The sequence below is a fragment of the Thermogemmata fonticola genome, assembly GCF_013694095.1.
In the GTDB taxonomy this organism is placed as follows: Bacteria; Planctomycetota; Planctomycetia; order Gemmatales; family Gemmataceae; genus Thermogemmata; species Thermogemmata fonticola.
Map to the genome: position 1 here is coordinate 288,358 of NZ_JACEFB010000002.1, position 115,343 is coordinate 403,700.

The following is a 115,343-nucleotide window of genomic DNA, read 5'->3' on the forward strand; positions in this document are numbered from 1 at the left end:
TCCCCTCATCTCCACTAAAAGTTGTGATACGCATATCTTAGGACAGTAACACGACGCATAATGTCAACATTCCCGAACACTTGCGGCTGAATTTCCCACATTCCGATCTCGTTCTGGCGATCGGATCATCTCGGATGCGTTATCATCCCTACGCCGCTTTCTGCAACATCTGATTGCGACATGGATACAAGACGCTGATCTTGCTGCTCCACGCCCAGTCCTCCGACCCCCAAGTCACTTTCTTGGGAAGCTTCGGTTTGGTAGAAGCGATGTTCGTTAGCCACGTCCACCGTAGCCCTCACTCGCGGACGACGCGGGCCGGTCTTCTTATCCATCGAGGGTGCCCCTGTGGATTTTTGGCAGCGTACTTGTTAGCGCGTCGTGAGTTGTCCCGTTGAAAGTTTGTTAGTGTACCCTATGCGGGTGCAACCAAATTCTCTGGGGGTTCCCTGCCGGGCAGCTCCGCTAGTCTGGGGAAACACCTCGCAGGTTCAGCCCCCACCCCCAGAAAATCTGGTTACACCCCCCCTATGCTATCACTAGACCAATTATTGACAGAACTGCTGCGGCCCGGTTAGGCGAACTACATGATGGGGTCGCCCTGAGCAGACCACGGATTCAGCATACTGGTATTTATTGCCAAGTGGCCTCCTAGAGCTGGAGTACCCCCGGCAGGACTCGAACCTGCGACCGGCGGTTTAGAAAACCGCTGCTCTATCCGGCTGAGCTACGGGGGCTAGGACATCACTTGAACTGCATCTCCCATTCTAGCGAGAGAAGATGGCGTCGTCCGACGGAGAGGGATAGCAGCCGAGCGCCGTAAATTAGGAAACGGGCAGAATGGACGCTTCGAGTTTTTTTGCTGCAGGAAGAATTTGGGAAGTTGTAGCATGGAGATTGTCCGACTTCATCAGCTAGGAATAGCGAGCAGCATCTCTCCTGTGAAAACACCACTATCCTGACTTTATCGTCATGACGTCCCGCGGTGATCGGGAGTTGGCTGGCATTAGGATCGTTTCAATCTGTCTCCTGGTGAGACTGGTCAGGGTTGGTAATACCCAGGGGTTTGGGCGTGATCAGCGGGGAAACGGCATCGGAAGTTGGCTTTGCACCCAAGGGGCAACGAAACAGGGGAGTGTGAATCGGTCCGTGACGTTCCAATGTGCTGGCGAATACGATCACCTGATCGACCCAGGTTTGACCGGCTTCCCAATCCGTGCGTTTGTCGAGAGCCCGCCGCAAGGACAGGTGAGTAGCATGGGATGGGATACGTCCCAAGGTCAGGTGGGGGGTAAAAGGTCGGCCTTCCGGTCGATATAGACCGGCGGGGATCAAGCGCTGGGCAATGCCTTCATGCAAGGTGCGGAGTTGCTCACTACCCTGGCGGACGCCGGCCCAGAGAATCTTCGGGTGATGCCAATCGGGGAAGGCTCCCAGTCCTGCAACGTGGAGAGAGAAGGGAGCAAAGGTATGCGTTACAGCTTGGACGTGTTCACACACCTCTGGCAAGTTGCGATCCTCGACATCGCCAAGGAACAGCAGGGTTAGATGGAGAGTATCCGGATGGGTCCATTTGATGGTAGGGGTGACCTGGGCTAAAGTTTGTTGGAGTACCTGGGCATTGTGACGGACACCGGCACTCACTTCGACGGCGATAAAGGTGCGAGTTCGGGCCATAGGACACCTGAGATTCGCAGAGAATCAGCATGGGCAGAAGTTACCACTTCTCCCGGCACAACGATTTGATCCGTGATATTATTCGACAGAAAACGGAAAGGAGAAAGACGGTTCGGAACAAAGCAGGAGTTTTTTTCGACCCGTTGGGGCGTGGCATTTGATCTGGAGCAGCCGGCGGCAGGGTGAATTATCATCTAGAATAGAGCATCTCAGGAAATTGAGAGAAGCTAAGAAAAGAGGGCAGGCCTGGCCGCCGATAGGTCGGGGTAATGTTGTGATCTCGACATTTGAGGAGTGGTTGGCAGCGTTGCAGAATAGTGGGCTGCTCACTGCAGCTCAGGTGGAGGAAGTGGCCCGTTTAGGCCGTTCGCGGCGCTGGCAGGAGTGGGATGAATTGTTCGAGATCCTGGCACGACGAAGGCTGGTCAGCATTTACGCAGGGCGAAAGATTCTTCAGGGAAAAGGGGGGGATTTGTCCTTTGGTCCCTTCGTACTGCTGGACAAGCTTGGCGAAGGCGGTATGGGCAAAGTGTATCGAGCACGCCGCCAAATGGATGGCACGGTCGTGGCTCTGAAGATCGTACGTCCCCATTTGCTGAATCATCCCTTGATCCGCCGACGCTATGAGCGGGAAGTAGCGGCAGCGTTGAGTCTGAACCATCCGAACATTGTACGGGTGTATGAGGCGGGGGAGCATGAAGGCCGGCATTATTTGGCCATGGAATTCATTGACGGAATCGATTTATCCCGCTTAGGGAAGGAATATCGACCGCTCGCCATACCAGAAGCCTGCGAGTATATCCGTCAGGCCGCTTTGGGACTGCACCATGCCCATGAGCGAGGGTTTGTGCATCGAGATATTAAACCCTCAAACATTATCGTGGCTGGAGAACGGCATTTGCCTCAAGCGGTGGAGCCGGCGATGGCCAAGATTCTGGACATGGGTTTGGTTCGGGCCATCGGGGCGGCGGAAGAGGGCATCGCACCTTTAGAGCTGACCCGGGAAGGCGTCGTTGTAGGAACCCCGGATTACATGGCACCGGAGCAGGCCAAGAACTCCCGACAGGTGGATATTCGTGCCGATCTATACAGTTTGGGTTGCACGTTGTATTTTCTGCTGGCAGGCCGTCCCCCCTTCGCTGAAGGAACGGCCATTGAGAAGATTCTCAAGCATCAGTTGGATCCGGTTCCACCCCTGCGGGAATGTCGCCCTGATGTGCCGCCGGAGGTGGAAAAACTGGTGGTGCGGATGCTGGCGAAACGGCCAGAAGAACGTCCGTCCTCAGCCCTGGAAGTGGCTCAGGAATTAGAACGCTGGTGCCGCTATCCGTTCATGCTCCATCCCACACCGATGGTTGTCCGGCAGCAAGGCCACTCTAGTTTATCCCTAGGTGCTGCTACCCCTCCGGCAACCACGCCTCCAGAGACGGAATCGGCCTTGCGCGGCCCCACCGATCCGCAGGTGACCCCGCCGGGACCGGCCACCTGTCCTGTGCCAATGACACCTATGGTAGTGCCTGATAAAGTAAAATCCCGGCCAACTTCCGCCTCCGCCGCCTCGGAGCGACAGGAACGTACTCCGGTGTCACCACGGAAACCAGAGCGTGTGGTGCCTCCTGTTCGGATCGGGACCAGTCGGCATCTGCCATCGGGGGGGCATGCATCAAGACGGCAAAAACTAAGGAAACGAAAGTGGTTGGGTATCGATCAACTTCTAGTCGTGGTCGTGATCGTCTGTCTATTTCTGGCCCTGATGCTGGCAGCGGCGGTGACCTTCCTCCTGCAGTGAAGCGTGCCAAGCGGTTGGAGGGTGGATTCTAAGGGTTAGCGTACTGCGCTTCCAAAGGCTCAAAGAGTCGGACCAATCGACCAAGGGGCAAATTCCTCTTCACCGACTCCTTGTTTTTCGCTTTTGGTTTTTTCTCCGCTAGCGACGGCGAGGATTTTCTCAAAGATTTCCTGGCCCACTTCTTCGACTGGCACGCCATCGAGAATCCGGCCGGCGTTGATGTCCATGTCGTCGATCATGTGTTCGTAAAGTGGAGTATTGGTAGCGACCTTGATACAAGGAGCCGGCTGGCATCCAAAGACGCTGCCCCGACCCGTGGTGAAGACACACACATTGGCACCGCCGGCGACAATTCCCGTCATGCTGACGGGATCGTAACCTGGTGTGTCCATAACGACGAATCCCTTGGCCGTCACAGGTTCCGCATAGCGGTATACTTCCACCAGAGCGGTGCTGCCGGCTTTAGCAATGGCACCGAGGGATTTTTCATAAATAGTGGTGAGGCCGCCTTCCTTGTTTCCGGGACTGGGGTTGTTGTTGATTTCCGCTCCGAAGAGGGACGTGTACCATTCCCACCAGCGAATGCGTTCCACGAGTTTTTCCCCGACTTCCCGACTGATGGCCCGGCGGGTAAGGATATGCTCGGCCCCGTAGATTTCGGGAGTTTCCCCCAGGATGGTGGTGCCGCCTTGTTGGACGATTAAGTCCGAGGCCACACCCAGTGCGGGATTGGCGGTGATGCCACTATTGCCATCGGAACCGCCGCAGTTTGTGCCCAAGATCAGATGTTTGGCGGGCAATGGGATTCGGCGGACATCGTTGACGCGGGGCAGCAGCTCCATAACAGCCCTCACGCCGGCGGACACCGTCTTGGCAATCCCTCCACATTCCTGAATGGTGAGAGTCAACGGCTTAGCCGGAGCGTTGCCATTGAGACTGAGCAAGTGCTCCCGTTCGATCAGATGGGTGGCCTGGGCAATTTCGCAACCTAGACCGACGAGAATGTAGGCGGCGACATTCGGATGGCGTGCAAAGCCTGCTAGTGTGCGTTCCAATTGCTGATGGTCCGGCCCCTCGTATTGCATGCCGCAGCCGAGGCGGTGAACAATCGCCATGACACCATCCACATTAGGATATTTCTGCAAGATACCACTGGCCCGCACGCGCTCCACGATGTACCGGCTGGTACTGGCGGAACAGTTGACAGTGCTGATCACGGCAATGTAGTTCCGGGTGCCGTAGCGCTGGTATTCCGGCCGATTTGGCCCACGATCGTATCCCAGGAAGGTGCGCCATTGAGCAGGGGGAGGCAACGGCGGTGGGGTCTGACTAGCAAAGGCGTAGTCCCGCTCAAAGACACCGACCTTGACGTTATGCACGTGAACATGTTCGCCGGGTGCAATCGGCCGGGACGCAAAGCCGATGATCTGCCCATACTTGCGAATAGCCGCCCCCTCCGGGATCGCCTGCAAAGCGACCTTGTGACCAGGACGAATCGCTGTTGCGGTAGAAAGCACAGTCTGATCCCAGAGTAACTCCGTTCCCGCAGGTATCAAACGGCGGCATACAGCCACATTGTCTTCTGGGCGTAACTGGATGGCATAGTCCCGTAAAGACCCCCTCATGATCCACTGTCCCTCGGTGTTTGAGCACCAAGATGGCGCTGCTTGACCTGTCGCAATCCCGTGGTTCCTCTTCTATCACCATAGCAAACCCCTACGAATTTGTCTGAGAATGGGCGATTGGCGTTGACGCTGATCCACCGTTGCTGTATCAGGATGGCCTGCTGGCTTGCAAAAATCCGACCGGAATGTGAGCAGGACGAAATTTGCTAAGGAGCAAAAGGGGGAGGCGCCTGCTCCTGACAGTGTACCCCACAGACCAGTGAAGGAGTCGCTGATGGACATCCGCAGCAAACGGATCGTGGTGACGGGAGGTGCAGGGTTTTTGGGTCGGCACGTGGTGGCCCGACTGCGGCGGATCGGTTGCGAGCAGATAGCGATCCCTCGATCCCATGAGTACGACTTGACGCGTGAGGCCGATATCTATCGCTTGTTGCACAAGGAGCGGCCCCATCTGATTCTGCACCTGGCGGCTAAAGTCGGCGGCATCGGTGCTAATCGCAAATATCCCGGTACGTTCCTCTATCAGAACCTGATCATGGGTGCGCAACTGATCGAAGCGTCCCGCCGATTGGGTGTGGAAAAGTTCGTCATGGTCGGCACGATTTGTTCTTATCCCAAATACACTCCCGTCCCATTCCAGGAAAGCGAGTTGTGGAATGGCTATCCTGAGGAGACCAACGCACCGTATGGCCTGGCTAAGAAAATGCTCTTGGCCCAGTTGCAAGCGTACAAACAAGAGTTCGGCTTCAACGGGGTGAATGTGCTGCTGGTGAATCTGTACGGTCCCGGAGATAATTTCGATCTGGAAAGTTCGCATGTGATCCCTGCTTTGATTCGCAAATGTATCGAAGCCCAAGAGCGTGGTGAGAAGGTCTTGCCCGTCTGGGGGACTGGCCGACCGACGCGGGAGTTTCTCTATGTCGAGGATGCAGCGGAGGCATTGGTACGGGCTGCAGAGGTGCTCGATACTCCGGAGCCGGTCAACATCGGTTCGGGACAGGAAATCTCGATTGCCGAGTTGGCTCGCCTTATTGCCCGGAAGACTGGTTTTACAGGGGAAATTCGTTTTGATCCCTCGATGCCCGATGGTCAACCGCGGCGCTGTTTGGACGTAACCCGTGCCCGGCAGTGGCTAGGTTTCACGGCTCGAACGAGTTTGGAGGAAGGGTTGGAGAAAACGATTGCTTGGTACCGGGCGGCACGCCAAGCGGCTAAAGCAGCCTGAATGCTTCCGGAGTTGTCCCAAACTCGGCATAATCTCAGAACTCACAACGGGGTGTCCCGATGGTTGAGGACAAATCGATTTCGGGATCGTCAGGTCTGCCTGCCATCGAAGGGTTGCAACGGGAGATTCGCGCCCTGCGGCTACAACTGGCGGAGTTGGAGAAATTCGTTCACAGCCTGACGTGGCGGGGACGCCTGCGCCGCTGGTTGGCCTTGTTGGTTGGTGCTCGTTTGAACCGCCTCGTTCACTACGCACCGCGCCCTTTGCGCTTGCCCCGGCGATATTATCAGCCGCTTCCGTTACCGGAGACGCCCCCGACAATTTCCCTCGTGACCCCTTCCTTCAATCAGGGACGATTTCTGGAAGCGACGCTCAGGAGTGTACTGGATCAGAAGTATCCCTGCCTGGAATACGTTGTACAAGACGGCGGTTCGACGGATGAGACTGTGCAGATTCTCGAACGCTATCGGTCCCAACTGTACCATGTAGAGTCTCGCAAGGATAACGGCCAGGCCCATGCCATCAATCTTGGCTTTCAGAAGGCGACCCGCGGCGAAATCATGGCTTGGCTCAACTCGGACGATCTGCTGCTGCCGGGGACGTTGCACTACGTTGCTGCCTATTTCGCCCGGCATCCCGAGGTCGATGTGGTATATGGCCACCGGATCATCATCGACACACAAGGGCAGGAGGTTGGGCGGTGGGTTTTACCGCCGCACGATGATACCATGCTGCAATGGGCGGACTACGTGCCCCAAGAGACACTCTTCTGGCGGCGTCACCTGTGGGAACGTGTCGGTGGCATCGATGAGTCCTTCCACTTCGCTATGGATTGGGACCTGCTGCTGCGCTTTCGGGAAGCGGGGGCACGGTTTGTACGCTTGCCTCGCTTTCTCGGCGCCTTCCGCGTTCATGCCGATCAGAAAACCACGGCGGAACTCGTCGATAAAGGCACACCCGAAATGCAGCGCTTGCGGCGGCGAATTCACGGGCGGGAGGTAACTTTGGAGGACATTCGCCGCCACATGCGGCGCTACATGATCGCTCACGTTTTGTACAATCGACTCTATCAGGTCGGTCTGTATCGCATTTGAACTGTTAGCTTCCACCTTATTTCAACTAGCTTGGAAGGGTGGCGAATTCTCACCCAATTGATGACTTATCGCATCACCCTGTTCCACACGTTTTGTTCCAAGTATCCCGTCTTCTTCTGCCGGGTCGAAACCTGCCAGCAACATTGATCCTTCGGATTGGGGTATGCGCAGTCAGTAAAGCGGGAGGCATCATTCCATCCCGGAGCATTTACAAAATTTACAATAGAAGGGGAGGAACTGGGAAAAAGATAGAATACGTCGCTAGAGAGAAGAGTGTGTGAACAATGGACAACGATAGGTCCGGGAAAGTACGTTTGCGGCGATGGACCCAGGGCGGGGTGCTTGCGGTCTTCTTTTTCCTTTTGGGCTGGCCTGTCTGGACGTACGTGCATGCAGTGCATCAGTGGAGGAGCGCCCAGCAGGCCGCTGAGGTTGAAAATTGGCCGCGCGTCCGGGAACATCTCGAAGCCTGCCGCTCGATGTGGCAGTACAACTCCTCGTGGCATTTGGCGTATGGCCGTGCCCTGCGACACCTGGGCGAATGGACATTGGCCCGTCAGCATATCATCCACGCGGAACGATTGGGACACGATCCGAGCGATGTTGCTTTAGAGAAAGCCTTGTTGCGGTATCTGGAAGGCGGCCCAACTGCCGAGAGGGAGCTGTGGGAACGTTTTAGCCGGGGAGAAGCGGCGGATGCCGTACAGATTGTGCCAGTCCTTGTACCGCGGCTCCTAGCCCAATTTCGCTTACCGGAAGCTGGGCCGCTCTCCGCCCGATGGGTTCAATTGCAGCCGCAATCCGTCACCGCCTGGAAGTACCGAGCGCAAATCCTCGAACGGCTCCACCCCAATAGTGACGAAACCGTGGCAGCATGGCGGCAATGGTGGCGTCTAGCCCCGCAGGATCGAACAGCCCGCTTCGGCTTGGTCCGGCTTCTGTTGCAGCGCCGGGAGCGCATCGAGGAAGCAGCGGCCCTTCTCGAAGAGCACTCGCAGCAATTCCCCGAGGATGAGGAAGGCCGGCTCCTTCTCGCCGAGTGCCGCTTTCTCCAGGGGAGCAGCGAAGCGGCCCTAGAATTGCTCCACGCCGTGATTGCAGCGGGAACGCAGGAATCGCGTGCCTATTGGCTTCGGGGACGATGGTACCTCCAAGTCGGAGATTGGTCACGGGCTATAAGCGATTTGCGTCGGGCAGTGGAGTTGGACCCTTCTTTCCCTGACGCCTGGTATAACCTGTTCCAGGCTTTGCAACAGGCCGGTGCACCGGCAGAAGAGGTCCAGCAGGTAGAGGAACGCTGGCGGCGCTGCGATCAAGACCTGCGACAAGCCGGGCTACTGGCCCGCCGCATCGGGGAGCAGCCGTGGGACCCCGATCTACGCCAGCAATTGGGTGAATTGTTCCTCCGCAATGGCAGAAACACCGAAGGTCTGCGCTGGCTGCATTCTGCCTTGGAGATTCGACCCGATCACTTGGCCAGCCATCGAACTCTGGCGGAGTACCACGAGCGGCACGGCCGCCCGGACCTGGCAGCACCTCACCGCCAATTCCTGTCGGCAGCTCGCCCCTCACAAAATCCCTCCGGCCAAACCCCGCGTTGAAGGCATGCTCTTCCACTAACCTGTAGCGATCTCTCCTGTTGCACGGGGAGATTATTCCCCGCAGTTTCCTCAAGGAAACCTAAGCAAGGACCATCGCGGCGTTCAGGTCAGGTTCCAACGGAACTGTGTTACCAAGGGAGTTGTTTGCTCTTGCATCCGCGGAGATGAAGCAGTATCAACTCGCCCTGCGTATTCCAGGATTTCGCAGTTTGCTATGAAAAACCAATCCCATGCGATGTGGATTATGGGCGTAGCGGTGTTCGGATGCTGCTGCGGTTGCGGAACCACACGCATGACCGACACGCCGCGTACGGCCACGGAAATGCTCTTGCTATCCCACGCGGTAGATTCCGCTGTCAGCCAAATTGATTTTTCCCCTCTGGCGGGACGTTATGTGTATATCGATGCTACAGGACTGGATAAGGATGTCGTCGATCGCGCCTATCTGATCAGCCTGGTGCGGCAGCAGGCGGCAGCAGCCGGTGCCATTCTCCAGGATGAACGGCACAAAGCGGATTATATCTTGGAAATCCGCAGCGGAGGCATTGGCACCGATCGCCACAGTGTGCTGGTGGGAACTCCGGCTTTGCAGTTGCCCAGTGTTGTACCGGGAATGCCGACGAACATTCCGGAGATCGCGCTGGTCAAGAAGAATGATCAGCGGGGTGTCGCGAAAATTGCCGTGTTTGCATACAACCGGCACACAGGCCGGGCGGTGTGGCAATCCGGGAATGTCGAGTCTGTCAGCCGTTTGAAAGATCTCTGGGTGCTCGGCGCGGGGCCTTTCAGTCAAGGAAGTATTCGCAAGCGTCCGGAGTTGGCGGGAGAACCTCTGCCGACCATCTCGGACCTGCTCCACATGCAGCCCTCACCCCAGGATAGGGCCCTAATGCTAGGACCGCGCTACTTCCCTGACCATGACCAGCCAGTGCTATCCCCCTACATGGGCTTTTTCCAGCGACTCGGTTATCACCTGTGGACCCGAGGACCTGCAAGCACACTTGCCGCTCCCGCAACTGTAAGCTCCCCCGGTCCTGCTCCCGCTAATAAGCAACCCTTAGCGCCTGGAATAGCTCCACAGGCAACTGGGTCCCCCGTGCCAGCCTCAACTTCCACACAAACGGAGAGCGCGCCCCGTTGAAACTGCTTGGCTGGCTCCGTTTCGTGCAATTCCGGACCGGATCGAGTCGATGATTTGCATAAGGAGAATGAAGCGTCCGATGGATTCGGTGACCCGATAGCTAGCCTCCGCGAGGATCAGCCATGACCGCAGCAGCCGTTTCTGCTCCTGAAGAGAGGACATCCCAGCAGGAACCGAATTTTGAACTGCTGCGCAGTCGGGGATGGGTGATCGGCATGTCCTACGGCTGTTATTGTGTGGCCTGGCGGGATCGGGATGAAGTCGTCTTTGAATGGCGCGATAATGACTGGCATCGGGTCACAGGTCGGGCCAATCCTGTGGCATAGGTGGTAGTCTGGGTGTGAGGGGAGAAAAACGAGGGACTCGGAGCACTAGGAAGATGCCACCGGCGCCAGTCGTAATGTTCCCGTTCCGAAAAGTCGGGCCAAATGGTCGGGGGTGAGCAATTCTTGCGGCGGTCCCTGAGCGATGATCTTTCCCTGGTGCAGGCATAAGACGCGATCGGCAAAGCTGCGGATCATGTTGAGATCGTGGGAAACAAGGACAACGGTAATGCCGGTTTCCTGATTGAAGTGAGCGATCAATTCGTAGAACTTTTGTTGATCCTTGAAGTCAATCCCGCCGGCGGGTTCATCCAGCAGAAGTAGCTCTGGAGAAGGTTCCAACGCCAGAGCGAGCAGCACGCGCTGTAACTGCCCGCCGGAGAGGCCATCTACAGGCCGATCCAGAATCTCCCGAAGGCCGACCCTCTGAAGAAGCTCCTCGGCGCGCTGAACCACCCGACGGGAAACTCCCAAGAACAAGGGGCGGGAACTGAGAGCTAGTGCAAATAGATCACGGACGGTTAGAGGCATGCGGGCATCGACGATCAGGCGCTGCGGGACATACCCAACGTGCTCCGGATTGGGCCGGGAATGGTCGTGGCCGCAGCGGAAGACGATCCGCCCCCGATAGGGATACTCCCCCACGAGGGTGCGGAGCAGCGTCGTTTTACCGGACCCATTCAGTCCAATGACGGCGGTAATACGTCCCCGTGCGATTTCCGCTGTGACACCACAGAGGATGGGCCGACCTCCCAACTCGACCCACAAGTCCTGCATGGCCACCAGGGGGGGAGATATCACGGACAGAGGAATACTCGCGGGAGGAACAGCAGTATTCATCGCAGGGCCTTGGCTAAAGCCTCCAAATTGGCACGCATCCGCCGCTCGTACCAGTCCGGTGTTAGGTCATGGAGGGGTGCGGTTTCCAGCGTGTCGATTTCCACGAGAACCGGCTCAGGAACGCCGCGGCGTTGCAGCTCCTTGACCAGTTCATGCCCGGAGTGGGAATTGCTGTACTGCGGCTCGACGCTGATCACCCGCACTGGCCGTTTCTCATCGGCGCATAAGGCAATTAGTTTCTTCAACTGCTTGTCGCTAGGTTCCACACCTGGATTTTTCTGAACCACGCCGACGACATTCAGTTGAAACGTCTTCGCAAAGTAGGCCAAGGATTCGTGGAAAGTGACCAATTGGCGATCCTTTTTGTCTTGCAACAAAGTGCGGCCATAGTCTGTGAGTTGGCGCAGGCGGGTGATATATTCCTGGGCCCGGCGGCGGTAGGCTTCCGCATGAGCAGGGTCTCTCTCGATGAGGGCATCGCGAATCACTTCCACTTGCCAAATGGCATACTCTGGACTTAGCCACACGTGCGGATCGTGGCCATGCTCATGGCTGTGCTCTTCCTCCTCAGCCCCTTCCTCGTGATGGCAGCAACTGCCTTCGCAGAGCATCGCCGGTGGAATGCGGTTGCTCACGTCCACGACTTGAAGGCGAGAGTTGTTGCTGGCCTGGCGCAGCTTTTCGGGCCTGTCGCCTTCCAGCCCCAGCCCGTTGATCAAAAACAGATCAGCTTGGCGGAGCAAGCGGGCATCCTTGTCCGTTGGATTGAAGTGATGGGGACCGGAGGTGGTCATTAGCGGCCGCACGACAGCATCTTCACCAGCCACGTTCAGGGCAAAGCAGTACAACGGGGCAAACGAAGCGACGACCTTGGGACCGGGATGATCCGCTGGCCAGACTTCGCTTCCCCCGCTACAGCCTCCGGCAGTGGCCATCATAGCTACAACACCCAGCAGTCGGGCCAAGCGATTCCAGAGCCAGGTCCAGGATCGCATAGCAGGGGGAAACATCGGCGAACTCCTGGGGGATGGAATTACTTTGTATTACCATTTATATTCTACTGCGACCTTTCTGCGCATTCAAGAGACACCGATGTTTTTCGAGAATCCTCTTCAGACGGGATCGCATACGATTGATACACTGTCAGCTATGTACTGCGAAAGTCACCTGGGATTTTGTTGCCGCGGTGCTCTGACGGAACGGGCAAAATCACGGGGCAGGATATATGGCGGGCGATGAGAGAGTAGGCCAAGGGGTCACTTTTTCTTAGGCAGTCGAATGGGGAATTCCTTGGAGTCAGTCCGTGCCGTTTTGAGGTAGGTTTCGATCCGCATAATGATATCTGGATGCTGCGCGGCGATATTACGGGTTTCACTAGGGTCGGCTTGCAAGTCGTATAGCTCCAAGGGGAGGTTAGGGGCGTGCCGCACGGCTTTCCAACTTCCGTGGCGAACAGCTTGGCGGAAGCCGCCTTCGTGAAACTCCCAGTAGAGGAACTCATGGGTGCGCTGTTGCCCCTGACCTGTCAAGAGCGGGGCAAGAGAGATACCGTCGAGCTGAGAGGGGACGGGCACGCCAGCGAGATCGCAAGCGGTGGGGAGAAAATCCCAGAAGGCGGTCACATGATCGGTCACCGTTCCGGGCTTGATGCGCTCAGGCCAGCGGATGATGAAAGGGACGCGGATGCCCCCCTCGTAAAGGTCTCGTTTGATACCTCGGAATGGTCCGGAGCTGCGGAAGAACTCCGGTTTATTGCCGCCTTCCCGGTGCGGACCGTTATCGCTGGTGAAGATGACGAGGGTATTCCTCTCCAGCTTCAGTTTCCGCAAGTGGGTGAGGATGGTTCCAATATCCGCATCCAAGCGAGTGATCATGGCTGCCTTGTTCTTTTCCGCCTGAGGCCAGTCCTCGTGGGTGTAAGGGGCGTCGTCCGGGACCTCGTTACCTTCGCCCGTGGCACGGGTCCGTTCATTGTTCGCGTGGGGTACCGTGGTGGCGAAATAGAGGAAAAAGGGCCGATCTCGATGAGCTGTCAGGAACCGTAGGGCTTCCTCTCGAAATAGGTCCGGGGCGTAAACCCGCCGTTGGGCGGCTACGTTTTCCACAGTGGACTGGGGATTGTCAATGCGGACCTTCTCCTCGTTCCGCCATAGAAAATCTGGATAGTAATTGTGGGCATGATGCTGATTGAGATAGCCGAAGAAATAGTCGAACCCCTTCCGGGTGGGGAGGCCTGTGCTCCCCGCTTCGCCAAGTCCCCATTTGCCGATGAGAGCGGTGGCGTAACCGGCCTTTTTGAGCAGCTCTGCTATGCAGATGTCATTCGGTGCTAAGGGCACATTCGAGCGGGGGCTGCCGCCTCCTCCATTGCCTCGAACCCGGCAGTGGCCGGTATGTAAGCCGGTCATGAGAGCACAACGAGACGGCGCGCACACCGTGCTGCCAGCATAGGCGTTCGTGAAACGGATTCCCTCTTCAGCTAGTTGATCCAGATGCGGTGTGCGGATCTTCTGCTGGCCGTAGCAACCCAAATCACCGTAACCCAAATCGTCGGCGACAATTAGCAGAATGTTCGGTGGACGGCCTCCGGGAATGGCTGGCTCTGAGGGTTCTGCCGCTGGAGTGTCTGTCACCCCGGCCCCACCTGCACCTAGGCCAAAGGCGATTCCAGTCACCAGTATCGCTCGCAGCATGCGTTTGCTCCACGGCTCAATGCCAGGCTTATAACCTGGGGGCTGTGATCCGTCCGTTTCTAAACTTATGCCCTCAACGATGAGAGTAAACACTGCGACGTCCTGGACAAGTTGAAATCCGGTGATGCTTGAGAGAAAGCAACAGTCAAGGCTCAATCCAGCGTAATCACCCTTCTGAGGGAACGAAGAGATGAGAACGCTCGTGCGTGATGATGCTTACGGCGAGTTTTTTCCAGTTCCTCCGTCACTAATGAGGGGCGAAGAGGATGGCAGCGGCTGCCAAAGTCGGGTGAGGTTATAGTTTGTCCCTAGGAAGTGCATTGGGTCCGCCCGGAAGATAAAACTGGCGGAAAAAATAGCTGCCGGACCTACGAAGGGGTACACCAGACGAGGGGGAGGGACTACGAATCGTCATGCCACGCGTTCTCATTGCCGACAAGTTGGAAGGGGCGGGGATTGATTGGTTGCGGCAGGCGGGATTGGAAGTTGATGTCCGCTTGGGCCTGAAAGGCGAAGAGTTGGCTGCTACCTTGCGGGAATATGATGCCTGCATTGTGCGCTCGCAACCCCGGATCACAGCGGCCTGCTTGGAACAACCTGGACGGTTACGGGCGATCGCTCGGGCGGGCGTGGGGGTGGACAACATCGATGTCGCAGCGGCGACCCGCAAGGGAATCGTGGTGATGAACACTCCCGGCGGCAACACGATTGCGGCCGCCGAGCATACCCTGGCGCTGCTGCTGGCCTTGGCTCGCCGGATCACCGAAGCCGATGCTCGACTCAAGAGCGGCGGGTGGGATCGCAATGCCTTCGTCGGAACGCAATTGGCAGGCAAGACCCTGGGAATCATCGGCTTGGGCCGGATTGGCCGGGAAGTCGCCCGCCGCGCCAAGGCGCTGGAGATGCGTGTCGTGGTCTTGGACCCGTTTGTCACCGCTGCCAAAGCGGCGGAACTCGGTTACGAAATGGCCCGCAGTCTCGATGAGCTTCTCCCTCAGGTCGATTTCTTAACTCTCCACGTGCCGCTGTCGGACGAAACCCGCGGGATGATCGGTGCTCCTGAACTCGCCCGGATGAAACGAACCGCTCGGATCATCAATGTGGCACGCGGCGGCGTCATCGATGAGGCTGCTCTGGCAGAGGCACTGCACACGGGACAGATCGCTGGAGCGGGTATCGATGTTTTTTCCGTGGAACCCCTGCAACCGGATAATCCGTTACTGCGCGCTCCCAATGTCGTGTTGACACCTCACTTGGGCGCATCGACCGTCGAAGCCCAGGAAACGGTGGCTCTGGAAGCGGCCCAGTTGATCGCCGACTTTTTGTTGCGCGGGCGAGTGGCCAATGCCGTCAACATGCCGGCGGTGGATCCGCAGGAGTTGGCGGAAGTCCGACCCTTTGTCGACTTAGCGCGGCGCTTGGGGCTGCTCCAAGCCCAATTAGCCCAAGGGGCAATCCGACGGGCGACTGTGGTGTACAAAGGCGATCTCGCCGGCAAAAAGAATCGGTTATTGACCGCGGCCTTCACTGCCGGTCTGCTGGAATACCGCCTGAGCGAAGGGGTGAACCTCGTCAATGCCGAAATATTGGCCAGTGAGCGGGGCATCGAAATCAGCGAATCGTCTCATCCCAAGCGCGGGGATTTTGCCGCCATGATTCAAAGCGAAGTGGAAACTGAACAAGGAACTACGATCGCGGCAGGTACTCTCTTCGGAGATCAGTATCCGCGATTAGTTCAGCTTGGCCCTTTCCGCATGGAGGGTTACCTGGATGGTGTCATGATGTTTTTCAACCATCGCGATGTGCCCGGATTGATCGGTTACGTGGGAACCATCTTCGGGAACCATCGCGTCAACATCGCCCAAATGACGGTGGGGCGTCAAGCTCCTGGCGGAGACGCCATCGGGATTCTGAATTTGGATAGCCCGCCGCCGGAGGAGGCGGTGGCAGCCGTGCAAGCACACCCCCAGATTCGTAACGTGCGGGTGGTCAAATTGCCGCCGCCCGGAGAAACGCCGCCGTGGCTTGGAGGAGGATGACAACGTCTCTTCCCCGGAGCGGCTCCGATGGACGGCGCGTATGGGTTTGTTAGTTATGTCATACCCTTACTCAAAGCATGGGGTTCATGGTCCAAAGTCGTCCGTGATAATTTAGGTGAGGTGACAATGGCTCAGCTTCCCAGATTCGAGAAGAATTGGTACCAACTCAGGTCGCTCAAAAGCATTTTACCGCCAGCAATTACGAGAACGACTCCCAAGAGTTTGCGGAGGCTGGCTGTGTTCAATCTCCGCACTCCCAAGGAGGAACCAATCCATCCGCCGGCCAATACAGCGACTAGCCAAATGCTAACCGCTGGCGGTATCGTTTGTCCTTGAGTCAGCAGCCCACCCAAACCGGCGAGCGAATTGGCGAGAATGAAAGCGGCGGAGATACCGGAGGTCTGCCGAGTGGTGGCCCAACGCATCATCAAGATCAAGGGAGAAAGAAAAATCCCCCCTCCAGTACCAGTCAAACCCGATAGCAGACCAATGCTTGCACCCCAGAAAGCTGCAATGGGCCAGCGGAGAGGTCGCAGGGGTTCCTGCGCTGATCCGAAAGAACCGTCGTCGGTGGAGATAGCCCGGATCGGCTCTTTCAGGAAGCGGCCCGCGGCGAAGAGAAGAACCAATCCGACGATTGGTTTGTAAAGCGTCGTGGGCAAGGTCCAGTATCCCCCCAGGGCCGCGCAGGGAATCGAAGCTGAGGTGAACAAAAACCAGATGCGTGGTTGGAAGCAACCGGCACGAATGTAGCGCACTGTGGCCAAGATGGCTACCGCCACATTCAGGATCAAAGCCGCCGGTTTCATCCGATCGGGAGCTAAGCCGAATAGGCTCATCGCGGCCAGATAAGCGGAAGCCCCGGCATGCCCCACTGAGGAGTACAGGACGGCCGCTGCAAAAATCAGCAGCGTCAGAATGCCGGCTTCCCCCCAACTTAGCGCGTCCATGGTTGGTGAATGGGTATCAACAGCGCCGTCGTATCTGACGGCTTATATTACGTTGTAGGTAAGAATCGAAGGGCTGCGTGTCCAATGTGTGCCTCGCCAGCATACACTGTTCAGGGACAAGCTCCAGACCAGCCAAAGTGTCGACCGACTCGATTTGGGAATCCCAACTATGAGCCAAAGCATACAGCAGCCGCCCCGCGGAATTATCCCGCCCTTAGTGACTCCATTTCGTGATGACGAAGATTTGGACCTTCCCCGCTTGCGGTGGTTGATTGATTGGCAGATCAGCAGTGGTGTGGACGCCATCTTCATCTTAGGCACCACGGGCGAGTTCTATGCCTTGGACGAGGCGGAAAAGCAAGCGGTGACAGTCACGGCCGTTGCTCATTGCCGCGGGAGGGTTCCTGTTTGGGTGGGCGTCAGTGCAGAATCGACACGAGAAGTCCTACGCTTGACTCAGATGGCGCAACGCGAGGGTGCCGACGGAGTTTCTGTTTTGACCCCCTACTTCATTAAGCCCAACCAACAGGAATTGTACGATCACTTTCGCCGGGTAGCAGAAAACACCTCCCTGCCGGTGGTGTTGTATAACAATCCGGCAACCTGCGGCGGCCTGAACATCGAAGCCCCTACCGTTGCTCGCCTTGTGGAGCATCACCGCAACATCGTCGGAATCAAGGACAGTTCCGGTGATTTGCAAAACACAATCGAGCTGATTCGGTTAACACCGGCGGAGCGGTTTAGCGTCCTCAACGGTCGAGACACGTTGATCTTCGCAGCCCTGCAAGCTGGCGCCCAAGGAGCGATTCCCGCGACCGCCAACATCGCACCGGAACTATGCGTCGGGATTTACCAGAGCTTTCGCCGCGGAGATTGGGAGCAAGCCCGGCAGTGTCAGGCTCGGCTTCACCCGATCCGCATGGCCATGTCCTTGAGTACAGGCAACGGAATGATCAAGGAAGCTATGGCTTTGCTTGGCCGTTCCTGCGGTCCTAACCGCCGCCCGATTGCACCGCTGAGCGAAGACAAAAGGCAACTGCTCCGCAAAATCCTAGAGCAAGCCGGGTTGAACCCTCTCGCTTCTGCGTTACCCGCAGGATAGCACTACTTACCTTCCCATAGCCCCAATACAGCCCTCATTGTAGGGCAGATAGGGGGCATTGTCATTCTTTAGGGGGCCAAAGCGATGTAGGCCGGGGCCAGTGGAAAGCGGATCGCTGGTTTCACCGAACTGAGGGAATCAGCGTCCTGGTCCGCTGCCCGGTGCTCCTCCATCGGGAGAGCCAGGGCCGCTGCCGGGGGGTAAACCAGGATATCCCGGAGGAAAGCCTGGATATCCTGGAGTTGTGCTTTCGCCTGAAGTGGGCGGTTTAGGTTCGACCAATGCCACGTCGATGTACACGGGGGGTAGGGTGCGTATGAATTCCAGCCAGCGTTCCGCGAAACGTGCATCGGCCTCTGGGCTGCCATCGAGACGGAATGTACGGCGGAAAACAGCGGCGACGGTTTCTCCTTCCAGCGGCAGATCCCGTGGTAATTGGGAAAGGGCGGTCAAGAACTGGCGGAACTCTTCGGGGTATGCCACGCTGAGATAGTAGTAGAGTGCCCACGCTGTCGTCTGAGCTTTGATGTTGAGTCGCTCTCGCTTCTTGCGCAGGATAGCTTGGGGGTCCTCCGCCGCAGGACGTGTTCCCATCCCCGGCATCCCTGGATAGGGCATACCTGGTTCTCCGGGAGCACCGCCAGGAGGCGGACCGAGGCTACCTCCTGGAGGTAGAGCGGGCGGTCCCAAAGCACTTCCCCCTGCAAATCCACCCGGGCCTGGCGGACCGAGGCCTGGCGGCGTCAATCCTCCGCCTGGCGTCCCCAAACCTGGAGGGCCATAACCGGGCGGGGTCAATCCGCCACCCGGCGGTATCAATCCGCCTCCGAGAGGTGGTGTAAGTGGCCCACTGCCGCTACCGCTCTTGAGAGCCACGGAAGTTTCCTTCTTTTCCGGGTCAGGATCATCTGCTTTGGTCGGATCGCGTAGACCCCGGAAGTAGGCATCGCTAAGCACGTTGCGGAGCAACTGGCCCGGATCGGGATGCAGTTCCTTCTTCTCTTGCAGGTCCCGGAAGTGGCGTTGCCAGAACGAGTTGGGGCCGCCCCAACCGTCGGCCAGTGAGACAGAGATGTAATGTTTCTCGTCCTTCCCGTCTTTTTTGCTGATCAAAGCGGGGTCGCGCGGTTGCATCCAGGTGTTGGCTGAGCCGTGGAAGAGCCATTCAGGAAGGTCCACATATCGGGGAAGTTGGCCGGTCGCATAGAGCAATTGCCGGTTGCCCTCGCGTGTGATAGCTGCCATCATGGCGCGGTCTTCGATCAGCCGCTCCACCAAAGCCAGTGTTTGCATGCGGGCGACCTCTTCGGGGCGCTTCCCTTTTTTACCCTCCTTGTCCAAGGGCGGCCCGCTGCCGCTCAGGAGGGCGTCGCGCTTGACACCTGTCTGATAGATCGCCTGCATCTGCCGGGCAAATGTTTGCCCCAGCTCATCCAAACGCCCAGGTGACAGGACCAAAACGTCATAGTCAGGGACGTAGAAACCGTCGGTTTGCAGACGCAGGGGGATGTCGAACACTCGGCTGAGCTGGAAGAATTCGCGGGGCGAGGGCGGAAGGATGACGGTCAGTGGTGCTTCAGGCAAAGGCAGGTCCACCCCGCGCCAAGCGTGTACGAGGTAAAAGGCCCGGAAATTCTGCTCCAGCAGCCGATTCCAGCGTTGCACTTCCTCGGGGGAAGCATCCCACGTGACCAACGCATAGTGGGGAAGAGTATGCACCTGCCGGGCGTTGAGATTGAACCGCCACTGCTCTGCCGCGGAAGGCTTGAGCAGAGCACCCTTGAGCATCGGCTGATAGCGGCTATAGACACGGGCGAAAGCTGCAACTTCCGGAGCGACTTCCCCTTTGCTCTTACGGACTGACTCCAATAACTCATCACTCAGTTCCAAGGCTCTGTCAACAAAGCCCGCTTCCAGCAACTCACGAATCAAAAGATGCAAAGGCTTAAGGTCCTGGGCGGACCGCCGTTTCCACTCGATATATTTCGCTTCCAACTCATGGGCGCGCGTCGTTGCCGCGCCGGGTGTGAGCAAGAGTTCTTCATACCATTGGATAGTGGTCCCGTCGGCGAAAAGGTTGGCGGTCAGTTTCTGACCGTGATAGTCGAAGCTGATCTTAGGCCGCCAAGCCGGGTTGGTATTCGGGTCGTAAGGGGCCTTGTAGAAGGGCTGGGCCTGGCGGAAGTCGGACGTGACGGGAACCAGAACGACTAAAGCCCGTGAGGGATCGTGTTTGATAGTGCCCCCTGTGTGAGGAGTACCCGGTACTCCGGGAATGCCGGGGAGAGAAGGGCTGCCGCCGCCGCCGGGGATCAAGCCGGGAGGCGGACCGAATCCTGAGCCATATTTCGGACCTTTACCATAAACCGGTGGTGGTGAACCGGTGCCTTCCAAACCGGTCGGTGGCTGGCCGCCGTTGGCCCCATATTGGCCGCCTTCCAGAATGACGCGGATAATGAGATAACCCGCCTCAGCACGGGTCGCCACCAATGCCATCAGAGCTGCGAGCAACACCGCAGGAACAATGCGCTTCATATTCTTGTTCTCCCGGTTCGGGTTGCTATTATTGTCCCTCTCGCCTCCCGGCTGTGCAACAGCAAAACTCCACAGTTGCCAAGAAAGTCCCGGCTATCAGTTTCTTGGGATGACTGGCAGGGCTGTTTCAGGGTTGTTCGTAAACAGCAGGGGATTCCGTTTGGGATTCGCCCGCAATTGGCGAAGATATTCCCGGAGGGTGTCAAGCTGTACTCGCCCGGCTAAAGGATCAGGTTTGCCGTCGGGGCCGACTCGGTCGAGTGGGTCGAGAATTGCCGTTCGGGCACGCTGGATGAGATCATCTACGATACGGGGGACAGTAGCTTTGTTGTATTGTCGGGGGCGGGTCGGGTCGTAAAGATTGTCGAAAAGCGGCGGCCAATTATTCATCGCTTCGGCAATTCGCAGGCCGTAAACTCGCCAATGCAACGAAGTGTCGGTCGGATCGCCACGAGGCTCAGCAAAGGTGATCAGTCCCGCCACGATGGCCTCGACGGCGGCATCCACGTTGTATTCCTTGACATGCTTTCCATCTTCCAGCACCGGGGACATGTTACACAGGCCGATGACCGCTTCCGCGCAGTCGGCGGGTGTGGATGGCAGGATCAGCCTGGGGTCCGAGAGGCAGACCCGTGCCAAAGTGTAAGCAGGGTAAAGGCGGCCTTTACCGTCTGGCCCCGCGCCAGAGATCGTCACAAACCGGACTTGGGCCAGAGCACGGATGGCTTGACGGCGCACAAAACGAGCGACTTCTACTTGGTCGGGCTGCAAGATCGCCGGTTTGTTTGTATCTCCATTCCACAACCCCGGAACGAGGGTGTTCGGATCGGTGATACATTTTTCGATGGCTCCGACCAAGGCAGCGAGTTCTATGTCAGCAGAGCCGGGCTTCTCGTTATTACGCCAGGCGTTACTATGTCGCCGACTCTTGGAATCAAGCACGTCATAGGCGGAGAGCAAATTGGCCGCTGCTTGAAGTGCATAGTTCTTGATTTCCGTGGGGACGTTCGGACTGGAAATCAGTTCTGTCAGAGTGGCGTAGTGCGCCGTTGCTCCCATCTTGCAGACCACCGCCAGCATCCGCGTGGCATTGATCCGCACGATTCGTTCGGGATGGCTGGTAATCAGAGGTCGCAAAGCTGCATCTAAAGCGGTGCCCAACTCCCGGATGTAGTCGGCTTGCTCCGTGGTCACCCGGTTGCCGGGAGCCGGATAAACCAGGAATCGCTCGAGGTCCCGGAAAATCATATCCAGTGTCGGAATCTGCCGCCCCGACGCGTCGGTTCGGTTGAGCGGGTCCCGCATGAGCCGGTAAACCAAAGGATGGGAGATCAATTGGGCTTGGTAGGCCGCGAATTCCCGGAATGTGTTCTGGACTTCCCCCAAACGCTCGGGGGGAATCCCTCGCGCTCCCTTCATTTCCAATATGAATGTGGTCTTGCGAAAATCGGGAAGGCGGGTAGGGTCCGTTGGCTGAGCGGCAGAACGGCTCGGATTCCCCACCATAATGATGCAACCTAATACCATGGTCAACGCGATAGATAGGCGGATTCTGGACATGTCTCCCCCAAAAAGTCGAGTTGTAGTGCTCACACAGCCGTGTCTGAGGCTCCAGTTGAATTCAGGAGAAGCAGACCTATCCTCCCCCTGTCCGTACAAAAACTCTGCATTCTTTGTCTACCGGTTCAACGCACGGGGCAACATCTCTGTTGGCGGAAAGGGAACGGCTAGCACTCGGTTGCTGGGTTCGCCCCCTACGAGGCAGAAGCGGCCAAGTGAGACAATTCTGGCGGTGTTCACGCCCAGCTATCGCCGCCTCTCAGCCATTTCACCTGTTACCCGCTGCGCAGTTGAGGCTAATGATCCGGTTCGATGGATGCAAGGGTTCTCCCTTGATTCCTTCCCAAACTTTATGGACCGAAACAACGGTTGCACCCATTGTATCATCCTTGACTGTCCACAGAGTATGTCTGATCCAGCGAGGCCGCTTCGGCGAACAGCCTCCCCAATATTTTGTCGAACGGGATGGAGTCATCCGAAACTCATCCTCACAGGTCCGGCCCTCTCATTTTCTGCAAGTGTCCAAAAGACCTGAGGAAGAGGTATCGAAATCGCTTGGATTAAACGGCATTGCCGATTGGGGCGTTTTCGGTTACAAAGCGATTATCGAAGGATGAAGGCGGATATAATGACTGAGGAGTTACCACCCCCGTTGGGCTTGGCGGTATCAAGCCTTGTAAACAAAAACTGAGGGGTCAGCAAGGAAAGCGGAAGTGACGCTGGATTTTCCAGCAGGGTAAAGCAGACTGAGGCTAATCTAAGGAACATCGGGCCGTAGCGCAGCTTGGCTAGCGCGCTTGCTTGGGGTGCAAGAGGTCGTGGGTTCAAATCCCGCCGGCCCGATTTGGCCTCGGTGAGGGAAACACTCTCACCGAGGCCATTGTGTTGATGGGCCGAATCACATCCAAACCATCTGGGGAATGGCGAAATCTTTAGCACATGGAGGGATGGAAAAGCTTGTTGGACTCGGTCCACATCCCGCAGGGATAGTACTCCTTCGGTGCATCCCAGATTCCTGTGATTCCTGGGGATGTAGAGGTCGGATTCGTTTCGTGGTTTTTCCATGATTCGGTGGCGAATGATAGTCAAGACGGGTTCGTGCACGGGGCATACAATGGGGGAAAATAGGCGGGGGGCGCGGGCGAGGTCATGGAGGTGGCCCTGCCGCTGGAGCTGGGATGAATGTGTATTCAACCAGCGAGCCTGGCGGCGTTGAGCCGATCACAGGCCGGGTGGGGAGTAGTCCTGTGTCTGGGGCCGATCGCTTCACAGAATATCTGAACCAATTCGCAGCGGACCGGCAGGCGATGATGGAGCAATTGCGTCGCGTCATCGTCGGCCAGACTGAAGTCATTGAACAGGTCCTGGCGGCGATTTTCACGCGCGGCCACTGCCTGCTGGTCGGCGTCCCGGGTTTGGCCAAGACGCTACTGGTTAGTTCGATAGCTCAAATCCTCAATGTGACCTTCAAGCGGATCCAATTCACCCCCGATTTGATGCCCTCGGACATTACTGGGACAATGGTGCTGGAAGAAACTCCCGAAGGAAAGCGGGAATTCCGCTTTGTCCGGGGGCCGATCTTCGCCAACATCGTCCTGGCGGATGAGATCAATCGGACGCCCCCCAAGACACAAGCGGCCCTTCTAGAGGCAATGCAGGAACGGCAGGTCACCGCCGGTTCGGAAACTATGAAGCTGCCGGACCCCTTTTTCGTCATCGCTACCCAGAATCCAATCGAACAAGAGGGGACCTATCCGCTTCCAGAGGCACAATTGGACCGGTTCATGTTCAATGTCAAGGTCGAATATCCCTCGCTAGAGGAGGAACGGTTGATCGTATCACTGAGCACGCGCGGGGATAAGCCGGAGTTGGTTAAAGTGCTGAGTGCCGAGCGGATCATCGCCTGGCAGAAGCTGGTCAAGCGCATCGAGGTGCCGCAGTTTGTGGTGGACTACATTGTGCGTCTGGTGCGAGCGACCCGCCCGAAAGACCCGTCTGCCCCGGAGATGATCCGCCGGTTGGTGGACTGGGGTGCGGGACCGCGTGCTGGCCTGTTTCTGGCCCAAGCCGGCCAGGCCTTCGCTGCTATGGACGGCCGTCCGAGCGTGGCTATCGACGATATTCGCAAAGCGGCCATTCCTGTGTTGCGACACCGCGTCAGTGCCAACTTCCAGGCCCAAGCCGAAGGCAAAAGCAGCGATGATATCATCGCGGAATTGCTCAAGCTGATCAGCGAACCGGAGCCTAAGAAGTACGTGGACAAAACGCGGCGATAAAAGTACGCGGCAAGAAGAGAGCCTTCGGAGTTGGAGGCGGAATTGGGTGGGGCGTAGCTGGATTGTCTCAGTTCGGGCCGAATAAGCGGAGGTGGAGAGGCGTCCAGAGCGACGCCACTTCGTACATCCTCGCGATCGGGGCGTGGAGTAAGAGGGCCGAGGAACAACGCCAGGGAATAGAGCGGGCAGGAGCGGCGCATTGTGGCAGATACTGCATTCGAGAACCTTTCGTTCCCTGCGGCACCGGAATTACCGTCGCTACTTTGCTGGACAGATCATATCCTTTGCTGGTTCTTGGATGCAATCGGCGGCCCTGATGTGGTTCCTTTTCGACCGCACGGGTGATCCCCGCTGGCCGTCGTGGATTCTGGTAGCACAAGTCGGTCCCACAGTCCTGTTGGGTGCCTGGGGAGGAAGCCTGGCGGATCGCTATCCCCGCCGGCGAGTTGTTTTCTGGACACAGAGCGCCTTTTTGTGCCACGCCCTTCTACTGGCTGCTCTCACAGCCTGTCACTGGACCTGGCCGGCGCTAATCCTGCTGCTCATGCTCCTCAGTGGTGTGATTCAAGCGGTGGACCTGCCCGCTCGCCTGGCATTCGTGCCGGAATTAGTGCCACGGGAAGACCTGATCAATGCTGTGGGCCTGAACGCTCTCCTTTTCAACAGCGCGCGGGCCATAGGTCCGGCACTGGCGGCGTTGATCTTTCTGGCGGCCGAGCAATGGGTGGCTCGGATCGGCTCCTGGGGTTGGGATGCGGTGCAAACGGCGGCTGTCGTTTGTTTCACCCTCAATGCGGTCAGTTTCGTCGCTGTGCTTGTGGCATTGCAGGGTATCGTGATTGATGGGGAACAGCAACGCCGTCCAGAAGCGAAGCAGAGCCAGGATTTGTGGCAAGGAATGCGGTATTTGCAGCACCATCCTCGTTTGGGCCTGCTGGTGTTTCTGACCCTCTTGCTGTGCATTTTTGGTTGGCCGCTCCTGACCCTGCTCCCGGCATATACCCGCTACCATTTGGGTCGAGGAGAGCAGACCTACAGCGGACTGCTCGCGCTACTGGGAACAGGGGCATTGAGCGGAGCGCTCACCACAGCCACTTTCGGCACGGCCGCTCGCCGGAGGTTCTTTCTCCGTGGCGGTGCCTTGGCAACAACCCTGGGCCTAGCGCTCTTGACGCAAATCTCTTCCTTTCCTGGCGCGGTTCTCGCCTGTGCAGCCGTGGGGTTTGGGCTAATTCTTTATCTGTCTACCGGTCAGGCGACGCTGCAACTGGCAGCCCCCTCCGAGTTCCGTGGCCGCTTGATGGCTCTGTGGGCCATGACTCTTAGTGCCAGTGCGCCTCTAGGACATCTTTTGGCCGGTCAGGCAGCGGCGATTTGGGGTGTTACAACCGTCCTCTCTGGATTGAGCTGCGGTTGTGCTCTGGTGACAATTGTCTTGTGGTTGCTCCCCCCGATAGGGGTCCGGGAGGATGGAGAGCTGGATCGGAAAGCGTAGATCTGCGATTGTTCAGCGACGATGTTATCTCCGCCTTCTCCTCGCAGAATCAGTCGGAGGCAACCTATCTCTGGCGAGTCCACTTGTGCGGTGGCCCGGAGATGGCGGGAGAAAGTAGTGTCCTCGAAAGGTGAAATGTTTTCATTCTGGCAACGGACCAGGGACTAACGGTGGAGGCGGCAGCAGAGGACTTCCGTTTGAGGTAGAAGGTGCAACAGCCGGAGAGTTGGCCGGTCTTGCCGGTTCAAGTCCTGGAGGCATCGATGGAGGCGGTTCTGGGGCTGAGCTGGAGGGTGCGGTTCCCAGTGGAGTTCCCGGTACGGAGGCAGGTGATGTTGCTGGAGGCGAAGTTGCTGGAGAAGGTGTAGGATTGCCCGCTGGCGTCGAGCGAGCGGGTGGGGTAATCTCCAGCACGCGCCAACGCGAGGGCGCAGAGCGAGAAACCGGTGAGTGATTTGCGTTAGTCGGTGGTGCTGTGGATTCTCCCCCGAAGCGAAAGACCCCCATTCCCGGCCCTGTCGGGGATTGCGGTCGGGGTTGATAGGGGCCAGCAGCGGCAACATCCGAGATGCTTCCACTCGCCGCCCCAAGGATCAGGCGTGTTTCCGGGGCATAAATCGGAAAGCCTCCCCCCTCCGGTTCGTAACGCACTCGCAGGCGGATATGGGTCACATCCGGACGATACGTCGGCCAAGGGAGGAAGATCACGTAGCATTCTCCGAAGCGTTCATCGAGGGTTCGGAGGTTTTTCAGTACATCCTTTTTGAACTCCCATCGTTCCGGCGTCAGAGGAGGGACTCCAGGAGGCCGTGGAGTTTCGTCGATCAAGTCCACGATAAGGTTCCCGTTGGCAACCGCCGGTTTCGCCTCGGCGGTGTAAAGGAACACTTGGCCGGCGAGACCGGGTTGCATAGCACCACCGGCCGCGGGATTTGGCAGATACTCGATCTTATTCCGCCAAGCGGTAGCCACCTCTGCCACCGGCTGGGCTTTTTCTCGGCCCAAGAGTTTACTCACGCCAGACCAGGGTTTGCTGCTCCTGTGGACAGGAGTGGTAGGGACTGTGGGGTCTAAGGCGCTGCCCGCGCTTTGGCTTGTCGAGAAATTGCCGGCGGGTTGAATGGGAGCCGATGGTGGCGTTGGAGCCGCTATCGGGGGCACCCGGTGGTCGTTGGTCTTCCAGCTCTCTAAGGTGGTACAACCTGTGGCTAACCCAACCCACGCAGGAAGAACACACCACCGGATCAGTGGCCGAACGGATTCCATAGGCGACCCTCCTTGGTCCCGAAGAGGCGGCGTCGTGCTGGTTCTGCCGCAGATACAGTTGGCGGTGCAGCCCCAGCGGCGGCTCCTGGGGCTGGCTCCACCGCCGGAGGCAGCACCAATTGATACGGTTTTCCGGGCACCGGCATAACTCTGGACTGTGGGGGTGCTGCTACTTCTCCATTGCTATTTGCGGGATAACTCGGAGTGGCAGGGATTGCAGTGGGGGCAGAGGCATTCGTTGGGGGGGCGTTCCCAAGGGGCATACCCGTGGTGATCGTGGGCACAGTGACAGGCACTGCGAGAGTCGGCCCCGGCAGTTGGGGAACGGCAGGGAGGGGCGTCGGCGGCGGCAACAGAGCCTCTGGCTGAATCGTTGGTGTGGCGGGCTTAGTGGGCGTCGTTGAAGTGGAAGGTGAGGGAGCCGGAGAGGGAACCGGTGTCGGGGAAGGCAGAGGTTGAGTTCCTGGGGCGGGGTTTGCAGGGCTGGGATTTTCTGGCGCTGTCGGCACCACCCGTGCCCCCTGCATAGCGGGACCGATAATGTCCGTGCCATGTCCATGTATGCGCTCAATATCTTGAACGCACCAGTTCATGCGTGCCGCTTCCTCCGCCAGCAGGCGGGCCTGGTCGGCTTCGTTGCGGACGATGTGGGGCGTCATGATGATGAGCACTTCGCGCCGCTGAACCTGATGTTGCCGGTAGCGGAACAAAGCCCCCACATAGGGGATGTCCTTGAGGAAGGGTAAACCATTTTCGATGCGGCTGTCCTGCTTGGTGATCAGCCCGCCGAGCACAATCGTTTCGCCATCGGCAGCCACGACTGTCGTTTGGACCGTCTGAATGTTGAAGGCTGGAGCCTGCAAGCCGCCGCCGAGACTGATCAGGTTCGGGCTGACACTGGAGACCTGCGGCTCGATCCGCATGATAATTTTGCCGTCCGGCGAAATGCGCGGGGTCACGCGCATGACCACGCCCACTTGGCGATAGGTGATGCCTTGCTGAGTCGTCAGGCCGGTGACGTTGACGTTGGTGGGCACCGGAAAATCCTGGCCCACCTGGATGAAGCCGACCTGGTTGTCCATGACTTGCACTTGGGGCCGGCTCAAGATTTCCACCCGGCCCTGGGCTTGCAAGGCTCGCAACACCACGTTTAGCGACTGGTTGGAGGCCGTGAAGATGAAGCCGCCGAACGACTGGGACCCAATCCGGCCAACACCCAAATTCGACAGTCCCTGGAAACCCACGATGCCCGGTCCAGCAATGCCAGTTCCGAGGGGAGCAGTGGTGTTGAAGTTGAAGCCCGGCGTGCTCGGACCGCGCTGGAAGAGCACGGGGCTTTGCAAACCGGCTTCGATTCCAAATTCCATTGCGTTGTTCAGTTGCACATCCGCGATCATGACTTGGATCATGACCTGGGGCGGCTGGGCATCCAAGCGTTCGATGATCCGCTTGATATCCTTGAACAGCCGCGGCGTGGCGCTGACCAGCAGCGTGTTGGAGACAGGTTCAGCGACGAGAACCACGTCGCGTTGCAGGCGTTGGTAGGCGTCCAGGAAACTGCCGCCGCTGGTGGGCGTGGTGGCCGTCAGAACGTTGAGCGAGTCCACGATGAACTGATTGACCGCATTTTGCACGTCGGCAGCAGCGGTGTTCTTGAGCTTGTAAACCTCGTAGTAGCGCTCCTCAGTCTCAGTGTCTTCGAGCCGAGCGATGAGAGCTTCGATGAGGTCCATGTCGGTGCGCGAGCCGGCCACGATCAGCGAATTGGTGCGGTCATCGACGGTGAGGCGCAGGTCCACGAGCAAGGCGCCTTCCGCCACTTCTCCAGTGGGTGTGAGCAAGGGGCGGGGTTGGCCCGCTTGGAGCGCTCCTGCCGCACCGATGCCGCCCAAGCCGCCTAGCCCTCCAACGCCCACTTGCTGCTGCCCCGTGAACAACTGCCGGATCAGGTTAGCCATCAGCGAGGCTTGGGCCTTCTTCAACTGAAATACCTTGACGATCGATCGGGCCGCCGAGACCGTATCCAGCTCTTCGATCAACTTTTCGATCAAAGTCATCGTCTTGGCTGGAGCCGTAACGATGATGGCGTTGATTCGTGTGGAGGGAATAAGATGCACATCGCTGAGCAGGCCGCTTTCAGCGACCAGCTTGCCATCCACGCTGGAGTACAAGCGCAGAGTGTGGCTTTTAGTCACCAGCCCGCCGCCGATCGCCGTGCCCACGGTGGGGACAAAGGTTTGCACCAAAGCTCCTTCCTGCTGGAGAGCGGCACCGCCGGGCTGCAGTGCAGCGAGTCCCGCACCGGGTTGCTGGGCTCCCAGGCCGCCCAGGCCGCCCAGGCCGCCCAGTCCGGCGGCTCCGCCGACTCCTCCGACCCCCAGCCCGCCTGCGGCACCACCCAAGCCTCCTAACGCCCCCAAACCTCCGAGGGCGCCAAGCCCCCCGACTCCCCCAATACCTGTCGTCAAACCTGCTGTGCCCCCAGCAGCGGGTGCGACCGGCTGTTGGAACTGCGCTTGTACCAGCGGGTTGACCACATTGACGTTCAGCGCGTTACTGAGAACTTGGGCAATTTCCGAAGCGATACCGTTGCGGATGCGAATGACCCGCACTTCCTGAATCGCCTGGGACTCGGAGGTGTCCAGGTCTTGAATGAGGCGTTCGATATCCTCCAAGTCCGCCCGCGGACCTTGCACATATACGGTATTAGTGGGAATGTCGAAGGTGACACGGAACTGGTTTTGTGTGATGGGGTCGCCGGGAAAGCGGGCGTTCCAGAACTGTTGCAATTGCAGAGCCACAATCTGAGCGGAAGCCTTCTTGAGACGGAAAGCGCGAGGGAAGACGGTGTCAGCATTCGGTCGGTCGATCCGGCGGATCTCCCGCAGAATGTCATTGAAGCGGGCCTGCGGAGCAGCCACCAGGATCGAGTTGAATCGGGGCAAGGCTAGGAAATAGATGCCGCGGTTCTGTTGCGGTTGCAAACCGGCTAGGCCCGGCAATCCTGCTACTCCACCGACTCCTGCGGCAGGTTGTTGGGCCAAATAAGTACCACCGGGACCAGCGACCAACACACGGGAGAATAGCGTGGTCAGCCAGTTGGCCACCGCATTGCAGTCCTGATACTCCAACGGCACGACTTCCAACCGCGGTTGAGCGTCGCGGGAAATTTCCCGCAAGGTTTCAATCAAGTCCAGGACCAATTGCAGATCGGTGGCGTTGGTCGCCCGCAGGATGATGGCATTAAGTTCCGGCAGCGGAACAACAGTCACAGGGCCGCGGGGTGCCAGCTCTCCAGGAAGAGGCGCGGGTGGTACGGGCTGGCCGGGAGGGGATGGAGGTTGCATCGGTGGAGGTTGCATTCCTCCGGCGGCGAGGATCCCGCTAGGCCCCTGCACGCCTTGGGGTGCGGAGGCTGGTTCCGTTGCAACGGCGTGGTGAAGGGCTGAGGCAGGCCGCTCTTGTAACGTACCGCGTTGCCGGGTCTTGGGGGGGCCGTCGAGGAGGGGATCGTAAACTGGAAAGCCGGAGGCAGTGGACGCATGGCTCGCGGCTGATGAGGGTTGAGCGTTAGAGTCTGGCGAAGTGGTGCGGGATGGTTGATCGTGGGTGTTGGTGTTGAGGGCCGACGGGGCCTCCATGCCCCAGGAGTCAAAATTTCGGGGTCCCTCCTGCGGATCGGCGAGAGCCTGGCGCCCGCCACGTCCGCCTCCGCCTCGTCCTCCCCCTCCTCCGAAGCCTCCGCCGCCGAGTCCGCCTCGTCCTCCGCCGAAGCCGCCGCCCATCGCTGGAGCACCGAAGCCTCCGCCGAAGCCGCCGCCGAGGCCAGGTCCCCGTCCTCCTCCGAAGCCTCCGCCAAAGGGGGTACCGCCGAAGCCTCCGCCGAAGGGAGTACCGCCGAAGCCGCCACCGGCAAAGGGACTGCCGCCAAAACTACCGCCGGCAAACCCTCCTGGACCCCGTCCGCCGCCGAAGCCTCCCATGCCCCCGAAACCAGGCCGGCTTTGCTGGGGATTGATCCCTTGGATGGCGAGCACAGCCGCTTGGACTACATTGGGATCCAAATTCCCAAGCCGGACAAGTCGGGCTACGTCCGTGGTGCTCGTGGAAGCTCGATCGAGTTGCTCGACCAACGCCTTGATGTCCTTGAAGAGCGGCTCGGAACAATTCAGGATGAGGCTGTTGGTGCGGTCATCGACACTGACCGTCAGGGCAGGGGGCCGTTGGTTTTGCTGATTCCCTTGCGGCAGAGGAGCGAAGGGGAAGATCACGGGAGCTGTGGGTTGCCCGCCTCCCGAACTCATCGCTGAGCGGTAAACATCTCGGATGATTGTAGCCATTTCGGCGGCGTCGGCGTTTTTCACGGGAAGTATCCAGGTTTTCAAAGCCAGAGCGTCATCATCCGCTCCCCGGTCGATGTAGTTGGCTAGAAGACTTTCAATGGCCAACAGGTCCGCCGGGCTGGCTTTGACGACCACCAAGGCGTTGGAACTTTTGATGGCTACAACGCGAATGCGATTTGGGTTGGTGCCCGCGGGGGTGGAGTCACCGCCTCCGCCGCCGAAGAGGCCGCCGAGTAGGCCCAGAGGACCGCCTCCGCCGCCTAACAGGCCGCCTAATCCGCCTCGCCCTCCACCAGGACCTCCCTGTTGCCGCCGCTGCGGGCCGTTGAAGATTTCCGTGATCTCTGCGGCAGCCTCCTCCGCCGATACATTCTTGAGCTTGATCACCTTGAACAAATTCTCCGTGGGCGGAGTTCCCACCGTGTAAGTTCGCATCAAGCCCGTTAGGATGTCCAAGGCCTCGGTGTCCTCGCTTTGGATGATGATGCGATTGCCGACCACCTGAATGATGACCGGTTTCCCACTCGTTCCTTTGGGCGGTGGAGTCTCGCCCTTTTTCGGCTCCACTTGGGTGTGGACATAGCGGTAATCACCGGCGGAAGTGTTGGAAGCGGCTTCGCGTTGGGGTGCTGCTTTTGTGGAGAACCCCGGTACTCCCTGGAGGGGGTTGATCCCTCCGCCGTCATTGCCGCTCTGCCGTTGACCTGGATAGGGATTACCGCCCGGACTGGGCACGGGCGCAGGGCTGGGGTTCCTCGGCGGATTGGGAGCGTTGGGATCGACCACGATAGCCGGTTTACCCAACTGCTGGAGCGTCTTCGCTAGATGTTCCGCCAAGATCGAAGCGCTGCCGTCCGGCAGGGTGAAAGAGCGGATGCGCGGATCGAGTTGTCCGCCCGGCCGTTCGCCAAGGTCCGCCAAGATTTTCTTGACATCGTTGATTTGCGCTGGAGTTCCCTTGACGAGCAGCCCCGGAGCGACTCCGGTGGTATGGGCCTCGACCGTTGGTCCCCCCGCGGTACCGGTGCTGGGATACAACTTGGCGACAGTCGCCGCCGTCGTCGTGGGGTCCAAGATGGTCAGAGGGATAAATTCCGTCGTCACCGTGGTTTCACCACCCTGAACTAGGCTCCGCATCTTCTCCATGATGATCAGATGTTCTTCAGGTGTGGCGGAGACGATCACTTCATTCGTTTGAGCCAAGGGGTAGATGCGGAGGGTGGGATGATCCGCTTGGAGGGTCTGCGCGATCGCCTGAGCAGTACCCGGAGGTACAGGATACTTCCGCAATTCCGGATCCCGAATGACCAATGGGGGTTGGAAGGGATCGCGTGGTTTGTCGAAGTCCTCGATGATCTTCTTCGCCAATTGAATCTTTTCGGGCGGAGCGGTGATGGTCACCGAATTGGCCTTGGTGTCCACAGCGATCTGCACGGTTTTGACACGCCCAGCAGCCGGGGCGAAGGAGGAGCGGTCCGGTCCACCTCGGCGATCCCCACGTGGATCGAAGCCGCCGCCGAAGCGGGGATCGAATCCCCCCCAGCCGCCGCCGAAGCGCGGATCGAAACCCCCACTCCCGTAGCGCGGATCGTAGTAGGGGGGAGTCGTCGGAGTAGTTCCCGCGACGGTAACCTGAGCGTTATCGGACAGCAAGGTCTTCAGATGCTCGGCGACTTCCTGGGCCCGCTTGTACTTGCAGACGTGAGTGAGGATGTCTCCTTGGGACAGCTCTGTTTCCACTTTCTGTAGGGTTTCCAGGATGCGCTTGATATTCCCCGCTGTGTCTAATACCACCAGGGCGTTGAGCTTAGATAGGCTCGAAACCATGCCGAAAGGAGAAAGCAGGCGCTGAACTTCGGGAGCGGTTTCCTCCACGGACAGAGTCTTGAGGGGGATGATCACTTGGACCAGTTCCGTCCGTCCACGGGTGTGCAATTCATTCAATTCGATCCGAGGGACCCAAGAAGCATCGATCTTCTCATCCGAGGGATGGATATAGAAGCTGATTTGGCGGCGGATGAGGATAAAGCGCTGCTGGATCAGGGCTTCATTGATCAAGTCCACCACTTCGCCAATGGTGAACTTGCGATCCTTGGGAGGTTGTAAGGTGACGCTTCCCGTGGGGCGCACGGTCAGAATCGGGGTCAAACCGCTTTCTTTGGCGAACCATTCCAGCACATCGTCCCAATGAGCATTCTTGAAGTTGACCGTAATGGTACGCTCGCTGCCTGAGAAAGAGGGTTTATCGGCGGGTTTGTCTTTGTCAGCCGGCTTATCAGGGGTCTTATCTGAGGGTGAACTGGTTCCCCCATTGGCAGCCTTGCTTCCCACTTCACCCGGTTTTCCCGGTGGAGTCATCGGCTTACCGACGGGAGGCGAAGTTTGGGCTGCAAGATTGGCCGCGAACATCAGGCTGCCAATCGCCAACATCCACCCGCTCAGAAAGTGGCTGATGCCAAGGAACGGAGCACGCCCATGATACGCTCCTGTAACGCTCAGGCGTGACGGCATGGTTTCTTCCCCCCAAGATCGCTGGACTGCTGGAACGGGTCAGCGCAACCCCGGCGCGAAGTTGCACGAGATCTTTGTCACTATCCCGAAGTCTCAGTTCCCCCGTTGCACGACCACTGCCTTATTCCAGGCAGCCCGTGGCGGAGGGATAACGTCTGCTTGGGATGCAGGCAACGGCATTTTGCCGCTGCCCGGCAATTTTTAATCCCCCTCGTTTTCTGATCCTCCGTGTTATTTCTTCCCTCGGATTCGCTTGACGTTACAGCGGTGCTGAGGGTTGGCTGCCTGCCGCTGGGCGGTTGACTCTATCTTACACGGTCTTCCTATCTGACTGTGTCTTGTGCAGCTTTTGGGCTTGCCGGCCTTTGGATAGACATCCCCCTAGTCTGCATTGTACTGCCTCCCCTAGGGGTCATGGTGAGAAGCTGATGAGAAAACAGGGAGATGGGTGATTTTCCTACTGCTGATCCTCCCGCAGGCGATGGAGGACTACGGTACCGGAAGCTGCAATACGGCGGAGGATGTGATCGATTTCTTCGGCTTTCAGTCGGCCTTTGTCCAGGGCCTCTTGCAGGGACTTGCCGTGCTCCCAGCGGTAGTAGGCCGGACGAGGAATCAGGGTGGCGGGGTTGCCGGTGAGGGCAGCCAGAGGGTCCGCAGGTCCTTGGCGTGCGCCCGCACGTCCGCCGCCGAAACCGGGCCGGCCACCCCATGCGCCTCCGTTGCGCTCGTTGCCAACCTTCGCCGGGGGGTTCGGCTCGCAGAGAATGATCCCGTTTTCGTCGATGGCAATGACCCGGAATGTCCGTTGAGTAGCAGATGTCCCCTCATCCGAGATGACGAGGTAGCCCGGCGGATGGGTCCGCCGATAGTTGGCGTCCTCCTTCATTGATTTGGCAGTCCAAGGAATCTCCTTACGCACCGTGATGGTGGTATTTGTAGCGCTGATCAGATAGCGGAAGTTATTAAAGTGATCCTTAATGATGGCCTGGGCGGTACCATCTGAAGCAGTGGAAACAATCGGCAGCGTGATAAGCCAGGCAATCTCCGGCTTCGGAGGTGGAGGCGGAGTAACCGGGGCTTCCACGCTCACGCGGAAAGATTTCTTGACCTCGACCCCTTCGGAAGAGACGGCGGTGACGGTGACTGTGGAAGTTGCAGAGTCCGGTGTGTCTTCCCCCACAGGGGGCAACGTAATGGTCCAGTTCTCGGCATCCACTTGGAGAGCATCTTCTGGAATGAGCGAGCCGGTGACGCTGACGGAAATCTCCGCCTCTTCGGACCCATCCCCACTCAACCGGATTCGGACCACGTAGGGCTTGCCATCCCGCCGCATGGTGACGTCTGGTAACGGTCCGATGGCGAAAGGCACCGGTTTTCGCGGTACATAAGGCGGCAAGATGCCATAGAAGATGTCCCGCTGCACAATATAGGTGTAATTCCTCGGCGGGGAGGCGAGGACGGGTTCGGCACGGATCCACTGTAGCAAGCGGGTTTGTTCCGGGTTCTTTTGGAGTAGTTGCGGGCCGAGATTGCTAGCTACCGCAGCGACCACATTCGTCACAGGGAAAAGTGATGTCCGTGCCTTGACACCATCTACGGCGATGGCATCACTGGTCAGAGTCACCTTCAAGCCATTGCGGCTGGGGTCTCGCTCATTCCTTTCGATCTTGAGAGTGCTGATCTGGTGCAACAGATCAAGCTGGTAGTACGCGTAGAGGAAATCCACCAATTGCCAAATGTTGATGTTTTCCATGCTGATGACGAACCGGTGCTGTTTATAGGCGGGGCGTTTGGGAGCGATATCGGGGATGATGGGGGGGCGCGCCTGGACGATGCCGACGGATGAGAATTTGAAATCGCGAATGCCCGACTGCAAGAGGAGGCGTTCCAGCAATTGGGAATACTGGGCTTGGGCAATGGTATCGTCAGGGGGCAGACTTTGCCGTTGGATCAGTGCGACGGCGGGCCGGTCTTTGATCATTTGCATCAGTTGCAATTCGAGATCGTCGATGTCTTTTTCGAGCATGCGGCGCATTTGAGCCGTGTTCTGCAACGGCGTATAGATGAAAAAGTAGCCACCGACGCCGGCAATCGCGGCGCTGATCAGTCCTATCAGAGCCAAAGCGGAACGGAATTCACGGGGAGTCATGGAAGCATCGCCTGTGGGTCGTAGGGAGGTAAATCCTCGGTTTCTGTGTTACTCCCTGCAGAGAGGGATCCAGAGGACGGCCATCGGGGGTGTCTTCATCCCGATTTGCTGGAACTCCATCGCTGCTGGGGGGATTGTGTGTCTGTTCTCCATGTTTGGCGAATTACGGCATTGTGGTCAATTCGCGGTTTGTTCCTCAGTCCAACATTGAGTTAGGATCGCCTAGCGGTTTTTCCCCTTACCTTCTTTCCCGTCCTTGGTGGAAGGGGAGGGGGGATAGCCCCGGCGATCAGGGGGTGTAAACTTTTCGGGGGCGCGGGTGTACTCCTGTGGGGGCCGGGCATTGACGTTAGCCGAAATCGCGTAGTCGGAGTTGGGGGCTATCGTCGTCTGGCGGACACCGGCATAGTATTTGGCTTCACCGTAATGCAACTCGCTGTAGAGGTGAGTGGCGGCCTGGTTGTCCGGGGCCTTGAATTTCAATTCCACTTTGGCCTGGTGCGGTTGTTTTCCCGTTTTGCTATCTGGGGGAATGGCGCTGGCTAGGAATTGGGTGGCATGAACTCCTTTACCGTGGGGGAAGCGATCGCTCCAGTCGTAAAGCTCGTCGAGCCAGTTCACGCCGCGGGCCTGCCATTTTCGGACGGCGTCCAGGCGCTTGGCATCCGGTTCCAACAGTTTGACTTCGTTTTCCAGGTCCTGTTTACGACGTTGAAGCTGGACGATTTCTCGCTCGGCATCGTGGACCTTCCAGTAACCGAAGACACCACCGAGGAAGAGGAGCAGAGCAGCGAGGCTGGCCACAGCAACGAGGCGGACTTTGTAGGGATCGCGGCTTGATTGCGGTTGGCGCGGCTGGACGAAATTGATGGCGAGGGAACGGGAAGCCTGGGCCACGAGTAAGCCGACCAAGGCGGCGCAGCGGCCCCGCAGACTTTGATGCAATTCGAGCACGAATCCCTGTAGGGGATCATGGGCATGCACGGGTAGAGGCAGGGCGGCGCGCAGGCGAGGAGCGTATCGGCCATCCGCTTCGTAGACATGCAAGGCACCTAGGGGATATTGAGAGCCTACGCTAGTGTAGAGGGTCAGATTTCGACGAACTTCTGCAAGCAAAGTGCTTTCGGAGGCGAAGACGGGGGCGGGTAGGTCCCGGGTGAACTGGACTTCCCCATTGCGGACTACTGTAAACTCCCCCCCGACGGGGCTGAGGAGCAAGGTCGCAACGGCAGCGCCTGGAGTTTCCGGCTGAGGAGCCAAGCCGTTGGCCTGGGCACGTCCCAATTCTGCCGCTACGGCATAAGGCCGTGGCGTGACGGCAAGCAGTTTTAGACCCGCTGCCGAACACATCTTCTGAATGGCGCTGAGCAGGTCCTTACGAAGGATCACTGCCATGCTTCGCCGTTCACCTTCGGGGACGCCATTGGACAGCGGCGTGTAGTCGATTACCACATCGTCGGGAGATTCCGACAGCTCGCGGATGGCTTGATATTTGACCACGTTGGGTTCGTCAGTGGGCGGGACGGCGGGATAGCGCAGCTCTTTGAGGATGACCCGTCCCCGGCCGACTGCCACCAATACAGGAGCGGGAGCGATCCCCGCGTCCTTGAGCCTTTGACGGAGTTGCTCTCCAAGGGCCGTAGCGGTGTCAAGTGTCAAGGGGGGAGGGGGAGTACCCTCCGCTTCGGTCCACGTGAGCACTTGATCAACGCGGACTTGCCCAAGTCGGCTAACGCTTCCCGCTGCCAACAGAATCCCATCTGGCGTCAAATCGAGTGCAAGATAACGAGCCACGGTCAAGGTCTCTCGCAAAAGGGTGATTGGTGTCAATCCATTATTTACACGTCAGGCGTTCCTGTTATAGGTTCGGGGGCTGGTTTCCATGTTGTGGGATCGTTCACAAGTTTTGTCACCTTCCCTTTCGCACGTATGTAAGCTCCAACGGTCGGATTCCAGACTCCCCTTTGCACGCCGGCGAGGCACGACTCCAGCCCTTAGGGTGATTCTTACCCGTGGCACAATAGGGCGGGAGATGCCCTGAGCATGTTTTTTCTTCGCCCAAGATGTTTGGAGGAAACAAAGATGCCAGGGAACACAACTATAGCGATTGTGTGTAAGGGATAGACTGTGTCCAGAGGACAGCATTCGCTGACGCGGCAGTGCAGGGGGGGAATGGACCGGGTAATGGGTCAGGGTCATGATCGCATTCATATCGACAGGTACCATCACTAAGGATTAATGCTCCGCTGGGGGGAATAAGCGCGGGGTTGGTCCAAATCGCCCAAGTCGCGGAAGTAGAGAATCCGGGGGGCGCCGAGATTGCTGTCAATGACGGCTTCCACCCGTGCGGTGGGACCGCCCTCGGCGAAGTAGCCAACGACCTCGACCCTGTACACCATACTGGTGCCGGTAATGAGTCGTTCCAGATTCCGGAATTTGCTCACCGACAAGCCGGCTTCGGTCAGGAGCCAAGCCCCCGTCATCGCTTCCAAAGAAAAAGGCACGATGTTGTCGCGCACGGCCAAGATGTTATCCACGTCGGTTTCCGTCAGGCCGGGTAATCCTAGTAGGGCTTCCCGTGAAGCAGTGTTGACATTGAGACGTGGGATCATCTCCACCGCTTCGCGCGTTGAAATCTTGTCGAGAAGAACGGGGAGTAACTCAGCCCGGCGGGCCGGATCGTTCAGGGGCGAGAAATAGACGAGGGATTGAGGAGGATTCGAGCGGCTGTTGCGCTGCAAGACGATACCCGTATTGATCAAGTCCAGGACCGAATTGATCGCCCGCCCACTGGTGGCAATTGTGGCCAAACGGGCTTCGACCGCAGAGATCAAGTCCTCAGCGCCGACCGGTACGTACACTTCCTGTTGTTGTTTACCCATTCCCATTCCCCTGCCCATCCCTTTGTTTTGGGACTGAATTTGGCCGTCGTCTGTGACGCGGAGCAGGTTATTCGATCCGAAGATTTTGACAGCGACAATGTAGGCGGCCATGTCTGCGTCGAGGCCGGAATTGAGCAGGGCTTGATAGATGCCGACGATGTCGTCCCCGTTAATCCAAATGCGGAGAATCCCGGAGGAATCGACATTGACTTCGCGGCCATAGACAGTCAGGTAGTCGCTCCAGCCCCGATCCACCCACCCGGCATTTTCGTCATCGATACCGTTGCGGTTGCGGTCGGTGCCGTAGAGCAATTGGGGTGTGACACCTTTGACCAGAAGCAGTTCATCGAGAGTATTGAGGGGGCCGTTTTTGGCCGAGTAAGGCTGGGCCAGGCCGCGGTAGTAAGCACTCTCGGCACCATTGGGGCGGGTGTCTTCGTTGCTGTCCACCCAGTCTACGATGGCGTCCGCAATCTCTGGCGTCATGTTGGGCAGCTTGAGCAACGCGTTGTAGAGCGTCTCACCGGTGGGATCGAGCGCAATTAGAGCATTGATGTTGATTTTACCTCCTTCATCTGCCAGTCCGAAGCGCTGTTGATACCCCCCTCCCGTTAGCGGAGCCACATGGATGATGGAAAAGTAAGCTTGTTTACCGCTAGGGTTGGTGGGATCGAGCGGGACGGGAATATCCTGGAAGTAGGCGGGATTGTCATAGGGGTTGCCTACATCGAGAGCCAGCAACTCGGGGTCGGCCAATAACGCTGCTGCGTAGTGAACGCCAGAGGCGGCAGCGGCACGTACTTGAGCATAATCCGCACTGCGCACCCCGGCTCGCAATTCGGACACCATCGCATCGCTGAAGCGGTAGGCGACGAGAGATAACACCAGGATCACTATGAGCACCGCGATCAGAACGTATCCCGGTCGCGGATCGCGGCCGATCCCGCGCAGCCGACCTTGGTTTCCTAAGGGATGAGGTGTCATCGTCCACCTCCGCCGAAGCCGCCGCGTCCGCCGCTGATTCCACCTCCTGAACCCCCGCCCATCCCGCCTGCTCCCCCTCCTCCAATGCCCCCTCCGCCGCCTCCGATGCTCCCTCTTCCTCCCGCTCCTCCGCCGCTTCCACCGCCGGAGCCACCGACGCCGCCTTTCCCTCCACCTATGCCGCTTCGTCCTCCGCCGCTTCCACCGCCAGAGCCGCCGACACCGCCTTTCCCTCCGCCGATATTGCTGCCTCCGCTTTTGCCAGTACCTCCAGTACCGCCAGTGCCACCGCTGGTTTCTGTTCCTGTGGTATCGCCACCGCTGCCATCATCCGGTTTTGACTCGACTCCTGAAGGTACGACAGGATCGATCAATGACACAGTGGCGTGGCCAGGGGCTGTCCGGATCGGAATGATTTGGCTGACAGTGCGGTAGATTGGCTCCTGGGGACGCTGGGGGTCCGTCAATTCAAAGGTCAGGGTGACTCGTACCGCCCGTGGTGGACCAGCGATGCCGCTTCCCGTGGCGCTCATGCCGGAACCATCCCACGTGGTGCTCCAGGCGGTGCCGTCGTAGTATTCGAACTGAACGTCCACGATATGGTCGGCCACAAGAGCGGCCTCTTCGTTTTCCCGGTTCGGGTAGGTCGAATTCCCGATCTGATCTGCGGTGACCCACGGCCGCTCCTCCCGACACAATCCTCCCGTGGCGCTGCGCCAGTACACGATGCGCCGTAGATCGGAGGATTGCTGACTTTCCGCCACGGCGGTGCCAAGAAGCACGCCCGGTGTGCTCAGCGATGGGGGAACTTGGCTGGCAAAAATCACGAGGCGGGGGGGATCATCATCGTAACCGTAGATGCCGGCGTGGAACGGCAGGGTCGGCGCAGGCGCGGAAGACGTGGTCGTACCCGTCATGGTGGGGTCCACCATCCCGGTGTTCGAGTCCCCGCCGCCTGTATCGGTGCTGCCGCTGGTATCTCCGGTGGTGCCGCTGCCGTCGGTTGTCCCGCTGGTTCCGCCACTACTGAGGCTAGTTCCGCTGGCGCTACTGAGAGCTTTGGGCGGCAAGGGTCCAAGCGTCTGCGCCAAATCCAAGGCAATGCGGTTGAACACCCCGCGTGCCAGGTCTTCCGTCTGAGCCATTTCCCGGCTGATCTGGGTTTGAGCCAGCGTCATGTGGAAAGCCAAGTACAAGCCGCCGAGAAGGAACGAGCCGATAAGAGTCGCTACGAGCAATTCCAGCAAGGTGTAAGCACACCGTTGCTTCCTGGGGACGGGAACCGCGCCAATTCTCCGAGCGAGCAAACGCCAGTTTTCGCCTGAGAAGGGGAGGGGCACAAGCGGGTAAGAATGGGCCGGCACGATGGCAAACTGTCTCATGAACCACCTCCCATCGAGGAACCGCTGGCGGGATCGGGTCGCGTGGCTTCACCCGCCGTTCCCCACACGCTGGGGTCCAGCATCAATTGACTCAGGGTGATCGTGACGGTTTGTCCCTTGACCTCTCGGCTGACACTCACACTGACCAGATACAGATTCGGGATGTCATAGTTCTGGACGGTTAGGGTCCAGCTCCAGTTGGCATCGTCTCCGTCAAAGGTGCCGCTGCTGCTTTCCAGGGGGATCGCTCCGCATTCGACTTCGGCCAGTTTGGCCTGGGCTAATCGTGTTCCGCGGCTCTGGTGGCGTGCTTCCAGCTCCAGATCGGCTCCCATGTCCACCAAGCGGGCGATCGCCACTAGGGCGGTGAGGAAGATGGCCAGGGCCAGAAGCACTTCAATCAAGGACAGGCCAGCTCGTTTCCTCCCCCTGAGACGAGGTTGCAAGATTTCACAGGTTCTCGTGGCTGCGGACTTCATGGCCGCCCCCCGCCAGCAGCAGCACCCGGCGGAGTCCGCACCACCGCTGCTGTGCCGGTAATCCCGCGTATCCGTACATAAATGGGGGACTGATTCCCTTCACGTACCTCAACGAGCACCTGATCTTCCTTGCAGGTGCCGTCCGGCTTGAGCGTGGCGATGGTGATCCAATCTCCCTCCTGCACGACTTCGGAGTCCCCGTCCGTTAGGACATGGACGGTGGCTTTGTCCAGTCGGTCCTCGGTGACGCTGGCGTTGAAGGCGGGGGGATCATCTGCTGGCAAAGCGGCAAACTCCGTCCCGTCCGGCGCGACACGTAGACGGCTGCCGTCACTGGAAACAGCCACACGATACCACTGCCCCCGTTCCATGGCCTTGGCACGTGCATCCGCAATGCGTGCTCGAACCAAATCGGCGGCTGCCTTCTGACGGGTGTTGGCGTAATTCCCCTCCAGCGTCAGTGTAACTGCCATTCCCAGGATGAGAATGACAGCCAGTACGACCAGCAACTCCAGGAGAGTGTAACCCTTGCGAGGGATTACCATAGTTTTTCTTCCGGCACGAGCAGATACGGTCAGGCGAAGGAACCGCGCAGCCTTGGCTGGCACATTTTCCGAGGTCGTTTTCCCGGACGTTTTCCCTCGGTGTGAATAACACTCGTTTTAGCGCAGCGGCCATTGGAGCGGCGGTTTGTTTATGTTGTGCTGGGGACAGAAGACCACGGGCCGCTCCTTGTAATTCCCCTCCACTTCATCTGTCGTTCGAACCAGTTGCCAGTAATACCGTGTGCCCCAAGGGGAAATCAGGCCTTGCGTTCCCTGTTCCAGATAGGGGGCGATGAGGGCAAGTCCCTGCTCCCCTTCCGGCGGCCACTCGCCATGCTTGAGATAGTACGTCTTGAGCGCTTGTTCGATCGCCCGCATGTCGTTTTGAGCACGCCCCTCTTTCGCCTCCTCAAGATAGCGGAAGAGGGCAATGCTGGCGGCCGAGGCCAGAATCACCAGAATGGCCACCACGATAAGTACTTCCAAAAGTGTGAAAGCTCCGCGAAGGTGGTGTCTTCGATTCGTGATGTCTCGCGTCACCGTGCGTAGCACCATGATTGGGGTCTCCTGTCAGACGGAACGTTGCCAATTCCGTGGTACCACCGCTTGGAAGCGGAAGTAGACCACAGCCGGCTTGAACCTCATCCTTACATACCCGTTATAGCGGTCAGGGGTTTAATCAATTATGAGAATTGCAGGCGAAGGGAGCGAACAGCGGTCTTGGATTCCGGCCAACCCAAGTGTCTGGTCAGCTTGGTAAGGGGAGGGAGCCGACGATAGTTCCCTACTGCGATTTTTCAGCCCACCGTGCTGCCCATCTTGAAGACCGGCAGAAGCAGACCCATGACGATGAGCAACGTTACCCCGGCCATGACCAAGAGCATGATTGGTTCAAGCAATTTGACCATCAATTCCAGATTGCGGCTGGTGCGCTTTTCCAAACCATCGGCAATATCCACGAGCACCGTTTCTAGGCTGTTGGATTCCTCAGCGATGGTAATCATTTCGACGACATCGGGGGGAAAATAACCGCAGCGCCGCAGAGGATCGGCTAGTTTTTGGCCTGCAGTGACGTTTTCCGCGCTTTTTTCGATCGCTTGAGCCAACACGCGGTTGCCCGTCGAGTCCTTAGCAATGTTCAAGGCTTTGAGAATCGGAATACCGTTGTGCAGCAGCGTTCCCAGAATCCGGCAGAAGCGGGACAGCGCGAGAGAAAGAAAGATCGGTCCGAAAAGTGGCAGGCGGACTTTGAGACGGTCCACGATCAGGCGCCCATTTTCTGTCTTGGCCCAACGGCGGAATAGCACTAAAGCGGTCAGCGCCACGCCGAGCACGAGCCACCAGTAATTTTGCAGGAAATGACTGAAGGCCATCAAATACACCGTCAAAGTGGGGAGTTCCCCTTTTTCTTCGAGCTTTTCAAAAATTTTCGCGAACTTGGGAACGAAGAAGATGACCAGGATGTTGAGGACAGCAAAGCCGGCGACCGCCAGGAACACCGGATAGGCCAGCGCGCCGACGACTTTGGCTTTGAGATCCTCCTGATGTTCCACGAAATTGGCGATGCGCTTGAGGACGTCCTCTAGGAAACCACCCTCTTGGCCAGCCCGGACCATACCCACGACCAACTCGCTGAAGACACGGGGGTGAAAGGCCATAGCTTGCGCCAGTCCTGTGCCATCGGCTACCCGGCTGCGCACATCCCGGATCACAGCCTGGAGCGTGGGATTGGTGCTCTGCTTTTCCAATAGCTCTAGGGAGCGGAGCAGCGGCACGCCGGAACGGAGGAGGTCCGCCATTTGAGAATAGAAGGCCGCCAGTTGCCGCCCTTTGACCCGCCGTGCCCAAAGCCCGCCCGTACTCCCCGGACCAGTCGCTTGAGTTTTGGCCAGAGCGATGCGCAGGGGAAATAGACCCCGGCTATCCAGAATTGCAGCCACTTCCCGCTCGCTGTTGGCTGTCACAATTCCTGTAGCCTTACTGCCGGTCCGGGCTAATGCTTCATAAGTGAAATCAGGCATGGCAGTCTTCGCGGAATCGGTTCATCAATGCACTAGACGGGCGGAAGCGCTAGATACCTCCACCAGGGGTTCCTAGCTTATCGGCTCAGCTCAGGATATATCTCCTGCGGTGGTTCGGGCTACCTCATCGATGGTAGTCAAACCTTTGAGCACTTTCCGCCAGCCATCCTGGCGCAGAGTGATCATACCGGCTTTGAGGGCTTCCAACCGGATGACGCCGGCGTTGACCCGCTGCGTGATCAAGTCGCGGATCACGTCATTGGTGACGAGCAGCTCGAAGATGCCGCTACGCCCCCGATAGCCTGTTTGGCGGCAGGAGCGGCACCCCGTGCCCTTCCACAATGGCACAGGACCGTCACCGGCATATTGGGTGGCAGCTTCGTATTCTTGGAGTATCTTCGCCAAAGCCGGGGGGAGATTCACCAAGGCAGATAGACCCGTGTTGCTCTTTTTGCGCAGTGGGAAATCGAGCGGCAATTCCTCCACCGGAAGAGTCGCTACGGTCTTGCAATCCGGACAGATGGTCCGCACCAGCCGCTGAGCCATCACGCCTTCCACGGTGGAAGAGACCAGGAATGGCTCCACTCCCATATCAATCAGGCGGGTGAAGGCGCTGGGGGCGTCGTTGGTGTGCAACGTGCTGAAGACCATGTGCCCGGTCAGCGAGGCGTGGATCGCCATTTCCGCAGTTTCCAGGTCGCGAATTTCGCCAACAAGGATCACATCCGGGTCATGGCGCAGGATCGCGCGCAAGGCGTTAGCAAACGTTAGCCCGATCTTGGGATGGGTCTGAATCTGACTGATCCCGACCTGATTGTATTCCACCGGGTCTTCAACGGTGATGATCTTGAGGGTTTCATCTTTGATTTCATTGAGGGCAGAGTACAGGGTCGTGGATTTACCGGAGCCGGTGGGACCCGTGACCAGAACGATCCCGTGGGGGCGATCGATTAGTTGCTTGAAGGTGTGATAGGTGTCTGGCAGCATGCCCACGGCGGCCAGGTTGAACTCCATGCGTCCTTTGTCCAACAGACGCAAGCAGACTCCTTCGCCGTGGATCATAGGGATGATCGAGACGCGCACGTCGATTTCCCGGCCTTGAACTTTCATCTTGATGCGGCCATCTTGCGGCAGCCGCTTTTCCGCGATGTTGAGCCGGGCCATGATCTTGATACGGCTGATGATGGCAGCGGCAAAACGATTGATTTCCGGGGGCAGATTTTGCTCTTGCAACAGACCGTCGATGCGGTACCGGATGCGTAGGCCGTGCTCTTCCGTTTCGATGTGAATGTCGCTGGCCCGTTCGTTGGCGGCTTCGATGAGAATCTGATTGACCAGGCGCACCACCGACGCTTCCTGAGCCTGTTTGGCCATCTCGCTGTCGTCGGCTTCCAACGCCTCCAGAAACTCAATTTCCTCCTGTCTGTCCTTAGCTTCTTCAGCTAAAGCGGCGACCGTGTCCCCACCCACGCCGAAGTATTGCTTGATCAACCGAGCAATTTCCCGCGGCGGAGCCAGTACCGGCAGAACGTGCAACCCCGTCAGTGTCTGAAATTCGTCGATGGCGTAGGCATCGAACGGATCGCCGGTGGCGACAATCAGCGTGCCATTATGCCGGCTGAGGGGCATGAGATTTTTGCGGTGAACCAGGCGTTGCGGCATCTGCTCCAGCAAGCTGCGGTCCACCTGTACCTTGCCTAGGTCCACCAGTTCCAAGCCCAATTCCTCTGCCAAGACCGGCAAAAGAGTTTCTTCCTTCAGGAAGCCTTTGTCGATGAGCACTTGGTGCGGAGGGTAGTCTGGCGCAGCGGCCAAGGCTTCCGCCGCACGCCGGAGGTTCTCTTCACTGAGCATGCCCCGCCGGCTGAGCATGGCCAATAATTGATGTTGGCTGGCGCTGGAGGACATCACACTGCTAGACATGTTACCCTCAAACTCACGCTCTTCCGCGTCCGAGAAGCCGATTGTCACTGCCGACTTGGGCCGATCCCGGCCCGTTTGCGAATCCCATCTCCGAAGACAACTGCCATCCCGGCTGGGGTGACCCTCTGCCGTCGCGGTTATTCCGCATCTTCCCCCTCGAAACGCTGGGGCTGTCTTTCAGGAATATACCGCTAGCGTCTCGCAAGCGTTTCACAACTTCTCATCTTTTCACGATTTTATTCCCTGAAAGATGAGAACTTGCTGAAACACTTGCCGATTGAGGATAAGCGGTAGACGTTCGCCCCATTCCGGAGATCATTTCTTATCTTGGTCACCGTACTCTTCCAGCCATTCCTCGTACCAGGCCATCTGAATAGCTTCGAGGAGCTTTTCGTTGGACTCGTGGGGCTTCCCTTCAAACCCTTCGAGGTTGAGAACGAACTTGTGCAAGTCGGTGAAGCGGACGGTCAGAGGATTGAGCGTATCATATTGCTCGAACAGAAGGCGTCCGATCTCTCGTGCATCGGTCCAAGTCATGGCTACGTCCTCCGGTTTGGGGTGTGCTGCCTTTGTGTGGGATGAGGTTTGTCACGGCATAGGGATGTACCAGATGAGGCCTTGGGTGCTCTCCACAATCCATGCTCAACCACGTTTTACCGGCGCTCGGTCGGTTCTTCTTCCCAGGGTGAGTGGGCTATCTCTCACAGTTTGCTGGGATCAAGTGATTGTTCGGTTTTGCCGGCGACAGCGCGGCGCAGGACCTCGTTCATGAGGATTTCCGCCAGGGGTTGCGTGGCTTGGTTGAACGTGTCGAGGGCATTCTGGAGTTGGGCGAGATCGTTTTGGGTCAAGGCGTTTTGCAGAGTTTGAATGGCGGCGTCGATGGCCTGGCGTTGTTGCGGCGCGAGTTGATCTCCTGCCTGAGCGAGGGCTTTGGCGGTGTGGCGCAGGTCCGCTTCGGCCTTGTTCCGGAGTTCGATCAGGCGTCGGGCGGTAAAGTCCTCCTCCGCATGCTCGATGCTTTCCAAGACCAGTAGTTCGACTTCCTCGCGAGTCAGGCCGTGAGCAGGTTGCACGGTCACTTGGGCTTGCACGCCACTACGCTGTTCCTTAGCGGTGACGGTCAGCAGGCCATTGTGATCCACCAGGAAGGTTACATCGACCTGCGGGAATTGAGCCGGCATCGGCGGAATGCCGGAGAGCTTGAAGGTGCCCAGAAAACGGCAGTCCTTGGTCAATTCCCGTTCCCCCTGGTAGATATTCAGCACGATTGCTGTTTGGTTATCAACAAAAGTGGTGTAGCGCGTAGTAGCCCGGCAGGGGACGGTTGTGTTCCGATGGATGACCTTGTCCACGACTCCACCGAGCGTTTCGATCCCTAAGGATAACGGTACCACATCCAGCAAGAGCATGTCGCGCCGGCCGCTGGTCAAGATATCCGCCTGAATGGCGGCACCCAATGCGACCACCTCGTCGGGGTTGAGTTCCGTATGGGGGGTCTTGCCGAAGAATTCCGCCACACGGCGGCGAACATAGGGGATGCGAGTGGACCCGCCCACCAGGACCACTTCATCGATTTGCTGCGGGGTGAGTTGGGCGTCCCGGAGTGCGGCTTGGCAGCATTCCAGGGACCGATCAATAAAGGGGCGGAGCAAATCTTCTAGCTCCTGGCGCGAGAACTGTCGTTCCACGTGCACCGCCGGCCGCTTCTCGTTGGAGGGGAGATGCAAGCGCAACGTTGCTGTAAGCTGAGTGGATAGGGCGATTTTGGTAGCCTCAGCCGCATCTCGGAGATATTGCAGCCGTTCTGGGTCTCGGTGGGTCAAGTCCCAATTCTGTTCCCGTGCGACGACTTCCATAATGGCCCGATCAAAGTCATCGCCTCCTAGAAAAGTATCGCCATGAGTGGCAAGCACCTGGAACACCCCATCTGCCAGTTGCAGGATGGAGCAGTCGAAGGTGCCGCCACCGAGGTCATACACGGCAATGGTCCCTTGGCGGCGCTGGTGCAAGCCATAGGCCAAGGCGGCCGCTGTCGGCTCATTGACAATTCGCAGAACATCCAGTCCGGCGATCCGTCCTGCATCGCGGGTTGCTTGCCGTTGGGTGTCGTCAAAGTAGGCCGGTACGGTGATCACGGCTTGGGTCGGATTGCCAGCTCGCTGGCGTACTTCCCGCAGGATCATCGCCGACAGTTCCTCCGGCGTGTACTCCCGCCCGGCAATACGCACGTGAAGGACTTTGCGGCCTTCTGCGGTTTCCCGTTCGATAATCTGATGGGGGATAAGTTGCAATTCTTTTTTCAAGTCCGCTAAAGTCCGCCCCATGAGGCGTTTGACACTGAAGATGGTATGTTCCGGGTCCGAAAGAGCACGGGCTTTAGCAGCGGAGCCGACCAGGACGCTTCCATCCTCGAAAAAGCTGATACAACTCGGGATGAGTGCCACACCTTGGGCATCCCGAACCACCACGGGCCGGCCGCCCTCCATGTACGCAGCCAAGCTGTAGGTGGTTCCCAAATCGATCCCGACGACCTTGGGTGAAGTCATAAGGTTCCTTCCAGTGCGGTTTTACTTTCACGAAACTTATTTACGAACCAATATGTTACGGATATTGGTCCAACACGGGCCGTGGCCCTTCCTCTACGGGTATAGGGACAGGTGCCCCGACCGTGCCGTTTCCCGTTGATGAATTTTAGGCAAGTTTTGGCCGGAGAATGGTAGCGGGACTTGAAATCGGCGGTAAGATGATGACAAATGCAGATACTTTTTGCCGGGGAGGTTAGGAGGTGTGCTCCTGTCCCCTCCCCGTGCAGGGGTGCTCCCACCATGAATGTTCCGCCCCACTCGGCGCTGGACGCGAGTGTGCTCGTGCTCAACCGGATGTTCGTCGCTGTCCACATTATCTCCGTCCGCCGAGCCTTCTGCCTGCTCTGTAAGAACCTCGCCGAGGTGGTTCATGTTGAGGAAGGCGGGTATTTTAGCACCTACGACTTCGAGTCTTGGGCGGAATTGAGCGCCTTTCGAGCGGCCCACTTCCGTAGTGAGGATGAAGACTGGATCCGCACGCCTTCGCGGGAGTTGCAAGTGCCGCGAGTCATCCGCCTGCTACGCTATGACAAAATGCCCAAGCAGACGGTCAAATTCAATCGGCGAAACATCTTTGCGCGAGACAACAACCAGTGCCAGTACTGCGGGCGAAAGTTTCCCACTCAGGAGTTGAGCCTGGACCACGTCATCCCACGCAGCCAAGGCGGACAGACGACCTGGGAGAACATCGTCTGTGCCTGCTTGGAGTGCAATGTCCGTAAGGGAGGGCGTACTCCCAAACAGGCCGGCATGACCCTGATCCGCAAGCCGGAGAAACCCAAACGCAATCCGATCCTCAGCCTCAAACTGACCCAGAAAAAGTACAGTGCCTGGCAAAACTTCCTCAATGAGGCTTACTGGAACGTGGAGCTGAAGTAAACCCGAACTTTACCCTCCGCCAAGCCACATTGGATCAGTCAAGGAAGCATCCGGAAAGTCCAACTCCGATGAGGTTGCCATAGCGACAACCTCCTGGCGCTCTTCCTGAAATTTGTTACTCGCATAATGCCCCAAATAGAGTTGGGCGCCATTTCATCTCCCTCTCCAACTCGGCCTGCAAGACTTGAGGCTTACCTGCAAGCGAGTTTGTAACCCGCCGATGGGGGAGGGAAGGGGCTTGTCGCCGATTGCACAAGCGTCTAGAATTAGTTGACGGACTAGTCCGGAAAATAATTGGACGAGGTTGGAGTACTCGGACTATTTATGGGGTAACGCTAAGTGATCGCAAGGCTTTTCCAAAGCTATTTTTATGTAAGCTTATGTGTGAAAATAACTTGCGATTGAAAAAGGAGAAGAATCTTGGTCACCTGATGGAAGGGGAGGGGAGAGGATGAGTCACGGCGAGGGTCAGGAAACGAAGCCAAGTAAGTCCCCAAGTTCAGGGGAAGAGCGAGTTGGGCCGGGACGCCCCAAAGACCCCAACTTAGAGGCACGCCGGAAAGCCCAGATTCTGGACGTGGCAGCTCGGGTCTTCGCCTCCCATGGCTTTGCCAACACGACCGTGCAAACCATTGCGAATTACATCGGAGTGGGAAACGGAACGGTGTACCGTTACTTTCCAACTAAGGATCAGCTCTTTCTGGCAGCAGTAGAGCGGGGACTGCAAGAGCTGACCACGGAGATGGATCGGGTGGTCCAGCAACCCGGCGACCCTTTGCAAGTGCTGCGGGAAGCCATCCGCACTTACTTGTACTTCTTTCACCGCCGTCCGGAAATGGCGGAATTATTCATTCAGGAACGGGCGGCTTTTCCGCAGCATCACCGCCCCTTGTACTTCGCGGCTCAATGTGACGATGAGAAGTTCCGCAAACATCAGGAGTTTTACCACCGGCTGCTGGCCACAGGTCGCATTCGTCCGGTTCCGTTCGAGCAACTTTTCGCTACGGTCGGGGACCTTCTCTACGGCACGATCCTAACCAATTTGTTATCCGGTCGGCCAGTGGATCCGGACGCCCAGGCAGATGCGATCACTGACCTCATCCTCTATGGCTTGTTACGCCGTCCCGACCTGGCGGATGTGCCGTCCGTTGTGGCGTCTGCAGGAAGTCCGCCTCAAGGTGGGTGATGTGCGAAAGACCCGTCCGATCCGCTTTTGGAACCTGTGGGAACTCTCCAATACCAGAACGCTGAGATCACAAGACATGCCTTTCATGAGAAGTGATAGGGAAGAATGCAGAAGGCATCGGGCTAAACAAAAACAGGCAGCACGGAATGGTATCGGAAATGGTCATCATCCTGGGGAGCAACGATGGCGAGAACCGAGACGGCGGGTATCAGGGTCATCTACGACGGCAGAAGATGGGGAATTTTGTTGGCTGCTGTAGGATTGCTGGGTTGCCAGAAGGCAGCGACTTCTCACGTTCCTACAGGTCAAGACCTGCCCATTCCGGTTCAGACCGTCCTGGTGAAGCAACGGACTCTGACCCGCGGCATCACGGTGATGGGGACGTTGAACGCTTACGAAGAGATGCCGCTCGCAGCCAAGGTCGATGGCCGCGTGGTCTCCATTCACCATGACGTGGGGGACCGCGTTGTTCCGGGAGCAGTACTGATGGAGTTAGATGCGACGGATTACCGCTTGGCCGTGGCGCAGGCTCGTGCGGCGTATGAGGGTGAGTTGCAGCGGTTAAAACTCCGGCGACTCCCTGAATCGGTGGCTGAGTTTGAGCGTCACTTGAGCACTATTGACACAGTGGCCCAAGCGCGGGCGAATTGGGAACTAGCCGAGAAGGAATTGGTCCGTGCTGAGTTGGAGGCCGAACGAGGGGTAGGTTCGCAACAGGCTTTGGATGCAGCACGGGCCAAGGTCAAAGCAGCGCGGGCCGCTGTGGAACTGGCCGAAACTGAAGCCCGCGTGCTGTGGGCCAATGCTCGCCGCCTCAAAGCGGTCCTAGAAGAAGCGGAGCAGCGTTGGGAAGATACTCGTTTGCGAGTACCGACGCCACCCTTGTGGTTGGCCTGGTCTGCCCTGCTCGGTCCCGCAGGCAACCCCATACGGCTAGCGGTCGCTCAACGTTCGGTTGGTTTAGGAGAAATGGTGCGGGCCATGCCTGTGACCGTGGCCTATCGCTTGGTGCTCGATCAAATCCTGAAATTACGGGTGGCAGTGCCGGAAAAGTATCGCCCTCAGGTGGCTGTGGGAGATCGTGTTGAGTTGCAGGTGGAGGCTTGGCCGCAGCGGCGTTTTGCCGGGCATGTCCGCCGCATTGCTCCCGTAGTAGACGCCAGTACGCGCACCTTTCAGGTCGAAATCGAAGTTCCCAATTTCGACGGCGCTCTCAGTGCAGGTGGGTTTGCTCAGGCCCGCATCCTCTCTCCGATCCCAGATACGATCCTGACGGTTCCGCCAGAGGCTATCGTCAGTTTTGCGGGCGTCCACAAGGTGTTTGTAGTGCGGGACCATACGGCCCGAAGCGTCACCGTGGAATTAGGGATCCGCGAGAAAGGCTGGGTGGAAGTGCGCGGAGCACTGCAAGCCGGCGAAGAAGTGGTGGTCAGCGGCCAGTTACGCCTAGTCGATGGCAGTTCCATCCGCCGCAAAGAGTGACGCCCCCCTGACACACCTGCTTCCATCCCGGACTGTTCGAGGATAACAGATGACACTCTGGGAGTGACGCCACCCTGACACCAAATCCGCTCTAGGAACCGATCGAGGGGAATTTATGGCAGTTTGGGATATTTGCATACGCCGCCCGGTGTTCACCACCATGCTGATGCTCGCCCCGGTGATTATGGGGTTGGCATCCTATGGCCGCTTGGGTGTCGAATTGTTTCCCAACGTCGATATTCCTGTAGTCATCATCACCACCACCCTGCGGGGCGCCAGTGTCGAGGAGATGGAAACGTCCGTCACCAGGCCGATCGAAGAAGCGGTCAACACCGTGGCGGGCATCGATGAATTGCGTTCGACTACCCGCGAGGGGATATCGATTGTCGTCATTGGCTTCAAAATCGAGCGAGACGGTGAGCAGGCAGCCCAAGATGTGCGGGACCGGATTTCTACCTTGCTCCCACGGCTTCCGACAGGAACTGATCCGCCGGTCGTCGAGAAGTTTGATCTGAACACCGCTCCAATTCTCACCCTCGTGGTTTCGGGAGGATCGGGACGAGACCTGCGCGAGGTGACAGAAATTGCCAAGAAGCGGATCAAGGAAGACCTGGAATCGATCTTGGGGGTCGGTGCAATCATTTTGGTCGGTGGGGAAACACGCGCGATTAATGTGCAATTACGGCCTGCGGACCTGCGGGCGCGAGGTCTAACCGTGGAGGATGTTCGCCGGGCGTTGCAAGCCCAGAATCTGGAATTGCCCGGAGGACGGATCGACAGCGGCACCCTCGAGTTCGGCGTTCGCACCTTAGGACGCATCCTTTCACCCTCCGAATTTGCCGATCTAGTCATCGCGACCCGCCAAACCCCTGATGGGGGCAAGTATGCCATCCGCCTGAAAGATGTGGCAGATGTGGAAGACGGAATCGAGGAACCGCGAGGATTGTCACGCCTGGATAGCCAGAAAGCGGTGAGCCTGATCATTCAAAAACAGTCCGGAGCCAACACCGTTCAAGTGTCCCAGTCGGTGAAGCAACGCTTGGAGAAGATCCGGGCCACCTTGCCACCCGACATTCGCGTGGAAGTCATCCGCGATCAGGCTCGCTTCATTCAGTCCTCAATTGATGAGGTGAAGTTCCATCTTCTATTGGCAGCACTGCTCGTCATCGGTGTCATTTATCTGTTCATCCGCGATTGGCGGACCACGTTGATCGCGGCTACGGCGGTGCCCTCCAGCATCGTCGCCGCCTTCGCCTTCATGGACTTCATGGGTTTTACCCTCAACACGATGACACTGCTCGGGCTGATTCTGGCTGTGGGGATTGTGATCGATGATGCGGTGGTCGTCCTGGAAAACATCTTCCGACACATGGAGGAATACGGCCTGTCCGCGCGAGAGGCTACCAGCCAAGCCACGCGCGAGATCGCCCTCGCTGTGATGGCGACTACCTTTTCCCTTGTCGTCATCTTCGCCCCCATTGCCTTCATGAGCGGCCTGGTGGGGCGCTTCTTCAACAGCTATGGGTTTGTGGTTGCCTTTACCATTCTCATGAGCATGGTCGTCAGTTTTACGCTGACGCCGATGCTCTGTTCCCGCTTCCTCAAGCCGGTAGCTCGGAAAGAGACTCGCTCGCACTCCCATGACCGCGGCTGGCTGACAAGCATCTATCTGGCCATACTCCGCTGGTCGCTGCGCCATCGATGGGTAATTGTCATAGCCACTTTAGGCACCTTTGCTAGTACGCCCATGTGGTTTCTCCTGACAGGGGCCGATTTTCTTCCGAAGGATGACCAAAGCGAATTCGAGGTGGCCTTGCGGTTACCGCCCGGAACATCACTGGACCAAGCCGACCGCATCTGTCAGGAGATCGAACAAAAGTTGCGTCAGGTCCGCGGAGTGGAGAGCATCTTCACGACCATCGGACCGACAGATGGCAAAGCTCCCAAGGGGCAAGGGGATGTCACTCAAGCTCTCATCTACTGCCAGATGATCGACCTGCGTCAGCGGGATTTCACCCAACGAGATGCGATGGACGAAGCGCGCCACATTCTGGCCGAGTATCCCGACATCCGCTCGGCGGTCCAGGATGTACGCGTTGTCAGTTCCAGTGCCTTCAAGAATGCCCAATTGGACTTTAGCCTCACGGGGCCTGACTCACGCCAACTGGAAGAGTATGCCGAGCAGATCGTGCGCTGGATGCGTTCTCGCCCCGATCTGTTCTGCGATATTGACACCAATGCCGCTACACGCAACCCGGAGTTGCAGGTCCGGATCAACCGGGATCGCGCTGCGGACTTGGGGATTGATATTCGGAGCATAGCTACGACCCTCAATTTGCTGGTCGGCGGCGAGCCTGTCAGCAAGTACAAGGAAGGAAGCGAGCAGTACGACATCTGGCTGCGAGCGGCGCCAGCCTATCGGGACCGCCCCGCTTTGCTCGAAGAATTGACCGTTCCCACTGCCGATGGGCGTCTGGTCGAGCTACGGAACATCGCCACGATCGAAGCAGAACCAGGACCGGCGGCTATCGAACGTTTCAGACGGCAGCGGCAGATTGCCATCCAAGCCAACTTCCCCCGCGGCGTGAACCTCGGACAAGCCTTGACGGAAATGCGAGCCTTTTTGGACAGTCTCAATCTGCCGCCGGAATATCGCTACGAATTCCTAGGCGATGCCCAATTGATGGCCGACTCGAATACCAATTTCGCCATTGCGTTCATCTTGGCCTTCGTGTTCATGTACATGATTCTGGCTGCGCAGTTTGAAAGCTTCGTCCATCCGATCACGATTCTGCTGGCGGTGCCTCTGACCATACCGTTTGCTCTGATTTCTTTGTGGATGTTGGGCACGCCGTTGGATGTCTATGCCATGATCGGCATGTTCATGCTCTTTGGGATCGTCAAGAAAAATGGCATCTTGCAGATCGATTACACCAACCATCTGCGGGAGCAGGGGCTGGAACGCGATGCGGCGATTCTCCAAGCTAACGCCGTTCGGTTGCGTCCGATCCTGATGACGACGATCATGCTCGTAGCGGCGATGATACCGATTGCCACGGGTCGGGGGCCGGGAGCAGCTTCCCGTGCCAGCATGGCCAAGGTAATCCTTGGCGGCCAGATGCTGTCTCTCCTCTTGACCTTGCTGGTGACTCCGGTGGCCTATTCTCTGTGGGATGACTTGATCCAATGGTGGCAGCGCGGTCCTTTCCGTTGGTTCCGCCGCCTGCGTTGCAGAAAATCGCACCAAACCCTGGCGGCCGTTACGGCGGATAGCTCCGAGTTGGCCGCGGTCGGGGAGGCTGACCTTCCACTTTCGGCCAGTCCTCCTTCTCCTCCAAAGGCGGGAACAGATGAGACGCCAAGCGTGTCCGCGATCCGAGCAGTTGGAGCGGGGGATGTTCCAAAGTCGCGCCATGGTACAGCGGGCAAAAGCCAAGCTGATACTCAGGAAATCACCCTCGGTGCCCAGGAGTGACCCCAACGCCCAGGATTATCCCAAGGCGCGAGTTTGCGTCTCTGCGGAATTGTCAGTGTTAACAAAAAATGGAGCTGATGCCCATCCGTTGCGATAATCACGTGGTAAAATGGGCATATCCGTAATGACCCTGCCCAAGATGAGGATCGCTATGCCCTCGGATTCAATCATCGGGTTTTTGCAGCAGGTTCGATCCCAGCGTCTGTTGTTTCCCGAACAAATTGAGCAGTTGGTGCAGGAGCCAGATTGGCCGCAGGAAGGACTGGAACGATTGTGCCAATACTTGCTGGAGCGCGGCATATTGACCCGTTACCAGGCGGAAGCGTTACTCCAGGGACGGGGCCAAGAGTTGAATCTGGGCGGTTATCCCGTGCTGGAGGAGATCGGTCCATGTACAGGCGGTATGGTGTACAAGGTTCTACATCCTACCCTGCGGCTTCCATTGCTACTGCGGCGGCTGAAGGCAGACGAGGCTTCGCTGGGAGAACCTGTGGAGGCTTTCTTCGAGCGCGTGCGGCAATGGGGCATGTGGCAGCATCCTCACGTGGCGGCCGCCCTTGATGTGGGGCGCACGGACGACGACATTTACATCGTATTGGACCCACTGGGTGACCATGCCGATGTCGAAACTCTGACAGGGGAGCTAGGCGGGCCGATGCCCGGTCCAGTATTCCGGGAAATGGCGCGTGCTCTGGCCTCTGTCTTGCGGAGCTTACATGAACAAGGGGGGACGCATGGACGGATATGCCCTGCCCATCTCGTTCTGGGTCCGCTCCGCGAAAAGGTTCGACCGGATGGCACGCGCAGCCGCCGACCTGCTTCCGATGCGACTATCAAACTGACGGAATTGGGGCTGCTACCCCGCTTGCCTCCCGTCCGTCAGCAGCCACCTCCCCGGCGATACTTGGCCTACTTGCCGCCGGAGTTTTTCGACGATCCGACGCCCACCCCAGCCGCCGATGTTTACGCTCTCGGTGCTACCCTTTACTTCCTTCTGACCGCCCGGCCGCCATTCAAAGGGGATGACCCTGTTGCCCTGATGGAAGCGATTGCCCAGACTCCCCTCAAGCCGCTCTCCCGCCTTCGCCCCGACATCCCCACAGAAATCTCGGCGTTAGTGGAACGGATGTTAGCTCGTGAACCGGGCCAACGGCCTACCGCAGCCGAAGTCGAACAGGGTCTGGCCACGGAGACCAGCGTTCCTTCCCGATCAGGGAGTTTGCCCCTGGCGGAGGATCTGCCAGAATCAGCGCCGCTGGCGGAATCTGTCTCGTCCCGGCATTTACCGGTGGCTGTGCCTGTCCAATCCTCCTCGGTAAGTCCCGAACCTGCCGCGGATTGGAGCGAGGCCTGGTCCAGTCATATGGCTGCCAGTGCGGCTACAGAACCTCCCCAACGCCGGGCCCGCCCCATCACCGACGAAGAACGCGCTCGGTCCCGGCGCATGCTCCTACTGGGCGGAGTGCTCCACCTTACTGCCGTGACTCTCCTGTTGCTCTGGATCTTTGGAGCCTTTACCAGCAGTCCGGAACCGGAACCTACTCCGCCTCAGAAAAAGGAGAACAAGATTCCTCCCAAAACCCGGCCTCGCAGTCCCCAAGTGGGTTGAACGGCATGCCTATGTTCCCCTGTCTGTCGCAACTGACGACCTTGCCGCAATCGTTCGGGGAGGATGTCGATCTCGCCAGTGATATCGGGTGTCCATCTCTGGAGGTTTGGCTGACCAAACTGGAACAGCATCTGGAAGGGCACACACTGGCGGAAACCCGTCATCTGATCCAAGATCGAGGAATTCGCCTGGTAGCCGCCGCCGGGCAGGGAGGATTATTCCACCGGGATGAGACGGCTCGCCGGAGCCATTGGGAGCTTTTTCGCCGCCGATTGGAACTCTGCCAGGCTTTGAATATCCCACTGATGATTGTATCCCTCGATCTTCCGACTCCCTGGCAGCGGTCGGACTGGCCCGGTTTTTGCGAGCAGTTGCAGCGTGCTGCAGACTGGGCGGACGCATTCCAGGTCAGGCTGGCTCTGGAGTTCCAGGCGGACTCCCCTTTCTGCAACTGTTTGGACACAGCCTTGTCAGTTCTAGCTTCTTTCCCTGCGCGAAATCTGGGCTTGTGTCTGGACTGGTTCCACTTTTTCAAAGGACCGAGCAAGACCGAAGACCTGCTCCGACTACCCCCCCACCAACTGCACCATGTTCAGATTTGCGATGTGGCGGGATTGCCGCGCGAGTTGTGGTCCGACTCCGACCGCATTCTTCCCGGAGAAGGTGACCTACCTTTGACATCGCTATTCCAGCATCTCCAACGGCTGAACTATGCCGGGGCCATCAGTGTCGAAGTGACCAATCCGGAACTCTGGCGCGGTCCGCCTGCTCAGCTCATGCGTTTGGCTTGGTTAGCACTGGCACGCTGCTGGCAAATGTCCGGCCTTCCCCCGTGGGAGACACCAGCTCAGTCTTCGTATTCCCCTGAGTTTCCGCCTTTCCCCCACTAAGTGCGGAATTTGATCTTCAACGATGGGATTTGCTCTTCGACTTGACGGCTGATCTTGAGCAGAAGCGGCTGAAGTGAGTCATCCTACCGGGGCGTCGAGACCCGGCGGCTATCCCTTGGAGTTGGGGAACGGGCGGTTATACATGAGGAGGCGAGCCGTTCGTAGAGGAGGCGGAGAAGTTCCAAAACGGCCGTGGTTTCCAGGTCTTCCACGCAAGAGAGAGCCAGGCGCAAGGTTGTTATCTTTTTTGCGCTGTCTCCACGGGGGGATGACGATGGGCTGGCAAAGGACTGCCAGCGGCGGAACTCGGCGCTTTTCGCCTGGGAGGCCGACAGGTCGCATTCCACGATGAGGGCATCGGGATGTTTGGTAGTGATCCGGCACAATTCCCCGGTAGCATCCGGCAAGGAGAGGTGCAAGAGGATTGCTGTTGGCTGCGAGTGCAGGAGCAGGTGATTACCGCAGAGTTGGCGAGCGTGCTCGAGGAGAGTCTTCAGCAGTGCGATGGGCCAACGGCGGGTTTGAGCTGGTGGGAAACCTTTGGGGCCGGTATGCCACGCTTCCCAATTCCGCACCCACGGCATGTGCCGTTCGATCGAAGAAAGAGCAGGTGGGCCACTGTTGGAGCAAGAAGGTGCTGCGCTAGCGATGCCCTGTCCATCCGCAGAGAGAGCCGAGGCTGCGGGGGGTGTTTCCCTAGCACAGGAGTGGCTCAGGTGGGGCGAGGAGAAAGACACCGGTGCCGGAAGGCGAGGGGACTTGGGAGCAGTTTGGGCTGGTTTGGAGGGGGAAGCCAGTAAAGGTGCCGAGGTGGCCAGTCGCTCAGCCAAGAAGCGGCCTGTATGGGTTGGCCTTCCGGCTTGGAAGAGGCGGACGATTTCTTCTGGCGGTCCGCTAGCGACAACTTTTCCGCCACCTTCCCCTGCTTCCGGCCCCAAATCGATGATCCAGTCGGCAGTCTGAATCACGTCCAAGTTATGTTCGACTACCAGGACCGTATGACCCGCATCCACTAAGCGATGCAGAACATCCAGCAACCGGCGGATGTCCTCAAAGTGCAAGCCGGTCGTAGGTTCATCGAGGATGTAAAGTGTTTTGCCGCTGGTGGGGCGGGCCAATTCCGCCGCGAGTTTGACACGCTGAGCCTCACCTCCAGAGAGGGTATGAGCCGGTTGACCCAGAGAAAGGTAACCCAGACCTACATCATCGAGGATGCGCAAAATGCGCTCAATCTTCGGGTGATCCGAGAACAGGTGCAAGGCCTCACGGATCGGCAGGTCCAGCACATCGGCTATGCTCTTGCCTCGATAGGTGACCGCGAGGGTTTCGGGATTGTAACGCTTGCCGTGGCACACCTCGCACGGGATCCAGACATCCGGGAGGAAGTGCATCTCGATCCGTTTCTGTCCCAACCCTTCGCAAGCATCACACCGCCCGCCGGGAATGTGGAGGCTGAAACGCCCCGCCGTATAGCCCCGAACCTTGGCTTCGGGGAGGCGAGCGAATAGAGCGCGGATGTGATCGAAAACGCCGGTGTAGGTGGCCGGCATCGAGGTGGGCGACTTGCCCAGGGGGTCCTGATCCACGCGAATGATCTTGTCAAGATGCTGGACGCCTTCGATGGCTTGGCAGGGAGCATCGACCGGGAGCGTCTGGTAACCGGCCAAGCGGAGCGCGGCAGCCTGATACAGGACATCGTGGACCAGCGTGGACTTACCAGATCCGCTGACGCCGGTAATGGCCACGAACAGTCCCAGGGGAATGGCTACGTCCAGATTCTTGAGGTTGTGACGGTTGATGCCCTGCAAGCGGAGCCACTGCGAGCCGGGCGAGCGGCGGTGTTCCCGTTGGGGGATAGCCTGGCGGCCTGAGAGATACTTCCCTGTCAGCGAGTGTTCCAATTCGAGCAACTGCTGGGGTGAAGCAGAGGCAACGATCTGTCCCCCTTCACGTCCCGCCCCTGGTCCGAAATCCAGAACGTAGTCTGCAGAGCGGATCATCTCCCGGTCGTGCTCCACGACAATGAGGGTGTTGCCGAGATCGCGGAGCCGTTGCAAAGCTTGCAGGAGCCGATGATTGTCCCGCGGATGCAGACCAATGGTCGGTTCGTCGAGTACATAGAGCACGCCGGTCAAACCGCTTCCAACTTGGGCAGCCAATCGGATGCGTTGAGCTTCCCCGCCAGAGAGGGTGGGACCAGGCCGGGCCAACGTGAGATACTCTAGCCCGACTTCAACGAGGAAGTGCAGGCGTTGGCGAATCTCGCGGAGCACCTCACCAGCGATGTGCTGCTCTTCTTGGCTGAGTGAGAGATTGGCGAAGAACTGTTCCACCTCGGCGATGGTCTTGTGGCACAATTCACCTAGGGTCAAGCCGGCAAAGCGCGTCGCGGCGGCATCGGCGCGCAGCCGGCTGCCCCGGCAGGCCAAACAAGGCACTTCCCGCAATAGAGGTTGCAAATGCTGGCGGTAGTGCCAGACTAAGCGGGCGGCTTCATCCAGGGCCGGAATGATCCCTTTGTACTGGAAATGTTGCGGCAAGGTCGCGGCGTTTTGCGGCGTGGTCTTTTTGCGCCGGGGACTGAACCGGGCTGAATCCTCGCTGGTGCCCAGATTAGCGGCCAGGGGAATCCACTCGTTGCCGCTGCCGTAGAGAATGAGCTGCTGCTGTTCGGGTGTCAGTTCCTGCCAGGGCGTGTCCAGGTCGAACCCGCCATAGCGAGCGAGCGCTTCCGCAAATGGAGTCCAAGGGTCCTGGGGGTGTCGACAGGAAGGCCAGGCGGGAATCGCACCTTGACGCAGGGTCCGGTGAGAAAGGATGCCCAATTGCTCTGCCGCCACGCCCCGTTGGATGCCTAAACCTTCGCAATTGGGACACCACCCTAGCGGACTGTTGAAGGAGTAATGATGAGGCTGGAGTGGTTCAAAACTCAACTGGCACCGCTCGCATGCCAAGTGCTTGGAGAACGGCATCACACGCCACTGTGGTTCAGGACGATCCGGGTCGACCAGAGCCATGCGCACGACACCGCGGCCCAGGGCCAAGGCCTGTTCCACCGCCTCTGACAAGCGGTTTTGCAAGGCTGGCCGGATTACCAGGCGGTCCACTACCACTTCCACCTCATGCTTACGACGGTGATCTAAGTTAGGGACTTCGTCCAAACTGTAGGTCACGCCATCGACACGCACGCGGGTGTAGCCGCTCCGGCGGGCCTCCTCCCACAGGACCGAGTACTTCTCCTGCCCCTTGCGTTCCAGCGGTGCCAGCACATAGATTTTTGTACCTGGCGGCAGAGATAGGATTTTGTCCACGATTTCGTCCGTCGTTTGAGTCCCAATGGCTTGGCCGCAATTCGGGCAATGCCGCACACCGAGCCGGGCATAGAGAATCCGCAAGTAATCGTAAATTTCCGTGATTGTGCCGACCGTAGAACGCGGACTTCGGCTGCTCGTCTTCTGCTCGATACAGATGGCGGGGGATAGACCGCTGATCTGTTCCACTTTCGGCTTTTGCACAGGGCCGAGGAACTGGCGGGCATAGGTGGAGAGGGACTCGACATAGCGACGCTGTCCTTCAGCGTAGATGGTGTCGAGGGCCAGCGAGGATTTGCCGGAGCCGGAAGGACCGCAGAAGACCGTCATCTGCTCGCGGGGGATGCGCGTGGAGATGTTTTTCAGATTGTGCTGGCAGGCGCCGCGAATGTCGATATGAGTCAGGCGTTTGTCCCGCGGAGAGAGTTCCTCTGACAAAGGCGTGCTAGCAAGACTATCCGCACGTGACGGCTTGCCGTTGGTGGCCTTCTTCCTGCGGGAGCGGCTCTCGGTGAAAGCGACCGGCTGCGGCCGTATTCCGAACAACCGGGCCAGGGCCTGACCCGTGTAGGAATGAGGGCAGCGGGCGATCTCTTCCGGAGTCCCCACTGCGACAATTTGCCCGCCCTCTTCTCCCCCTTCGGGACCCAAATCGATGATCCAATCCGCCGTCTTGATGACATCGAGATGGTGTTCGATCACGAGAACGGTGTTTCCCGCAGCGACGAAATTATGCAACACTTCGAGCAATTTGCGGACATCCTCGAAGTGTAAGCCCGTGGTCGGTTCGTCCAAAATGTAAAGTGTCCGTCCGGTACTACGGCGAATCAGTTCGCGAGCTAGCTTGATACGCTGGGCTTCACCGCCGGAAAGAGTGGGGGAGGGCTGGCCGAGTTTGAGGTAATCCAAGCCGACATCGTGGAGGGTTTGTAGCATCGCTCGGATCTTCGGAACATTCTCGAAGTGTTCCAAGGCCTCAGCTACTTCCATTTCCAGTACGTCGTGAATGGACTTGCCCCGATAGCGAACCTGAAGGGTCTCCCGATTGAAGCGCCGGCCTTCACAGACCGGACACGTGACCCAAACATCGGCGAGGAAGTCCATATCCAAACGGCGGGCGCCGTTGCCTTCACACGCGTCGCAGCGCCCTCCGGGTTTGTTGAAACTGAAACGTCCTGGTTTGTAGCCGCGGACTTTTGCCTCCGGCATCTGAGCGTACAAAAGCCGGATTTCGTCCCAGAGTTTGATGTAGGTAGCCGGATTGGACCGGGGCGTTCGGCCGATGGGGGATTGATCGATGGCAATCACCTTGTCAATGTGTTCGATGCCTTCCAGTCTCTCATGGGCGCCAGCAGTCGCAGGCACAGGACCATCCGTTGACACTTCGTCGTCGTTCGTTTCGTCATCGGCGAGGGAGCGCCCATTCGCTCGTGAACGGAGCCGTTCTTGGAGGGCACACAGCAGAACATCGTTGACGAGTGAGCTTTTACCTGAACCGCTGACACCGGTGACGCAGACGAAGCATCCCAGCGGAATGTCCACCGTAATGTTCTTGAGATTGTTGTGGGAAGCACCGACGATGCGCAGCACCCGCCCATTGCCGCGTCGGCGCTGGGGAGGAGTGGGTATTTGCTTGCGGCCGGAGAGATACTGCGCGGTCAGGGAATGTTCCTGTTGGAGGAAGTGCTGGGGTGGTCCTAGAGCTACAATTTGACCGCCGCGATGGCCAGGTCCGGGACCGAAATCCACGAGCACATCTGCGGCTCGCATCGTCTCTTCATCATGTTCCACCACAATGATGGTATTGCCCATGTCCCGCAAGCGTTGCAGACTGGCAAGGAGCCGGGCATTGTCGCGGGGATGCAAGCCGATACTCGGTTCGTCCAGGACGTAAAGAACACCCACCAATCCGCTGCCGATCTGGGCTGCGAGTCGAATCCGCTGGGCCTCACCGCCGGAGAGTGTCGGGGCAGGGCGGTCCAGCGTCAAATAGTGCAGGCCCACTTGGAGGAGGAAATCGAGGCGATTGCGAATTTCTCGCAGAACATCCTCTGCGATCAGACGCTGTACTGGCGTCAATTGCGCCTGATACTGCTCGAACCAAAGGGCCAACTGACCAATGGGCATTTCACCCAATTCCACAATCGTCTTGCCGCCCAGTCGGACGGCGCGGGCTTGGGCATTGAGTCGATAGCCGTGGCATTCGGGGCAGCGGACAATCCGCATGTACTTTTCCATTTGGCGGCGGCGCGGACCGCTGCTCGACTTTTTGAACTGAGACATCAGTTGCGGAATAATTCCTTCCCAATAGCCGAAGTGTTCCCAGGTCTGGCCGTTGCTTTGCCGCCACCGCCAGGTCACAAGTTGCTGGTCGCTGCCGTAAAGTAAGAGTCTCCGCTCCCGTTCTTTGAGCTTTGACCATGGCTTTTTCAGATCGATTCCGAAACTCCGAGCGACTCCTTCGTAGATATGCCGCCGCCAACGCCCCATGCTCCGCACAGCTCCAATGAGCGGAATCGCTCCTTCGTAGAGACTCTTTGAGGGGTCCGGCACTAGAAGTTGAGGATCGAAGGTGTAGGAAGTGCCCAAGCCGTCGCACTGGGGGCACATTCCTTGGGGACTGTTGAAACTAAACATCTGCGGGGTCGGCGGGTCATAACTCATCTGGCAAAAGCTGCACGCGTAGTGGGCGGATAGGAGAAGATCGGTCCCATCCGAGCGTGCATCCACAGCGGCCTCGGAACGGAGGGAAGCAGCCGAACCAATGGGCCGGCTTCGGGATGGCGGCTCGGTAAGGGCTTCCTGGTGGACGATCAAAGTGCCTTGGCCCAGCGACAGAGCTTGCTCCACCGCTTCTGCGATCCGCACGCGTAGGGAACTGTCCGAGGCAGAAGGGTCCCGCAGTTGGAGGCGGTCCACCACAATCTCGATGGTGTGTTTCAACCGCCGGTCGAGATGGATGTCTTCATCCAAGCGGACCCACTGGCCGTTGATCCGGGCGCGCGTATAGCCCCGCTTGACCATCTCCGCGCACAAGTCCTTGTACTCCCCCTTCTGACCGCGGATGATGGGAGCGAGAATCTGCACCCGCTGCCCCGGCGGCAAACTCAGAATCTGCCCGATGATCTGTTCCCGCGACTGAGCCGTGATCGGGCGGTCGCATCGGGGACAGTGCCCCTGACCCAATCGAGCAAACAGGACGCGCAGATAGTCGACAATCTCGGTGATGGTGCCCACAGTCGAGCGGGGATTCCGCCCAGCCGTCTTCTGCTGGATGCTGATCGCCGGAGATAGCCCCCCGATGTAATCGACATTCGGCTTTGGAAGCTGATCCAAAAACTGGCGGGCGTAACTGGAAAGGCTTTCCAAATAGCGTCGCTGCCCCTCCGCATACAGAGTGTCGAACGCCAAGGAGGATTTGCCGGATCCGCTGACGCCGGTGAACACAATCAGTCGCTCACGCGGCAAATCCAGGTCCACATTTTGCAGGTTGTGCTCGCGCGCTCCCCGTACCACCAATCTGGTCGTGTCCATGAATCTATTCCTTCCCGCATCCTGGCGGATATCCTCTCATCCATTGTTATCACAATCTCATGCACTCTTTTCCACATCTCCACACCTCCTCATTACCAGACCGTTGTCCTACCCCATTACCAGACCACTCTCCTAACCTCACCTAGCGCTCGGGAGTATGGAAAGGGTTTCCACGTCGGTATGCCGTCCGTGGTCAGCTCTCTGTGTGGTATGCTGAATTATGGATCAAGCGGTCAGTAGGGGTAAGCAACGAGCGTTTGAGGCCAGCCGTGAAGGTTGGAAGGAAAGCGTGGCATTCTCCAGGCGGAAGTCAAGTTTGGCAGAGCAGGTGGTGTGGCCAACTTCCTGGACTTTGTTTACCGGGACCTGGAACCGCGATAAAGTGGTGTAGTAGAAGGTGGTGCGGCACCCCAATGCATTATCTCGTTTTCTCTAGGAACACGGCTTGGGCGTACTGTTGCGACAGAGGCAATATCGGCGCCGCCGAAGGGAAGGTCTGGAGTTGGGGACAGATGAGGGGAGGGGGGAGGGACAGTTTGAGCGGTGGATTTGAAGGCTTGGTGGGAACTTTCCCGTCTATCCATACGTCCAACGGGTAGTGACACGTGAAGGGATTGGACCAGTGGGATGACCGGCGACTAATCCAGCAATCCCAGCGCGGGAATGCCGAGGCATTTGCTGAGCTGTACCGGCGCTACTCCCGGCGGATTTACCATACGATTTATCGTTTATTGCGAAACCGAGACGATGCGGACGACGTTTTACAAAATACGTTCCTAAACGCTTGGCGGTCGATCGCCAGTTTCAAAGGAGATTCGGAGTTTTTCACTTGGCTGTACCGAATAGCGGCCAACTTAGCGATCAGCCACCAGAGGCGCCAGGGAAGTAAAAAGGAAAAGCCGATTCCGGATGACGACGGCAGCGGAAGTCCCTACGATCCCCCCGCTCCGGCCTCGCATCCTGGGGAAAGCATGGAGCACCAGGAGGACATCACAGAGCTATACCGGGCGATGCAAAAGCTGTCCGAGGATCATCGGATCATCATTTGCATGAAGGACATCCAAGAGATGAGTTATGAGGAAATTGCCCAAGCCTTGCGAATTCCCATAGGTACGGTCCGCAGCCGCCTGCACCGTGCCCGTTTGGAACTGGCCCAATTGCTGGGCGTGCTCACGCTCGAAGCTGATACCCCGGATACGAACAACGGACATGCCTCGAGCGCACCACGAACCCATAAACGGCTCAATCCGGGCGGGGCGAGCTTGCCCGAATCGGATAAAATCTGAAACTGCCATGACTCTGTCCGAAGAAGAACTGGAATTGATCCACGCTGCCCTCGACGGGGAGTTGACCGTCGAACAGCACCAACGCTTGGCCGATCTGTTGTCGCAGTCACCGGCGGCCCGCAAGTATTACAGCGTATGGCGGAAGTTCCAGAAGCGGCTCCGGGCAGTGGACCCGCCACCACCGCCGCAGGAACTTTTCACCTGCTTCCCGGAGTTCGCTTGGTCTCCAGCGACGCAGAGCGCCCTTTCCCAGGATACCTCGCGGCGGGAATCGGCTTCGGGGGACGTAGCCATTGGTCAATCAGCGGATGGATTATCCTCCCCTATCACTCTCGGTGGCCAGCTCAATACGCTGTCCCACTGCAACAGTTTCATCCCAAAAGCTCAAGTGCCTGCTGCTGCTTCCGCGATGCCGCTGGTTTCTTCGGTTCCCCAGGCTGCCGCAGCCGAGGGAACTGCAGCACGACGCCATCCGTATCGCCGCCGGCGTCTCGTATCGGGCCTAGTGCTCGCCGCGGTAGCTTTCAGTGTACTTGTCGCTACTGCTTGGCTATTCAATAGCTTTCAGGGACAGACGGATCCTGAGGCTTCCTTTTCCGTGATCGCCACAGCCGTCGATAAAACTACCGACCCACGGAATAGCGAAGGTGATCGTCCCCATCAGCCGTCTCGTTCAGGGATCACAGATCGGAATTCCGCTCTTGTTAAGTCTCACACTCCTGGGGAATCTCCCGATCGCCTCCCAGCCGTTCCTTCGCCTGAGAAAGGGGTTGCTCAGGCTCCGCCGCCGCGTGAAGCGCCACTCGATATCTTCACCGCTCCGTTGCCTCCCCCTGTCAGTATCGATATGGCGGAAATACGCCTGCCGTTTTTGCGAATGCTCGGAGAATTTGATCGGGAAGATGTTCAATTGGCCTTTCTCCAGCAGGTCCAACGTGAATCGGCGGTCCGGATCGATCTATTTACCCGTGATCTGGCACGGGGTGTGCAATGGCTCCAGAAAGCCGCTAACCAGGCCGGCTTACACTTGGCGGTGGATGCGACTACGGCGGACCGCCTGAAGAAAGGCGCGCCAATCACAGCGGTCGTGCTCTATTGTGACAATCTGACGCCTGCGGAGTTGACCCGTTTCTTCCTCCTCTTGCATGGAGAGGATGCCAAAATTTCGCCTCGCTTGTTCGATATGGTGCACTTGATGCCTTTGTCTCCCCACGATGAACGGGACTTGCGCGAGGTGTTGGGGGTGGATCCCGGCTTGAATGTCAAAGTCCGCTCGGATAAAAGCGACAACAAGGGGGTCAGGGAGGCTCCGCAGCGTCCTCTAAGTGCCGGTACGGCGGATGAAATCATCCGTAGTCTGTTGGCTAAGAAGAGCATGGACAAGTCGGGGCTTGTGACCACTTGGGCGCCTCCGGCTGCCCGCACTGCCCACTTCCTCTCTGCCGAGATCAAGTCCTACTTGGCTCGGAAAGCGTCCCGCTCCCCTCAAGCTGTACCCGCTCTGATCATCCTGCGCCTTCCTAATAATCCATAAAACATGGGGGAAGGGAAACAAAGCCTCATCACTGGCAGGGAAGGGCTGGGGCAATCTTAGGCACGCCGAAGGTTCCCCAAAGGCGACAGAGTGAGAGCCATCCGGTTGATGAGGAGTGGCTTTCGCGGTGTTTGCTGCCTTTCAAAAAGTGTACGGAGCGTAAAGCTAGGCAGATAGTAGCCGCGCACCCCAAAGCAGGCGGCAAGTTGCCCCGATTTCGCTCTGCGCTGCTTCACTTATCCCGTTTGATGTCACCTAGGGCCGCTTGGGCGGCAGCGAGGCGGGCGATCGGCACGCGGAAGGGGGAACAACTCACGTAGTCCATCCCCACCTGATGGCAAAAGCGGATGCTGTCGGGATCGCCGCCATGTTCGCCGCAGATGCCGACCTTCAGATGCTGGCCGTATTTGCTCTGCCGGCTCTCGCGGCCTTTGCGCACGCCGATTTCGATCAACTGACCCACACCTTTGACATCGATGGACTGGAAGGGATCGACCGGCAAGATTTTTTCGCGGAGATAAGTCGGCATGAACGATTTGATGTCATCGCGGCTGAACCCGAAGGTCATTTGCGTCAGGTCGTTAGTACCGAAGGAGAAGAATTCGGCATCTTCCGCGATCTGGTCAGCGGTGAGGGCGGCACGCGGCACTTCGATCATGGTACCGATCTGGTACTCGATGCGGACGCCAGCTTTGGCCATGCATTCCTCGGCGACCGCTACAATACGCTGCTTGATGAAGCGCAGCTCCTCGATCGTACCTACGAGAGGCACCATGATTTCCGGCAGCACCTTCTTGCCCCGGCGGTGGACTTCGATGGCGGCCTCGATGATAGCCCGGACTTGCATCTCAGCAATTTCTGGATAGACGATGGGCAAGCGGCAGCCGCGGAATCCCATCATGGGGTTGAACTCATGCAATTCGTCCACGCGCTCCTTGATCTTGGCGACGGGAACACCGAGACTTTGGGCCAATTCCTCTTGAGCGGCATGATCGTGAGGGAGGAACTCGTGCAGGGGTGGGTCGAGGAGGCGGATGGTGACGGGATAGCCATCCATCGCCTCGAAGATGCCGATGAAGTCCTCGCGCTGGAGTGGCTCGATTTTGGCCAAGGCAGCGCGGCGTCCGGCTTCGTCGCTGGCCAGGATCATTTCTCGCATGGCCAGGATACGCCCTTCGCCGAAGAACATATGTTCGGTGCGGCAGAGTCCGATACCCTCGGCTCCGAATTCGCGGGCCTTGGCAGCGTCAGCGGGGGAGTCGGCATTCGTTCGGACACGGAGTTTGCGGTACTTGTCCGCCCACTCCATTAAGGTCGCGAAGTCCCCGGTGATCTTCGGCAGCACGGTGGGAACCTTGCCGATCATGACATCTCCCGTGGTGCCGTTAATAGTGATGTATTCGCCGGCTTTGACGGTGTGTCCTGCGATGGTGATGGTGCCGGCTTCCTCACTGATTTTGACCGCTTCGCAACCGACGACGCAGGGTTTGCCCCACCCGCGAGCGACGACCGCAGCGTGGCTTGACTTGCCCCCTGTACTAGTGAGAATGCCCACGGCCAAGTGCATGCCGGCCACATCTTCCGGGCTGGTTTCCTTGCGGACCAAAATGATGGGGTCCTGGGGATGCTTCTCGTGATGTTCCACCACTGCATCGGCGGACAGCAGGACGATACCGGAGGCCGCCCCGGGACTGGCCGCGATCCCCTGCGCGACTGGCTTGATGTTCGCCTTAGGGTCCAATTGCGGCAGCAGCAGATGGTTGAGAGATTCCGGATTGACCCGCAGCACGGCTGTGCGTTCATCGATGAGGCCCTCACGGACCATATCGACCGCAATGCGCACGGCGGCTGTCCCCGTCCGCTTGCCCGCACGGGTCTGGAGCATGTAAAGCACGCCTTCCTGGACCGTAAACTCAATGTCCTGCATGTCCTTGTAGTGCTGCTCCAGCTTCTGGCGGATGTCGCAGAGTTGCTCGTAAACTTGAGGCATGACCTCCTTGAGTCGGGAGATCGGTTCGGGCGTGCGGATGCCGGCAACCACATCTTCCCCTTGGGCATTGATTAGGTAATCCCCATAGAACACATTTTCGCCAGTGTTGGGATCGCGGGTGAAAGCCACCCCTGTGCCGGAGGTGTTCCCCATATTGCCAAAGACCATCGCCTGGACGTTGACCGCTGTACCTTTGAGGCCGGTGATCCGTTCGATGCGGCGATACTCCACCGCCTTTTTGCCCATCCAGGAATTGAAGACGGCCTGAATGGCGAGCATCAATTGCTTGCGGGGATCTTGGGGGAAGTCATCTCCCACATGCTTGCGATACACCGCCTTGTAGCGGCGCACCAATTCTTTGAGGTCCTCGGCGTTCAGATCGGTGTCGAGTTTGACCCCCTTGGCCTCTTTCATTTGCTGGAGTTCGTGTTCAAAGTGGTCATGATCGACTCCCATAGCTGTGGAGCCAAACATATCGATCAGACGGCGGTAGCTGTCATAGGCAAAGCGAGGGTTGTTCGTCTTTCGCGCCAGACCTTCGACGCTGGCATCGGTCAAACCCAAGTTGAGGATGGTGTTCATCATCCCCGGCATCGAAAGGGCCGCGCCCGAACGGACGGAAACAAGCAAAGGATCTGCTGAATCGCCGAACTTTTTGCCGACCAAGGCTTCAACACGTTTGAGGGCCTCATCGATCTGGGGCAGAACCTCCTCCGGGATCTTCTTGCCGTGTTCGTAGTAAGCGGCGCAAACCTCCGTGGTGATGGTGAAACCAGGGGGAACGGGGATGCCGATCAAACACATCTCGGCCAAATTGGCTCCCTTACCGCCGAGCAAGTCCCGCATCTGCCCGTTGCCTTCCGCTGTCTTCCCGCCGAAAAAATAGACGTATTTGGTGCTCATGGCTGTGTTGTGTTTGAGAATCGGCCCACCGCTGCACCAGTGCAGCGTAACAATCCGTGTCGTTTTAGAAACCCTCTTTGCGAAGGCCAAGAGTATCCTGGGCAGAATGCCCTGACGGTGGTTTGCGCGGTACCGGTGCCAGAGCACGGACCATTTGCCACAATGACGGCAACAACAAAGCGTTTCAGAGCGTCTATGAATGGAAAGGACTGCACGTGGGAAGCAGTCTCTGGAACGGCCAACACCAATCGGGGAGGACGGGCGATGTGCCGAGGTATCTTTCTGGGCCTAACATTGGTTTTGGGATGGGGGAGTGCGGTTTCGTTTTCTTGGGCGGAGGACAAATCGATGCCTGGACCGCTGGACTTTAAGCTCACCGATATCGATGGCAAAGAGTTTGACCTGTCACAATTGAAGGGTAAGGTGGTGTTGATCGTGAATGTGGCCAGCGAGTGCGGCTACACGCCGCAATACGAAGGTTTGCAGGAGTTGTACAAGAAGTACGAGAAGGCCGGACTCGTGGTTATCGGCATTCCCTCGAACGACTTTGGGCGGCAAGAGCCGGGAAGTAATGAAGAGATCAAGAAATTCTGCACCACGCGATACAAGGTGACGTTCCCGATGATGGCGAAGGCTGTCGTACGGGGGGAAGGCCAATTGCCCCTCTACAAAGTGCTCATCGAGGCCACTCCGAATGAGAAGGGGCAGGTGCAACAGGTTGCCTGGAACTTTGAGAAGTTCCTGATCGGGCGGGATGGCCGGGTCGCTGGACGTTTCAAGTCCGCGGTGGATCCGGAATCGGAAGAATTGCTTAAAGCGATCCGCCGGGAGTTGGACAAACCTGTTCCCAAGAATTGAAGCCCTAAGTAAGAGACGGGACCCCGATGGAGCGTTGTCTGAGTTGGCGGTTGCGGGATCGAACCCTGCAAATCGGCCGGCGGCCGCTCGTCATGGGCATTATCAACGTCACGCCCGATAGCTTTTCCGACGGCGGTTTATATGTAGAACCTGCTGCAGCCATTGAGCACGGCTTGCGGTTGGCCGCCGAAGGAGCGGACATTCTGGACATTGGCGGAGAATCGACCCGTCCCGGTGCCGAGCCTGTGCCGGAAGACGAGGAACTCCGCCGCGTTCTGCCGGTGGTCACAGCCTTGGCTCGCCAGGTATCTGTGCCGTTATCTGTCGACACTATGAAAGCGTCGGTGGCTCGGCATTGCTTGGAGGCGGGGGTATCCATTCTCAATGATGTGTCTGGCCTGCGGGATGCCGCAATGGTAGCGGTGGCTGTGGATTATCAACCTGGCGTTGTTGTTATGCATATGCAAGGCACGCCGCAAACCATGCACCTGAACCCGCACTACGACAACGTGGTCTCCGAGCTACGAGATTATTTTCAGGAACGGTTCCACACGTTGACCGCACTGGGCATAGCTCCGGAAGCCCTGGCGTTTGATCCTGGGATCGGCTTTGGCAAAAACCTGGAGCACAACCTGCAACTGCTGGCACACCTGGATCAAGTGATGCCCCCTGGGCGGCCCGTGGTCTTGGGGGTGTCCCGCAAGGGTTTCTTGGGCCAAGTCACCGGGCGCGGCCGGAGCGAACGCTTAGCAGCCTCCTTAGCCGTGGGATGCATTGCCGCAGCACGAGGCCAAGCTCACATCCTCCGCGTCCATGACGTGGCCGCCACCCGCGACGCCATGCTCATGCTTGAAGCCATCGACCGCTACCGATCGCTTTCCTGATCCCTGCCACCTCACTCTCCACATGGCCAACGATCATCACCGTTATAGCATCAGGAGCCGAACAAAAGGCACCGCGAGCCTGCGTATCCTTCGGCAGAAGGGGAGCCTAAAGAGAAGGGATTGCAAAGGCTCGATCCTTGATCCGACGCAGGAGAGCAACGGGTAGAGACCGACCGCTGGAGGATTGAAGACACGGAGCGATACGGCTAGGGAAAATGGTAGAACACAATGGCGGAGTGATGGAGAAAGACCGATGAAGGCGACGACCTTGCCTGCGGAGAGCGGAGCGGATGCGTTGCAGGCTTCCTGCCGTGCTTTAGCGGAACGTGCCCGTCAGGCGGCACGCGAGTTGGCGTGGGTTCCCTCCGAACGCAAGAACCGCTGGCTTCTGGCGGTCGCCGAAGCCTTGGAACGGGAACAAGACAGCCTCCTGCGCGCCAATGCTGAGGATATGGCAGCCGCTCCGCAACGCGGACTGAATGCGGCGGCTCTGGATCGCTTGAAGCTGACGCCGGCCCGATTGCAAGCGGTGGCGCAGGGCGTTCGGCAGGTGGCTCTCCTGCCGGACCCGGTGGGGGAAATCCGGGGGGGCGAGCGCCGTCCCAACGGACTGGAAGTGTGCAAAATCGGGGTGCCCCTCGGCGTGATCTTTTTCATCTACGAATCCCGCCCAAATGTCACCGTGGATGCCGCCGCCCTATGCGTCAAAAGCGGGAATGCCGTCATCTTGCGCGGCGGTTCTGAGGCGCTACAGACCAATCTTGCTCTCACCCAGTTGCTCCGCACTTTGCTAGCCCGCTGTGGGCTTCCGGAGGATGCCATTCAGAGCGTTCCCACGTCCGACCGGGCAGCAGTCGGCTACTTCCTGCGCTGGCCGGACTGTATCGACTTGGTCATTCCGCGAGGGGGCAAATCGCTCATTGAGCGAGTCGTGGCGGAAGCTCGCATGCCCGTTCTGAAGCATTACGATGGCAACTGCCACGTTTATGTCGATGCGGCAGCGGACTTAGACATGGCAGAACGGATCATCGTCAATGCCAAATGCCAGCGGCCCGGCGTGTGCAATGCGGCGGAGAGTTTACTCGTCCATGCGAACATTGCCGACATTTTCCTACCTCGGATCGCCGCGGCCTTGCAACAACACGGGGTGGAGCTGCGCGGCTGTCCGGAAACTTGCCGCCGTTTGCCTGGCATCACCCCCGCTACCGAGGAAGATTACGCCCAAGAGTATCTGGACCTGATTCTCTCGATCAAAGTCGTCCATTCGCTGGAGGAAGCCATCGAGCATATCAACACCTATGGCTCCCATCACACGGATGCCATTGTGACGCGCGACCTCCAGGCCGCCCGGCTGTTTGCCCAACGGGTGGATTCTGCGGCCGTCATGATCAACGCCAGCACGCGCTTCCACGATGGTTTTGAAATGGGTTTGGGAGCGGAGATCGGCATCAGTACGGATCGCTTCCATGCTCGTGGTCCGTGCGGCCTGCGAGAATTGACTACCTACAAGTATCTCGTGACTGGAGAGGGTCACATCCGGGAATAATCTGAGGCCACGCCTATCCGCAAGCGAGCATCCCCGCTCTTTTTCATCTCGACGGCATCTGTTTTCATCTGGACGACACCGAGGCGCTGTCAGATACATATCCCAAACAGAACTGACCCGCCTTCCCTCCTTGCTCACAGAGGTGTTCCTCCGGCAACGCAAGGTGTTCCTTCAACCACCGATCTCACTTGAAGGAGTCCGCGCTATGCGCAGTTTGCAAACCTGGTTGTATTTGCTGACGGTGATGACATTGCTTCAAGTCGCCGTGGCCCAACCGGAACAAACCCACAAGGCCCATGCCGCCTTGGTCCATGCTCTGGCAGTGTCTCCGGATGGAAAATACTTGGCCAGCGGCGGATTCGACAACTTGATCAAACTCTGGGAAATCCTCCCGGATGGGACCCTCAAGGAAGTGAAGACTTTCTCCGGCCACACCGGTCCAGTTTATGCCTTGGCATTTCATCCCAAGGCTCCGCTATTGATCTCGGCCAGTCAGGACAAAACCGGCCGCATCTGGAATTTGGCCGACGGCAAGACGGTGGCCGAATTGAAAGGGCATGCGGACATCGTCGATACCGTGGCGATCTCGCCAGATGGACAATGGATTGCTACAGGGTCGGCCGATAAGGGCGTTCGCCTATGGAAAGCCACCGATGGCAAGGAGGTTAAGAACCTGGGTGCCCACGCTGGCACGGTTTATGCTGTGGCTTTTTCTCCCGATAGTAAATGGCTGGCCTCGGCTTCGGCGGACAAAACCGTCAAAATCTGGGATGTCACTGGGCAGAAAGAATACAAGGTCCTCAAAGGCCATGAGGATGCCGTTACCTCCCTCACGTTCACCGATGATCCTGATGCTGTCTTGACAGCCGCCCTCGATCGCACCCTGCGCCTTTGGAGTGTCAAGGCCGTTCAGGAGATCAAGGAGCAACCCAAGGAGAAAAAGGAGCCGCCCAAGGATGCGAAGAAAGATGACAAGGCCAAGAAAGATACGCCGATGGAGATCAAGATTGATCCCAAACTCTTAGGTGAGATGAAGCGGTGGGGGCCAACAGCCGATGACCCCTACACCTTGACTTGGCACAACGGGGCTAAGGTCTTTGCAGTCTGCGGTTATTCGGGTCAAATTACCATTTGGACTCTCAGCGAGGCGCAGCCCAAGTTCGGTAAACGCATCCTTAATCCCGCATACTGCATTGTGTTTTTACCCAATGGCAAAGCCGTGGTTACGGGGCATGACAATGGCTCGCTTGTGGTCACTCCCTGGGGTGGCAAGTGAGTTGCTGCTGTTAGCTGGAGGCGGATAAGCCCTCGGCGAAGCCGCCATCCGAAGGGGAGGCGGCCTCTTAGCCGGTCGTAGCGCCTTGGGACGCGCTGGTGGCGAGCCGGGCATATTTGGCCAACACACCCCGTTCCACCCGCAGCGGTGGACGCTGCCATTGCGTGCGCCGTTGGGCCAGCTCTGCCTCGCTCAAATGAACCTGGAGCAACTTGCGGTCCGCATCGATGGTGATGGTGTCGCCGTCGCGGATCAGAGCAATCGGCCCACCCACCCAGGCTTCCGGGGCGACGTGCCCCACCACCAGTCCATGAGTTCCACCGCTGAAGCGTCCATCGGTAATCAATCCGACGCAGTCGCCCAACCCTTGGCCCATTAGGGCGCCCGTGATGGAGAGCATCTCCCGCATGCCAGGCCCCCCCACAGGTCCTTCTCCCCGAATGACGACGATGTCGCCTGGCACGATCCGCCGGCTTTCAATAGCTGCAAAGCAAGCCTCTTCGCCGTCGAAGACACGTGCCGGTCCCGTAATGGCACGTTGTTTGAGACCGGCCACCTTCGCCACGGCACCCTCCGGTGCTAAATTGCCGCGCAAAATCACGTGGATGCCATGGGAAAAGAGCGGAGCCTCAAAGGGGCGGACGACTTCCTGGGACTGAGCGTAGACGCTGGGAATGTCGGCGAGGTTTTCGGCCAGGGTCTTGCCAGTTACGGTCAGGCAGTCGCCGTGGATCAAGCCGCGGTCTAACAGCGCTCGTAGGACAGCGGGAGTTCCTCCAACGCGATGCAAATCATACATGACGAATCGGCCGCCGGGTTTGAGGTCGGCCAGGTGCGGTACCCGGTCTGCCAAGCGATCGAAATCCTCTAGGGTCCATTCGACTTGAGCTTCGCGCGCGATGGCCAAAAGATGCAGAATGGCATTGGTGCTGCCGCCGAGTGCCAAGACTAAGGTGTAGGCATTCTCCAGGCTCTTGCGGGTGATCAGATCGCGGGGGCGGATGTTCCGTTCAATGCAACGCACCACCGCTTGACCCGCCAAGTAAGCTTCCCGTTCCTTAGCCGCACTCACGGCAGGATTGGATGCTCCGTAGGGAAGGGACAAGCCCATCGCCTCAATGGCACTCGCCATCGTATTGGCCGTATACATGCCGCCACAGGAACCATGGCCGGGACAGGCGGCACACTCGATCTGATGGAAAGTCTCCGCATCGATGCGTTGAGCCTGATATTGTCCGACAGCTTCAAAGATCGAGACAATATCGACATCACGACCCCCCGGACCGGTACCCGGCAGTATGCTCCCGCCGTAAACGAAGACACTGGGAATATTCAGCCGGGCCATGGCCATGATGCAGCCGGGCATATTCTTATCACAACCTCCGAAGGCAAGTAACCCGTCGTGGTTCATCGCCCCGCAGACCGTCTCCAGACTATCCGCAATCACTTCGCGGGACACTAAGGAATAGCGCATGCCAAGATGGCCCATACTGATGCCGTCCGAAACCGTTGGCGCGCCGAACGTTTGCGGAACTCCGCCGGCAGCACGGATGCCTTCCCGCCCTTTCAGAGCGAGCCGGTCCAAATGAGCATTGCACGGGGTAATGTCGGAAAACAACGAAGCGACACCGATGATGGGCTTGTGGAAATCCTCATCTACAAATCCTACCGCCCGCAGCATGGCCCGGTTGGGCGCTCGCCCATCACCCTGCGTGGTCGTCAAACTGCGACGTACGGACATCTCTGGCATGTGACCGATTCCTCCCCTGAGAAAAAGCCGGGTGGCTCCCGCCGTCATGTCGTTAGCCAACTTGCCTGGGGGAACAAACGAGCGGCGGGGCTGTGGGTCGTTGTCGGAATCCTTGCACGGCCTGTCCAGCCGTTTGCTGCTGCGGACGGACCTGAAAACGCCGGTTCGCTAGCAGTTTTGTGTGTTCGCAACCGTGGTTGCTGAACACTGCTGGTAAGACAAACCGTGGCATCTCTGACGGAATCTGTCAATGACGACCGTAATGGAGGGAATATGGAACCTTAAGTTGATGCACCGGGACCGGGAGCGAATTGGTGCCGAGAGGAGATCATGAGGAATTGGATAATCATGGAAATGTTGCATATTTTCTTCTAGCATCCTCACTCCGGTCATGATGTCAGCGGGAAACTTCGCCATGGCAATAAAGAAGTCCAATGTTTCTGCCACTCTCGGCGAAATCGGAACTGCGCTGATTTGACTAGCTGCGAACATGAATTAGGAACTAGGTAACAGCTCCGAATCGATCGGGAGCATTCGGAGCACACGGCGAGTCCAGCACAACTCGTCCAGGCAATCGATTCCAGTGCACGCCAGGAGAACCACCATGCGTAGTCTCGTCAAGAGCGTCGTGTCGTTCCTCAAGAAGGAAGATGGCCCCACCGCCGTCGAGTATGCCGTGATGCTGGCCCTGATTATCGTCGTCTGCATTGCGGCCATTACCACTCTCGGCCAGAACGCCAACGACACCTTCAGCTTCGTCGGTTCCAACATCGCACCCAAGACGAACTGACAGAGGGCGGCTCATTCCTGAGCGATGGGGACAGGAGTGGGCTAAAAACGAGTCCATTCGTAGGACGGATGCCGCTGAGCTTCACCGGAATCATTCCGGCAAAAACTCCACTCCTTCAGGCAACCTTGCCGAGAGGAGTGGAGTTGCTCGTTGTGGGCGACGTGGATATTGGCGACGTGGATATTGGGGAAGCACCAGCGTGTTCAACCCTCGAGTTGGGGATGCGCCATGTTGGACAATGGTCTGAGGTCAACGTGGTGGGTGCCAGCTATCTGAGCGTTTGCTGACAATCATTCAGAAGAGCATAACTAGGATCACGGTTTCTCAGCCAGGAGTTGCTCGATTTTCTTGTCGAGTTGCTCGTCGGTGAGTTCCGGGCCGTCAGCACTGGTCCAAATACGGCGCCCTTGGCGATCGAACAGCGCCAAATGCGGAATCAGGAAGCAATCGCCAATCAGCTTGACCAACGCCTCTTCTTCTTTGTCCGGCTGGATCAGGATGAAGTTGGGGAAGGTGGCTCGCTTCTCCTGAAGGAACTTGAGGACCTTTTCCTTGCTGTACTGCTCCGCAGCTCCCAATTTGTCCATGCTGACGCTCATGCAGACCAGGCCTTGGGCGGCGTATTTCTGGTGCCGTTCCACGAGCTTGGGGAACTTCTTGACGCACGGCACACACCAAGTCGCCCAGCAATCGATGAGAATGACCTTCCCCTTATTGTCCTTGATGGCTTTCTCCAGTTGAGCCACTCGGACTTCGTCCACTTGGACTTTACCCGCCTCTTCGGGAGATAAGCTCCGGCTGCAACCGAGCCAAGCTGCCAGTCCAATGATTCCGATCCCTAGCATCGATGTCATCATCGTGTGCATGGTCGAACCTCTCCTTTTTTTAGAAGACAGAGCGCATTGTCCCGCCGTACGTAATTTAGCGTGGGATTTCTCCCTTACTTCTGTTGCTCCTCCCAGTGTGTATCGCAGAAACCCCCTGGGTCCGTCGCTCTACTGTCTTTACCCTTTGGCATCGTTTGTTTTGCACGGGTTGACTCAGTTAGCCGCTTTTTTCCCTTACTCAATTCCCATGCATAACCTGTATGGTGGACTTTCCACGCCCTTGGATAGACGGAGAACACCTCCGAGATATTCATAGCTTCTTCTGGCCATTCAGCGTGGGTAGTAACGTGTAGGTGAAGATACAGAGGACAGGAAGGAGGGAACAGAGTTGTCGGGATTGTCAGCAGCTTGGAGATGCTGAGGATAGGGCGGGAGCGGACCCCCAGGGTGATCGAGAGTGGTGGGATGTGAGGCATTGGCCTGTTGGCAGAGTTCCTTTCGGATACTTTAGGGTGTCTGCCGGTCAGTCCACCTATTCAGCCAGGGATGACGGCGATAAGATGGGATACGCGAGTTGTGTTGGTACCAGGGTCTGCCCTGCGGTAGTACCTAGGGCGGTATCAGACTGCCTGCCGACTAAGACTCAAACTCGAAGCCTAGACGGGGAAGGGCAGGAGTCCAGGAATCCGCCAGCGGGGCGAACTTAGGGGCCGACACGGAAAAGCCATGAAGATCGTCTAGATGTTTGAGTGAATATGCCGACACCGACCTTTCAGATTCGCAACTTTTGCATCATTGCCCATATCGATCATGGGAAATCAACGTTGGCGGACCAGTTTCTTCTGAAAACGGGGACGCTTCAGGAACGTGAGATGCGGGAACAGGCCCTGGATAGCATGGATCTGGAGCGCGAGCGGGGCATTACCATCCGCATGCATCCGGTTACCCTCTACTACACGTATGGGGGGCGGGAGTACGAACTGAATCTGATCGATACGCCGGGACATGTGGATTTCCACTACGAGGTATCCCGCAGTCTGGCAGCTTGCGAAGGGGCTATCCTGCTCGTGGATGCCTTTCAGGGGGTTCAAGCCCAAACGGTAGCCAACGCCTTTCTGGCAATGGAAGCCAATCTCAAAATTATTCCGGTGCTCAACAAGATCGATCTTCCCCAGGCCCGGCCCGAACATGTCATCGCAGAAATGGAGCAGGCGTTGCTGATTGATCCGGCCGAGGTGTTACGCGTTAGCGCCAAGACCGGCTTGGGGATGGACGAGCTGATGGCCGCTGTCATCGAACGGATTCCTCCTCCCCAAGGAAGTGTGGAGCAGCCCCTGCGAGCGTTGGTGTATAATTCGCATTTTGATACCTACAAGGGAGTTGTGGTGTATGTGCGGATCATGGATGGGCAGTTGCGTGTGGGACAGAAAGTGCGCTTCATGCGGACCGGTCGGGAATTTGTGGTCACGGAAGTGGGGCGTTTTCGGCCAGGAATGACTCGCTGCGAGGAACTCAGCGCGGGGGAGGTTGGTTACTTTACCGCGAACATCAAAACCCTGGAATACGTCAACATCGGCGACACAGTGACGGACGCCTTGTGTCCGGCTGCGGAACCGCTCCCAGGGTACAAAGAGCCGAAACCGATGGTCTTTTCGGGACTGTATCCGGTCAACAACGACGATTTCGAAGACCTGCGCGAAGCCTTGGCCCGCCTGAAACTCAATGACAGCAGTTTCACCTATCAACCAGAAGTGTCCGATGGTTTAGGGTTCGGTTTCCGTTGTGGCTTTCTGGGGATGTTGCACCGCGAGATCATCCAGCAACGTTTGGAACGGGAATGCGACATCGAGCTGGTTCAGACAGCGCCGAATGTGACTTACGAGATTCTCAAGCGCGATGGTACTGTGGTCACAGTCCACGGCCCCCAAGATGTTCCCGATGCAGGCCAGATTCAAGAATTCCGTGAACCGATCGTCCGGGTCAGCTTCCTCCTCCCTGCCGAGAACATCGGGGCGATCATGCAGCTTTGCACTGATCGCCGGGGAACCTTTGTGCGGACGGAGTACCTCAGTCCCAAGCGGGTTATGCTGGTTTACGAGATGCCATTAGCCGAGGTGATCTACGATCTTTACGACAAGCTCAAGTCAATCACCCACGGTTATGGAACGATGGATTACGAGTTCATCGGCTTCCGAGCGGCGGACTTGGTGAAACTGGACATTTTGGTGCACGGGAACCGGGTGGATGCCCTTTCGGTCATCGTCCACCGTTCCCAGGCGGAACGGCGCGGGCGTGCGATCCTGAAGAAACTCCGGGACCAGATCGACCGCCATCTCTTTGAAGTGGCCTTGCAGGCGGCGATTGGATCGCGCATTGTGGCCCGCGAGAATATCGCTCCTTTACGCAAGAATGTGACGGCGAAATGTTACGGTGGTGACATCACCCGCAAGCGCAAGCTCTGGGCTAAACAGGCGGAAGGGAAAAAACGCCTCAAACAGATCGGCAAGGTGGAAGTGCCCCAAGAGGCATTCCTGGCTGTTCTGGAGCAAGAATAGTGACGGGGAACTCAAGGTGCAGCAGAGATGCGGGCACAATGCTGGCACGGACGAGGGATATGCAATGGGAGCGGCTCGCTAAGTGAAGGGGGCAACTGGAGTGAGCCGGACAAATTCCGCCCAGAGAGAGGAATCGCGGAGCCGCGTTGGGGGAAAACAACAGTTCTCTGACAACAAACAGCGTATGGAGTGGCGGCGTTTTTTTCACACAGGGGTGCTCGTCTTTTGCCTGCTGCTCCTTGTGCGGGCGTGCTTGGTGTCCGCCTTCGTGATCCCCAGCGGGAGCATGGCGCCGGTGCTGCGCGGGGGGCATCGGATCAAGAGTTGTCCCTGCTGCGGGTATGAGGTGGCGGTGGGGTACGTTCCACGGTCTGGAGGGGAAGAGATCGCTCACCGGGCGCGGTGTCCGAACTGCGGTCAGGAGTTTCCGGTCACAGACGCACCCATCGTGGGGGGCGATCGGATTCTTGTGGACAAGAATGTTTTTCACTGGCGTGATCCCCGTCGTTGGGAAGTCGTGGTGTTTTCTCCCCTGGAAGCTTCCGTGGAGGACCCTCTGTTCTACGTCAAGCGGGTTGTGGGGCTGCCGGGGGAAAGTATTCGCCTCTGGGAAGGGGATGTTTATGCCAACGGGCAGTTGTGCCGGAAAAGTTGGCGCCAGATGCGAGAAATGCGCCAGATCGTGATGGACATGGATTATCCTCCTTGCCCGCAAGGCTGGTCCTATCGGTGGCTCGTGGAGCCGTCTGAAGGCGACCCTCGCTTGCCCCGGCAAGAAGCCAGCTTCCAGGTTCAACGAGCAGGTACCGAGGTCTTGCAAGGCGGTACTTTGACATTCCATGCAGCCCAGACTCCCCAGAGCCAGCAATGCCTGACTTACCGGCATTGGGATTATCAGCAGCAGCGGGAGGAACCGCTACGGGCCGAGAATACTTACAATGGCGCCGTCCGAGGCCGGGCTTTTTTACCGCCGATCCATGACTTCGGTCTGGAATGTGTCGTCGAGGTCCTGACATGTCATCCCACTGGGGAATTAGCCCTCCGCCTCTTTGACGGGGCGGACCCCGCGGAAGCTATTATCCCGATAGGAGGGGACCAGCGCCGCAGCTACCACCTGTGGGCCGCTCGAAGGGACAGGAATGTCACCACCTGTGCCCAGCCTTGGCAGGGAGGAACCAGCCACTCTCTGGCCTTTGCATGCATTGACCGCCGGGCGGTGTTGGTAGTAGATAACAAGGTGTTGTTGTGGCTGGATTTGCCCCCCGTCCAGCGACGCAGTGCGGTGAGCCGTCCGTTGCAGTTGGGAGTTCGTGGGGCCTGCTTGCGCCTGCGGCATTTCCGCCTCTTCACCGATGTTTACTACTACCACGATGGCATCCATGCTTCGGAGCAGGCCGCTCATCTGGGACCGGATGAATACTTCCTCCTGGGCGACAACAGTGCCAATTCGACGGATAGCCGCCACTGGAAGTACCCTGGAATCCCACGTTCCGCCATGGTCGGCAGACCTTTCCTGATTCATCAACCGCTTCGGGCCGTCAGCGTCCCTTGGACCAAGGGATCGAGCCGTGTGACCCAAATGCTGGACTGGTCACGCCTGCGGTGGCTACGCTAAGCTGCAAGAGAGGGCGGTCTCACCCAGCCTCGGTAGGGCCAGGAGGCTTTTCCCGCCGTATTCGGACATACGAGGAAAATTTGCCAGGTTTTATTTTTCCGTGTAGAGGTTGCCCTCCCGGACGAATAATAGAACAATTCTCCTTGTGATTGGTTGGGTCGAGTCGTTAGGCAGTGACTCATGGGAGGAATCATGGCCGATAGTGTCTCTTCCGGAGTTCCCCCCCTTCCTGGACCTCCAACAGCGGCGGAAACAGCTCCGACGGCGCCGGTTCCTCCATCTTCTTCTAGGCTCCCTGCTGCGGTGCCATCCTCGGCCTCTGTTTCTCCGGAGTCTGCGCCGCCAGCCTCTGCCTCCGCGGTCCCAGTACCGCCGGCCTCTGTCCCTTCGTCCTCAGTCTCCCCTACGACGGCTCCTCCAGCCCCCCAATCTCCCCCTCGTGACCATATTCGGGAAGGTGTGGAAACGGTGGTCTTTGTCGTGGTGCTGGTGCTGCTGTTGAAACTGTTTGTGACTGAGGCCTTCGTGATCCCGACCGGCTCGATGGCGGAAACTCTCTACGGATACCAAAAGATCATCACCTGTCCGATGTGCGGGTATCACTTCCCGGTGAATGCCCATGATGAAGCCGAGGGGAATCCGATCACGCGCCGCCCCTCCCCGCTGGTGGGTTTTTGCTGCCCCAATTGCCGGTATCAAGGACACATCGAGGAAGTCCGCCCCGCTCCCACGCTCAACTCCGGCGATCGGGTGCTGGTTCTCAAACCTCTCTATCATTTCCGTTCGCCGCGACGAGGGGAAGTGGTAGTGTTCCGCTTTCCCGAAAAACCCCAGGACAACTATACTGCTCAGAATTACATCAAACGGGCGATTGGCTTCGGAGGTGAAACGATTGCGATCTTCCGCGGGGATTTATACGTGACCACGGCCCTGGACTATCCCGAAGAGGAGTGCGATGAGTTCGGCCAGCCCATATACCCACGTCCTGCCGATCCCACGGACTTGTGGAAGCCCCGTTACATGTACTCTAACGTTTATGACACGAATCCCCGCGCGCTGAGCCTCTTCGAGGCTTCGCGGAAGGCCCATTTTCGTCCGGGAAGCGGGGGATTCACGATCATTCGTAAAGAGGAAGCGCAGGTGCTCGCCGATCGGCGCATTGTCTTCCACAACGACTATCAGCCAGAGGAATTGGTCCGGCAAGCACGGGCTTTGGGGCTACGGGATGCTCAGGGACAGGAGTTGATTTGGTGGACCCGCTGGTACATCGACCGCGATACCGATGGGGCGTGGACCGTCAATGATCCGGCCCGTCCGACCGTTTTCACCCATGATCATCCGGAGCAGCACTGGATTCGCTATCGCCATTTGGCCCATCCGTGGAAGCGGCGGGGTCCTGATGCCCACGATCCGACACCGCCGACTGACATCGCACAGTTGGCTCAACAGAAACCTCTGCCTATCGATAACTTTCTCGGTTACAATGCGGGACGCGATGCTGACAACATCCGAGCCTGGCGCGATACCTCCCAAGACCGCTTGTGGGTGGGAGACCTGTTCTTGGAAGCGGAGGTACAATTTGCCAGCAGCGAGACCGAGGTGGTTTTCGAGCTATCGCGCGGCGTCAATCGCTTTCAGGCTCAGTTCACTCCTGGACGAGTCACCCTCCGGCGGATCGGTAAAGGTGCAGAAGAGTTTGGCACCCCAAGCCGCCCCTGTCGCATTCAGGCTGGACAACGCCATCACCTCCGCTTTGCCAATGTCGATGCCCGCTTATGGGTGTGGATCGATGGCCGGCGTGTTGATTTTGGCCCCGAAGCAGATTATCTCCCGATGGAACCGGGACCTGAAGACCAAGCTGATCCGGAGGGTTGGGTCTACGCCAATGATGTCGAGCGGCCAGCGAGCATCGGAGTCAAAGGAAAGGCCACGGTGAGGCATCTGGTGCTCTCCCGAGACATCTACTACACCAGTGCTCGTTTGCCCCCGGATTTCAGTCAGCCGGATGTCTACTACGTCCAGCCGGGACACTATCTCTGCCTGGGCGATAACAGCGCGCAGAGTTCCGATAGCCGCAAGTGGGGACTGGTGCCGGATCGCCTCCTCTTGGGTAAGGCTGTCTTTGTTTTCTGGCCAGCATACCCGGAAATGCGCATCGGCTTGATCAAGTGAACTGTGGCCTGGAGATGTCGGAGGTTAGATCAGAAAAAGCCACTGACATTCCGGTGTACTCTGGAGTGTTAATTGGTGATGCCCTGATGTGTCGGGTGAACCGGGCACGGGACAGCTTCAGATTGATCACCTTGTTGTGGTCGGACTGATTAGCGCAGTGTGATTGCGGACGGCAAATCAGGGAACGCGGGAGCAGACGAACTTGACTCAGGCAGGATGCGAGAGAACCTATGCTTAGCGGTGAGATCCAAATCCGTGTGCGCTATGCAGAAACAGACCGGATGGGGCTGTTGCATCATGCCAATTATCTGGTCTATTTCGAGCAAGCCCGCACGGAGTTGCTTCGGCAATACGGAGCCAGCTACAAGGACCTGGAAGATCAGGGCTACTATCTGGTGATCGCCAAGGTGGAGATCAAGTATAAAAGCCCCGCCTATTATGACGATGTGCTGACCATCCGCACAACTGTTGTTCGGACGACGCCGGTGCGCATCGAGCATCGCTACGAAGTGTTCCGGGAAGGGGTGCTGATCTGCGAGGGGATGACCACCTTGGCATGCGTCGATAAACAGGGCCGATTGCAAGCAATGCCCCGTTGGCTAATGGAGGCGAAGTAGCCATAACGAAAACGGCTGTTCCGATGGATGGCCGTGTATCTCTGCCGTTGCTGGTGGGAATGATTTGAGACGGGGATTGGCCGGATGAACCATCCCCTTCCCCTTTTGAATCAGAGGGCATCATTCCACACCGGGCCTAAGGTTGGTTCCCCAGAAGGTAGGGTGGCGAACGTCCGATAGGGCAACGAGGTAGGGTGCAGACGTGCGGCGCTTCTGGATTCATCATGTATTGCCGACGATGCTGGCCGCGGTTCCCGTGGTCCTAGCTGCATTAGTGTTTGCCGCGATTCCTCCCGATGTCCGCCAGGAATATCTCCAGCGCGTCCGGAATCATCCGATCGACTGGATCATCCTGGGATTAGGTTTTGCCTTGTTCTTAGCCCAAATCTGGCTCTGCCGACGGGCGCTAATCTGGCAGGATCAGTTGGGGGACTTTGACATTAGTACGGATCGCTGGCTGAGTCATCTGGCTCAGGGCGCGGAGTGGTTTCCTTTGCTGGGGTTGATGGGTACGGTGATCGCCATCCTCCAGACCTTCAGTACGATCACTCCCGGTGCTCGGCCGGATGCCGCGGAGATCATCCGCAAGTACGCGCCAGCGATCACTGCGACGGGGGGCGGACTGTACATGGCCTTCATCAATATCCTACCAAGTTGGATTGCGAATGTTGGCCGGGATTTGATTCGTACCTTCGGCGGTCCGGCCCTCTTGCCGGAGGCGATGGATGCGGAGTGATGTTCCGGAGCTTTACCCTCAGTCAGAGCTTTGCCAGCGGTGGAAAAGTTGCTTGCATGGCAGTGAGGAGTGACAAAGTAGTCAGGCATTCGGAGGGTGCAATCCGCGAAAGGCCGCTCAGATGTGGCGATGGCCCGCCAAAGGTTGGGTGAAAACCGTGACGGATGACAGCGTGTGATGGCGGTGAACAGGAAGGGCGGGAGGATCGAATGTGATTCGTATGCCGCGCCGGTCGGTGACCCGTTTTTTCATCCCCTTGATCGATGTGCTCATTCTGTTGTTTGCCATCTTCCTGCTGATGCCCTATGTCAGTGATCCGGTGCCAGAGGAGCCAGAACCGAAACCGAAGTCGGACGCTACCGCCTCCGAATCGCCTTTGCCTGAGGATGTTCGCGAATTGCAAAAACTCTTGCGGGAAGAGCGGCGTCGAGTCGCTCGACTGGAGGAGGAACGCAAACGACGATTGACCGAGGGACTCCTGGTCTGCGTCTTGCAAATCGATCCGCAGGATGGCACCTTGCATTATCATGATGCCGAACGCCAAGATATTCGGAATGAAGCGGATGCCCTGCGTTTGATTGCCCGGCAGAAAGCCTTGGCGAGTGCCCAAGGGGTGAAAGACCTTTACTTTCTGATCCTCTGGCCTCGCGTACCCAGCGCCTTTCCGACTCAGGCCCAGGAAGCCCAATATCGGCATTGGTTCCGCGATGTGCCCTTGGGATTTGACCGCGGAAACGCCAACGCGGGAGGGAAATAACATGTTTGCTTCAGCCATTCCCATCTCGCCGTCTTTGGGGCTCGCCGCCATCCGTCCGATGGTTGGTTCCCGAACGCTTTGGGCGAACTGGATGGACAACCTGGCCCGCCAGGCCACCGTGCTTGTCATAAAACTGCTAATCATCGCCGGGGCTTATTTAGTTGGCTCGCTCTTGGGAACCTTGCTGGCAGTGGCCCTCAACCGCTGGGTGTTTCGCAAAAAAATGCCGGAGGTGGGAAAACAGTTGTGCTCTCTGCTCTGCGGCCTATTGCTGGCACTGTTAGCTGCATTGTTTGTTATGGGTTCGGGGGGAAATGGTTTATTCGGAGGAGGTGGCGGCGGAGAGGGAAACGGTGAAAATCCCAATCCCGCCCAGAAGGAAGGATCTTCGAATGGCAATCTTCCACCGCGGGACAACGAGGAGAAGCCATCACCTTCTCAGACTTCGCCTCCGCATCAACGGGAAGTTTCCAGGGTCATTCGCGTCACCGTGTTGGCCGGTGAAGCGGTGCAGAAAATGGGACACTTCTATTTGCTCGAAGATGATCCCACCCCGCGGACATTCGCCGAGATCACCGAGGCCATCCTGCAACGCTGCTCCAAAACCAGCGAACGCTTAACGGTGTGGATTCTCTTTCTGGCGGATCCGAGGCGGGCGCCGCCGCTAAATGACCCCAAAGTCACTCGTTTGGTAGATTGGGTCCGACAGGAAGCAGGACTGGATGTCACGTTACCCACGCGTCCCCGATGAAGCAAAGAGGTGAAGGGAAGAGGGCAGAACAAAGCCGAATCAAACCCCAACGGACCCTGGAGGCGGCGGAGAACCGACAGGTGAATCGTCCGGAAGGTGTACGGCTGCACTTTATCGGTTCGCGGGAATCATGAATCTACCTGCATCAGGAAATGAAAGGCGGACGTTTTCGAGAAATCAGCGCCCGGCAGCGGATGCGCCTCAAGTTTTACTGTTCGGCCATTCGGGTGCGGGTAAGACGACTCTGTTAGCGTCCTTGATGCGAGCCGGAGAGAGAAAACCGGACGTGATCGGCGGGCGTATCATGGATACCTCTGGCCGGTTGACTCAGTTTGCAGAGGCTTTCTACAGCGGCGCGGAACTCCCTCCCACCGAGGCGGAAGTCGTCAGTTACACGCTTCAGATAGGACCGATCCCCACTCACTTGCCCGACCGGCATGAGGTGTCCTCACAGTCTGTCAGTCTCGCCGCCGATTGGCAGAGTGTTATCATCCATGATTGTTCTGGGGAAGCGGTGAAACACTACTTGTCGTCGCTCCCGCCGGAGGGGAGCACCCCGCTTCCACCCTCATTGCCGGCTGGCTTGACCGAGCATGGGCGAACATCGAGCCAGCATGCGAGGAGAACCGATTCCGGTAGGCCATCCTCTTTTCCCCTTGTCGGGGAGCAGTGGCACACCAAACGTGACCCAGGAGAATTGCAACAGGTGCTCCAGGAGGCGGATGCGCTGGTGGTGCTGGTGGCGGCCACGGCCTCAGAACTGGAGTTGTCAGAAGCCTTTTCGGAGTTTCGCCGTTTTCTCTCGGCTTTGCAGGCGGCACGGTGTAGTGCACGGAAGGTGGGCGGTTTCCCAGTCTTTTTAGTTCTGACTCAGTGCGATCGCTTGGCTTGTCCTGGTGATACCCGTCCGATTTGGGAGTCCCGTGTGCAGGCTCGCAGCGAACGCGCCTATGCTGCCTTTGAAGCCTTTTTGCGCCGGGAGTCGGAGCCGGAGCTTCCGCCGTCCGACGTCCGGCAAACCACCTTGGCGGAACGCGCCGAGGCGGGCGAGGTTGCGGTGTCGGGCGGCGTGGAGGAATGGACAGAGGAAGGAGCGCATCGCCTGCTCTTCACGCCGTTTGGCCATTTGGACCTGCATGTGTATGCCGTGGCAGCACGCTGTCCCGGCTTTTCGGCGGTGGCGGAGGGTGATGCAGCACCTTACCATGTGGCCGAACTTTTCCGCGATGTTTTCCAGGCGGCAGCAGGCCAGCGGCGGCGGCAGCATCAGGTGGACCGCCGCTTGCAATGGACGATCCGCAGCATGGGCGCATTCCTGACGGCGGCTCTAACGGTCCTGGTCGTCCTCTTTCTGGACCCTCCTCGTGTGGAGCAACCCACCTTGGCCGAGATGGTGGCGGGCTACCGCGAGCATGAACCTCCCCCCGCGGAACGCCTGGCAGCAACCCGCTTAGCCCTGCACCGCCAGACCCTCGAGCGTTTCCGGGATCATACGGACTTTTGGCAACTTTCCCCGGAATTGCAAGGATTTGTCCTCCAACGCTTGCGGGAAATCGAGGATTATCGGGCTTTACGCCGGCGCCTGGTGTCTTCAGCCGGTCCTGCCAACTGCCGGACATTGGCGGAACTGGAACAACTGGAGCAGGCCCTGCGCGATGGAGCTTTGTCGATTCCTTCCGGCCACGGCTACGATTGGAGCGCGACTGAGGTGGGCCGCTGGCGGGAGAAATGGCTGCATGACATCGCGGTCATTCGGCGAGCGGAACAACAACTCCAGGAGCTATACCGGGATCGGGTGCGCCTGGTCCAACGGCTGATGGATGTCGATCATTTCTTGGGAAGCTGGCGGGAGGAGGCCAACGTAGTGATTCAGCTTCAGGAGCCTCCCTACCGCCTGGAGGAGCCTTTACCGGGTGCGATCTCTGTGCCAGACTTACCCGTGGGACAGGGGACGGCTGTTATCTGGTTCGTTCCCTACCACTTCGAGGGTGTAGTGCAGTGGCGTGAAGAGTGGCGGCGGTGGCAGCAGCGGTTGGAAGCTCTGCGTGACCTGGCAGATGCCTGCGGCCTGACACACGGGTCAAACCCTCCGACTCCGCTCCGAGTCCCGGCGGCGAGCGGTTTAGCCACCTCTGCCGAAGGACCAGCCCAGCGGTGGCAGCAATTGCAGCAGCATTACGGCCTGTATCTGTCCCAGCCCGCCCTGTGGGAAGCCAGTCAGTTTCCGGAACGGATTCGCGTTGTGCTTCAGGACCACAGGTCGCGTTTTCTGCGTGGGGTTGGACGCCAGTTACGGCAGGAATTGCAACGGCAACTGGGGCAGGTGAACGGGCTGGATGATACGCCGCTCCGGTGGCGGCAAGTCGCCGAACTCTTGCGTCATCCCAGTGGAGATGTCGCTGCGTGGGGAAAACTTCTGCATGTCGTCCTTCGGCAAGGAGATCTCCAAGCGGCCGAGCCATTAGCAGAGCTGGCAGGGTTTCTCAGCCATGAGAGTTTCACGCTGGAGTTGCATGGCGTAGATGTGTGGCTGCCGCCGGACCTGGCTTTGGAGCCACCCCGTCCCGATGGGCCTCTAGTGCTTAAGTGGGCCGGCCCTATGAGGGAGGAGGTGATTCTACGGTTCCCCCAAATGGGGACACCCCTCCGCGAGGGGTCGGGCCGCCTGTATATCTTCCAGGCGGAAAAGATGGAAAAGATTCAGTACCGCCCCGGTGATACCTTGACTCTCGAGTTGCCTTTGCGAGCTGGTCAGGAGACGATGCGGTTGGTATGGGATCGCGGACGAAGTGCTAGCTATCAGTTCGACGGCATACACCAGCCGCCGAGGTTGATCCGGGCTGATGGACGTACGGAAGCGGCCCGCGGCGTGCGGCTTTCGACTTTGGCAGGTTCTGTCTGGCCGGTACCTCCTCCGTTGTGGTACGCTGTGCTCAACCCTTGAAGCTGTCTGCTGAATCGGATCGACTGACCTTCTGATCTGAAGAAGCCGATCCTGCCCGCTGCAAGGCCGGCTCTCCTGCTGGAGTTCGCCTCATCGGAATGCTATCTTGAGGTTGTTGAGTAGGGAGTGGGGCCACGCAGTCCAAGCGGTATAACAATAGCTAGGCAGGCGGGGTGTCGGCTTGGTTCGCAGAAGGTGACGCCTGTTTGCTAAGGCCGGGAGCAGGCATGAGCGCTATGCACATCCGGGATATTTTCGCCCAACATCATCCGACATTCAGTTTCGAATTTTTCCCTCCGAAGACGGAAGAGGGCAGCGAGGCATTGTTTCGTACGATCGCTGCCCTTCAAGAGTTGGAGCCGTCCTTTGTTTCCGTGACTTATGGAGCGGGGGGGTCCACCCGCGACCGGACTCATGATCTGGTAGTACGCATCCAGAAGGAGACCCGTTTGACCGCAGTGTCTCATTTGACCTGTGTGTGTCATAGCCGCGAGGAAATCGCCGCGATCCTGGGTCGATACGCTCGTGCCGGAGTCCTGAACATCTTGGCCCTTCGGGGCGACCCTCCCCGTTCCATGCCGCACTACGATCGGTCCCAAGATGCGTTCCGCTACGCCGCGGAGTTGGTCCGCTTCATTCGTGAGTTTCCAGAGCCGCCGGACCCCCGTGGTTTTGGGATCGGCGTGGCCGGTTTCCCGGAAGGGCATCCGGAGTGTCCCAACCGCCTCAAGGAGATGGATTACCTCAAGCGAAAAGTGGATGCCGGAGCTGATTACATTTGCACCCAGTTGTTCTTCGACAATCGGGACTTTTACGACTTCCGGGAACGCTGTGAGTTGGCTGGGATCCGCGTTCCCATCATCGCTGGCATCATGCCGATCACGAGCCGTAAAAATCTGGAAACCATGGCGGAGCTAGCAGCCGGTGCTCGCTTTCCGGCCAAGTTGCTCCGGGCAGTAGGGCGATGCAGCGATGATGAGGATGTTGCGCGGGTCGGTATCAGTTGGGCCACCGAACAATGCGCCGACTTGTTGCACAATCAGGTCCGCGGCATCCACTTCTACACGCTCAATCGCTCGGATGCCACAGTGCAGATCTATCGGAACCTCGGGGTAAAAAGCTCGCGTGCCCTGCGCCAGGCGATCTGAAGTAAAGGGTAGGATTCTCACGGCAGAACCGGTGAGGCGCAGAGCCGGTGATGGAAACCGGGGCACAGTCGGTTGAAAACGGGAACCAAAAGCACTTGATGCGATACCGAAGGAGTAGCCATGCGCCTTCTTGCAACGGCTGGGGTCGTGTGGGTAGCGTTGACATTGTCGGTTCCGGCTCAAAAGGCGGAACCATCCTTGGCGACCTCCCGCGAGGGGGAAAAAGGGGTCGTGGTCTGCGTCTCTCCGATAGCGGCTGAGGTGGGAGCTGCGATTCTGCGTCGTGGAGGGAATGCGGTGGATGCTGCTGTGGCAGTCGCATTTGCCCTGGCTGTGAGTTGGCCGGAGGCCGGAAACATCGGCGGCGGCGGCTTCATGATGATTGCTTCCCCCCGCCACGCCGTGACTTGTGTCGAGTTTCGCGAAACGTCTCCCCGCGCGGCCCCGGAAAACCTTTTTGCCGACGGGAAGGTGAGCGCCTGGGAGGCCAAAGCCGCCGGGGTGCCCGGAACCGTGCGTGGCCTGGCCCTGGCTCATCAGCGCTTCGGCCAACTTCCCTGGGAGGAGCTTGTGGCGCCGGCGATCGAGCTGGCCGAGAAGGGGATCACCGTCAACGCCGCACTGGCTCGCTCGCTCCAGCGTGTGTGGGGCGACCCTAAGACAACGCATGCCGAATTCCGCCGCTTATTCTCGCCCCCCGATGGACGCCGGTGGCAAGCCGGAGACCGCCTGATTCAAAAAGACCTGGGACGGACTTTGCGGCTGATCGCCCAGCAAGGTCCCGAAGCGTTTTATACCGGCCCAATTGCCGAAATGATTGTGCGGGAGATGCAAGCCAGCGGAGGGTTGATCACCGCGGAGGACCTGAAAGCCTACCGTGCTCAGGAACGAACCCCCATCCATATCCAGTTTCGGGGGTATGACATTTACGCGCCTCCCCCTCCCAGTTCTGGAGGGATCACCTTGGCTCTCATGTTGCATATGCTCGAAGGAATGGATTTGAAGTCGCACGGGCGCTGGTCCGTTGATACTTACCACACACTGATCGAGGTGATGCGGCGGGCGTATGCCGATCGTGCTCGCTATCTGGGAGACCCGGATTTTACGCCGATTCCGGCCCACCTCACCAGCCGGGAGTATGCGCGCCGCTTGGCAGCGACCATTCGCCCGGACAAAGCCACTCCGAGTGCAGAAGTGGCGCCGGACCTGCCCGTGCTGCCGGAGGGAGAATCCACGACGCACTTCTCCATCATCGACCGTCATGGCATGGCAGTCAGCACCACCTATACCTTGGAGAACAGTTACGGCTGCCGGGTAGCTGTCCGCGGCGCCGGCTTCCTCCTCAATAACGAAATGACCGACTTTAATCCTCGTCCCGGAGTGACAACGGCGGATGGCCGGATTGGCACCCCTCCTAACTGCATTGCGCCCGGCAAGCGGATGCTCAGCTCTATGACGCCGACGGTTGTGTGTCACAAAGGCCGAGTCGTACTGGTAACAGGTAGTCCGGGAGGGCGCACGATCATCAATACCGTCTTATGCGTGCTGCTCAACCGCCTGGAATTCGGTATGCCGCCGGAGCAATGTGTGTCCGCACCGCGCCTGCATCATCAATGGTTCCCCGATGTGGCCCGTTTGGAAGTGACTCCGAACCAGAAGGAATTAGTCGCTACGTTGCAGCGCCGGGGTCACCGCCTTATGTCTGGCGGCCGTCAAGGAGATGCCCATTCCATCTTTGTCGATCAAGCCACGGGCCGCCGCACAGCAGTTGCGGATCGACGTATCGACGGGGCCATCGCTGCGGAGTAAATGTTCGACGAGAAAGCGGTAAAACGCGATTGGGCTTCGATTCCTCACGAGGAGATCGTGCCTCATGCGCAAAAGGTTGGTGTCTCAGGTGGAAAACAGGGAACGTCCTAGACCCTGAGCGCGTGCCAATTCCACGAGCCGGGCAGCTAGGGCTATATCCTCGATCCCCAGACCAAGTGACTTGAAGATGGTGATGTCCTCAGCAGATTGCCGTCCGGGGTAACGGCCTATGAGCAAAGGCGCCAATTCGATGATATCGGACCACTCCAGTATGCCGCTGTTGAGAGGCGCGACGAAGTCTCCCGCCTCCATGCGAGCCTGATCCTTGCTATCGACGACGACGAGGGTGGCACGACGGAACACTTCGACATCCGCTTCCGCCTTACTGATCATGTTGGAACCGATGAGATTGATATGTTGGCCGGGGGAAAGCCATTCACCCCACAAGACAGGCTCGCGGGCGGTGGTGGCGGTGATGATGATGTCCAGGCCGCGGACAGCATCCTCCGGGCGATCGACCGGCACCACCTCGACTGCCGTTTCAACGGAGAGCCGCTCGGCAAAGGCACGCCGCCGTTCGGCATCACGGGAGTAAACTCGAACGTGTTCGATCGGGCGGACCTTGCAGACAGCCAGGATTTGGGTTCGCGCCTGCTTGCCGGTTCCCAAGCATCCCACCGTGCGGGCATCGGAGCGTGCCAATTTCCGCGTCGCGACGCCGGTGGCAGCGCCCGTGCGGAATTGACCTAACACGTCGGCTTCCAGCCACGCCACCAAGGCACCGGTCTTGCCGTCATACAGCGTCACGTGGAAGCGCGTCCCCTGCTTGCTGGAGGTGTAGGCTTTGAAGCCGATGATGCCCAACGTCTTCGCCGCAGCGGGCAAAACATGCAGCATAACATGGTCGGTTTGGCAGCGTTGGCGCGGGACGTTTTCGGCTTCTTCCAAAGCCATCTTCCGGAAGGCAGTGGCGACGGCCTCTAAGGCGAGGTCCATGGTCACCAATTGTTCTACCTCCGCTTCCGTGAGATAAAGAGCAGTCATAGTCGTAACCATTGTCGAAACCCGAGTTGCCGGTTGCGTCACGAGTAGCATAACTCATCTCTCCTGAGCTGTCTGCAACCATTCGGCCAAGCGGGCCAGACCAGCGGTGATGACCTCCCGGCTAGTGGCGAAGGACATGCGGACATATCCCTCCGCACCAAAAGCGACACCGGGCACCAAATTGACATGAGCCTGTTGAAGCAGTGCAGTACAGAAGGACAACGAATCGCTAACCCATAAGCCTCCGTAGTGCTTGTGGAAGTAAGCGGTCACATCAAAGAAGGCGTAAAAGGCCCCCTCCGGCTCATGCAAACGGACGTGGGGAATCTGGCGGAGGAGCCGGCAGGTCAATTCCCGGCGGGCCGCAAACTCCGCGCGCATGTGGGCGACGCATTCTTGAGGTCCGTCCAAGGCCGCCACCAAGGCGGCTTGGGAGATACTGCTGGGGCAACTGGTTTCTTGACTCTGAATGGCATCCATGGCTTTGACCACGTGCCCTGGGGCAATCGCCCAGCCCATGCGCCAGCCGGTCATGGCGTAACTCTTGCTGGCACCACTGATGGTAATGGTACGCTGCCGCAGCTCCGGGCGGAGTGTGGCGATGCATGTCGGTTGAGCATTCCCATAAGTGAGTTGTTCGTAAATCTCATCACTGAGAATGGCGGCGTCACTGTGGTTGAGAAGGGTATCGACTAACTGTTCTAGCTCCTGACGGGTGTACACAGTGCCTGTGGGATTGCAAGGTGAGTTGATCATCAGTAGGCGCGTCCGCGGTGTCAGAGCCGAGCGGAGTTGCTCCGGGGTGAGTTTGAAGCCGGTCTCCGGTCTCGTTTCCAGGAGTACGGGTTTAGCACCCGTCATGAGGACGAGGTCGGAATAGCTGACCCAATAGGGACTAGGGATGAGCACTTCATCACCGGGACCAACGGTGGCGGCCAAGGCGTTGTGGATGGAATGCTTGGCACCGTTGGAAACGATCACATTTTCTGGTTCAATCGCCAGGTTGTGAAAACGCTGATACCAGCGGCAAATGGCGTTTTTGACTTCGGGCGTGCCACTGGTCGGTGTGTAGTGGGTCTGGCCGCGGCGCGCCGCCTCAGCGGCAGCAGCACAGATGTGTTCGGGAGTATTAAAATCCGGCTCTCCCAGACTGAAATCGTAAACAGTGATCCCTGCCGCTTTCAATTGACGCGCCTTGGCTCCCGCTGCTAAAGTGGCCGACGGCTTGATCGACTCCGCAAGTTTGGAAATCCGGATCATGACAGACTCAACCTAACTAAACGGGGAGAAGGTCCTTTCCCCTCATCGTACCGAAAATGCCCCGGTTGGACATGATCGATCGCACTCCCCAGGTGCAGTGTAAGGAGCCGATGATGTTGGGGATTTCCCGAGCGGCCAGGAGTTTGCACCACGTGGTGCTGTGTGTGCATCGCTACCCCCCGGCGCTAGGCGGAGCGGAGACCTATGCCCAACGCCTGGCTGGCTACCTGCATGCGGAAGGGGGCTGCCACGTTCGCGTCTGGACGACGACGGCTCGGACCTTGGAACAGATGTGGCATCCCCTGCCATCGCTCTACTCTCCTATACGCGAACGGCGCGGCGAAGCGGTCATCGAACGCTTTCCGCCGTTACGGGGATTTCCGGGGCGGCGGTGGGTGCTCAAAGCCCTCTCGCTATTACCCCATCCTTTGTGGCGGAGCCTGACGGTGCCGTGCAATCCGATCTGTCCCTCCATGTGGCACCAGGCCCAACGCTATGCGGGACCGGTGCATGCGGTCCATGCGTTGGCATTCCCTTACGCCTTTATTGCCGCTTGTGCCTGGCGACTGGCGCGGTGCCGTCAGGTCCCCTTTTTTCTAACCCCCTTTCTCCATTTTGGCGATCTGAACGATCCCCGTGATCCGATCCGTCGGGCCTACACGGCCTGGCATCTCCGCTGGCTATTACGGCAAGCCGACGGTGTTTTTGTCCAAACGGAGGCGGAACGGCAGGTGGTCTTAGCGTGTGGGGTGGCACCGCAGCGGGTCCATCTTCAAGGGATGGGGGTAGATATCCGTGAATGCACGGGAGGGAACCGACGGGAAACACGGCGGCGATGGGGAATCGATGAACAGACACCCGTGATCGGACATCTGGCCAACCTGTCCCGTGCGAAGGGGACCATCGATCTGCTCCAAGCCGCGGAACGCTTGCAGAAGCGAGGCATTCCGTGCCGCCTTGTGTTGGCAGGACCGGCTATGCCCGACTTCCGCCGCGTCTGGTCGCAGTGCTCTGGCTCAGATATTGTCTATCTCGGCCCGCTCTCACCCCAGCAAAAAAAAGATTTTTTCGCGGCGATTGATCTGCTGGCCCTCCCTTCGCGAACCGATTCCTTTGGCCTGGTGCTGCTAGAAGCCTGGGCTAATGCGAGACCGAATGTTGCTTACCGGGCAGGGGGTCCTGGTGTGTTGATCCGCCACGAACAGGACGGCTTGTTGGCCCGCTGTGGAGATGTCAATGACTTGACGGAGCAATTGGCTCGCTTGCTTTGCAATCCCTCTTGGCGCACTATGATGGGAAGCCGGGGACAGCAGCGAATCGCGCACGAATTCCAATGGCAGGACAAACTGGATTTGGTCTGGCAAGTAATGGCGGAAACGGCCCAGCGAAAACAGCAGCGTAGCTCCCGGACATTAATTTCCCTGTTCCCCTCCTCCTTTCCCGCTTCTGCCGCTTCTACTCAAGCCGGAGCGGGCCTCTGTCGATAGCAAACGTGACCGTTCGGTATTGATCCGGCGTGCATCCATGTTTCGGTCTGGCGTTCTGATGGGGGTCGGTGCAGCGCTCTTATGTGGTGGAGTCCGCTCTAGCATTCTCATGGGGTACCGATGGGGACTCTTGGCTGCGCTCCTGTTGGCAATGGCGGGCTGTGCTTGGGCACGCCGGCCCTTTGCGGATGATCCCCTCCTGCGCGAGGGACAGGGGATATGGGGTGATCCGCGTCAGGCGGCGATTCTGCCTCCAGCGCCGCAGGAGCCATTACCGCCTTCCCCGCCGTATCCGGAAAATCTGCCGACCTTGGAATGGGAACGGCACTAGGGGGATTTTGGAGTGATAACGGGGTTGATCGCGCTCTGAATATGGAAGAGGGATGGAATCGGTTGGGTGCGGCATTCCCCGGAAAAAGCCAGCAATAACACGCCTGGCAGTTATACCCCAGCACTGTCCAAGGACGCCGGGCATGCGATACCTGGAGAGATTTTCAAACTCGGATTGGCCTTTCAATCCCGGATCAGTGGGATGCGCTCCGGCGGGGTGTTGGGGTCCGGTTTGGCGAAGAAGGAATCGACCCGCCAGAAGTGGATGGACAGAGACTGATCCCCAGCGAGGACCTGGGTGCCGTTGGAAAGGAACGCCACGCCACTGATGGGGGCGGCGTGCTGCTTCCACAGAGCAACCTGGGGCTGTTGCCGCTCCGCGGTATCCCAGAGGCGGACCGTCCGATCCGCTCCGCCGGAGAGGAGCCAACGCCCGCCATCTTTGAGGGCCAAGGCACGGATGGGGCCGCTGTGGCCGGTCAAAGTGGCGATGGCTGCGGGCTGACCGTGCTTCCAGAGGCGGATCGTGCCATCATCAAAACCTGCGGCGTACCACCGGCCGTCAGGACTGACTGCCACGGCAGACACGGGAGCGGGGAAAGGACCGTGACGCCCGCGCTCTTCCCCCGTTTTGGCGTCGAGGAGTAAGAGGAAGCGGCCAGCGGCGACCAAAAGCCTCTCACCGGTGGGGTCGGCGGCCAGTGCGGTGATGTATCCCAAACCTTCGCGGCGCCACAGCTCGGAGCCATCGCGGAAGCGCCAGGCGGCCAGCGAGCCATCGTAACTGCCACTGTACGCCCAAGGCTGGCTTGGATGGAGTGCTACGGCACTGACCAAGCCACTATGCTCCGTGTAGCGCTGCATTTCCAGGCCTGTAGCTAGATCCCAGAGGCGGGCAACCCCATCCATGCCGCCGCTGAGGGCATACTTGCCGTCTGGAGGCATAGCGACACTCCACACACTAGCAGTGTGACCGACGAGGCGCTTGACATCGCGCCGTCCTTCCACATCCCAGAGCCGCACCGAGCGATCCGCCGCCGCGACCACGGCCCGGCGCCCCTCCGGGAAAAAGACCATCTGATGGGCTGTTCCCGCGAGCGATTCCAGCGGATCGAGTTCGCCAGTATTGTCTTCGTTGCTCGGACCGTTTAAACTCGCCACAAAGAGGGTGCCCAACTGCAACTCTCGGATCAGATCGCCGAAAGCCTGCACCCAAATCTGGCGAGTAATGGTCCCACCTGGAGGAAGCAAACTGCCGAAGTGACGGCGCAACACAGGGGATTGAGCCACCCCTTCGCGGAAGCGGGCCACGGTCAGTCCAGCCTCCGCCGCCGCTAGCTCAATATCCAGGTCCGCCTCGTATTTGAGGGTCACCGTGCTGACCGCTTCCTGGCGGGCCACTCGTGCTCCCGTTTGGGCGACGGCCTCAGCGAAGCGCTTCATGTCCTCGTGCATCACCTTCAAGGCGGCCTCCTTGCCCGGATAGAGCGCGCGGATCAATTCGGCTTCTCGCCGGGTGAAGGCCTTCGGGTTTTTCTCGAGGTGATCCCGCATTTGGTCCGCCTTGGGCATAATGCCGGTCACGTGACAGGACATGCAGGAGACCCCCGCCTCCACGGCCCGATCGGGACGCCGCGGATCACTGACGATGTTCACCGGCGCTTTATCCAAGCGCGCATTGTTCGCATTGGCGATAAAGAAGGCATGCAACCCGTTCGGAAGAGCGAAAATGGCTTCACCCCCGGCATGGCGGAAGGGATTCTCGGCTAACCCGGCGGGACCGAGAGGGAAGGCGAACACGTTGCGGGGGTCCGGAACCAGCGTTCCTTCCAGACGATTGGCCAAATTGGCCGGCGGCTCATCGAAATCATAGGTGCGCCAGTACATGCCGTGGGCGGAGTCGTGCCGCTCCAAAATGCGATTGAAGCGTGATACACCGGAACCGTTGAAGGCCAAGCGAATGACACGCTCTTGTTGGATATTGCGGGCGGCATCGACGCGGATGAGCCGTTCGAGTTCGGTCAAGCTGACCGGCAGTTGCAAAACATCGTAGTATAGGGGAGCGCGGCTAGCCGTGGCGATAAACCAGTCCCCCCGGACGCAGGGCATGCGGGCCAAGGTGAAGGTGCTCAAGACCCTTGCCGCCGTCGTGTCCTCCAAGATTCCGTAAGGATACTCCTGCAAAATCCGATTCCAGATCGTGGCATCCCATTGGTACCACCGTAGATCAATGCGGAAGACGGTTTTAGCCTCATCGAGCGGAACGGGATTCATGATCTTGGAACCCCAGGAAAGGGAGTTGACCAGCTTGTTGAGAGCATTGCGATACGTTTGCAGCTCATCCTGTGACAGCCCTGCGTTATAGAGATGATGGAAGGTGAAAAAGCGCTGGAAGCGGCGTGCTCGTGGCTCTAGGCGTTCCAGGTCTGCCAGGATCAGGTTGTGGACTTCAGCAGAGGTAATGGGCTTGCGGGAAGCCGTCACCGCTGAGGCGGGCAGCGGAGCACCTTGGGTAATCCAGCGGCGGATGATCGCCAGGTCCTGAGCGGAGGGGCGGGGATGCTCTTCGGGCGGGGGCATGGTGCCATCCTCTAGCCGCCGCCAGAGTCGACTTTCTTCCAGCTTGCCAGGTATGATCTTTTTCCGAGCCAGTAGCTTGCCCAGATCGGTGATGTAGTTTACTCCGCCTTCGACGGTTCCATCCTGGCCATGGCAACGGTAACAATGGGTACGCAAGATAGTTTGCACCTGCTCCGCCAAGCGGATGTTTTCCGGAGATGAGTCCGGCTCGGCTGCACCAAGAGAGCCTACGGGTGTGACCAAACCGCCACCCAGGCTTACCCCGATGACAATCACACGCCAAAGCCTGGACATGTTCGATCCTCCCCTCGTGCAGGCTATAACTGCTTGCAGTAGTGGTTTACTCTGATTGCCAGCAACGCCAATTCACGTGCTGCTAGGAGCAACGGTTCTCATCATTTCCGACGAAACACGTGGTGTCCTCGTTTGGCCCTCTCGAAGAACACCCTAGAACATTCTGGTGTGCCCGCTGTCGAGGCGGAAACATCCCGTTACACCAGCCGCTTCAGCCCCTGATGGTTTCCTGCTGCCAGGGGGTTGTATCTGGCTGGAGAAAGGGCATCAGGTGAGGACAGTGGGGGAGTTTCCCCTCGGCGGTGAGGAGTGCTGGCCGAACGCAATGTGAGGAGGACAACTTAACAGCTCAATCCCATTCGACGAGGATGCGGAAGAGTTCGTCACCGGAGTAATCCACATGGAGGGCATCGCCGGAGACGATCAAGGGTTGCAGAGGCTGTCCCAAGCCGTCAATGCGGCTGGCGCGGCTGGGGTCTCGGGCAAAGCGGCACTCCGCCGTTCCTGCAAAGCCCGATGTTTCCAAGCAGCGGAGGGCAATGGCCCGATCGGCACCGGCGGAGGGTGGAGCTGGGCGCAGGCTCGTAACCAGAAGATTCGGCATATCGATATGAACGAGCCAACCGCTCGGTCCCCACGGAGGTGGCCCTCGATCCGTTTGGACCAATGGGGCTGGAGAAATCCATCCCTGGGCCGTGGGCATGGGAAAATCCCGGTCGGTGGACAGCAGCAGATCGAAAGTCCGCTCTTCTTCCCCTTCTGTTACGAGAAGTACATCTACCATACGCTGGTGGTGACGTTGCAGAAACGGCAGCCCCCCGGTGTAAAGGAACGAACGTTCGTTGCCGAGGCGCACCTCCAAATAATCCCCGCTCCAGGGACGGGTGGCGCTCGTGGGTTCGTTGCGGCCGTGGATGCCTCGGAACAGGACGGCCCGTTCATCCCGCCAGCCAAAACGGGCCGCATAGTATGCATGCCACGGGTAACCGCTCGGCGGATGGCGGATGTCCTCCCAACTGATGCGAATCTCCAACACAGGGCGGCCCAGCCATGCGCGAAAGCGCTGCCGGAAAACCGCCAACACTTCATCGTGTTCGTTCCGCAATTCACCGATGCTGGTAATTTCACCTAGCGCGGCCCCGCAATGAGTCACGGAAATGTCGCGAGCGATCATGCGGCTGCCCGGATTGAACACAAGTTGTTGTCCGAAGCGGGTATGGCGGCGCCGCAGGTCTCGGAAGGAACGGATGCCTCCTGTCTTGGAGTCTATGTCACACTCGAAAAACTCGTTGCGGACTGTGAGACCTTCGGCCAGCGTGAGTCGTGGCTTAGGGGGCGGAGTTCCTGGTACTCCGCGGGGGAACCAAGCATAACCAAACGGCGGGACCTCGACGACCAGGCAGGCTCTCCCTTCTTCATATTCCGCGGCTATGACGGGATCGGCTACCGGGATCGGGGCTGGTACATCATTCAGCTCCAGGGCGACCCGGCGGGTATAATTGCAAGGATTGAAGAGGAGATATCCCGGCTTCTGCGAAGGGGAGCGGGCTTGCAATCGTTCCGCCAGTTTCTTTGCCCAGGCTTCTTGCAGCCGGGCCCAATGGGCGTGGGTGGTTTCGTCCGTCAGCACGCGGCGCTGCGGACCGGCTGTTTCCACGGTGCGTTCCAGGTCTTCCAGGTCTGCGAGCAATTTATCGTCATCCAGGGTAGGCCGAGGAGTGACGGATCGGTGCAAGCCGGCCAGGGTGAAAACGGCATCCAGCCGCCGCCGCCACCGCCAGAAATGGGCAAAGCCGGAGATTGGGTCAGGCCGTTTCTGTTGTGTGACCCGATCGTCGAGATCATCAACGAAAAATTCGTCCGCTGCTTGGGGACCGATGTAATCACCTGCGACCACATCCGTGAAGTAGCGGTGGAGAGGCACAGATTCGCCGAAGACAGGGGCCAGTTCGGATAAGGACAATAGGTCCTCGTAGCACGGGGCGGGGGGAAGGACTTGATGCAGAAGAGTCAAGGTGGGAGCCGCATCGTTGGTGTACGCCTGATACATATGGTACACCAGGTTGAAGAAGGTCAGCGGATCATGGGCGGGCAGCGGTTCGCGGCAGAAGGCATCGACTGCTGTACCATCGGGGGCTGGCCAGTGCACCGCCGTGGAATACACCCGAGGGAGCGTCGCGCCAGGTTGGGGCCAGAGAATCGCATGGCGATAGCCCATGTGCTGCAACCAACCCGGAAGCAGGGGGTGATAAGCGCTGCGCTGCCGGGCATAGACGAGACTCCAAGTGCCGAGTAGCCGGCGGACCGTTTCCTGGGCCAACCGCAGATTCCAGAGCTGGGATTCTAAGGGGAGAAAGCTATCTTCGCGCTCCTGATACGCTCCGCAGCAGATGTCCACATACGACGGCAATTGATCAGGAAAGGCCGATCGCAAGGTCGCGAACCGTGCCGGTACCTCTTCCGCTAAGCGCTCCAGGGTGCTTCCCGCCGTTAGGACGCAAACGGGTAAGCGAGCTTGGAAGGCCTTCGGCCAATCAGCCTGCAACTGCTGGGGATCGAGTTGAATGCATTCCACCCACACCAGACGTTGGGGGTGAATTTGTTCCCGCGCCTGCTGCAATTTTTCGGCAGCGGCTCGCAAAGACGGTCGCGGATCGCCCCCTTCCAACAAACTCTGGACGGCTGCTGTCACGTCCTGCCAGAAGGCGGCTCCGTCGAGGAGTCGCACATGGTCCGAAGCCTCGTAAAGGGTGTCCAGCAGCAGATAGCCATAACCCAAACCGAAGAACAGGCGGACGGCATCGGCGGGGGCTTCTAGCAACGCCGGAGGGGAGCCAGCTTGATGGGCGGCGCTGAGAAGCCGGCTGAGGGTTTCCGAGCGGTCTGAGGTGGCCTCCAGGGCATAAGCCGGGGCCATTTCCACTCGCTGTTTCCAGTCGTCCGGCTGAAACAACTGAGGGCCTTTGGGTAACACATAAATAAAACCCGCCGAGGGAGTGTCGTGATCGTAGGAATTGGACGGTTGCGGAGGCTGGCTGGCATTCCACAACGCCGCAGGATGCCACATTACGATGTAGCCGTTGAGCCAGGCGGCGACCTCCTCCGCCTCAAGCTGCAAGGGGTACGAAGTGGGCAACCTCAATGCGGACAGCAGATGCAATTGGCGCTGAACCATACGGATTCTCAAGGACTCCTGACTGCCCAACTGGGAAACTCTACCGCCTCTTCATCCCATTATCCTACGACCTCTTTCCCAATCATTGTGCGGCATAACTTTTCGGTTGGACATGCCGTCGGCACACCCCGCTTTGTCGTCCGCTCCGAAGAAGTATCAGCCGGAGAGAACCCCTCCCCGTCAGCGGGCTCCGCGTTCCGTTCGTGCTGCCGCTTCGTTCCTGGGATGGCAGTCCTCGTCGGGCTATACGGACTGGAGGCGGTTGGGCGCGGATTTGGTGCCAAACGCGGCACTGTTAGGAAATCAGGTCGGTCCCCAACAGGAGGGGTGGTCTGAATGAGGATTTATCGGACTGTATGGCGGATTACCGGAGGGGTTGTTGATTCCGGCTAGACTTTTCAATTGTGAGTCGCCTGGACTTGCTATAAACTAACGGCAAAGAGTGGGAAGGGAGCGGACTTTTAGCGGACTTGTGCTCGTGGATTCTAAACCCTTCACCCAATACGATCGGGATTTACTCAAGCGGTGCCTGCACAAGGAACCGGGAGCGTGGAATGATTTTGTCGATCGCTATCTGAGTCTGATTTATCACGTCATCAATTACACGGCCTATTTGCGGAGTGTGCGATTGGGTCCGGAAGATGTGGAGGATATAGCCGCGGATATCTTACTGCAACTCGTGGAGGAGAATTTCAAGATTCTGCGGCAATTCCGAGGCGAATCGAGTCTGGCCACCTACCTGACGGTGGTAGCCCGGCGGCTGTGTGTGCGTGAATTGGTCCGGCGGAAGAAGCGGCAGGAAGCCTTAGCACGCGGAGATGTCGTTGTCCCGCCCAGCGAGGTTGAGGGCGATCCGGCGGCTCAGAAGGGACTGGAGCGCCTGGAAGAGGTGGAATACCTTTTGAAACATCTCAAGGGGCGGGAACGGGAAATCGTCCGGCTCTATTATCTGGAAGGTCGGACGTACGAAGAAATCAGCATCGAAACAAACGTGCCCGTGAACACGATCGGGGTCGTGCTCTCACGTGCCCGCGAGAAGCTCCGCCGGCTGGCAAAGCGTTCCCCCTCTCCGGCTGCTGGTGCTGCCCAAAAGGAACCAACTGCCAGTCCCGCTCCTGTGCGCACCGTCAATCCTCCGGGGCAGAAGACTCTCCCCGACCCTCTCGCTGCGGCATCCAGCTCAAGCACCCCTGCCTCGTCTGCACCAGCTCAGGAATCCGCCACACCCTCTGCAACTCCGGCTAGCGAACCACCACCCACTCCACCGGCTTCATCGCAGGCTGAGCCTCCCGCTGCCACATCCAATTGACGGTGCTCTTGTAGCTCCAACTTGCAATGACAGGCATTACATCCTCCTTGCGATGCTAGGCATCACCTTTTGCGTGAACCCGAAGGGATGAAAGGCCGCCTTTAGGACTGCGATGGTGATGAAGGGGCATGTGGCCGAGATCAACATATGACCGGCTTGGTTACTGGAATGCCTCGATGGCGAGCGTCTTACTGATCTTTGGGGTTTTCTCCCGTCAAAATGAGGCGGAGGATTTGGGGCCGGCAGCGGAAACGGATCGGTTCCCGCCCGCTTAACCCCCGACAGACCGTCATAACAGTCCTGCCAGCTTGAAACACTCCGCTATCGAATCGCCGACTGTAAAGACTCGGCACAAAAATCGGCCCAATCACAGGCAAGCGGATTTGCCCGCCGTGAACGTGGCCGCATACCAACAGGTCGATCTGTTGCCGGATAGCCCAAGAGAAATTGTCCGGCGTGTGGCTCAGCCCCAAGCGGAAGGCGGCGTGTGCCGGAGGTTCATCTTGCTCCGCAGGAGCTGGAAGCCAAGGGCCTTCGTGACCAATGACTGCCAATGATTCGCCCCGTACGCTGATGAGTTGCCACTGAGACAATAGCACCTGGTATCCCGCCGCATGCAAGCAGGCGCGAATTTGGTCTGGACCGTGGGACACGTCATGATTGCCCAGAATCGCCAACTTGCCGTAGCGTGCAGCTATCGGCCCCAATAGCGGTACGATCCATTCCCGGTGGTCGTTGCGATCAACGTAGTCGCCAAGCAGGCATACCAGATCAGGGTAGGGACCTTGCAGCACGGTGGCGATCACTTGCTCGAACCAGCGCCGGCTGGGGGTACCGTGGAAGTGGAAATCGCTCAGGACCAGCAAGTGCAAACCGTGCAGGGTCAGGGGAAGGTGGGGCAACCGCAGGATTTGCTCTGTGATTTCTAGGCGAAAGATCTCGTTACCCGGCAATCGGGCGGCCCAACGCATGTAGCCATCCCCCACCAAGTCCTGAATGTGCTGTTTCCCGAAATCGTAATGCTGGCTCTGCTCTTTCTGAAGGCAAGGCGGCGGCCGGCGCACCACCCGCTTCCAGGTTACCCAGGGGAAAACCAGACCCCCCAGCACCAGGCAAGCGGCAGCATAAAGAGCGGCCACTGCTGCGCCAGGAGCTTTTTTGCCGAATGCTAGATACTCCCTCAGCCCGGTCCCAGTGCTGGTGTTGCAGCGGAAGTTCTGATAATGCTGGAACAATTCCGACTCACTCCAGAGGCTGTAACCGATCACGGCGGGGTATGCCGCGATGATGGCGGCGGTCGTGTAACGCCACAATCGCAGTAAGGATTTCGGCCACGGCCGCCCGTAGAAATGATTGAGCAGAGCGGTCCAGAGCACAGCATGGCCGATTCCAGCTACCAAGAGGAGCAAGCCTAAGCATACCGACGGGGAAAAACTGTTCATCGTTCCGCTCGTCAGCTCTCTTCCGGTGATAGGCCAAAGTCGCGAATGGTGAACAGTGATCGCACATCGTAGCGTGCAAGAGTCTGGGCCGCTCCTTCCAGCCGATCGCAGATGGCCAGTACCCGGACCACATGTGCTCCCCGCGCTTCTACAGCCTCGATGGCCTGGGATACGCTTTTGCCCGTGGTGAGAACGTCTTCGAGCACTACGACCCGATCCCCCGCTTGCACCCGCCCTTCCAAGCGTTCCCGGCTGCCATGCTCTTTAGCTTGCTTGCGGACGAAAAAACCCTCCCGGCTTTGACCGCGCTGATGGTAAGCGAGCAGGACAGCCGCTGTCATGGGGATCGCTCCCACCTCCATGCCGCCGAAAGCATGGCAATCCACGTCCGCACTGGCCTCATATAGGCATTCGCCAAGCAAAGCCAGCGCTTCCGAATGGAAGAGCACCTGTTTCGAGTTGATGTAGTACCGGCTTTTCCGCCCGGATGCTAGGGTGAAATCCCCAAACTGGAGGGCGCGTTGCTGAAACAACTCGCGCAACCGCTCATGAGCTGTCATCAATTGATCGCTCCCGTAAAAACGATTGCTCCCGAAAACACTTGCCCAACCAAGGCCTCGCAGGAGAAACGGCAGCCTCAGACCGATCATCGGACCGTGGGATACTGCCTCTCCCCCTTGCAATGGGACGATTTCTCCTGCACCATGATGGATGTACCGCGCCATGAGCTTGGGGACAATTGCTCCGCAGTCAGGAGCCAGTTTGCCAGGCTCTTCTTGTACCATGCAAAGGAGGTAAAAGGCCATGTCGAACTTGCGTACCTATAGCGACGACGAGGTGCGGGCGAAACTGGCCGAGTTAGGCCTGACCGAGTGGTATCTGGAGGATGGCTGGATCCGCCGCAAGTATAACACGGATGGCTGGCCACAAACCCTCATGGCGGTCAATGCCATCGGCTTTCTCTGCGAGGCCGCCTGGCATCATGCCGATCTCGCTGTGACGTGGGGAAAACTCTGGGTCAAACTCAAGACTCATGAGGCAGGAGGAATCACCGACCGCGACTTCGAATTGGCTCGAAAAATTGAGGAAGTCGTCCTCTGGCGGCCCAGCGGAGGCGCCCTAACGGGCAATCCTAAGAAGTTTGTCTTCAGTAAATGAGTGTGCCTCCCCTTCGGGGCGATTGAGCTACTGGTTGGACCGGCCATGCTTCCAACGGGAAGTCATGGCTTACAAGGAATTTCGCTCGCTGTAGGGCTTTCGCTCAGTTTTCCTAGCCAGAGTTTAAGGAGACTTCTTCATGCAACCGGGCACAGGATTGCGTCGCCGGAGTAAGGCCGTTGCTGTGACTCTCAGTAGCATCATGGCCGGCCTGATAGCCGCCCTGGGTTCAACCGTTACTTCGGGTTGGTCCCAGGAGAAATCCCCAGAGTGGCAGCAGGTGGTCGTTCGCTTGCCGCTCCCTCGCGAGGCGGCTGAGTCGATCGGACACCTCATTTATGGAGAAGGTCAAAGTGTTCCGGTTCAAGTGGTACCTCCCGGATTGGGGGATGACCCTTCCATGGGAAGTTATGTGGTCTGTGTCATTCCACGATGGAATGCGTCAAAACCTTTGCGGCTAGCGAAAGTACCAACCCTAGCGGAGCCTCTGAAAGGACAATTCCGACTTGAAGAGAAACCCAACGAAACACTCGATGTGGTTTGGAGGGAGAACAATGTTGTCCGGCCTGTTCTCCAATATGTGTTCCGGCCGCATGATCCGAACGATCATTACTTCACCTTCAAGCCGTTCCATCACGTCTATGATCCGGTGCAGGGAGCCACCGTGTTGACGAGCGGGGCGGTGAAAACAGCCAAGGAGGGATTATTCCCACACCACCGGGGACTGTTTTTCGGTTACAACCGCATCAGCTATGGCAACGGCCAGACGGCGGATATCTGGCACGGCACCAACGGTGTTTTCAGTCAGCATGAGCGGTTCCTAGAGCGGACGGCGGGACCGGTCCTGTCTCGCCACCGTGCGCGTATAGGGTGGTACGGCCGGGATGGGCAGATATTTGCCCAAGAGGAACGGGAAGTTTCTGTGTTTGCCACCTCAGGGGGCACTCTCATCGAGTGGTCTTCCCTCTTGACGACCAAACTGCCCAAAGTTCGCTTGGATGGCGATCCGCAACATGCGGGGTTTCATTTTCGGGCAGCTCAGGAGGTCGCCAGCAACGGCAAGCAGAATACGTACTACCTGCGGCCGGATGGTCGAGGTAAGGTCGGGGAGACGCGCAACTGGGATGCCAAGAAGCCCGATCCGCGGACGGTGGATCTGCCGTGGAATGCTATGAGTTTTGTTGTCGGCGGAAAACGATACACCGTTCTGCGGGTCGTTCATCCGGCCAATCCTCGCCCAAGCCGCGGGAGTGAGCGGGATTACGGCCGCTTCGGGGATTATGTCGAGTATGACCTGACGCCCGACAAGCCCCTGCATCTGCGCTACCGCCTCTGGGTGCAAGCCGGGGAAATGACCGTAGAACAGTGTCAGGCTATAGCGGCTGCTTTCCGCACGCCTCCGGCAGTCGAGTGGCAAAGTCCACGCTGAATCCTACCGATGGCCTATGGGTTCCCGGACGCGAAGCTAATGAGGCTTGACAATTGTTTCGCTTTGCAACGTTTTTTTCAGGTGGGGACTTTGCATCACCCGGAGCAGTTGCTAAACTGTGGGCACCTGATCGGCCGGATCGGAAGGTCGGTCCGGGGTCAGAGGATGTGGACCTGTTTCAGGAGGAAGCACTGTGAAGAAGTATCTGTTGAGCATGGCGGCGGTGTGTGGTTTGGGTGCGCTGGCCTGGGCGGCAGACCCCCCGGCAGGCAGCAACCCTCCCACAGCTCCCTCTCCCTCACCGGCTGCAACCGCGCCAGCAGCGCCGACGGCACCCACAGTGGTGACCACGACGACATCGGGTCGGCGTTTCGGCCTGCTGGCCCGGCTCCGAGAACGCCGCGCTACACGCATCGTCTACACGGCGCCGGTCACCGCACCGTCCACCACTCCCAGCACGACGGTTCCCATGCCCATGCCCAAGCCGGGAGATGGCACCAGCAGCTCGAACAACAGCAAGGTTGTGCCCGCGAGTGGCAGCACGCCGACCCCCAGCGCCGACGCAGGCACCACTGTTGTCACTTCGGAACGTGTCGTACCGGTCCGCCGGATGGGTCTGCTCCAACGGTTGCGCTTGCGCCGCTGAGGGAACGCGGGCTGCAGCATTCCCATGACCAGGAGAATGCTGCACGTTCCATTCACCTTTTGTGATCCGGAAACCTAGGACGCTTGAGCCGATCTGCAACGACACGAGCGGGTCGGCTTGTTTTTTCCGTTTAGCAACAGACCCGTCCTGGCGGCTCGTCGCGTTTCCATTCCAGCAGGGATTGGGTTTTGACAATCGTCCATTCCTCAGGAAAGGTGTGAAAGCAGGACAAACTCAAGCCTCTGCGAACGGGTTGGCTCCTAATGAGACTCAGCGGTGCCAGGCTCAGCCGGTGGCGCGGTTGATAGTGGAATAACAATCCCCGGCTTATACCTTCCGCGACGAGTTCTTCATGGAGGTGAACGAACTGTTCCGGCGGGAGTTGCTCACGTTGTACACAACAGTGGTATCGCCAGAGCGGGGTCAGATCGAAACAACAGGTGCGTTCGCCTTCTACGTTTTTATGGATCAACCGCCCGGTTTCCGGAAGTTCCATGTGAGTTTCGCCGAGCACTTCCTCCAAGCAGGCGTCTTCCAGCCTCCAGCTCAAAGAGTGCCCGCTGGGTATGAGGCGTATTCCCAAGGTATATCCCGGACCCATCACTTGCCGGTTCGCCACGATAGCAAACAGCTCCGGATGCAGGACCCGGTGATATACGACAAAGCGGAGGGTTTTTACCGGTGGCCGTATCAAGGTGCCCGCCATGAGTTCCCAATCACTTTCAATAATCCTGATAGCTCGTCAAGCAGCAACTTTTCCTCTCTTTAGTCCAGCAGGTTTTCGCAGGAATTTCAAGCTCTGTGTGGCCGTTTTGTCTCGGCTTGGGCAAATGCTTGGTCAGCGTTAGGCGGCAGACGTGGAAAACAAAACGGGGGTCAGGTTGCCCGTGACCCCCGAATGCCTGCCATCGAGCTGTCTTCAGCAGGAAATGTTGTCAGTTTCTTGGGCGCACCAGAATGAAGCGCTCCACCGTGGCATCCGCAGGCACAACGAGAGCGCTCGGCTCTTCCTGTTTGGTTTGGGTCTTGGGAGCTTCCTTCTTCGGCTCAGGCTTGGGAGCTTCCTTCTTCGGCTCCGTGGGAGCGGGTTGGGGTGAAGCTGTAGCTCCGTGGCAACCGTGCCCCGCAATCGCCCCGTGGCAGCCAGCTCCTCGCTTGCCGAACAGACCTCCTCCGTGGCATCCCGCTCGATTGAACAGTCCGCCTCCTTGGCACCCGGCCCGCTTGCTGAACAAGCCACCACCCTGGCATCCCGCCCGGTTGAACAGTCCGCCGAAGCATCCAGCCTTGGCCCCATGGCATCCCGCGGCAGCGCCGTGGCAACCCGCCGTGGCACCTTGGCAGCCCCCCTTGTTCCCGAAGGCCGGGGTGTCGGGTGTCCCTGCCACCGCCAACATCAGCACCATACCGTACATTGCGATGCTCCTCCGAGGTGTTTGGACCTACGTGAGTCGGAGTTTATACATCTTCCACTGGCACACCCCCACAGCGTGCCTAGCTTCCGACTCCATCCCATGCCACGAATATCCCCTCTCCTCGTCCTCGTTGCTCCGGGACGGTAGGGTATTCGCTCATACCATGAATCTAAGGATCGCTTTGGCCCTAGTCAACGGTAAAGTGGGAAGTCTAGCTGCGACAGGTGAAAATAGGGGACTGGCGGAAACGATTGCTAGGGTCCGCGCGATCCTAGCGGTCGAACCGGCCAGTCGGAAGGTGCCGCCTGCAATAGGATGGCATTATGAAACAGGCTTGAGCGAGGTCCTTCGAGTATCTGAGGTGTTCGCTCTTGCGAAGCCTTGGGTTCGGGTGTATCATATCCCCGGAAATAAGACCTAATTATCCTGTTTTCACGATTCTAGGTGGATGCTAGCGGGCGCTTCGGCCAACAGAAGAGAGAGGGAATGCGTTATGCTACCGTGCTAAGGCAGTCGATGGAATCAGGTGGAGTCGTCCAGGCAGTCGAACAAGGCAGATTCCGGGATGCCGATCATCATCCTCTGAGGCAGCGAGTCCAGTCATGGAACACGACACAGCGGCCGTCGTCCATCTTCCTCGTTCTGCAGCGGAAGCCGTTCCTCCTTGGCCGACCCCATTAGTCGTGCGGCTGGCAGTTTCAGGTCTCCTCATCAACGGCATCGCCGCCGTGTTGGGGGGCATCCATTACCTGGTGTCCTTTCCCCCATGGCTGGACGGCGTGCGTGTCCTTTTGGTATTGGCGGGGTGCATCCTGACCGGGGCGGCACTTTCCTGGCGGGCGGAGGTGTGGTGGACCTGGGGCTTGGCGGCGGCCACGGCACTGGTCGGTTGGGCAGGCTTGCCGGAAACATGGGATTCGTATCGCCTGGTTTTGGGTGTCGCGGTGGCGGTAGCCCTGGGCGGGGCGCTGTTATTGGCGGTGCCCAAAACCTGGCGCTTGGCCGCCATTTCCCTGTATCTGCTCTTTCACTTCGGGGGCATTTTTCTGGCGACAACCTCGCCACATACTCATAACTATCCAGCCCCGATGGTCACCATTCAGTTATACACCCGCTTGTACCACCCGTACTTGCAGTTCATCTACATGCGGAACGCCTACCACTTTTACTCTCCCGAACCGGGTCCGGCGAGCCTGCTCGTGTTTCTGCTGCGCACCGACACGGGCCAACATGTCCAAGCGGTCGATCCGCAAACCGGCAATCCCTACGAGCGTAAAGTCTACAAGCATCAATGGGTGGTGATGCCCCGGCGGCCGGATGATGTGCGGGACCCGCTCGGACTGTCCTACTACCGGCGGTTATCCCTGACGGAACAATTGGCACGTGGCAGCCCTGGTGTGATCGTTCCCGAAATCTTCGAGAAGTCGGAAGTGCAAGCTCGGCGAATGACCCGCTTGGGCCTGATCCCCTTGCATCCGACGGAGCCGATCGGCTTGCAATATCGCTTGCCGAATTCCGATGTGATGCGCTACTTGCTTCCCTCTTATGCTTCGCATGTCATTCTGTATCACACTCCCGACGTTCAGACGGCAGCACGGACGACGGTGAAAATCTATCGCCTGGAACATCGGACCCTGCGCGTGGAGACGTTCGCAGCCCGCCAGCCAGATGGCAGCTATGCCAGCCCGTTCCATCCCACCACTTATTTGCCCTTTTTCATGGGGGAATTCGATGCGAATGGAGAGCTGATCCATCCCCAAGATGAACTGCTCAACTGGCTGGTTCCGGTGATGCCGCGAGAACCGCGACCCAATGATCCGGATGATCCGTTCCGGAAAACGTACCTGGATTACATGTCGGTGCATGCTTTGGACCTGACCCCGCAACAGGTGCTGCGCGCGGACGAATCGGCGGGGGAAGTCTTCAATTGGAGTCTGTTGCGATGAGTCAAGAGACACCCCAAGCGGCGGCTTCGGAGTCCGCTTTTCCCCCGGTGGGTATCGATGCCAAATTCACGGCTCCGGACGTGCAACCGCGTTCCCCGTGGCAACGCTGGCGGGATTTCTGGTTCTGCCCCGCGGACCCCACCACGCTGGCGTTCATCCGCATTAGCACCGGCTTGCTCGTGCTCTATATCCATCTGGCTTACAGTCTGGACTTGCAGGCGTTCTTCGGCGAACACGGTTGGTATGCCGCCCGCTTCATCAATCGGGAGCGCAAGGAATCGCCCATGGTGGTGACACCGTGGCTGGATCATTGGGAGGACAGCCAAGAGGGTTGGGCGCAGTTATCGGATTTCCCTCACCGACGCGCCGCTTTGATGCGCTTCCTGCGTTCCTTGCCAGCGGATGCCGCGCAGAGGCAACGTGATCTCGCCTATCTCCAGCGGATCTTCGCCTATCGTAATTCGGCGGATGTGCTCATTGCCCTCAATTATGTCCAATCGATGGCGACGGAGCGCGAGCTGGAACGGTATCTGACGGCCCTGCAAGGGGGCCAAGTGGAACTGAGCGAAGAAATCGTCATTGGCGCCCGGCCCAAAAGCTTCGGCAAGCAATACGAACCGCCCCCTGTTTTCGCCACCCTGTCTGCGGACGAAAAACGTCAATTGGCGCAAGAGATCCGCCATTTCTGGCACGCCCTGGCGCGGGTACCTTGGATCGATCCCAAACAGGAGCGGACTTACGTTATCAATCACTTCATGGAAGCCGGTCCGGTTATGCGCCAGGCCTTGCTCGAGTTCATGTTGACCCTGCCGGATGATGAACAACAACGCAACGCCCTTCTGGACTACTTGGAATACTGGAATGTGGACCCGCGCAAGGTCTATCGTCAAGGGCATGCCATCTTTTCGATGTGGTTCCATGTCACCGATCCGACGGCGATGGCATGCATCCATGCGGGGGTCTTGGTGCTGATCGCCTTGTTTACCGTCGGCTTGTTCACTCGGGTCACCTCGGTGCTGGTGTGGCTGGCCACGGTCAGTTACATCCACCGCACTCAGCAGATCCTCTTCGGCATGGACACCATGATGAACATCCTCCTGTTCTATTTGATGATTGGCAATTGCGGGGCGGCATTATCCCTGGACCGGCTGATCGCTCGTTATCGTGCCACACGGGCAGCTTTGCGGCGCGGGGGCCTTGATGCTGCGACACGGGCTTTCCTAGCTTACCCACCCCCTTCGGTGGCTGCCGGCTTCGCGCAAAGGCTCATCCAAGTCCATTTCTGCTTCATCTACATGGCTGCCGGCCTATCCAAACTCAAAGGGGGAATGTGGTGGCATGGCCAGGCCTTTTGGGAAGTGCTTGTCAATCCGGAATTCACCCTCTTGCACTACAGTTGGTACGAAAACACAATTCGTTGGCTGGTATCCTTCAAGCCGGTGTATCACATCATGCTCGTCTCGGCGGTGTGGTTCACGCTGTTTGTCGAAATTGCTGGTCCGTTCCTGCTCTGGACCCGCTTGCGCTGGTTGATCATTTTCCTAGCTACGCTCATGCATGCTATCATCGCGGTGCTGATGGGTCTGAACTTGTTCGAGCTGTTGATGATTGTGATGTTGCTGGCTTTCCTACCGGATCGTGTCATCCGCGATCGCTTCCGCGGCGGTCCGGAT

Annotated in this window: 74 protein-coding genes and 3 tRNA genes (2 of these 77 only partly in view); 43 read left to right on the forward strand and 34 right to left on the reverse strand. The window is 58.5% G+C overall.

Annotation, left to right across the window (positions count from 1 at the left end; translation table 11 throughout):
• Positions 1–14, forward strand: a tRNA-Ala gene (locus H0921_RS04690) (it extends 59 nt beyond the left edge of the window).
• A 649-nt stretch (positions 15–663) separates the two neighbouring features.
• On the opposite strand, the gene H0921_RS04695 is transcribed toward H0921_RS04690, so the two are convergent.
• Together H0921_RS04695 and thpR are read right to left on the reverse strand one after the other, a co-directional pair.
• Positions 664–737: transfer RNA gene (locus tag H0921_RS04695), tRNA-Arg, on the reverse strand.
• A gap of 280 nt (positions 738–1,017) precedes the next feature.
• Complete coding sequence (gene thpR, locus H0921_RS04700) at positions 1,018–1,677, reverse strand: RNA 2',3'-cyclic phosphodiesterase (RefSeq protein ID WP_194536882.1); 660 nt, start codon at positions 1,675–1,677, stop codon at positions 1,018–1,020.
• A gap of 274 nt (positions 1,678–1,951) precedes the next feature.
• Here thpR and H0921_RS04705 point away from each other — a divergent pair, with 274 nt between their 5' ends.
• On the forward strand, positions 1,952–3,466 hold the full coding sequence (locus H0921_RS04705) for a serine/threonine-protein kinase (RefSeq protein ID WP_194536883.1): 1,515 nt from the start codon (positions 1,952–1,954) through the stop codon (positions 3,464–3,466).
• A 59-nt stretch (positions 3,467–3,525) separates the two neighbouring features.
• On the opposite strand, the gene H0921_RS04710 is transcribed toward H0921_RS04705, so the two are convergent.
• Entirely contained in the window at positions 3,526–5,091 is a 1,566-nt protein-coding gene (locus H0921_RS04710; RefSeq protein ID WP_194536884.1) for a UxaA family hydrolase, read from the reverse strand.
• Between the two features lie 274 nt (positions 5,092–5,365).
• On the opposite strand from H0921_RS04710, the gene H0921_RS04715 reads away from it, so the two are divergent.
• From H0921_RS04715 to H0921_RS04735, 5 genes are all read left to right on the forward strand, one after another.
• Positions 5,366–6,316, forward strand: a complete 951-nt coding sequence (locus H0921_RS04715; RefSeq protein WP_194536885.1) for a GDP-L-fucose synthase family protein — start codon at positions 5,366–5,368, stop codon at positions 6,314–6,316.
• 59 nt (positions 6,317–6,375) lie between these two features.
• Positions 6,376–7,410: a glycosyltransferase family 2 protein gene (locus H0921_RS04720; RefSeq protein ID WP_194536886.1), complete on the forward strand. Its 1,035-nt coding sequence runs from the start codon at positions 6,376–6,378 to the stop codon at positions 7,408–7,410.
• Positions 7,411–7,724: 314 nt separating this feature from the next.
• Entirely contained in the window at positions 7,725–9,011 is a 1,287-nt protein-coding gene (locus H0921_RS04725; protein ID WP_194536887.1) for a tetratricopeptide repeat protein, read from the forward strand.
• 244 nt (positions 9,012–9,255) lie between these two features.
• Positions 9,256–10,152: a DUF6655 family protein gene (locus H0921_RS04730; RefSeq protein WP_315851853.1), complete on the forward strand. Its 897-nt coding sequence runs from the start codon at positions 9,256–9,258 to the stop codon at positions 10,150–10,152.
• A gap of 122 nt (positions 10,153–10,274) precedes the next feature.
• The gene (locus H0921_RS04735; protein WP_194536889.1) at positions 10,275–10,478 is read left to right on the forward strand and encodes a hypothetical protein; all 204 of its coding nucleotides are present in this window, start codon (positions 10,275–10,277) and stop codon (positions 10,476–10,478) included.
• A 45-nt stretch (positions 10,479–10,523) separates the two neighbouring features.
• Here the strand turns inward: H0921_RS04735 and H0921_RS04740 are convergent, their stop codons facing one another.
• The 3 genes from H0921_RS04740 to H0921_RS04750 all read right to left on the reverse strand — a co-directional run bounded on the left by H0921_RS04740 (position 10,524) and on the right by H0921_RS04750 (position 14,008).
• Entirely contained in the window at positions 10,524–11,315 is a 792-nt protein-coding gene (locus H0921_RS04740) for a metal ABC transporter ATP-binding protein (RefSeq protein WP_194536890.1), read from the reverse strand.
• Entirely contained in the window at positions 11,312–12,325 is a 1,014-nt protein-coding gene (locus H0921_RS04745) for a metal ABC transporter substrate-binding protein (RefSeq protein ID WP_194536891.1), read from the reverse strand. The genes H0921_RS04740 and H0921_RS04745 overlap by 4 nt, the downstream gene beginning before the upstream one ends.
• A gap of 246 nt (positions 12,326–12,571) precedes the next feature.
• Entirely contained in the window at positions 12,572–14,008 is a 1,437-nt protein-coding gene (locus tag H0921_RS04750; RefSeq protein WP_194536892.1) for an arylsulfatase, read from the reverse strand.
• A gap of 413 nt (positions 14,009–14,421) precedes the next feature.
• Between H0921_RS04750 and serA the strand changes: the two genes are divergently transcribed.
• A complete protein-coding gene (serA, locus tag H0921_RS04755; protein WP_194536893.1) occupies positions 14,422–16,047 on the forward strand; it encodes a phosphoglycerate dehydrogenase in 1,626 nt (541 codons plus the stop codon).
• Between the two features lie 131 nt (positions 16,048–16,178).
• On the opposite strand, the gene H0921_RS04760 is transcribed toward serA, so the two are convergent.
• The gene (locus tag H0921_RS04760) at positions 16,179–16,997 is read right to left on the reverse strand and encodes a sulfite exporter TauE/SafE family protein (protein WP_194536894.1); all 819 of its coding nucleotides are present in this window, start codon (positions 16,995–16,997) and stop codon (positions 16,179–16,181) included.
• 169 nt (positions 16,998–17,166) lie between these two features.
• Between H0921_RS04760 and dapA the strand changes: the two genes are divergently transcribed.
• A complete protein-coding gene (gene dapA, locus H0921_RS04765) occupies positions 17,167–18,099 on the forward strand; it encodes a 4-hydroxy-tetrahydrodipicolinate synthase (protein ID WP_194536895.1) in 933 nt (310 codons plus the stop codon).
• 138 nt (positions 18,100–18,237) lie between these two features.
• Here dapA and H0921_RS18125 read toward each other — a convergent pair whose 3' ends face one another.
• Positions 18,238–20,634 (reverse strand): hypothetical protein, encoded by a 2,397-nt coding sequence (locus H0921_RS18125; protein ID WP_194536896.1) that lies wholly within the window; start codon positions 20,632–20,634, stop codon positions 18,238–18,240.
• A 96-nt stretch (positions 20,635–20,730) separates the two neighbouring features.
• Positions 20,731–22,194: a hypothetical protein gene (locus H0921_RS04775; protein ID WP_194536897.1), complete on the reverse strand. Its 1,464-nt coding sequence runs from the start codon at positions 22,192–22,194 to the stop codon at positions 20,731–20,733.
• 768 nt (positions 22,195–22,962) lie between these two features.
• On the opposite strand from H0921_RS04775, the gene H0921_RS04780 reads away from it, so the two are divergent.
• From H0921_RS04780 to H0921_RS04790, 3 genes are all read left to right on the forward strand, one after another.
• Positions 22,963–23,037 (forward strand) — tRNA-Pro (locus tag H0921_RS04780).
• A gap of 335 nt (positions 23,038–23,372) precedes the next feature.
• Positions 23,373–24,470, forward strand: a complete 1,098-nt coding sequence (locus H0921_RS04785) for an AAA family ATPase (protein ID WP_194536898.1) — start codon at positions 23,373–23,375, stop codon at positions 24,468–24,470.
• 199 nt (positions 24,471–24,669) lie between these two features.
• On the forward strand, positions 24,670–25,965 hold the full coding sequence (locus tag H0921_RS04790) for an MFS transporter (RefSeq protein WP_194536899.1): 1,296 nt from the start codon (positions 24,670–24,672) through the stop codon (positions 25,963–25,965).
• Between the two features lie 141 nt (positions 25,966–26,106).
• Here the strand turns inward: H0921_RS04790 and H0921_RS04795 are convergent, their stop codons facing one another.
• The 13 genes from H0921_RS04795 to dnaK form a co-directional block, all read right to left on the reverse strand.
• Positions 26,107–27,231, reverse strand: a complete 1,125-nt coding sequence (locus H0921_RS04795; RefSeq protein WP_194536900.1) for a hypothetical protein — start codon at positions 27,229–27,231, stop codon at positions 26,107–26,109.
• The gene (locus H0921_RS04800) at positions 27,210–34,085 is read right to left on the reverse strand and encodes a secretin N-terminal domain-containing protein (RefSeq protein ID WP_194536901.1); all 6,876 of its coding nucleotides are present in this window, start codon (positions 34,083–34,085) and stop codon (positions 27,210–27,212) included. The genes H0921_RS04795 and H0921_RS04800 overlap by 22 nt, the downstream gene beginning before the upstream one ends.
• 457 nt (positions 34,086–34,542) lie before the next feature.
• Complete coding sequence (locus tag H0921_RS04805) at positions 34,543–36,237, reverse strand: hypothetical protein (RefSeq protein ID WP_194536902.1); 1,695 nt, start codon at positions 36,235–36,237, stop codon at positions 34,543–34,545.
• A gap of 222 nt (positions 36,238–36,459) precedes the next feature.
• Complete coding sequence (pilM, locus tag H0921_RS04810; protein WP_194536903.1) at positions 36,460–38,031, reverse strand: type IV pilus biogenesis protein PilM; 1,572 nt, start codon at positions 38,029–38,031, stop codon at positions 36,460–36,462.
• 434 nt (positions 38,032–38,465) lie between these two features.
• The gene (locus H0921_RS04815; RefSeq protein ID WP_194536904.1) at positions 38,466–40,103 is read right to left on the reverse strand and encodes a type II secretion system protein GspK; all 1,638 of its coding nucleotides are present in this window, start codon (positions 40,101–40,103) and stop codon (positions 38,466–38,468) included.
• Positions 40,100–41,485, reverse strand: a complete 1,386-nt coding sequence (locus H0921_RS04820; protein WP_194536905.1) for a type II secretion system protein GspJ — start codon at positions 41,483–41,485, stop codon at positions 40,100–40,102. The genes H0921_RS04815 and H0921_RS04820 overlap by 4 nt, the downstream gene beginning before the upstream one ends.
• Complete coding sequence (locus tag H0921_RS04825; RefSeq protein WP_228499004.1) at positions 41,482–41,964, reverse strand: type IV pilus modification PilV family protein; 483 nt, start codon at positions 41,962–41,964, stop codon at positions 41,482–41,484. Before H0921_RS04825 ends, H0921_RS04820 begins: the two co-directional genes overlap by 4 nt.
• The gene (locus H0921_RS04830; RefSeq protein ID WP_194536907.1) at positions 41,961–42,509 is read right to left on the reverse strand and encodes a prepilin-type N-terminal cleavage/methylation domain-containing protein; all 549 of its coding nucleotides are present in this window, start codon (positions 42,507–42,509) and stop codon (positions 41,961–41,963) included. The genes H0921_RS04825 and H0921_RS04830 overlap by 4 nt, the downstream gene beginning before the upstream one ends.
• Before the next feature lie 117 nt (positions 42,510–42,626).
• Positions 42,627–43,064, reverse strand: coding sequence for a type II secretion system protein (locus H0921_RS04835; RefSeq protein ID WP_194537148.1), 438 nt, complete (start codon positions 43,062–43,064; stop codon positions 42,627–42,629).
• A gap of 242 nt (positions 43,065–43,306) precedes the next feature.
• Complete coding sequence (locus H0921_RS04840; RefSeq protein ID WP_194536908.1) at positions 43,307–44,530, reverse strand: type II secretion system F family protein; 1,224 nt, start codon at positions 44,528–44,530, stop codon at positions 43,307–43,309.
• A gap of 90 nt (positions 44,531–44,620) precedes the next feature.
• Entirely contained in the window at positions 44,621–46,453 is a 1,833-nt protein-coding gene (locus H0921_RS04845) for a GspE/PulE family protein (RefSeq protein WP_228499006.1), read from the reverse strand.
• Positions 46,454–46,768: 315 nt separating this feature from the next.
• Positions 46,769–46,990: a Fe-S cluster assembly protein IscX gene (iscX, locus tag H0921_RS04850; protein WP_194536909.1), complete on the reverse strand. Its 222-nt coding sequence runs from the start codon at positions 46,988–46,990 to the stop codon at positions 46,769–46,771.
• A 164-nt stretch (positions 46,991–47,154) separates the two neighbouring features.
• Positions 47,155–49,002: a molecular chaperone DnaK gene (gene dnaK, locus H0921_RS04855; RefSeq protein ID WP_194536910.1), complete on the reverse strand. Its 1,848-nt coding sequence runs from the start codon at positions 49,000–49,002 to the stop codon at positions 47,155–47,157.
• A gap of 279 nt (positions 49,003–49,281) precedes the next feature.
• Between dnaK and H0921_RS04860 the strand changes: the two genes are divergently transcribed.
• The 6 genes from H0921_RS04860 to H0921_RS04885 all read left to right on the forward strand — a co-directional run bounded on the left by H0921_RS04860 (position 49,282) and on the right by H0921_RS04885 (position 58,562).
• The gene (locus H0921_RS04860) at positions 49,282–49,920 is read left to right on the forward strand and encodes an HNH endonuclease (RefSeq protein ID WP_194536911.1); all 639 of its coding nucleotides are present in this window, start codon (positions 49,282–49,284) and stop codon (positions 49,918–49,920) included.
• Between the two features lie 451 nt (positions 49,921–50,371).
• Positions 50,372–51,106: a TetR/AcrR family transcriptional regulator gene (locus H0921_RS04865; protein ID WP_194536912.1), complete on the forward strand. Its 735-nt coding sequence runs from the start codon at positions 50,372–50,374 to the stop codon at positions 51,104–51,106.
• Positions 51,107–51,289: 183 nt separating this feature from the next.
• On the forward strand, positions 51,290–52,588 hold the full coding sequence (locus tag H0921_RS04870) for an efflux RND transporter periplasmic adaptor subunit (RefSeq protein ID WP_194536913.1): 1,299 nt from the start codon (positions 51,290–51,292) through the stop codon (positions 52,586–52,588).
• A gap of 115 nt (positions 52,589–52,703) precedes the next feature.
• Positions 52,704–56,063, forward strand: coding sequence for an efflux RND transporter permease subunit (locus H0921_RS04875; RefSeq protein ID WP_194536914.1), 3,360 nt, complete (start codon positions 52,704–52,706; stop codon positions 56,061–56,063).
• Between the two features lie 151 nt (positions 56,064–56,214).
• A complete protein-coding gene (locus H0921_RS04880) occupies positions 56,215–57,672 on the forward strand; it encodes a protein kinase domain-containing protein (protein ID WP_194536916.1) in 1,458 nt (485 codons plus the stop codon).
• Between the two features lie 5 nt (positions 57,673–57,677).
• A complete protein-coding gene (locus H0921_RS04885) occupies positions 57,678–58,562 on the forward strand; it encodes a sugar phosphate isomerase/epimerase family protein (RefSeq protein ID WP_194536917.1) in 885 nt (294 codons plus the stop codon).
• Between the two features lie 83 nt (positions 58,563–58,645).
• Here the strand turns inward: H0921_RS04885 and uvrA are convergent, their stop codons facing one another.
• Positions 58,646–65,407: an excinuclease ABC subunit UvrA gene (gene uvrA / locus H0921_RS04890; RefSeq protein WP_194536918.1), complete on the reverse strand. Its 6,762-nt coding sequence runs from the start codon at positions 65,405–65,407 to the stop codon at positions 58,646–58,648.
• 605 nt (positions 65,408–66,012) lie between these two features.
• Here uvrA and H0921_RS04895 point away from each other — a divergent pair.
• On the forward strand, positions 66,013–66,693 hold the full coding sequence (locus H0921_RS04895; protein WP_315851845.1) for an RNA polymerase sigma factor: 681 nt from the start codon (positions 66,013–66,015) through the stop codon (positions 66,691–66,693).
• Positions 66,694–66,700: 7 nt separating this feature from the next.
• Entirely contained in the window at positions 66,701–68,227 is a 1,527-nt protein-coding gene (locus tag H0921_RS04900) for an anti-sigma factor family protein (RefSeq protein ID WP_194536919.1), read from the forward strand.
• A 232-nt stretch (positions 68,228–68,459) separates the two neighbouring features.
• Here the strand turns inward: H0921_RS04900 and ppdK are convergent, their stop codons facing one another.
• Entirely contained in the window at positions 68,460–71,120 is a 2,661-nt protein-coding gene (gene ppdK / locus H0921_RS04905; RefSeq protein ID WP_194536920.1) for a pyruvate, phosphate dikinase, read from the reverse strand.
• 348 nt (positions 71,121–71,468) lie between these two features.
• On the opposite strand from ppdK, the gene H0921_RS04910 reads away from it, so the two are divergent.
• From H0921_RS04910 to H0921_RS04925, 4 genes are all read left to right on the forward strand, one after another.
• A complete protein-coding gene (locus H0921_RS04910; RefSeq protein WP_228499008.1) occupies positions 71,469–71,978 on the forward strand; it encodes a glutathione peroxidase in 510 nt (169 codons plus the stop codon).
• 26 nt (positions 71,979–72,004) lie between these two features.
• Positions 72,005–72,862, forward strand: a complete 858-nt coding sequence (gene folP, locus H0921_RS04915) for a dihydropteroate synthase (RefSeq protein WP_228499010.1) — start codon at positions 72,005–72,007, stop codon at positions 72,860–72,862.
• Between the two features lie 253 nt (positions 72,863–73,115).
• Positions 73,116–74,408, forward strand: a complete 1,293-nt coding sequence (locus H0921_RS04920; RefSeq protein ID WP_194536922.1) for a glutamate-5-semialdehyde dehydrogenase — start codon at positions 73,116–73,118, stop codon at positions 74,406–74,408.
• Between the two features lie 205 nt (positions 74,409–74,613).
• Entirely contained in the window at positions 74,614–75,684 is a 1,071-nt protein-coding gene (locus tag H0921_RS04925) for a WD40 repeat domain-containing protein (protein ID WP_194536923.1), read from the forward strand.
• A gap of 67 nt (positions 75,685–75,751) precedes the next feature.
• Here the strand turns inward: H0921_RS04925 and ilvD are convergent, their stop codons facing one another.
• Positions 75,752–77,434 carry a dihydroxy-acid dehydratase gene (gene ilvD / locus H0921_RS04930; RefSeq protein WP_194536924.1) on the reverse strand — a complete coding sequence of 561 codons (1,683 nt, stop codon included), beginning with the start codon at positions 77,432–77,434 and terminating at the stop codon, positions 75,752–75,754.
• Between the two features lie 604 nt (positions 77,435–78,038).
• Between ilvD and H0921_RS04935 the strand changes: the two genes are divergently transcribed.
• Entirely contained in the window at positions 78,039–78,224 is a 186-nt protein-coding gene (locus H0921_RS04935) for a Flp family type IVb pilin (RefSeq protein WP_194536925.1), read from the forward strand.
• A 314-nt stretch (positions 78,225–78,538) separates the two neighbouring features.
• Here H0921_RS04935 and H0921_RS04940 read toward each other — a convergent pair whose 3' ends face one another.
• Positions 78,539–79,090 (reverse strand): TlpA family protein disulfide reductase, encoded by a 552-nt coding sequence (locus H0921_RS04940; RefSeq protein WP_194536926.1) that lies wholly within the window; start codon positions 79,088–79,090, stop codon positions 78,539–78,541.
• A 716-nt stretch (positions 79,091–79,806) separates the two neighbouring features.
• Between H0921_RS04940 and lepA the strand changes: the two genes are divergently transcribed.
• The 10 genes from lepA to ggt all read left to right on the forward strand — a co-directional run bounded on the left by lepA (position 79,807) and on the right by ggt (position 94,155).
• The gene (gene lepA / locus H0921_RS04945) at positions 79,807–81,606 is read left to right on the forward strand and encodes a translation elongation factor 4 (RefSeq protein WP_194536927.1); all 1,800 of its coding nucleotides are present in this window, start codon (positions 79,807–79,809) and stop codon (positions 81,604–81,606) included.
• A 100-nt stretch (positions 81,607–81,706) separates the two neighbouring features.
• On the forward strand, positions 81,707–83,221 hold the full coding sequence (locus H0921_RS04950; protein WP_194536928.1) for a S26 family signal peptidase: 1,515 nt from the start codon (positions 81,707–81,709) through the stop codon (positions 83,219–83,221).
• 468 nt (positions 83,222–83,689) lie between these two features.
• On the forward strand, positions 83,690–85,393 hold the full coding sequence (locus tag H0921_RS04955) for a S26 family signal peptidase (protein WP_194536929.1): 1,704 nt from the start codon (positions 83,690–83,692) through the stop codon (positions 85,391–85,393).
• A 230-nt stretch (positions 85,394–85,623) separates the two neighbouring features.
• Positions 85,624–86,010 carry an acyl-CoA thioesterase gene (locus H0921_RS04960; RefSeq protein WP_194536930.1) on the forward strand — a complete coding sequence of 129 codons (387 nt, stop codon included), beginning with the start codon at positions 85,624–85,626 and terminating at the stop codon, positions 86,008–86,010.
• 202 nt (positions 86,011–86,212) lie between these two features.
• Positions 86,213–86,746: a MotA/TolQ/ExbB proton channel family protein gene (locus H0921_RS04965; RefSeq protein ID WP_194536931.1), complete on the forward strand. Its 534-nt coding sequence runs from the start codon at positions 86,213–86,215 to the stop codon at positions 86,744–86,746.
• 211 nt (positions 86,747–86,957) lie between these two features.
• The gene (locus H0921_RS04970; protein ID WP_194536932.1) at positions 86,958–87,503 is read left to right on the forward strand and encodes a hypothetical protein; all 546 of its coding nucleotides are present in this window, start codon (positions 86,958–86,960) and stop codon (positions 87,501–87,503) included.
• 1 nt (position 87,504) lies between these two features.
• Complete coding sequence (locus H0921_RS04975) at positions 87,505–88,254, forward strand: hypothetical protein (RefSeq protein ID WP_194536933.1); 750 nt, start codon at positions 87,505–87,507, stop codon at positions 88,252–88,254.
• Positions 88,255–88,558: 304 nt separating this feature from the next.
• Positions 88,559–91,198, forward strand: a complete 2,640-nt coding sequence (locus H0921_RS04980; RefSeq protein ID WP_194536934.1) for a hypothetical protein — start codon at positions 88,559–88,561, stop codon at positions 91,196–91,198.
• A 236-nt stretch (positions 91,199–91,434) separates the two neighbouring features.
• Entirely contained in the window at positions 91,435–92,346 is a 912-nt protein-coding gene (metF, locus tag H0921_RS04985) for a methylenetetrahydrofolate reductase [NAD(P)H] (RefSeq protein WP_194537152.1), read from the forward strand.
• 120 nt (positions 92,347–92,466) lie between these two features.
• Entirely contained in the window at positions 92,467–94,155 is a 1,689-nt protein-coding gene (ggt, locus tag H0921_RS04990; protein ID WP_194536935.1) for a gamma-glutamyltransferase, read from the forward strand.
• A gap of 84 nt (positions 94,156–94,239) precedes the next feature.
• On the opposite strand, the gene H0921_RS04995 is transcribed toward ggt, so the two are convergent.
• Positions 94,240–95,250, reverse strand: coding sequence for an ornithine cyclodeaminase family protein (locus H0921_RS04995; protein WP_228499014.1), 1,011 nt, complete (start codon positions 95,248–95,250; stop codon positions 94,240–94,242).
• A gap of 3 nt (positions 95,251–95,253) precedes the next feature.
• Positions 95,254–96,459 carry a pyridoxal phosphate-dependent aminotransferase gene (locus H0921_RS05000; protein WP_194536936.1) on the reverse strand — a complete coding sequence of 402 codons (1,206 nt, stop codon included), beginning with the start codon at positions 96,457–96,459 and terminating at the stop codon, positions 95,254–95,256.
• A gap of 152 nt (positions 96,460–96,611) precedes the next feature.
• On the opposite strand from H0921_RS05000, the gene H0921_RS05005 reads away from it, so the two are divergent.
• Both H0921_RS05005 and H0921_RS05010 read left to right on the forward strand, forming a co-directional pair.
• Complete coding sequence (locus tag H0921_RS05005; RefSeq protein ID WP_194536937.1) at positions 96,612–97,946, forward strand: glycosyltransferase family 4 protein; 1,335 nt, start codon at positions 96,612–96,614, stop codon at positions 97,944–97,946.
• 130 nt (positions 97,947–98,076) lie between these two features.
• Positions 98,077–98,277 (forward strand): hypothetical protein, encoded by a 201-nt coding sequence (locus H0921_RS05010; RefSeq protein ID WP_194536938.1) that lies wholly within the window; start codon positions 98,077–98,079, stop codon positions 98,275–98,277.
• A gap of 182 nt (positions 98,278–98,459) precedes the next feature.
• Here H0921_RS05010 and H0921_RS05015 read toward each other — a convergent pair whose 3' ends face one another.
• A complete protein-coding gene (locus tag H0921_RS05015; protein ID WP_194536939.1) occupies positions 98,460–101,150 on the reverse strand; it encodes a c-type cytochrome domain-containing protein in 2,691 nt (896 codons plus the stop codon).
• Between the two features lie 349 nt (positions 101,151–101,499).
• On the reverse strand, positions 101,500–104,325 hold the full coding sequence (locus tag H0921_RS05020; protein ID WP_194536940.1) for an alpha-mannosidase: 2,826 nt from the start codon (positions 104,323–104,325) through the stop codon (positions 101,500–101,502).
• Between the two features lie 478 nt (positions 104,326–104,803).
• On the opposite strand from H0921_RS05020, the gene H0921_RS05025 reads away from it, so the two are divergent.
• Positions 104,804–105,634, forward strand: coding sequence for an RNA polymerase sigma factor (locus tag H0921_RS05025; protein ID WP_315851846.1), 831 nt, complete (start codon positions 104,804–104,806; stop codon positions 105,632–105,634).
• Positions 105,635–105,822: 188 nt separating this feature from the next.
• Here the strand turns inward: H0921_RS05025 and H0921_RS05030 are convergent, their stop codons facing one another.
• Entirely contained in the window at positions 105,823–107,076 is a 1,254-nt protein-coding gene (locus H0921_RS05030) for a metallophosphoesterase (RefSeq protein ID WP_194536942.1), read from the reverse strand.
• 11 nt (positions 107,077–107,087) lie between these two features.
• Complete coding sequence (gene pyrE, locus H0921_RS05035) at positions 107,088–107,636, reverse strand: orotate phosphoribosyltransferase (protein ID WP_194536943.1); 549 nt, start codon at positions 107,634–107,636, stop codon at positions 107,088–107,090.
• Positions 107,637–107,880: 244 nt separating this feature from the next.
• Here pyrE and H0921_RS05040 point away from each other — a divergent pair, with 244 nt between their 5' ends.
• The 3 genes from H0921_RS05040 (at position 107,881) to H0921_RS05050 (ending at position 110,309) form a co-directional block, all read left to right on the forward strand.
• The gene (locus H0921_RS05040; RefSeq protein WP_194536944.1) at positions 107,881–108,234 is read left to right on the forward strand and encodes a 4a-hydroxytetrahydrobiopterin dehydratase; all 354 of its coding nucleotides are present in this window, start codon (positions 107,881–107,883) and stop codon (positions 108,232–108,234) included.
• Between the two features lie 139 nt (positions 108,235–108,373).
• Positions 108,374–109,663 carry a DUF6807 family protein gene (locus H0921_RS05045; protein ID WP_194536945.1) on the forward strand — a complete coding sequence of 430 codons (1,290 nt, stop codon included), beginning with the start codon at positions 108,374–108,376 and terminating at the stop codon, positions 109,661–109,663.
• Between the two features lie 193 nt (positions 109,664–109,856).
• Positions 109,857–110,309, forward strand: coding sequence for a hypothetical protein (locus H0921_RS05050; protein ID WP_194536946.1), 453 nt, complete (start codon positions 109,857–109,859; stop codon positions 110,307–110,309).
• A 130-nt stretch (positions 110,310–110,439) separates the two neighbouring features.
• Here H0921_RS05050 and H0921_RS05055 read toward each other — a convergent pair whose 3' ends face one another.
• Both H0921_RS05055 and H0921_RS05060 read right to left on the reverse strand, forming a co-directional pair.
• The gene (locus H0921_RS05055; protein ID WP_194536947.1) at positions 110,440–111,015 is read right to left on the reverse strand and encodes a DUF2617 family protein; all 576 of its coding nucleotides are present in this window, start codon (positions 111,013–111,015) and stop codon (positions 110,440–110,442) included.
• Between the two features lie 229 nt (positions 111,016–111,244).
• Entirely contained in the window at positions 111,245–111,724 is a 480-nt protein-coding gene (locus H0921_RS05060) for a hypothetical protein (RefSeq protein WP_194536948.1), read from the reverse strand.
• Between the two features lie 602 nt (positions 111,725–112,326).
• Here H0921_RS05060 and H0921_RS05065 point away from each other — a divergent pair.
• The gene (locus H0921_RS05065) at positions 112,327–113,670 is read left to right on the forward strand and encodes a hypothetical protein (RefSeq protein WP_194536949.1); all 1,344 of its coding nucleotides are present in this window, start codon (positions 112,327–112,329) and stop codon (positions 113,668–113,670) included.
• On the forward strand, positions 113,667–115,343 hold the 5' portion of the coding sequence (locus tag H0921_RS05070; RefSeq protein ID WP_194536950.1) for an HTTM domain-containing protein. The gene runs 279 nt beyond the window's last position; only the first 1,677 of its 1,956 coding nucleotides appear in the window; its start codon is at positions 113,667–113,669; the stop codon falls past the right edge of the window. The genes H0921_RS05065 and H0921_RS05070 overlap by 4 nt, the downstream gene beginning before the upstream one ends.

Excerpts from the sequence above, each read along its gene's own strand:
- H0921_RS04800 (WP_194536901.1), bottom strand. The coding sequence starts at position 34,085 with ATGCCGTCACGCCTGAGCGTTACAGGAGCGTATCATGGGCGTGCTCCG.
- thpR (WP_194536882.1), bottom strand. The coding sequence starts at position 1,677 with ATGGCCCGAACTCGCACCTTTATCGCCGTCGAAGTGAGTGCCGGTGTC.
- H0921_RS04840 (WP_194536908.1), bottom strand. The coding sequence starts at position 44,530 with ATGCCTGATTTCACTTATGAAGCATTAGCCCGGACCGGCAGTAAGGCT.
- H0921_RS04825 (WP_228499004.1), bottom strand. The coding sequence starts at position 41,964 with ATGAAGTCCGCAGCCACGAGAACCTGTGAAATCTTGCAACCTCGTCTC.
- H0921_RS04980 (WP_194536934.1), top strand. The coding sequence starts at position 88,559 with ATGGATACCTCTGGCCGGTTGACTCAGTTTGCAGAGGCTTTCTACAGC.
- H0921_RS04760 (WP_194536894.1), bottom strand. The coding sequence starts at position 16,997 with ATGGACGCGCTAAGTTGGGGGGAAGCCGGCATTCTGACGCTGCTGATT.
- pyrE (WP_194536943.1), bottom strand. The coding sequence starts at position 107,636 with ATGACAGCTCATGAGCGGTTGCGCGAGTTGTTTCAGCAACGCGCCCTC.
- H0921_RS05065 (WP_194536949.1), top strand. The coding sequence starts at position 112,327 with ATGGAACACGACACAGCGGCCGTCGTCCATCTTCCTCGTTCTGCAGCG.
- H0921_RS04875 (WP_194536914.1), top strand. The coding sequence starts at position 52,704 with ATGGCAGTTTGGGATATTTGCATACGCCGCCCGGTGTTCACCACCATG.
- serA (WP_194536893.1), top strand. The coding sequence starts at position 14,422 with ATGCCACGCGTTCTCATTGCCGACAAGTTGGAAGGGGCGGGGATTGAT.
- lepA (WP_194536927.1), top strand. The coding sequence starts at position 79,807 with ATGCCGACACCGACCTTTCAGATTCGCAACTTTTGCATCATTGCCCAT.
- folP (WP_228499010.1), top strand. The coding sequence starts at position 72,005 with ATGGAGCGTTGTCTGAGTTGGCGGTTGCGGGATCGAACCCTGCAAATC.
- H0921_RS04715 (WP_194536885.1), top strand. The coding sequence starts at position 5,366 with ATGGACATCCGCAGCAAACGGATCGTGGTGACGGGAGGTGCAGGGTTT.
- H0921_RS04865 (WP_194536912.1), top strand. The coding sequence starts at position 50,372 with ATGAGTCACGGCGAGGGTCAGGAAACGAAGCCAAGTAAGTCCCCAAGT.
- H0921_RS04710 (WP_194536884.1), bottom strand. The coding sequence starts at position 5,091 with ATGAGGGGGTCTTTACGGGACTATGCCATCCAGTTACGCCCAGAAGAC.
- H0921_RS05015 (WP_194536939.1), bottom strand. The coding sequence starts at position 101,150 with ATGTCCAGGCTTTGGCGTGTGATTGTCATCGGGGTAAGCCTGGGTGGC.
- H0921_RS04845 (WP_228499006.1), bottom strand. The coding sequence starts at position 46,453 with ATGTCTAGCAGTGTGATGTCCTCCAGCGCCAGCCAACATCAATTATTG.
- H0921_RS05055 (WP_194536947.1), bottom strand. The coding sequence starts at position 111,015 with ATGGCGGGCACCTTGATACGGCCACCGGTAAAAACCCTCCGCTTTGTC.
- H0921_RS04995 (WP_228499014.1), bottom strand. The coding sequence starts at position 95,250 with ATGCTACTCGTGACGCAACCGGCAACTCGGGTTTCGACAATGGTTACG.
- H0921_RS04805 (WP_194536902.1), bottom strand. The coding sequence starts at position 36,237 with ATGACTCCCCGTGAATTCCGTTCCGCTTTGGCTCTGATAGGACTGATC.
- ilvD (WP_194536924.1), bottom strand. The coding sequence starts at position 77,434 with ATGCCAGAGATGTCCGTACGTCGCAGTTTGACGACCACGCAGGGTGAT.
- dapA (WP_194536895.1), top strand. The coding sequence starts at position 17,167 with ATGAGCCAAAGCATACAGCAGCCGCCCCGCGGAATTATCCCGCCCTTA.
- H0921_RS04910 (WP_228499008.1), top strand. The coding sequence starts at position 71,469 with ATGCCTGGACCGCTGGACTTTAAGCTCACCGATATCGATGGCAAAGAG.
- H0921_RS04750 (WP_194536892.1), bottom strand. The coding sequence starts at position 14,008 with ATGCTGCGAGCGATACTGGTGACTGGAATCGCCTTTGGCCTAGGTGCA.
- H0921_RS04720 (WP_194536886.1), top strand. The coding sequence starts at position 6,376 with ATGGTTGAGGACAAATCGATTTCGGGATCGTCAGGTCTGCCTGCCATC.
- H0921_RS04835 (WP_194537148.1), bottom strand. The coding sequence starts at position 43,064 with ATGGTGCTACGCACGGTGACGCGAGACATCACGAATCGAAGACACCAC.
- H0921_RS05000 (WP_194536936.1), bottom strand. The coding sequence starts at position 96,459 with ATGATCCGGATTTCCAAACTTGCGGAGTCGATCAAGCCGTCGGCCACT.
- ppdK (WP_194536920.1), bottom strand. The coding sequence starts at position 71,120 with ATGAGCACCAAATACGTCTATTTTTTCGGCGGGAAGACAGCGGAAGGC.
- H0921_RS18125 (WP_194536896.1), bottom strand. The coding sequence starts at position 20,634 with ATGAAGCGCATTGTTCCTGCGGTGTTGCTCGCAGCTCTGATGGCATTG.
- H0921_RS04815 (WP_194536904.1), bottom strand. The coding sequence starts at position 40,103 with ATGACACCTCATCCCTTAGGAAACCAAGGTCGGCTGCGCGGGATCGGC.
- H0921_RS05045 (WP_194536945.1), top strand. The coding sequence starts at position 108,374 with ATGCAACCGGGCACAGGATTGCGTCGCCGGAGTAAGGCCGTTGCTGTG.
- H0921_RS04730 (WP_315851853.1), top strand. The coding sequence starts at position 9,256 with ATGGGCGTAGCGGTGTTCGGATGCTGCTGCGGTTGCGGAACCACACGC.
- H0921_RS05020 (WP_194536940.1), bottom strand. The coding sequence starts at position 104,325 with ATGGTTCAGCGCCAATTGCATCTGCTGTCCGCATTGAGGTTGCCCACT.
- H0921_RS04860 (WP_194536911.1), top strand. The coding sequence starts at position 49,282 with ATGAATGTTCCGCCCCACTCGGCGCTGGACGCGAGTGTGCTCGTGCTC.
- H0921_RS05030 (WP_194536942.1), bottom strand. The coding sequence starts at position 107,076 with ATGAACAGTTTTTCCCCGTCGGTATGCTTAGGCTTGCTCCTCTTGGTA.
- uvrA (WP_194536918.1), bottom strand. The coding sequence starts at position 65,407 with ATGGACACGACCAGATTGGTGGTACGGGGAGCGCGCGAGCACAACCTG.
- metF (WP_194537152.1), top strand. The coding sequence starts at position 91,435 with ATGCACATCCGGGATATTTTCGCCCAACATCATCCGACATTCAGTTTC.
- H0921_RS04925 (WP_194536923.1), top strand. The coding sequence starts at position 74,614 with ATGCGCAGTTTGCAAACCTGGTTGTATTTGCTGACGGTGATGACATTG.
- H0921_RS04745 (WP_194536891.1), bottom strand. The coding sequence starts at position 12,325 with ATGTTTCCCCCTGCTATGCGATCCTGGACCTGGCTCTGGAATCGCTTG.
- H0921_RS04880 (WP_194536916.1), top strand. The coding sequence starts at position 56,215 with ATGCCCTCGGATTCAATCATCGGGTTTTTGCAGCAGGTTCGATCCCAG.
- H0921_RS04885 (WP_194536917.1), top strand. The coding sequence starts at position 57,678 with ATGCCTATGTTCCCCTGTCTGTCGCAACTGACGACCTTGCCGCAATCG.
- H0921_RS04920 (WP_194536922.1), top strand. The coding sequence starts at position 73,116 with ATGAAGGCGACGACCTTGCCTGCGGAGAGCGGAGCGGATGCGTTGCAG.
- dnaK (WP_194536910.1), bottom strand. The coding sequence starts at position 49,002 with ATGACTTCACCCAAGGTCGTCGGGATCGATTTGGGAACCACCTACAGC.
- H0921_RS04740 (WP_194536890.1), bottom strand. The coding sequence starts at position 11,315 with ATGAATACTGCTGTTCCTCCCGCGAGTATTCCTCTGTCCGTGATATCT.
- H0921_RS04870 (WP_194536913.1), top strand. The coding sequence starts at position 51,290 with ATGGCGAGAACCGAGACGGCGGGTATCAGGGTCATCTACGACGGCAGA.
- H0921_RS04935 (WP_194536925.1), top strand. The coding sequence starts at position 78,039 with ATGCGTAGTCTCGTCAAGAGCGTCGTGTCGTTCCTCAAGAAGGAAGAT.
- iscX (WP_194536909.1), bottom strand. The coding sequence starts at position 46,990 with ATGACTTGGACCGATGCACGAGAGATCGGACGCCTTCTGTTCGAGCAA.
- H0921_RS04775 (WP_194536897.1), bottom strand. The coding sequence starts at position 22,194 with ATGTCCAGAATCCGCCTATCTATCGCGTTGACCATGGTATTAGGTTGC.
- H0921_RS04900 (WP_194536919.1), top strand. The coding sequence starts at position 66,701 with ATGACTCTGTCCGAAGAAGAACTGGAATTGATCCACGCTGCCCTCGAC.
- H0921_RS04940 (WP_194536926.1), bottom strand. The coding sequence starts at position 79,090 with ATGCACACGATGATGACATCGATGCTAGGGATCGGAATCATTGGACTG.
- ggt (WP_194536935.1), top strand. The coding sequence starts at position 92,467 with ATGCGCCTTCTTGCAACGGCTGGGGTCGTGTGGGTAGCGTTGACATTG.
- H0921_RS05040 (WP_194536944.1), top strand. The coding sequence starts at position 107,881 with ATGTCGAACTTGCGTACCTATAGCGACGACGAGGTGCGGGCGAAACTG.
- H0921_RS04735 (WP_194536889.1), top strand. The coding sequence starts at position 10,275 with ATGACCGCAGCAGCCGTTTCTGCTCCTGAAGAGAGGACATCCCAGCAG.
- H0921_RS04820 (WP_194536905.1), bottom strand. The coding sequence starts at position 41,485 with ATGAGACAGTTTGCCATCGTGCCGGCCCATTCTTACCCGCTTGTGCCC.
- H0921_RS04960 (WP_194536930.1), top strand. The coding sequence starts at position 85,624 with ATGCTTAGCGGTGAGATCCAAATCCGTGTGCGCTATGCAGAAACAGAC.
- H0921_RS04795 (WP_194536900.1), bottom strand. The coding sequence starts at position 27,231 with ATGGAATCCGTTCGGCCACTGATCCGGTGGTGTGTTCTTCCTGCGTGG.
- H0921_RS04975 (WP_194536933.1), top strand. The coding sequence starts at position 87,505 with ATGTTTGCTTCAGCCATTCCCATCTCGCCGTCTTTGGGGCTCGCCGCC.
- H0921_RS04830 (WP_194536907.1), bottom strand. The coding sequence starts at position 42,509 with ATGGTAATCCCTCGCAAGGGTTACACTCTCCTGGAGTTGCTGGTCGTA.
- H0921_RS04785 (WP_194536898.1), top strand. The coding sequence starts at position 23,373 with ATGAATGTGTATTCAACCAGCGAGCCTGGCGGCGTTGAGCCGATCACA.
- H0921_RS05060 (WP_194536948.1), bottom strand. The coding sequence starts at position 111,724 with ATGTACGGTATGGTGCTGATGTTGGCGGTGGCAGGGACACCCGACACC.